This window comes from Salinicola sp. 4072, assembly GCF_036663415.1.
In the GTDB taxonomy this organism is placed as follows: domain Bacteria; phylum Pseudomonadota; class Gammaproteobacteria; order Pseudomonadales; family Halomonadaceae; genus Salinicola; species Salinicola salarius_A.
This window is the reverse complement of sequence record NZ_JAXOVV010000001.1, coordinates 220,576-335,918: the sequence shown is the minus strand read 5'-3', so window position 1 is coordinate 335,918 and position 115,343 is coordinate 220,576. Positions and strand designations below refer to the sequence as shown.

The window sequence follows — 115,343 nt, the reverse complement described above, 5'->3', positions numbered from 1 at the left end:
CAAGGTCGGTGATGATCCGGTCGACCACGCCGACCCCGGTCAGCGGTAGCGTGCATTCGCTCAGGATCTTGTGTTCGCCCTTGGCCGTGTGGCTCATCAGCACCACCACGCGCTGCACGCCGGCAACCAGGTCCATGGCGCCGCCCATGCCCTTGACCATCTTGCCGGGAATCATCCAGTTGGCGAGATCGCCTTTCTCGGAGACCTGCATCGCGCCCAGGATCGCCAGATTGATATGGCCGCCGCGGATCATGGCGAAGGATTCGGCGTTGTCGAAGTAACTCGAGCCGGGCAGGGCGGTGACGGTCTGTTTGCCGGCATTGATCAGGTCGGGGTCGACGGTCTCTTTGGTCGGGAAGGGGCCGATGCCGAGCAGGCCGTTCTCCGACTGCAGCCAGACGTCCATGCCCTCGGGAATATAGTTCGCCACCAGTGTCGGCTGACCGATGCCGAGATTGACGTAGAAGCCGTCACGCAATTCGCTGGCGGCGCGTTCCGCCATCTGTTCCTTGGTCCAGGCCATCTCAGTTCACCTCCCTGAGCGTGCGTTTCTCGATACGTTTTTCCGGGGTCGGGTTGTGCACGATGCGATGCACGAAGATGCCCGGCAGGTGGACGTCATCGGGGTCGATGTCGCCGGTCTCGACGATCTCCTCGACCTCCACCACGCAGACCTTGCCGGCCATCGCGGCCAGCGGATTGAAGTTGCGCGCGGTCTTGTTGAAGCGCAGATTGCCTGCCTTGTCGGCGACCTGCGCCTTGATCAGGGCGACATCCACCGGCAGGCCGCGCTCCATCACGTAGTGCTCGCCGTCGAATTCGCGCACCTCCTTGCCTTCGGCGATCCTGGTGCCGTAGCCGGTCTTGGTGAAGAAGGCGGCGATGCCCGCGCCGCCCGCGCGCAGCCGTTCCGCCAGGGTGCCCTGCGGGCAGAATTCGAGTTCCAGTTCGCCGGAAAGGTACTGGCGCTCGAACTCCTTGTTCTCGCCGACGTAGGAAGAGAGCATTTTTCTGATCTGACGCGACTCTAGCAGCAGCCCGAGGCCGAAGCCGTCGACGCCGGCGTTGTTGCTGGCGACCGTCAGATCCTTCTTGCCCGTATCGCGAAGAGCGACGATCAGGGCTTCAGGGATGCCGCACAGGCCGAAGCCGCCAACGGCCAGGGTCATGCCGTCTTCGATCAGGCCTTCCAGCGCTTCAGCGGCGCTGCTAAACACTTTGTCCATGAGTCCTCGTCCTGTGAAACGGAAGTCGCGCAAAAGATCGTTTCGAAGCCGCTGTGCCGCAACGTGCGCTCCGTTCAGATGGCAATGAACGTGCGGACACGCGCTGTCGCAAGCGACCGATGGAGGAAGACATTACCACCCGAGCGGGATCGACGTAGGCGGGTTAGACGATAGTAGCAAGCGCCGCCAGGAAGGCGGCGCTGGCTGTCTCTATGGTTGTCTCTATGAAAGGTGGATAGCGGCCTAGCGGGGCAGGTCGTCGAGATCGTCGGTACCGGGCAACGAGACGAAGGCGCCGGCACGAGTAGCGGCGAAGGCGCCGCAGCGGCAGGCGAACGTCAGCGCCTCGGTCAGCCGGGCTTCGTCGGCCAGCCAGTCGGCAAGTGTCTCGCAGGTCACGTCGTCTCGCGCCAGGGAGGCCAGCAGGCCGCCGATGAAGGCGTCGCCGGCCGCGGTAGTATCCACTGCCTGAACGCTGGGCGGGGTCGTCTGCAGCTGGCGATCGGCCAGGTGCGCGCTCACCGGCCCCGGACCGTCGGTGATCACGATCAGTCGGGTGCCCTTGGACAGCCTGGCGCTGATCCATTCCTCGGCGCTGCGATCACCGCGCAGGATGTCGAGCTCTTCGGTGGAGAGCTTGATGACATGAGCGCGTTCGAGCAGCTGTTCGACCAGGGGCACATCGATCTTGCCCTGGGGCCACAGCATCGCACGCAGGTTGGCATCGACGCTGATCAGACAGCCGCCGCGCCGCGCAATGCTGGCGAGATCCAGCGTGGTGCGGGCAATGGCGGCATCGGTCAGGCTATTGCTGCAAAGATGGACCAGCGCGGGCTCGGTGAAGATGCCCGGCGGCAGGTACTCGCGACGGTAGAGCAGATCCGCGGCGGGCGGACGGTAGAAGTCGAACTGGCGCTCGCCGTGGCTGTCGCGGGAAACGAAAGCCAGTGCCGTGCGAGCCTCGCGGGTGCGCACCACGTATTGGGTGTCGACGCCGTAGCGGGTCAGCTCGTCGATCAGGAAGTCGCCGAAACGGTCATCACCGATCATGCCGAGAAAGAGGCTGGGGACACCCTGGCGGGCGCAGGCCACGGCAGCATTGGCGGGCGCGCCGCCGGCGTAGGGTGTAAAGGTCTCGGGGCCGCTGTCGTCACCCAGACGGCTGGACAGCATGTCGACGAGGGCTTCGCCGAAGGCGATGATGGGAGTCATGGGTCAACCGGCTCTCTATGTCGAACGAAAATCGAGGTGCGGCGTGCTTGATCTCATCGAAGCTGATTTCATCGAAACTGGTCTCAAACAGGATGCCGCACCGAACGTCATCACGGTACGCGGTGACTGCGCGCTTCCTCGAGCAGCGCGAACCACGTCGGGCGATCGAGTTCGAGATTACCGCTCAGCAGCAGATTGTCGATACGCCTTTCATTCAACGTTCCGATCACTGGAATCGGCTTGCCGGGCAGGCGCCGCAGCCAGGCCAGTGCCAAGCCGGCCGTGGTCGAGTTGAGCTGGTCGGCCAGCCGCGACAGCGCCGTGCCGAGAACGTCTTCGAACACCGAGCCGCCGCCCAGCGGCGACCAGGCCATCGGTGCCAGTCCGTCGGCCAGGACGGCGTCGTAGAAACCATCGAACAGCGCGTCGGGATGGGCCAGCGAAAGCTCGAGCTGGTGAGCGCCGAGCCGGTGATGCATCGCGGCTTGCAGGCGCCGCCACTGTTCCGGCAGGAAGTTGGAAACGCCCACGGCGCCGACCTTGCCGGCGGCGATGGCGTCATCCAGTGCTCGGGCCGTGGCTTCGGCATCCATCAGTGGGTCGGGGCGGTGCAGCAGGAAATGATCGAGCCGGTCGACGCCGAGGCGGGAGAGTGAACTGTCGATGACCTGGGTAAGATAGCGCTCGGACGTGTCGTAATGCTTGACTCCGAACGGAGAGATGTCGCGATGCGGCAGGACGATATCGCCTTTGGTCACCACTCGAACCCGGGACTTGAGCGCCGGGCGATGCGACAGCGCCTCGCCGAACAACTGCTCGCACTTGTGGTTGCCGTAGATGTCGGCGTGATCGAACCAGTGCAGGCCCTGATCGACGCGCGCTTCCAGCCAGTCGGCGAGCTTCTCTGGCTCGTTGAAGTCGGGCCTTTCGTGCAGCCGCATCATGCCCAGAATGAACGGGGCATCGAAGTAGAGATCTTCGCTCACGCCGGGGTTTCCTCTCGGCTGATCGTGGTGGCGAGCAGATGCTGGCCATCCGGCACCAGCCAGACGGGATCGACCCGGGTGCAGGCCGCTTCGATGCACAGAAAGCGCTGGCCGACGGCGGCGGGGGTATCTCCCGGCAGGCCGTCGCCCGGATGCCAGACGACGGTGGAGTCGCTGCCCTGCTTGCTGATCCGCAGACGACGTTGGCCATCGTCGAGAACGACAGGGCGGTTCGACTGGTAGATACGGTCCAGCGCGCCACGAATGCCTAGTTCCCCCTGCTGATGATGCTCGGCAAAGTGTTCGAGCTTGTCCAGATAGCGGGCGCCGGCCAGCCCTTCGATACGGCACCGGTGCGTATCGGCGACGGCAAAATAGGTGTGCAGCGCGCCGGTCAGCTTGACCGGGGTGGTGCCGGCGTGGCGAGTCATCAGTTCGACGCTCAGACGCTGGGCGTTGGCGTGAACCACGGCATTAGGAACGAGCTGATCGTGCAGCCGCTCTTCGGGGGAGAGGTGAATCTCGACCCCGCCGCCGGTCACGCTCTCGTCGACGGCATCGATGCGCCATTGCGCTGTGCGGGCGGGGCCATGCATCGGGCCCTTGCCGTCCGGCGACTCGTCGGCGAACCACGGCCAGCACAGCGGGATCCCGCCGCGAATGGCACCGGGCATCGGCTGCGGCCTCGGGGTGACCCAGAGCCAGCCATCCTCCGTGCCGGGCGCTGGTGGGGCGCCTGCGGCTCGCCCGGCTTCGGGGGCGAAAGGTAAAAAGTGCAGCACCTGAGCGCCCTGTAGCGAAATCGCCAGCTCGCCCCAGTCGGCATTGATCAGCAGCACGCGCCGACCTTCCCAGTCGGCTTCCCGCTGGCCGTCCGTCGCGTCGATCAGCTGCCGCAGCGTATCGGGAATCATGTCACCTCCTCGTTGTGCAGGGCTTCCGCCGCGCCCAGCAGGCCGGTCCACGGCGCCGTCACCACCCAGGTGGGAATACCCGCATTGTAGGCACTCAGTCGGCCCTTGTCGGCAAAGGCGCGACGGAAGTCGCTGCGCGGCAGCCACTCGATCAGACGCGGCGTGATACCGCCGCAGAGATAGACGCCGCCCAGCGCGCCGAGGGTCAACGCGGCGTCGCCGGCCACGCTGCCGAGGATCTTGAGAAAGCGCATCAAGGTCTCGCGGGCAACGCGATCGCCCGCCCGGGCGGCCCCGGTGATCTCCGCCGGCGTGTTGTAGTGGGCGGTGACATTGAGCAGTGCAGCGTGGGCGAGATAGAGGTCGAGCAGACCCTGGCCGCACAGCAGGCGTTCGATCGAGACTCGGCCATAACGGGCACGGAAATAGTCGAGCAGTTGGATTTCGCGCTGGTCGGTGGGGGCGAAGGTGGCGTGGCCGCCTTCGGTCGTCAGCGGAATCCAGGCGCGCCGACTGGGCACCAGTCCGGCGACGCCGAGCCCGGTTCCCGGGCCGATCACCAGGCGCGGGCGCCGAGGTTCGGCCTCGCCTTCACCGATCTTGACCAGTTCCTCGTCACCGATGTGCGGAATGCCGAGCGCCTGGGCGGTGAAGTCGTTGATGACCTTGAAGTTCGACAGGCCGAGCTCTTCGGCGACGGCCTTCTTGGAGAACGCCCAGTCGTTGTTGGTCATCTTGACCCAGTCTTCGTGCACCGGGCAGGCGAAGGCCAGGCACGCCTCGACGGGCGCCTCGGCGCCGACCTGTTGCAGGTAGGCCTGGATGGCTTCGACCAGCCCGCTATAACGCGCGCAGGGTAGCGTCTCGATCGATTGCAACTCGACACTGCCAGGCATGACCAGCGCGAAGCGCGCGTTGGTTCCACCGATGTCGCCGATCAAGGCGGGAGTCGTCATGTGTGCCCTCCGGGCAAGTCGGCGGCGTCGAAGCCGCCAAAGGTGGCCGCGCCTTCCTCGGCACCGCCGACCAGCTGGCGGAAGCCGGCGAACAGTTCGCGGCCCATTCCATGATGATAGTGGTCCAGGTCGCAGGTTGCCGGTTCGCGTTGCGCCCAGGTTTCGGCATCCACCAGGGCCTCGAGCACGCCGTTATCCGGGTCGAGCAGCACCGTATCGCCATCGCGCAGATAGGCGATCGGGCCGGCATCGACGGCTTCCGGCGTGATATGGATGGCTGCCGGTACCTTACCAGAGGCACCGGACATTCGCCCGTCGGTGACCAGCGCGACCTTGTGTCCGCGATCCTGCAGCACACCGAGAAACGGCGTCAACTGGTGCAGTTCCGGCATGCCGTTGGCGCGCGGTCCCTGGAAGCGCACGACGACGATGACGTCGCGATCCAGTTCGCCGCTCTCGAACGCGGCCTTGACCTGGCTCTGGTCGTCGAAGATCCGCACCGGCGCCTCGACCCGGCGGAACTCCGGCTTGACGGCGGAAACCTTGATCACGCCGCGTCCCAAATTGCCATCGAGCACGGCCAGCCCGCCGGTGGGGGAGAAGGGGCGCGCCACCGGCCGCAGCACGTCTTCGTCGAGGCTCTGCCGGGTGCCTTCGCGCCAGATCAGCTTGTCGCCTTCCAGGAACGGCTCCTGGGTGTAGGCGGTCATGTCGGTGCCGAAAGCGGTGTGGACATCGGCATGCATCAGGCCCGCGGAAAGCAGCTCGCGGACCAGGAAGCTGACGCCGCCGGCGGCGTGGAAGTGGTTCACGTCCGCCTGCCCGTTGGGGTAGATCCGGGTCAGCCCGGGAATCACTGTCGAAAGCTCGGCGAAGTCGTCCCAGGTGATGGTCAGGCCGACGGCGGCGGCCATCGCCACCAGATGCAGCGTGTGGTTGGTCGATCCACCGGAAGAGAGCAGCCCGATCATGGCGTTGACGATGGCATGGGCATCGATCTGCTTGTAGAACGGGTGATAGCTGCCCCCCTGGTCACTCAAGCGGATCACCTGCTCGGTGCTGAATCGGGTGATCGCGTCGCGCAGCGGCGTGTTCGGGTTGACGAACGAGGTGCCCGGCATGTGCAGGCCCATCATCTCGAGCATCAGCTGGTTGGAGTTGGCGGTGCCGTAGAAGGTGCAGGTGCCCGGGCTGTGGTAGGAGTCCGACTCGGCTTCCAGCAGCGCATCGCGGCCAACCTTGCCTTCGGCGTAGAGCTGGCGGATCCGGGACTTCTCGGCGTTGGGCAGGCCGCTCGGCATGGGGCCGGCGGGAACGAACACCGCTGGCAGGTGGCCGAAGCGCGCGGCACCGATGAACAGGCCCGGCACGATCTTGTCACACACGCCAAGATACAGTGCGCCGTCGAACATGTTGTGCGACATCGCCACGGCCGTCGACATGGCGATCACGTCGCGAGAGAACAGCGACAACTCCATGCCGGGCTGGCCCTGGGTCACCCCGTCGCACATGGCCGGCACGCCGCCGGCGAACTGCGCGGTGCTGCCCATGCCGCGGGCGGCTTCCTTGATCAGGTCGGGGAAGTGCTCGAGCGGCTGATGAGCGGACAGCATGTCGTTATAGGAAGAGACGATGCCGACGTTGGCGCTGTTCATCAGCTTCAGGCTGTTCTTGTCGCCGGCATTGCAGGCGGCGAAGCCATGGGCCAGGTTGCCGCAGGAGAGTTCGGCGCGGTGGACGCCGCGACGATGCTGCTGCTCCATGCGTTCTTCATAGAGGCGGCGGCGATCGGCCGATCGGGCCTCGATGCGTCGGGTCACGCGGTCGACAGTGGGGTTGAGCGTCATGGGGTTGCCTCATCGAGCTGTCATGGTTGTTTGGTAAACTTACCAAAAATTATGGCATTTGTTCGCGGATGGGCCTTTTGTATTAGTCTTTCGGAGTAATATTTTTTCATTCGTCGATGTTCTAGACTGGTGTTCTAGACTATTGGCAGTTTCGCGGTGATCGAGCGCTGTCGTTCGATCCGCGCCATTCACGAATGCGTGATCAGGCGCGACCGTGCCACATTCCCCAAACGTTCGAGTTACGTCATCAGGAGGAGAGCACCATGACATTGCGTGTCGCCATCAACGGATTCGGTCGCATCGGCCGTAACGTACTTCGTGCCATGTACGAAAACGGTTATCGCGACCGGATCGAAGTCGTCGCCATCAACGACCTGGGCGATCCGGCGCTCAACGCGCACCTGCTGCGTCATGACAGCGTGCATGGACGTTTCGGCTTCGACGTCACTCACGACAGCGATACCCTGAGCGTAGACGGAGATAGCATTCGCATCCTCTCGGAGCGCGATCCGTCGCAGCTGCCCTGGAAATCGCTGAACGTCGACCTGGTGATGGAGTGCACCGGGCTGTTCACCAAGCGCGAGGCCGCAGCCAAGCACATCGATGCCGGCGCGGAGCGTGTGCTGATTTCCGCACCCAGCGGCGATGCCGACGCGACGATCGTGTTCGGCGTCAACGAAGGGACACTGAAGGCGGAGCATCGGGTGGTTTCCAACGCTTCCTGCACCACCAACTGCCTGGCGCCGGTAGCCCAGGCGCTGCAGGAGAGCGTGGGTATCGAGAATGGCCTGATGACCACGGTGCATGCCTACACCAATGACCAGAACCTGTCCGACGTCTACCACAAGGATCCGTACCGCGCGCGCAGTGCCACGCAGTCGATGATCCCGACCAAGACCGGTGCCGCCGCAGCCGTCGGGCTGGTGCTGCCCGAACTGAACGGCAAGCTCGACGGGCTCGCGGTGCGGGTGCCGGTCATCAACGTGTCGCTGGTGGACCTGGTCTTCACTGCCGGTCGCGAGACGAGCAAGGAAGAGATCAACGAGATCGTCGAGAAGGCAGCGGCCAAGTCGCCGGTACTGGCAGTGAACTCTCAGCCGCTGGTGTCGATCGACTTCAACCACGACGCCAACTCTTCCACCTTCGATGCCAACCACACGCGCGTGAACGGGCGTCTGGTCAAGGTCATGGCCTGGTACGACAACGAGTGGGGCTTCTCCAACCGCATGCTGGATACGGCGCTGGCCATGCAGGCCGCCAGCTGAGATGAATATCGTTTTCGCTGGCCTGAACGCCTGACAAGGGTGGCCCGCAAGCGATAGTCGGCGACAACGAAGCAGGATCGAGGGGTGGCAGAGCGTCTGTCGCCCCTCTTTTTTGGTATTTTCTCCCTCCGGACACCCGCGCGACGTGTCCCCCTCGGCTAGAAGGGGGCAGGCGACCGAGTCGCATACCATCGAAGTAGCGCCAGTTTTGCGTTCAAGTCATCCAATCCGTTGTCGATAGAACCCTGTATGCTGGGCAATTGCGTTGGTGGGCTTGGACTTGTCAGGCTGACCCTCTAGTGTAAGTCCGAACATGCCCTATCTTTCCACCATGCATTGAGGTTGGCGGCGTCATGCAGGACAACATCATCAACGCGCATCGCCTGATTGGCGAGACCATTCGCGACCCTGAAGAGAAGCGGCTCGGGAAGATCGTGGGTGTCGACCAATCGCGTTCCGTGCCAGTAATTTTCGTGATCTGGCAGGAGCAGGCGGGCATGCATCGTTTCGAGCTGACTCGCGACGAGCTGCGCCAGCTGGCGGATGCCTGCTGCCATGCTCAGTCGAAGAGTCGCGATCATCGAGCCAGGGGTGACGATGAGGCGCGAAGCTCATCTGATGATGCGTCCTCTTCGCCCGCGGTCGCTCAGCGTCGTGTCGGCTTTCGCTGACACGATCTCGTTTTACCACCCAGCCGCTTGGAAACAGCACTGCGGCTAGACGAGGCCGGAGTGCATGGATTCACGGGATGCCTTCGTGCATGACGATGAAGTTTCGGGCGCGGACGCCCGACAGTGGCTGCAATGCTTGCCGGGCACGGTCTATGTCACCGACTCGGCCTGGTGGCTGGGTGAGCTGCGCTTCGTCGCCGATTCCATCGACGCGCTGGGCCATCGTCCCGCCACGGACTACCTTTCCCAGCCCGAGCTGTGGCTGGCGCAGATTCCCGAATCCGAGCGCAGGCCGCTGCTCGAACGATTGCAGCAGGCCCTGACCGAGGGCGAGCTCACGGCGCGGCTGTCCTACGTCATCGAAAGGCGAGATGGCTCCGAGTGTCAAGTCGACGACAGTATCAGCATCCAGCGTGACGCGGACGGCGAGGTCGTAACACTCATCGGTTTCCTGCAGCCGCGACTGCCTGCCGCTCCCGCGAATGACGACGGCTTGTCCCCGCAGTCCCTGCTCGATCACAGCGGCGATGTGATCTTGGCGCTCGATGAGGATATGGAGTGCCATTACGCGGCGGGTAACACCCAAGGCGCGCTCGGTGTCAGCGCAGCGTCGCTGCTGTCGACGTCTCTCTTCGGCCTGATGGCGCCCGAGGATGGCTCCCGGGTTCGGCGCCTGCTGATCGAAGGAGCCGCCGAGGCGAGTTCTCCCATGGTGGAGCTGCGTCTGAGACACCGGGATGGGGTGTACCGCTGGTTCGAGATCCACTTTTCGCCTTATCCGCTGCCGTTGGGGCAGACGCTGGAGCCCCCGGTCATGCCGGGCTGGGTTGCCATCGCGAGGGATATCACCCAACGCCGCCACCAGTCGCTGCAGTGGAATGCGTACACCGCCACCGACGAATTGACCTCGGCGCTCAATCGAGAGCCTTTCATGGGCCTGATGCGGCATGCGTTCGCAAGTGGAGACACCGGCGCTAGGTTTACGCTGATCGTGTTCGATGTCGACCATTTCAGCGATATCAACCGCGATTGGGGGCGCGAGGGCGGCGATCTCGTGCTCAGTTGCATCGGCGAAATGTGCCGGGCGACGTTGAGAGAGCGGTTCAGCTTCGGCCGATTGGGCGACGATTCCTTCGCGTTGCTGATGAGCGGCAAATCGCTGCAGGAAACGGCCACCATCGCCGATAAACTGCGCGGGCGTCTAGCTTCGACCCGGGTGGAGTTTCATGGTCATTGGCTGTCGTTCTCGGTTAGTCTTGGGGTCGCCGAACGGCGCAGTGACGAGACCGCGGAAGCCATGCTGGCGCGTGCCGAGGCGGGAATGCAGAATGCCAAGCAGCGCGGGCGGGATCGCGTTCAGCAGGCGCCATGAGCCGCTGTGCGAGTCGACGTCGAGCCAGCCGAACCTGCGCCAAGCCAGTCAAAGAAGGAGAACGATGATGGGACGATTACTGCTGGCCTTGCTGCTCAGCCTGATGTGTCTGCCGGCGTGGGCCGACGAGGTCGAAGGTCCACGCGTCCAGGGCGAGACTTTCGAATATGCCACGGGCGGCCAGACCTACCAGGGGTATCTTGCCTACAACGCCAGCGATGACGAGCCTCGTCCCGGCGTACTGCTGGTCCATGAATGGTGGGGGCTCAACGACTACATCAAGCACAAGGCCGATCAGCTGGCGGCACTGGGCTTCGTGGCACTGGCGGTAGACATGTATGGCGGCGGCAAGGTGGCCCAGCACCCGGAGGATGCCAAGGCGTTCTCCAGCCAGGTCATGCAGGACTGGCCCTCCGCTCGAGCGCGGCTGGAAGCGGCGATGACAGCGCTGCGTGAACATCCTGCGGTGCGCGAGGATCGCATGGCGGCGATCGGCTACTGCTTCGGTGGTGGCGTGGTGATGAACATGGCATTGGCGGGCATGCCGTTGGAAGCGGCGATCAGCTTCCATGGCAGTCCGACTCAGGTCGTCACCAACCCGCAGCCGTTCGACGGCCTGGTGCGCATCTACAACGGCCAGGACGATTCGCTGGTCGACCCCGAGGCGCTCGACAGCATGGCGACGGCATTGACGGAAGATGGCGCGGACGTTCGCGTGGTGCAGTATCCCGGTGCCAAGCACGCTTTCACCAATCCGGATGCCGACAGGCTGGCCGCGGAGAACGAACTTCCGCTCGGCTACGACGCGGCGGCGGATGCTGCCTCCTGGCAGGCTGCGTTGCTGACGCTGGACAAGGCGCTGAATCAGTAGACTGAATACGAGCTACGAGCTACGAGCTACGAGCTACGAGCTACGAGCTACGAGCTACGAGCTACGAGCTACGAGCTACGAGCTACGAGCTACGAGCTACGAGCTACGAGCTACGAGCCAGACAGCAGAAAGCCACGAACGACCGCGTTCGTGGCTTTTTCGTTGGCGAGCTGCAATCTATTCGTTGGGGCGACTGAGGGCGAGCACGCGCTTGGCGAGGGCAATCATTTCCGGGTCACCGGTGTGCTTGTCGGGCACGTCGGAAAGCTTGACCACGGGCAGCCAGTGCTGGCCTTCCGGTCTCGCCTCGACCATCTTGATCACCATGTTCATCGGCTCGACGCCCACGTCATTGGTGAAGTTGGTGCCGATGCCGAACGCCATGCCGACGCGGCCTTGGCAGAACGACTGGATCCGCTCGACCTTCTCGGGTGTCAGCGCGTCGGAGAAGATGATCGTCTTGCTGCGCGGGTCGATCCCCAGTTTCTCGTAATGCGCGATGGTCGAGGCCGCGAAGTCGATGGGGTCCGCGCTGTCGTGTCTGACTCCATCGAAGAGCTTGGCGAACTTCTTGTCGAAGCTCTCGAAGAAGGCGCGGGAAGTGAACGTGTCGGTCAGGGCGATGCCAAGGTCGCCGCGATAGACATCGACCCAGTGCTCCAGCGCCAGGCTGTTGGCCATCTTGAAACCGAAACGGGCGCCGTGAAACATGAACCATTCGTGGGCGTGGGTGCCGATGGGCTTGACGCCGTGGCGCATGGCCAGCAAGACGTTACTGCTGCCGCTGAAGGCTTCGCCGCCATGATGGCGAAGCGCGCCGACCACCCGGTCGTGAACGTCGAAGGAAAACCGCCGCCGGGTGCCGAATTCGGCAATTTTCAGGCCCAGCCGCTGATACTGTTCGATCTTGGCTCGGGTGCGTGCCTCGACCGTTTCATCGTCGTCGCGCTTGACACCTCGCAGGCGATACCAGAGCTCGCTGATCAGCGCCATCAGCGGGACTTCCCACAGGATGGTGCGATACCACAGCCCCTCGATAGCGACCGAGAGTTCGCTGCCGGTCTGCTCGATGATGACTTCGGCGGGGTTGAAGCGAAAGCCGGCCAGAAAGTCCAGGTAGGTCGGATCGAGATAGGGACAGGTAACCTCGAGATAGCGCTTTTCCGCGTCGGTGAGCACGAGGCTGGCCATGGCATCGACTTCGCGTCGCAGGGCGTCACCGAATCCTTCGGGAAACGCATGCTCGCCGCGATTGATGAAAGCGTAGCGGGCCTGTGCATAGGGGAAGCGCTTGATCACGGCGTTCTGCATCGTGATCTTGTAGAAGTCGTTATCGATAAGCGAAGTCAGCATGAAAACTCGTCATCAGCGTGAACACAATCCGCGGCCGTTGGCGCCAGCGAGCGTTTCCTCAATGAGATTCGGCTACATGAAAGCCATGATACCGAACATTGTCGCGACGAAACCGCCGAACAGCAAAAGACCGGCCAGCGAAAGCAGAATCAACAGATAGCCCAGTATCAAACCGGCGAGCGCCCAGCTATCGCCGGATTCCTGCCTCTGGCGAATCTGGCGCCGAGCCAGATGGCCGCAGACCACGCCGCCCAACGCCGCTGGCGGCACCAGAGTGCCCAGCACGCTAAGCGCGAAAGCTGCCAGCGCCATGATATTGGTGGGCGGTGGCGTTGACGGGCTGGGAGGCGTCGGGGTGGGTGTCATCGGGTTGGGGTGGCTCTCTGTCTTGGCTGTTGCCAGAGTATCGCACGCTTGCCCGCGGCTCTCGAAGTTTTCAACATAGACTGAGCGACGAGCGACGAGCGACGAGCGACGAGCGACGAGCGACGAGCGACGAGCGACGAAAGACCGGAAAAGCAACGGGGGAGATCGGATGGCATTGCGGGTCGAGAATATCGGTAGCCTCGCGGCTACCCGTGCGTCGCTCTGGAATCATGTGGTCGGCGATCGTTATCCGTTTCTGCGCCACGAGTTCCTGGTGGCGCTGGAAGCCTGCGGCTGTGCCGATACGGATACCGGCTGGGAGCCGGATCACTTGATGGTCTTCGACGACGACCGGACGGTGGCGGTCTTGCCGCGCTACGCCAAATACCACTCGCGAGGCGAGTACGTATTCGACTGGTCCTGGGCGGATGCCTGGGAGCGCGCTGGCGGCGATTACTATCCCAAGTCGCTGTCGGCGATTCCGTTCACGCCGGCCTCGGGGCCGCGGCTGGCCGTGGTGGGCGACGTGGATCGGCGGGCGGTTATCGCGGCGCTGGCGCCGGTGATCCGCGATACCGGCCTGCAGAGCTGGCATCTACTGTTTGCCGACAGCGGCGAGGTGGACGACTGGCAGGCGGCGTTCGAAGCGCCGTTGATGGAGCGCCAGGCCGTGCAGTTTGCCTGGCGCGACGATGGATTCGGCAGTTTCGACGGCTTTCTGGCGCGGATGAGCTCGCGCAAACGCAAGGAGATCCGTCGGGAGCGTCGCAAGCTGGCGGAGCAGGGCTTCATGTTCGAGCGGCTGACGGGAGCGCGGATCGACGACGAGGCGCTGACACAGTTCTATCGCTGCTACTGCATGACATACCTGGAACGGGGCCAGCGTCCCTATCTGTCGCTCGAGTTCTTTACCCGGTTGCGCGACGACCTGGGCGATACGCTGCTGCTGGTCCGCGCCAGTGTGGAGGGACGGGCCGTGGCAGCCGCGCTCTGCCTGCAGGGAAGCGACACGCTCTACGGCCGCTACTGGGGCAGCGAGGTCGAGGCCGACTTTCTGCATTTCGAGACTTGCTACTACCAGGGGATCGAGCACTGCCTGGCACAGGGCTTGTCCCGTTTCGATCCGGGGACGCAAGGGGAGCACAAGCTGACCCGAGGTTTCGCGCCGGTCATCAGCCGCTCGCTGCACTATCTCGATCATCCGGGGTTTAGAGATGCCGTCGAGGATTTCTGCCGCGAGGAGCGAGCCTACGTTCATGCCTATTTCGAGCAGTGCCGATCTCGCCTGCCGTTCAAGGATCCGCTGCCTTGAGCGTGCAGACGTCAGGCGCGTGCTGCTGTCGTGCCGAGGTGAGTGATATGCTGAACCCAGGTTAAATTGGGCGGCGGATCTTGCCGCGACGAGGACAGATATTCGATGGGCTTTCTCACTGAAGCGGCTGTGCTGCTGGGCGCAGCCATCCTTGCGGTTCCCCTGTTTCAGCGTCTGGGGCTGGGGTCGATCCTGGGCTACCTCTGCATCGGCCTGCTCGCGGGCCCGTCGATCAGCGGCTTCATCTCCGAGCCGGAATCGGTGCTGCATTTCTCCGAGTTCGGCGTGGTCATGCTGTTGTTCATCATCGGCCTGGAGCTGGAGCCGCGTCGCCTGTGGGGGATGCGCAAGCGTCTGCTGGGTCTGGGGACGCTGCAGATGGCGGGCTGCGCAGCGCTGCTGATGCCGGTCGGGCTCCTGCTGGACCTGCCGCCGAGTATCGCCATCTTCCTCGGCCTCACGCTGGCGCTGTCGTCGACCGCCTTTGCGCTGCAGGTTCTCAACGAACGCCGTCAACTGGCGACGCCGCACGGTCAGAGCGCGTTCTCCATTCTGCTGTTTCAGGATCTGGCGGTGATACCGCTGCTGGCGCTGCTGCCGTTTCTGGCTGGGCGTGCCGACGCCGCGCCCGGCGACGGTTGGCTCATCGCCCGCAGCATTGGCGTGGTGATCGCTGCCATCGTCTTCGGTCGCCTGGTATTCCCTCGCGTGCTGGCGCTGATCGCACGTAGCGACGTGCACGAGATATTCACCGCCGCGGCACTGTTTCTGGTGCTGGCGATGGCACTGGTCATGGAGTGGGCGGGGCTGTCGATGGCACTGGGTGCCTTCCTGGGCGGTGTGATGCTGGCGGACACCCCGTATCGGCATGAACTGGAAGCCAATATCGAGCCGTTCAAGGGGCTGCTGCTAGGGCTCTTCTTCATTGCCGTCGGCATGTCGGTCAATCTCGGTCTCGTGCTGGACAACGTCTGGCTGGTGCTGGGGCTGGCCGTTGCGATGACGCTGGCCAAGTCCGTGGTACTGGTGATCGTCGGCCTGTTGGCGCGATTGCCTCGCCCGGAAATCCCCCGGCTGGCGACGATCATTTCCCAGGGCGGCGAGTTCGACTTCGTGCTGCTGACGGCGGCGGTGGCCGCTGGCGTCATCGATCAGCGCATCGCCAGCCTGTGTATCGCGGCGGTCACGCTGAGCATGGCGGCCACGCCGTTTTTGTATCAACTGGGAGAGAAGGCGGGCGATCGTCTCAAGGAGAGCCGGCCGTTCGATACCGACTTCGGCGACGACACACCCCCGGTGATCATCGCCGGCCTAGGCCGCTTCGGGCAGATGGTCGGGCGTATGCTGAAGATGCAGGGGATCAATTTCACGGCGCTGGACCCCAACATCACCCAGGTCGAGTTCATTCGCCGCTTCGGTTCCCGCATCTTTTACGCCGACGCGACCCGGCTCGACCTGCTGCGCGCGGCGGGTATCGACAAGGCGCGCCTGCTCGTCATTGCGGTCGATGGCGAGAACACTGCGCTGACCATTGCGAGGCTGGCAAAGACACACTTTCCAGATCTCGCCGTCTATGCGCGGGCGCGCAATCGCCATCACGCCTGGCAACTGATGGAGATCGGCGTCGATGGCGTGGTTCGCGAAACGTTCGCCTCGAGCATGGAGATGAGCGTCGAAGTCCTCAAGGGGTTGGGTTATCCCAGCGCCAATGCCATCAATGCGGTGCGCACCTTCCGCGATTTCGACAACCAGTTGCTCAAGGATACCTATGCGCATCGCAACGATACCGAGCAATTGATGGCGACCGAAAAGGCGGCCATGGCCGAGCTGCAATCCCTGTTCCAGCAGGAGCTCAACCGGGGGCGAACCGGCAGACGCGAAGAGGACACCGACACCGACGATCGCGAGGAGATGCGCGATGACGCAGACACCATTGCAGAGACTGAAACCCCGGCTCGCGGCGCTTGAGCTGCCGGCCGACACCGGGCTGGAACTCGACGCCGGCATTACGCCGCTTTCCGGTGGTGACAGCGGCGCCGGGCTGTGGCGAGTCGAGGGTGCGAGACCCTGCATCGTCAAGCAGGATTCGGTAGAGCGCGTCGCCAGAGAGGCCGATGGGCTGCGGGCGTTGGCCAGCGTCTGTCGTCTGCTCGTCGTGCCGGCGGTCGTTGCCGAGGATGACGACCTGCTGGTGATGGAAGCCCTGGATGCCACGGGGCAACGTGACGGCTCAGCGCTGGGCGAAGGGCTGCGCCAGATGCACCGTGATTCTCGAGATTCGCAGGCCGAGCACGGCTGGCCGCGGGACAATGCCTGCGGCTCGACACCTCAGCCCAATGCGCCGCTGGCGGACGGCCGTGTCTTCCAGCGCGAGCGGCGCTTGCTGCCGCTGATGAAACTGTGTCGCGACCAGGGGTTGCTGGACGCCGGTCTCGCCGAGCGTATCGAGCGCGTTGCCGAGTCGCTCGAAAGCTGGCTGCCCGATACGCCGCCCTGCCTGGTGCACGGCGATCTATGGTCGGGCAACGTGCTCTTCACGCCCAGGGGGCCGGCAATCATCGATCCGGCGGTCTATCGACACTACCCTGAAGTGGATATCGCCATGCTGACGCTGTTCGGCGGGCCGGGCGATGCCTTCTTCGAAGCCTACTGGGATGGCGATCGTCCCGCCGACTGGGACCGGCGCGAGGCGCTGTTTCAGCTTTACCCGCTGCTCAACCATCTCTCTCTGTTTGGTCGGGGCTATCTCGGTGGCGTCTCGCGCGCGGTGGATCGCATACTGGCCGGATAGAAGCGGATTCTGCTCAGGTTCGGCTCGCTGTGCGAATCTCCGAAGGCGTAATCGCTTCACCGATGACATGGTGGCCACGTGTATTGAGCGTGACTGCATAGAGCGACGTGGTGGCGCAGACATAGAGCCGGTTGCGACTGACGCCACCAAAACAGACGTTGGCTACGGTTTCCGGAATCAGAATGCGACCAAGGCGTTTGCCATCCGGCGCGTAGCAGTGGACACCGTCCCCGGCGCTCGTCCAGAGGTTGCCGGCGATGTCCAGACGGAAGCCATCGAACAGCCCGCAGTCCGAGACCGCGAAAATCTCGCCGCCGACGAGGCGGTGATTCTCCTCGACCCGAAAGCGACGAATATGCCGGGGGCCATCGGCTCGGTGGGTCGCACCGGTATCCGACACGTAGAGCCAGGCTTCGTCGGGGGAGAACGCCAGGCCGTTGGGCTTTTCGAAATCCTCGGCAACGCGATGCAGTTGGCCATCGACGGTCAGGCAATAGACGTGGCAACCCATCTCGGAAGTTCTCAGCCCCCCTTCGTAATCGCTGTCGATGCCGTAGCTGGGATCGGTGAACCAGATCGAGCCGTCCGATCTGACGGTGACATCGTTGGGGGAATTGAGTCGGCTGCCCTCGTAGGTATCGGCCAGCGTATTGATACGGCCGTTGTGTTCGGTACGGGTGACGCTACGGCTACCGTGCTCGCAGGTAACGAGACGGCCTTCCCGGTCCAGTGTCTGGCCGTTGCTGAAAGCGGAAGATTGACGAAAGATGGAAACATGACCGTCATTCTCGTCGTAGCGCATGATGCGGTCGTTGGGGATGTCCGACCACAGGAGATAACGCCCGGCAGCGAAATAGGCTGGCCCCTCGCACCAGCGGCCTCCTCGCCAGAGAGAGTCGAGCTGGCCGTTGGGCAGCACCAGGGAAGAGAAACGTTCGTCCTCGATAACGAGCCAGTCGGGGTGGGGCATGATAGGCATTTTTCTCTTGGTCTTGGGAAAAGCTCTTGTCTTGGGAAAGCTCTTGTCTTGGAAAAGTTCTTATCTTGAAAAAAGCTCTTGTCTTGAAAAGCTGCGATCTCGAAAAACGCCCAGTGTCGAGTGTCAAGACAATCGTGTCTTTGCGACGATAGGAGGAGGCCGGACGCCGATCATGGCATGTGGGTCCGGCCTGGCCGTGTCATTTCGTTCGCGCGGCAGGCTTGCCGGATGAAGACGACGTCGCCGAGGGAAGAGAAATGCGTTCGAAGAAGGTGTCGAGCATGCGCGGGCCGACATCGCCGATATCATAGCGCTCAGGATCACGCAGCCAGTCATGCAGGAGGCCCAGAATCATCGACATCAGCATGCGAGAGGCAATTTCCGGTTCGACGTTATCGATCAGGGTTCCGGTATCACGCGCTTCTTCGAAGCGTTCGACCATCGTTTCATAGCAGTCGCACGCCAGTTGATCCTGCAGCGCGAGAATATCGACATCGCTGGCCGATTCGCTGCAGTGCAGCAGGATGGTATGGACGCGACGCGAGCGCGGTCCCTGCAGCCGCCCGAGAGCGTGAAGCGTGGCCAGGCGCAGGCTTTCCAGCGGCGCGTTGGGCTGGTCGGGATCCTCGACATCATCCAGCAACTGTCGCAGTGGCATCTTGACGCGGTCCAGCATGGCGTGGAACAGGTCGGACTTGTTCTTGAAATGCCAGTAAACGGCGCCTCGTGTCATCCCAGCCTGGCGCGCGATCTGCTCGAGCGAAGTGCGCGATACACCGCGCTCGAGGAAGATGACCTCGGCAGCGTCCAGCAGCGCTTCGCGGGTAGCCTCGGCTTCGGCTTTGGTACGTTTGGGCATGATGTTGTCGTCGACAGATGAGTGGAGTGCGAGACGTTGGGCCGGCATTTCTTATGATGTGGTTCAAGCTGCCGTTGGCAAAGCATACCAATTTCCCCGCAAGTTTACATTCATGTATGTATGCCTGTAAGCTCGCGAGATCAACTTAGGTACCATTCTTCCAGGACGGAGTCTCATGCGCCCTAATCTCATGAATTACACCCTCGGCTTCGGTGGGGCGTTGTTGCTGTCATTGGCACTGGCCGGCTGTGGCGGGGACGATCAGCAAAGTGCTCAACAAGGCGGAGGGCAACAACAAAAGCCACCTACCAAGGCCGAAGTGATGGAAGTCGAGGCGCATGATGTCTCGCTCTCCAAGGAGTATCCCGCCCAGGTTCGCAGTAATCGCGAAGTGACCGTGATGGGGCGTGTCGAGGGCATTCTCGAAGCGCGTCATTACCGCGTGGGCAGCATGGTCGAGAAGGGCGACAAGCTCTTCACCATCGAGCAGGCGCCTTATGAAGCGACCGTCAAGCAGCGCCAGGCGGACGTGCAGAGCGCCAAGGCGGAAGTCTATCGTGCCCAGCGTGATGCCGAACGCTATCAGCGCCTGTACAACCAGAACTCCATCAGTCAGCAGCAGCGTGATCAGGCCCAGGCCGATCTGCGCACGGCTCAGGCGGCCCAGGCTCAGGCTCAGGCAGCGCTGGACAGCGCCCAGATCGATCTCAGCTATACCGAGGTCAATGCGCCGGTCAGCGGCATGATCAGCTTGAGCGAGATCAATGTCGGCAATCTGGTACAGCCGCCCCAGGAGCTGGCGACCATCACGCCGCTGAATCCGATCGAGGTGCGCTTCTCGCTGCCAGCCGATGACGCCTTCTCGCTGCGCCAGCAGCGTCAGAAGGAAGACGAAGGCGTGGCGGATACCGCGATTCTGACCGCGCCCGGTACAGAAAGCGCTTCCCGCGATGCGCTCCAGCTCCGGGGCAAACTGGACTTTCTGGGTTCGCGAGTGGATGAATCCACCAGCACGGTACAGGCCGAAGCCGTATTTCAGAATGAGGATCAGCTCTTCCTGCCGGGCCAGTTCGTGCGCGTGACGCTGCCTAACGTGATGCGTTACGACGTCTATGCCGTGCCGTCGATCGCCGTGACCGAAGGGCTCAAGGGGCCGCAGGTTTTCGTGCTCGATGACGAAGGCAAGACCGAGACGCGATTCGTGTCGCTGGGCGAGATCGCCGGTGACTGGCAGATCATCACCGAGGGGCTGAACCCCGGAGACCGAGTCGTCGTGTCGGGAATCGGCAGTATTTCCCCCGGCGATCAGATCGATGCGCAGCCGTTCACTGGCAAGGTGCCCAAGCCGCAGAACAACGCTGGTGAAAACCCCTCCCAGGAGCCCGACGCACAAGGTGGCGAAGGCGTCGCGGGCGCCCAGCGTGATGCGCAAAAGGCGAACGGCGGACAGAACGGAGCCAACTGATGAATTTTTCCAGCGTTTTCATCAGGCGGCCTATATTCGCGACCGTCGTCTCGGTCATCATTACACTGATCGGCTTGATGGCGATGCGTACGCTGCCCATCGAGCAGTATCCTTCGGTCGTGCCGCCGACGATCAGCGTTTCCGCGACCTATCCGGGAGCCAGTGCGCAGACGGTTTCCGATACGGTCGCCGCCGTGCTGGCGCAGGAGATCAACGGCACCAAGGACATGATCTATCTGACCTCGAGCAGTTCCGATAGCGGTCAGATGTCGATGAGCGTCTATTTCAACATCGGCACCGATCCTCAGACGGCACAGATCAACGTCAACAACCGCGTGCAACAGGCGCTGTCCCAGTTGCCGAGCGAAGTGCAGTCCCAGGGGGTCACGGTCGAGCAACGCTCGTCGAGCGTGCTGCTGTTCGTCGCGGTGACTGCGGAAGGGGGCAGCGATGCCTACGATTCGCTCTACCTGACCAACTACGCCAACATCAACATCACCGATACGCTCAAGCAATTGCCGGGTGTCGGGCAGGCGGAAGTGCTGGGCAGCCAGGAATTCGCCATGCGCGTCTGGCTCAACCCGGACAAGCTGGCGCAGTACGACCTGACACCGGCAGAGGTATCGTCGGCGATTCAGGCCCAGAACTCGGTAGTTGCCGCAGGCAAGCTGGGTGCCGAACCACAGAGCAACCCCACGCCCTACACCTACACCATCACGACCGAGGGTCGTTACGAGAACGTCGATCAGTTCCGGGATATCGTGCTGCGCACCAACCCGGACGGCTCCTCGTTGCGCTTGAGCGATGTCGCGCGGATCGAACTGGGCAAGAACAGCTACGGCATTCAGGGGTACGTCAACAACAGCCCGATCGCGCCGATCGCCATCTATCTGCAGCCAGGCGCCAACGCGCTCGACGTGGCGGCCGAGGTGAAGGCGTCGATGGCGGATCTCAAGACCCGCTTCCCGCCGGGCCTGAGTTACGAGATTCCCTATGACACCACGCTGTTCATCGATGCTTCCATCGAATCGGTGGAACAAACCTTCATCGAGGCGCTGCTGCTCGTCGCGGTGATCGTGTTCGTGTTCCTGCAGAGCTGGCGCTCGACGCTGGTGGCGATGTCGGTAGTGCCGATCTCGGTAGTAGGTACCTTTGCCGGCATGTACCTGCTCGATTTCTCGATCAACCTGCTTTCGCTTTTCGGCATGATCCTGGCGATCGGTATCGTCGTGGACGACGCGATCGTGGTCATCGAGAACGTCGAGCGCATCATGGAGGAAGACGAGGAGGCGACGCCATTCAGCGCCAGTCTCGAGGCGATGAAGGAAGTGTCTGGCGCGGTCATCGCCACCGCCTTCATCATGTCGGCGGTGTTTGTGCCGGTCGGCTTCATGAGCGGCCTGACGGGGCAGATGTACCAGCAGTTCGCGATCACCATCGCGATCTCGGTGGCCATCTCGGCGATCGTGGCGCTGTCGTTCACGCCGGCGATCAGTGCGATCTTCCTGAAGCATCAGGATCGCATGAAGCAGTCCGGATTCGTGCGTGTCATTCGCAAGCCGTTCGACTGGTTCAACAAGCTCTTCGACAAGATTACCGACCTGTTCATGGCGATCACCAACTTCATCATTCATCAGCTGTGGCTGGTGCTGGTCGGGTTGGTTGCCGCCGGGGTCTTCTCCTGGATGATCTTCGCCCAGTTGCCGGCGGCGCTCCTGCCTTCCGAAGACCAGGGGGTGGCTCTGGCCTCCGTCAGCCTGCCGGCAGGATCCTCGGTGGCACGGACCGACGCCTATGTGCAGGAGTTGAGTCAGCGGCTTCGAGATGCCGTCCCGGGGATCAATTACGTGGTCGGGATACCCGGTTTCGACATCCTGTCTAGCTCGCCCAATACCTCCAAGGGCACGGTCTTCGTCACCATGAAACCATGGGAAGATCGCGATATCACGGTGGATCAGCTGACGCAGAAGATCATGCAGATCGGTGGTCAGATCCAGGGCGGGCAGACGGTTGCCTTCAACCTGCCGCCGATACAGGGCCTGTCTCCCACCGGTGGCTTCACCGGTTACCTGCAGGCTTTCGGCGGCGACACGTCGCAGCAGCTCGCGGATGCCGCCGGCAAGGTGATGCAGGCCGCGGCGGAGCGGCCGGAGCTCTCCGGGGTGTTCTCGTCGCTCGATGTCAATGTGCCGGTCTACCGGGCCAAAGTGGATATCGAGAAGGCGCGTAGTCTCGGCGTGGATATCAGCGACCTGAATACGACCATGGCGAGCACGTTCGGTAGTTCTTTCGTCAACTACTTCACTCGCTCGAGCCGCAACTTCCAGGTCTATCTCCAGTCCGAAGACGATTTTCGTCGTAATCCCGAAGATCTGAGCAAGGTCTATGTACGCGGCGGTGACGGGCAGCGCGTTCCGCTCTCCGAGCTGGTCACGTTGACGCGAGGCAAGGCGCCGACGGTGCTGCAACGCTACAACACCTATCCGGCGGCGCAGTTCTCAGGTGGTCCGGCGCCCGGCTACAGTTCGGGTCAGGCCGTGGCGGCGATGCAGGAAGTGGTTGCCGATACCCTGGGTGTCAACTACTCGATGGGCTGGAGCGGTGAAGCCTACCAGCAGGTCAATGTGGGCACGGCGGCGACGCTGGCACTGTCGTTCGGCGTCATCATGATGTTCCTGATTCTGGCTGCGCAGTACGAAAGCTGGACCTTGCCGCTGGCGGTGGTTTCCGCCGTGCCGTTCGCCTTCGTCGGCGCTATCCTGGCGGTCTACCTGGCTGGCTTGAGCACCAGTGTCTACTTGCAGGTGGGCTTGCTGGTGGTGGTCGGCCTGGCGGCGAAGAACGCCATCCTGATCGTCGAGTTCGCCGAACAGCAGCGCAAGCATGCGGGACTGTCGGTGGTCGATGCGGCCAAGGTGGCGGCACGCCAGCGCTTCCGTCCCATCGTGATGACGTCTCTGGCATTCATCGGCGGTACGCTGCCCCTGGCATTGGCTTCCGGTGCCAGTGCGGCAAGCCGTAATCAGATCGGCACGCCGGTGGTCGGCGGGATGATCTCCATCACGCTGTTGGCGACGGTTTTCGTGCCGGCAACCTATGTGTTGATCATGAAGGTCACGCACGGGCTGCAGGCGAAATTTGGCAAAGGTGAACAGCGTCACGACCGTCAGCCGGAGGCGCGCGAAAGCCAGTAATCGACTGCGTCAAAATGACCAGTAATTCGGTCTTTCGAAGGCAACCCCCCTTGGGGGTTGCCTTTTTTGTTGGCTGGCGTTCATCGGCTGCGGTGACGTCTCAAAACAGGCTTTGACGCTTTCCGGCCGGTGGCATATATCTGTAATCGGGGCTGGAGGTCGGTGCCGGGGCGAGGTCGGTTGCGCCGAAAGATCGCCATCCCGTCGTGCCCGCGAATCATCGCTCAGCACATTGGCAGGTAACCGCGATCGCCGTTGATCTCCTTGATTAACGTCGGTTATGGCTGTGCCTGACGCCTGAGCGCAGGATGATGAGTCGAAGCTGGTTAATATTGACTGGTGAACCGAATGTTCAGGGAGGCTGAACATGACGCAGGCCGCAGTTCATGGAAGGGAAAGTCAGACGGCTGCGAGAGCTGAGGGGAAATCCCGCTGGTCCGCGTCGATAACCGGTCAGGCCTCGTCGAGGTCGCCTGCAGGCGTGTTGTCGCGACCGATGCCCGCATCGCCGACCCGGCGTCGGCGTGTGCTGTTCGTGACGACCGAGATTGCCGATTTCATCAAGGCTGGCGGATTGGGTGATGTCTCCGCCGCCTTGCCTCGTGCACTGAAACCCAATTACGACGTACGCATCCTGATGCCAGGCTACCGGCAAGTGCTGACTGCCGGCCGGCCGATCGTGCATGTGGCCAGTCTGCCCGCCAGTCATGACTTGCCTGCCTGCGAGATTGGGCGTCTTCTCTGCGAGGATGGCCTGATCGTCTACGTCGTGCTCTGTCCGGAGCTCTACGACCGGGATGGTAACGCCTACGGTGACGAACTGGGGGTGGGCTGGCCCGACAACGATATCCGCTTTGCGCGTCTGGCGATGGCGGCCGCCGAGATCGTCAATGACGCGACCCTGCTCGACTGGCAGGTGGAACTGCTCCATCTCAACGACTGGGCGACCGGACTGGCGGCCGGTTATGTCCGCTGGCTCGGAAAGCGTTACGTTCCTTCGGTCTATACCATCCATAACCTCGCCTATCAGGGCATCTTCCCCGCCGAGCGTCTCCCGGCACTCGGGATCCCGGCATCCGCGTTTCATATCGATGGGGTGGAGTTTCACGGCCAGCTCTCCTTCATGAAGGCGGGGCTTTCCTACGCTTCCCATGTCACGACGGTCAGCAGCAATTACGCCGACGAAATCACCACGGCTCCCCTGGGTTGCGGGCTGGAGGGCTTGCTCAAGAAGCGTGCGCTGGAAGGGCGGCTCAGCGGTCTGCTCAACGGCATCGATGATCATTGGGACCCGCGCACGGACCCTCATTTGGCGCCCAACTTCGGTATTAACGACTGGCATGGCAAACGTGCCAATACGCAGCGCGTGCGCCGGATGTTCGGCCTGGATCCGAGCAGTGGCCCGCTGTTTGCGGTGGTTTCCCGCCTGGTGGCGCAGAAAGGGCTCGATCTGACCATTCAGGTCGCCGACGCCATCGTGCGAGCCGGCGGACAGCTGGTGGTGATCGGTCGCGGCGAATACGCCATCGAGCAGGCGCTGGTCGAAATGGCCGCGCTCTACCCTGGGCAGGTCGGCGTCAATATCGGCTTCGACGAGGGCGAGGCGCGACAGATCTACGCGGGCAGCGACTTCCTGTTGATGCCGTCTCGTTTCGAGCCCTGTGGCCTGAGCCAACTTTACGCCCAACGCTTCGGCTCATTGCCGATCGCGCATCGGACCGGCGGCCTGGCGGATACGATCCAGGATGGCATCAACGGGCTGTTGTTCGACGACATGAGCCTGGAAACCTATCGCGCCACCGTGCTGCGTGCGTTCGACCTGTTCCGCGCCACCGATCTGTTCTACGCCATGCGGCGGGCGGCAATGGCGGGGCGGTTGCATTGGCGCCAGGCCGTGATTCCCTATCGGCGACTCTATGCCGACCTGTTGACGGAGGCGATAGTGCGAACCGAAGACGTCGTGACAAGACCATGATGATCGTTGCCGACAATCGCACGCCGCCTTCGTGGCCTCAGGGCCTCGAGCCTCTGAACATGAATCCGACTGAGGCGGCCTGGACGCTGGCGCTCTCGTCGTCTTTCTCCTCGGATTCGTCTGGTGACAGCGGAAGACAGGCGGCATGGCCCTGGGATGACGGCGACTGGATGCGGGCCAGGGTCGGGCGCCATGGTGGCGATATGCCGCTGGCGCTCTATCGCCTCGATGCCGCGGATTGGTACGTCTCCCGATTCCCGCCGCCCCTGAACTGGAACCATCTGGCACAGGAGCTGGTGCCCTATGTCGCCGATCTGGGATTTACCCATGTCGTGCTCGACGAGGCGCTCATCGGCCAGCCCGATACCGTGGTCTGCCAGTTCGTCGAGACATGCCATGTCGCCGGCGTAGGTGTCATGGTTCGGTATCCGACGGCCTCGCCATCGTCCGAATCCGGCTTTCTCGCCTGGTGCCAGCGCTGTCATATCGACGGCTTCGAGGAAGCCGACGACGCCTCACGCGCCAGCGGCTGTCACCTGTTTCAGAGCGAGACCACCGAGCTATTGCTGACGTTGCATCGACGGCCGCGCTGGCGGGTAGCGAGTGCTCACTATCTGGCGCTCGACCCCGCCGAGCGCTCCCGCTGGCATGCCGATTGGATCGAGGCGTTGACGCCACACGAAACCGATCGGGGACTGCTGGAGCAGATGCCGGACGAGACGTCGGCGCTCGGTCAGTGGCGACAATCCATTCACGGTGACGACTGGCAGCGTTTTGCTGCGTATCGAGCGAGCCTGGGGTTAATGTGGGCGCTACCCGGCGACAAGCAGGTGGCGATGGGCGTCGAGCTGGGCCAGGTGCTGGCCGAGCCCCGGGAGTCCGCCATGCACTGGCCGCTGCTGTTCGAAAGCCGACACGCGGGCGTGCTCCGGCTGATGGCCGATCTCAACCGGCTTTACGTCAACGAGCCGGCGATGCAGATCCGCCACGACGATCAGCTCGGTTTCGAATGGCTGGTCGACGACGATAGAGATAACTGCGTGATCGTTTTCGCCCGCCATACCGAAAGCGGCCATGCCAGCATGATCTGTCTCTGCAACTTCCAGGCCTCCGTCCACTACCACTACCGGTTGGGTGTCCCCAGCGCCGGCTGGTGGCGGGAAATCTTCAACAGCGACAGCGTCTTCTACGGCGGTAGCAATGTGGGCAATAGTCGTGGCGCGACGACGGAGCCGATTCCCAGCCATGGTCACGCCCAGTCGTTGGCCGTGACGGTACCGCCGATGGCCGCGCTGTTCCTGCGCCACGAAAACTGGATCGAGGAAACCCCATGAGCGCGTCTTCCGGTTCCAGCGAATCGAGCATGACTGTCACGCCATCCGATGTCATGAATGAGGCGGCCTGGGCGCCTTTCTATGGCGCGTCACTGACCGCCGAAGGGCGTGTTCGCTTTCGCCTGTGGGCGCCCAGCGCGCAGCGGGTGGATGTGGAGTGCGAAGGCATGGCGCCTCAGCCGATGAACCCGATGGCGGAGGGGGATTTCGAACTCGAGCTGGACTGCCCGCCGCAGGCCGCCTACCGCTACCGTGTTTTCGTCGAGGATGACGATGACGGCATGCCCGTGCCCGACCCCGCCTCGAAAGCGCTACGCGGTGGCGTCGAGGGGCTAACTTGCGTGGTCGACTCGAATCGCTACACATGGCGCCATGACGAATGGGCAGGCCGGCCATGGGAAGAGACGGTCATTTACGAAGTTCACCTGGGCGCCTGCGGCGGAATCGACGGCTTGCGCCGACGGCTACCCGCGCTGGTGGAACTGGGTGTGACCGCCATCGAACTGATGCCGCTCGCCGAATGCCCGGGGGAGCGCAACTGGGGATACGACGGCGTCCAGCCCTACGCCGTGGCGGCCTACTACGGTACGCCGGAGGCGCTCAAGGCACTGATCGACGATGTCCACGGGCACGGGCTGATGATCTTCCTCGATGTGGTCTACAACCACTTCGGCCCGGATGGCAATTTCCTGGCGCACTACGCCAAGGCGTTCTTCCGCGATGACCTGCAGACGCCCTGGGGCGATGCCATCGACTTCCGTCGTCCGCAAGTGCGCCGCTTCTTCATCGATAACGCCCTGATGTGGCTGCTCGAGTATCGTTTCGACGGGCTGCGGTTCGACGCCGTTCATGCCATCAGTGAGCGGGATTTCCTGGTCGAGCTGGGACAGACCTTGCGCGAGCGGGTCGGTTCGACTCGCCACTGCCACCTGATGCTGGAAAACGAGCATAACCAGGCTAGTCTGCTGGACCCGGCGCTGTTCGATGCGCAATGGGCCGACGACTGGCACAACGCGATGCATGTCCTGCTAACCGGCGAACGCGAGGGCTACTACGCCGACTTCGCCGAGCACACCACGGAAAAGCTGGCGACCGCGCTGGGCGAAGGGTTCATCTATCAGGGCCAGCCTTCACGCAAGGGCGAGGCGCGCGGCGAGCCCAGCGGGCATCTGCCGCCGACGGCGTTCATCGACTTTCTGCAGAACCACGACCAGATCGGCAACCGTGCGCTGGGGGAGCGTCTATCCCGGCTGGCCGAGCCGGACGCGCTCGATGCGGCAACGCTGATGCTGCTGATGTCTCCCGCCATTCCACTGCTGTTCATGGGAGACGAGTGGGGCTCGACGCAACCCTTTCTGTTCTTTACCGATCATCGCGACGCCCTGGCGGATGCGGTACGGGAAGGCCGTCGCCGTGAATTCGCCGATTTCAGCGCCTTCGAGGACCCGGCGCAACGCGAGCGCATCCCTGATCCCAATGCCCTGACCACGTACGAGGCTTCCCGGCTCGATGACGATGAGGCCAGCGCGCCGGAACATCGGCGTCATCAGGCGCGTTTTCGGCAGTGGCTGGCGCTGCGTCACGAGCACCTCGTGCCCTGGTTGAAGGGAAGTTGCGCCATCGGCGCTCGTGTGCTCGGTGACAAGGCCGTGGAGGGTCGCTGGTCGCTGGGTAATGGACATACGCTGACCATCGCCATCAATCTCTCGCCACAACCGGTGTCCGTAGTCTGGCAGGAGACACCGCTAGTCTGCTCACGAGATGGCGTGGATGAGCATATCGCAGAGGGTCGACTGCCGGCGCGGACCAGTGCCGTCTGGCTCCAGCCCTCGGGTGACGTGCCGGGAGAGCCAGACGTATGACGACTGTTCAGGATGGATATCAACCCTCTACCGAGTTGCGCCAACTGGCAGAGTCGGTCGGCTTGCTGTGCGAATGGGTCGGTAGCGACAACCAGCCTCAGACGCTGTCCGACGATCGCCAGCGCACGATGCTGGCCCGCCTTGGCTGGCCGGCGGGCGACGACGAGGAGGTCGCCGCCAGCCTGGCCCGTTGGCAGGCGCGACGATGGCCCTCCGCGTTCGAGCAACTGCCGCCGATGCTGATCGCCGATCAGGGCCAGCTCACGCGGATACCCGTCGCCGACGGCGGCGGGTGCGCCTTCGCCATCCGGCTCGAGAGCGGCGAGACGATGGACGGTCATCTCGACGATAACGGTTGCCTACCCGCGATCCAGGAGACGGGGTATCACCACGTCTGTTTTCTGACGGAGCGGGGCGACGACAGCGTGACCCGGACTCTGGCAGTGGCACCGCCGCGCTGCTTTACCCTAGACGATATCGCCCGGGAGCGCCGTCATGCCCAGCCGAGCTACTGGGGCGTGGCGGTACAGCTCTATGGGCTGCGGCGCGAGGGCGATGCTGGTATCGGCGACCTGCAGGCGCTGGACGACCTCTGTGCCGTGGTGGCCCGCGCCGGTGCCGATGCGGTTGCCATCAGTCCGCTGCATGCATTGTTTGCCTCGCATCCCGAACGGTTCAGCCCCTATTCGCCCTCCAGCCGGCTGTTCTACAACGTCTGGCACGCCTCGCCGGAGTGTGTCTTCGATGCGGAAACCCTGGCGCGGGCGCAGGCGCCGTTCAGCGAGGCGATGGCGCAGCAGGCCAGTCTCGAGTTGATCGACTGGCCGACCAGCGCACGCCTCAAACTGTCGATGCTGGAACGGCTGTTTCTGCACGTGCAGCGCGACGAGAGCGCGCTTGCCTGGCGTTCCCAACTGGTCGCCTTCCGTCGCGATGGCGGTGGCAGCCTCGAGAGTCACTGTCGTTTCGAAGTGCTGCAGGCGCATGCCGACCATGCCGATTGGCGGCAGTGGCCCGAGGCGTGGCGGGATCCCCGCGGGGAAGCGGTGGAAGCGTTCGCCGAGCAGCACCGGGAAGCCATTACATTTTCGGTCTTTCTGCAGTGGCTGGTGGCGGCCGGACTCGAGCGTGTACAGAACAACGCGCGTCAGGCCGGGATGGCGGTGGGCTTGATCGCCGATCTGGCCGTGGGCGCCGATCCCACCGGCAGCCAGGCCTGGAGTGATCCGGAAGAGCTGTTTCCGGGGCTCAGCGTGGGCTCGCCGCCGGATGCCTTCAATGCCCACGGCCAGAACTGGGGCGTGGCGGCGTTCTCTCCCCAGGGGCTGGTCGATTCCGGCTACCGGGGGTTCCTGGCCATGCTGCGAGCCAGTCTGGCGCATGCCGGCGGCTTGCGGATCGACCATATTCTGGGGCTTTCGCGACTGTGGCTGGTCCCGGAAGGGGAAACGGCGCAGCAGGGGGCCTATCTGCGCTATCCGCTGGACGATCTGCTGCGACTGGTATCGCTGGAGTCCTGGCGGCATCGGGCCATCGTCATCGGCGAGGATCTGGGGACCGTCGAAGCCGGGCTGCGGGATCGGCTGGCGGCGCGGGGCGTGCTGGGCATGAGCGTGATGTGGTTCGAACGAGAGGGCGAGGCGTTCCTGCCGGCCGAGGCGTGGCGCCGGACCACCATGGCCACCACCAGCACCCACGACCTGCCCACGGTAGCAGGCTGGTGGCTGGAGAACGATCTGCACTGGCGGAACCGGCTGGGGCTGCTGAAAGCGGGCGAGGATCCGGCCGAACTCAGCGAGCAGCGGAGTCAGGACCGGCGCCGTCTGGTCAGCGCCTGCGAGCTCGACGAGGTCGCCGGCGAAGGCGGTATCGCCAGCGACAGCGTGGACGTCGAAGATGTCATTGATGCCGTACTGGCGCACGTGGCAAAGACGCCGACACCGCTGGCGCTATTTCCGCTGGAGGATCTGCTGGGATTGAAGGAACAGGCCAATCTCCCCGGTACCTTCGACGAGCATCCCAACTGGCGACGCCGGTTACCGGCACCCGCGCCGCAGGCGTTGAACGAGCCGGCGGTGCAGCAACGCCTGTCACGCATCGATGGCATACGCCGGGAGCGCCGAACATGAGACCGCTTCGCGCCACTGTCAGATTGCAGCTGCATGCCGATTTCACCTTCGACGATGCCTGTCGGCAAGTCGACTATTACGCCGAGCTGGGCATCAGCCACTTTTATCTGTCGCCCTTTCTTGCCTCGCGAGCAGAATCGGCCCATGGATACGACGGCATCGACCCGACCCGGGTGGACTCGGAGCTGGGTGGCGAGGCGGGGCTGGGCCGGCTGGTCGAAGCGCTGCACGCGGCGGACATGGGCATCCTGGCCGACATCGTGCCCAACCATCTGGCGGTGGGCTCCGAAAATCCCTGGTGGCAGGACGTGCTGGCGCATGGTCGTGCCAGTGAATACGCCCGCTTTTTCGACATCGACTGGGAACAGTCCGGCGCCGACGGCAAGCTATTACTGCCGTTTCTCGGTGACCGTTACGTGCAGGTGTTGGAAGACGGTGAACTGACGCTGGCGTGGGATGCGGAAAGAGCGGCCTTTTTCGTCGTCTACCATGAGCACCGGTTTCCGCTGAATCCGGCGCACACCTCAGCGCTATTGGCATCGGCTGCTGCCGATGCCGATGCTGATCGAGACGGCCTGCAACCCGAACGAGTCCGGTCCTCGGAAATCAGCCACGAAGAGCGCAGGGGCGACGATCCGCTCATCGCGGCCACCCTCGCCCGCCATGACCCCGCCACCGAGGAAGGCAGGGCGCGACTGCACGCGCTGCTGGAGCGTCAGGCCTATCGGCTGGCCTATTGGCGCACCGCCAACGACGCGCTCAACTGGCGCCGATTCTTCGATATCACCGAACTGGTCGGCGTGCGGGTCGAGGACGAGAGCGTTTTCGATCTATCTCATGCCTACTTGCTCTCGCTGGTCGAACGCGGGTGGATCGATGGTTTGCGCATCGATCATATCGATGGTCTGGCCGATCCCCGCGGTTACGCACTGCGCCTGCGCGCGCGTCTCGATGCCATCGCCGAGCGTCGTCAGGAACTGAACGGCGAGCGGCGCAACGAGGTTCGACGGCCGATCTACGTCGAAAAGATTCTCGGCGACGGCGAGCATTTACACACCGACTGGGATGTGGACGGCACCACCGGCTACGAGTTTCTCGATCTGGTCTCCGGTATCCAGCACGACCCGGCGGGGCGCGAACCGCTGGCTCGGCTGTGGCGCGAGATCAGCGGCCGCGAGGACGACTTCTCCGCCGAGGTCCAGGCGGCACGCCGGGAAATGCTCGAAGGGTCGTTGGCGGCCGAGTTCGAACGTTGCGTCAAGGCCGTCGGGGCGCTGGCCAGCGCCAGCCCCGCCACCCGCGAGTTCAGCCTGCCGGCGATTCGGCGCGTTCTCGGCGCCCTGGCCGTCGGCTACCCGGTCTATCGCAGTTATGCCGACCAGGATGGGCGGCCGGATGCCGATGCCGAAGATTTCGACCACGCCATGCAGATGGCTCGATCGCAGCTATCGGCGGCCGATGCGGCCTGGTTGCCGCTGCTCGACGACTGGTTCGGCGGCAAGGCGCCCAACGATTTCGACGAGCCCGAACGGCAGTGGCGTCTGACGGCGCTGACGCGGTTTCAGCAGCTGACATCGCCGCTGGCGGCGAAGGCGGTCGAGGACACCGCGGGTTATCGCTCGGCGGTGCTGCTGTCACGCAACGATGTCGGCTGCGAAGGGGCGCACTTTGCCTATGCACCGCAACGCTTGCACGAGGCGAATCGGGAGCGTCTGGAAAGATTCCCCCGCGGCATGCTGACCACCGCGACGCACGATCACAAGCGCGGTGAAGATGTCCGTGCCCGGCTGGCGGCGCTCAGCGAACTGGCCGATATAGTGGTGCCCAGAATGCAGGCATGGGCGTGCGATCAACGCCTCTACGATAGTCGCGAAACGCCCAGCGGCGGGGATCGCCTGATGATGCTCCAGTTGGTGCTGGCGGCCTGGCCCCTGGAGCTGAAGCTGGAGCCGGACGCCGAGTTCGCCTCCCCGGACCGCCAGGCACTGACCGACTTCGCTGACCGTATCGTCGCCTGGCAGCAGAAGGCGATGCGAGAGGCCAAGCTCGACAGCCACTGGCTGGCACCCGAAGAGACCTACGAACAGGCGGGCGAAGACGCCGTGCGCTGTGCGCTGAGCGGCGGCGATCTGACGCGGGAACTGGCCGAGACGGCGGCGCTGCTGGACCTGCCCGGGGCGATCAACGGCCTGGCGCAGACGGTGCTGCGGCTGTGTTCCCCCGGCATACCGGATCTCTATCAGGGCACCGAATTCTGGGATCAGTCGCTGGTCGATCCAGACAATCGCCGCCCGGTGGACATGGCCGCGCGCCGCGAGGCGCTGGAAGGCGCGGAGATGCCGGCCTCGGCCTGGAAGCACTGGCGGGACGGTGCCGTCAAGCAGGCCGTCGTGCAGCGCCTTTTGAGCCTAAGACGGGAGCATCCGAGCCTCTTCAGCGAAGGGGAGTACGTGCCGCTGCAGGCCAGCGGCGCCTATGCGGATCACGTCGTTGCCTTTGCCCGCAAGACGCCGACCCAGACCCTGGTTGTGGTCGTGCCGCGACTGTCGACGATGCTGTCGGCGTCATCGCTGGAACGGGAACTGCAGTGGTCGGATACCACGCTGTCTCTCGAGACGCTGGGGCTGGAGGGTACCGGAGACGCCTGGCTGACGTCAGCGCCGGTAGCGTCGCCGGCCAGACTGTCGCTACAGCAACATTTGTCGGATTTCCCCTGCGGGGCTTGGGTATGGACTTCCTGAACCCGCTACTTTGAAAGTGAAGCGTCGGTCCAGCCGGCGCCGGTCTTGCATGGATTTGGCGGGGCAGGGATGACCCCGCCACGCAACGAGAACAGGAAGGAGGGCGTCATGATGACCAGTCGCGAACAACGTGTACGGATGCTGGCTTATCGCATTTGGGAATCGGAAGGCCGGCCCGACGATCAGGATGATCGTCATTGGGAGATGGCCGAACGCATCGTCGAAGCCGAGAATGCGCGCGAGGAGGAACAGGATTGGCGCGCCGCGTCCGATGAGCCTTCCCTGTTGGAAGGGGAAGAGCCACCGGCCGAGCCCGACGAACTGGGCATCGACGAGATGCGTCTACCGCTGGACGATCCGGAAACGGAAGCCCGCAAGGAAGAGGACACGGGTGTCGAGGTGACGACGCAGCCGGGACGCGCCAAGTCTGCCTCGCGGAGCAAGGCGGCGAGCGGCGGAGCGGGAAGCGATAAACCGGCCCCACGCAAGCGTGCCACGAAAGCCTCGAGCGCCGAGAGCGACAAGGTCAAGCCAGCACCCAAACCACGGAAGCCCCGTGGCAAGAGTGAATGATTTCTCGTCTGGAACACAGGCGGCAAGGTCGATTTGGCTCATTGGGAGAGCAGGACATGAGTGACATGGGATTGGGCCGTGAAGCGGCAATGGGTCATATCGTCCAGGAAGCGAGCTTGTCGCGCTCGCGGATTCGAGAAGGCTTGCCCTATCCGTTGGGGGCAACCTGGGATGGGCTCGGGGTCAATTTTGCACTGTTTTCGGCGAATGCGACGCGAGTCGAACTTTGCCTGTTCGATGAAACCGGAAAGGAAGAAGTGGAGCGGGTCGTTTTGCCGGAGTATACCGACGAGGTCTGGCACGGCTATCTGCCGGACGCTCACCCCGGCCAACTCTATGGTTATCGGGTTCATGGTCCCTATGATCCGGAAGCGGGGCATCGTTTCAATCCCAACAAGCTGCTGATCGACCCCTATGCCAAGCAGCTGGTGGGTGAGCTGGTCTGGGACGATGCACTCTATGGCTACACCATCGGCCATGAGGACGGCGATCTCAGCTTCGACGAGCGTGACAGCGCCCCGTTCATGCCCCGCTGCCGGGTCATCGATCCAGCCTTTACCTGGGGGCGCTCCGGCGAAATCCGCGTGCCGTGGAGCGACACCGTCATCTACGAAACGCACGTACGCGGTTACACCATGCGTCACCCGGATGTGCCGAAAGCGCTGCGTGGCACGTTCTCCGGCCTCGCCGTACCGGAGGTGATCGAGTATCTCGGTGACCTTGGTATCTCCTCTCTGGAGCTGATGCCGATCCACGCTTTTGCCGATGATCGTCATCTGCAGGAAAAGGGACTGCACAACTACTGGGGCTATAACACGCTGGCATTCTTCGCCCCTCATCCGAACTACATGGCCAGCGAGTCGATCAGTGAGTTCAAGCAGATGGTGGCGCGTTTTCACGCTGCGGGTATCGAAGTTCTGCTCGACGTGGTCTACAACCACACGGCGGAAGGCAACGAGATGGGGCCGACGTTATCGTTCAGGGGAATCGACAATGCCTCCTATTACCGCCTGATGCCGGAAGAGCCGCGCTTCTATATCAACGATACCGGTACCGGCAATACGCTGAACCTGTCGCATCCTCGGGTACTGCAGATGGTCACCGACTCCTTACGCTACTGGGCCGATGAGATGCGTGTCGACGGTTTCCGTTTCGATCTGGCGACGATTCTCGGACGCGAGGCCGAAGGTTTCGACGAAGGCGGCGGTTTCCTCGATTCCTGCCGGCAGGACCCGTTGCTGTCGCAGTGCAAGCTGATCGCCGAACCCTGGGATTGCGGGCCTGGCGGCTATCAGGTCGGCAAGTTTCCGCCCGGATGGGCGGAGTGGAACGACCGGTTCCGCGATGACATGCGCGGGTTCTGGCGCGGTGACGAAGGCAAGCTGCCGGCCTTCGCCAATCGTCTGACGGCCTCGGCCGACCTGTTCAATCACAGAGGGCGCAAGGCCTTTTCGTCGATCAACTTCGTTACTGCCCACGACGGTTTCACGCTGCGGGATCTGGTCAGCTACAACGACAAGCATAACGAGGCCAACGGCGAGGACAATCAGGACGGTCACGACGACAACGTCTCCTGGAATCACGGGGCCGAGGGAGAGACCGACGATCCCCAGATCCGGGAGTTACGCATGCGTCAGATGCGTAACCTGCTGGCGACGCTGATGCTTTCACAAGGCACGCCGATGCTGTTGGCCGGCGATGAATTCGGCCGCACGCAGGGCGGCAATAACAATGCCTATTGCCAGGATGGCGAGATCGGCTGGATCGATTGGGATCTTTCCGACGAAGGCCGCGAACTGCTGGCTTTCACCCGCTATGTGATTCGTCTGCGTCGTCAATACCCGATCCTGGAGCGCGGGCGCTTCATGACCGGCGAGCTGAACGAGAATCTGGGCATCAAGGATGTCACCTGGCTCACGCCGGCAGCTGAAGAGATGGGCGTGGAGCATTGGCACGATGGAGAGGTCAAGGCGATTGGGGTGGTTCTCAATGGTCACGCGCAGCCCACTGGTATCTGTCGTTATGGCTCCGACGTAACGGTTTTTCTTGCGCTCAATGCCGGAGATCAGGATATCGACTTCGTACTGCCGGACGTGCCTGGTGGTAGCGAATGGCGCAGACGTGTCGAGACCTTCGATCCGGGCGCTGCCAACGTACGTTGCCCGATGCAGAGCGATTATCAGGTCAAGGCCCGAAGTCTTTCGCTTTTCGAACTCATCGAAGCGGAGGCTCCGTATTGCTGATCATCTGGAGCCTGCGAGGCAGCAGGTTGCCTGTGGCTGACAGTGGCTCTCGCACATCATGGATGGATGATGCTTTTCACTCCGGCGCCTGTCATGACAGGGCTTTGCGACAGGGCCGGATCATTCGTCCACGAGAGCAGTAATGAGAGCAGTGATATAGCGCGACATTGCCGTCCGGGACGGCAATGCCGGAACAGCAACTCCACCCCAAGGATGGAAGGAGGCGCCAATGGTTACGCGCTCATCGCCGAATCAGACGCCGGATGCGTCATCATCGTCGGGAGACGAAAGCGCCCACGTGGCAGCGCATTCACCGCGTATCGCCATCGAGGCCGTGCAGCCCTCGCTGGAACAAGGGCGTTTCGCAGCCAAGGCGATCGCCGGTCAACCCGTGACCGTCTCCGCGGTGATCTTAGCCGACGGTCACGATGTGCTGGCCGTTGCCGTGAACTGGTGCGATGACCAGGGCCAGCACCGCCGCGAACCGATGCACCTCATGCGTCCGCTGGGCAAGGATCTTTGGGAAGCGGCCTTCACCCCCACGCGGGTCGGTCGGCATACCTTCGTGATCGAGGCGTGGTGGGACGTGTTCGGCACCTACCGCGACGAGCTGTTCAAGAAGCATCAGGCCGGCGTTCCGGTCGGGCTCGAACTCGAGGAAGGGCGGCGTCTGCTGGTGGCCGCTGCCGAGCGGATGGAAGGCGAGGCGCGCGAAGCACTGGAAAACATTCATGAACGTTTCCAGGCCTGTGACAGCGACGGCGAGCGGGTCGGCATCATGCTCGACACGCGGACCGCCCAGTGGATGCATGCCGCCGATGCCCGGCCGCACCTGACGCGCAGCAACTCGGTCTACCCGCTCGAGGTGGAGCGCCGGGGGGCCCAGTTCGCCAGCTGGTACGAGCTGTTCCCGCGTTCGGAAACCGACGACCCCAACCGTCACGGTACTTTCGGCGATGTCCACAAGCGCTTGCCGATGATTCGCGACATGGGCTTCGACGTGCTCTATTTCCCGCCCATACATCCGGTGGGCCGCGCCCACCGCAAGGGCCGCAACAACACCCTCCAGGCCGGCCCGGACGATCCCGGCAGCCCCTATGCCATCGGAAGCCAGGAGGGCGGCCACGAGGCGATCCATCCCGAACTCGGCACGCGCGAGGATTTTCGCGCCCTGGTCCAGGCCGCTGCCGAGCACGGTCTGGAGATCGCGCTGGATTTCGCTATCCAGTGCTCGCCGGATCACCCCTGGCTCCAGGAGCATCCCGGCTGGTTCTCGTGGCGGCCGGATGGCTCGATCCGTTACGCCGAGAATCCACCTAAGAAATATCAGGACATCGTCAACGTCGACTTCTATGCCGAGGACGCGGTGCCCTCGCTGTGGTTGGCACTGCGCGACGTGGTGCAGGGCTGGGTCGACGAAGGGGTGAAGATCTTCCGCGTCGACAACCCCCATACCAAGCCGCTGCCGTTCTGGGAGTGGCTGATCGCCGATATTCGCGGACGCGACCCGGGGGTGCTGTTCCTCGCCGAGGCATTCACGCGGCCGGCGATGATGAAGCGCCTGGGCAAGATCGGCTTCAACATGAGCTACACCTACTTCACCTGGCGCAATACCAAGGCCGAACTGACCGACTACCTGACCGAGCTCAACGAATCGCCGATGCGCGAGTGTTACCGGCCCAACTTCTTCGTCAACACGCCGGACATCAACCCCTACTTCCTGCAGTCTTCCGGCCGGCCGGGCTTCCTGATCCGCGCCGCGCTGGCCACCATGGGCTCCGGGCTGTGGGGCATGTATTCCGGCTTCGAGCTGTGCGAGGGCGAGCCGGTGCCGGGCAAGGAGGAGTATCTCGACTCGGAGAAGTACCAGATCAAGCCACGCGACTATACCGCGCCCGGCAACATCAGCTACGAGATCGCCCAGCTCAATCGTATTCGCCGCGAGAATCCGGCGCTGCAGACCCATCTCGGGGTTGCCTTCTATCCGGCATACAACGAGCGCCTGCTCTACTTCGGCAAGCGCACCGACGATCTGGGCAATTTCATTCTGGTGATGATCAATCTGGACCCGTTCGAAGCCCAGGAAGGGGCCTTCGAGCTGCCGCTGTGGGAGTTCGCGCTTCCCGACGATGCGGCCCTGCACGTGGAAGACTTGATGTCCGGTCATCGCTGGACATGGCAGGGCAAGTGGCAGTCGATGCGGCTGGAACCATGGCACTTGCCATTCGCCATCTGGCGCATCCATCCGGTGCGCTGATCAGCCAAGGAGGAAGGCACCATGATGGATGCCAGCAGCGAGTCGCACGCCGTCGAGACCATCGATTTTCTCGAGGATCCGCTATGGTACAAGGACGCCGTCATCTACCAGGTACACGTCAAGTCGTTCTTCGATGCCAACGATGACGGAATCGGCGACTTCCAGGGGCTGATCGACAAGCTGGACTACATCGTCAGCCTGGGCGTGAACGCTATCTGGATCCTGCCGTTCTACCCATCGCCGCGCCGCGATGACGGCTATGACATTGCCGAGTACACCGGCGTCAGTCCCGACTACGGCACCCTCGAGGATGCCCAGCGCTTCATCGAACAGGCTCATCAGCGTGGCCTGCGGGTAATTACCGAACTGGTCATCAACCACACCTCGGATCAGCACGAGTGGTTCCAGCGCGCCCGTCGCGCGCCTCCCGATTCGCCCGAGCGTGATTTCTACGTATGGTCGGACAGCGATCAGAAATATCCCGGCACGCGGATCATCTTTCTCGATACCGAATCGTCCAACTGGACCTGGGACCCGGTGGCGGGTGCCTACTTCTGGCACCGTTTCTATTCCCACCAGCCGGATCTCAATTTCGACAATCCGCAGGTGCTCGATGAAGTGCTCAAGGTAATGGCGTACTGGCTGGACATGGGAGTCGACGGCCTGCGCCTGGACGCCATTCCCTATCTGGTCGAGCGCGAAGGCACCAACAACGAGAACCTTCCCGAGACGCATGTCGTACTCAAGAAGATCCGGGCGGTGATCGACGAGCGCTACCCCGACCGCATGCTGCTGGCAGAGGCCAACCAGTGGCCCGAGGATACGCGGCCCTACTTCGGCGGCAACGAGAGCGGCGAGGGCGACGAATGTCACATGGCGTTCCATTTCCCGCTGATGCCGCGTATGTACATGGCATTAGCCCAGGAAGATCGTTTCCCGATCACCGACATCCTGCGCCAGACGCCGGAGATCCCCCCCAATTGTCAGTGGGCGATCTTCCTGCGCAACCATGACGAGCTGACCCTCGAGATGGTCACCGACAAGGAGCGGGACTACCTCTGGAATCACTACGCCGCCGATCGCCGCGCGCGCATCAACCTGGGGATACGCCGACGCCTGGCGCCGCTGCTCGAGCGCGATCGCCGACGGGTCGAACTGCTCAACAGCCTGCTGCTGTCGATGCCGGGCACGCCGGTACTCTATTACGGCGACGAGATCGGCATGGGCGACAACATCTATCTGGGCGATCGCGATGGCGTGCGCACGCCGATGCAGTGGTCGATGGATCGCAACGGCGGTTTCTCGCGAGCCGATCCGGCCAGGCTGGTGTTACCGGCGGTCATGGATCCGTTGTACGGCTTCCAGTCGGTCAACGTCGAAGCCCAGGCGCGTGACCCGCACTCGCTGCTCAACAGCATGCGACGCCTGCTGGCGGTGCGCAGTCAGCATCGGGTGTTCAGCCGCGGCACCATGCAGCCGCTCTATCCGGCCAACCGGCATATTCTCGCCTACCTGCGCGAGCTGGTGCTCGACAATGGCGAGAGCGAAGTGTTGTTGTGCGTCGCCAACGTGGCACGCAATGCTCAGGCGGTGGAGCTCGACCTGTCGTCGTTTGCTGGCCAGGTGCCGGTGGAGATGGTCGGTGGCAGCCCCTTCCCGCCGATCGGCAAGCTGTCGTATCTGCTGACATTGCCGCCCTACGGCTTCTACTGGTTCCTGCTGGCGCCCGAGACGGCGATGCCCGCCTGGCACGTGCCGGCACCCGAGCCGATGCCGGATTACGTCACGCTGATCGTCAAGCGTCATCTGGAAGAGATCCTCGACGCCCCGTCGCGCGGCATGCTCGAGCACGAAGCGCTGCCCAAGTATCTGCCCAAGCGGCGCTGGTTTGCCGCCAAGCAGTCGCGGATCGACCGGGTACACATCCTTTATGCGGTGCGCATCGAGGATGCTCGGCACTCCATGCTGCTCAGCGAGATCGAGGTTCAGCACTCGCAGGGTAGCGATCGCTATCTGCTGCCACTGGGCTTCCTCGGTGAAGACGACCGAGGTGGCGCGATGGCCCAGCAGCTGGCTCTGACAAGGGTGCGTCGCGGGCGCGATGTCGGCCTGCTGACCGACGCGCTGGGGCTGGACGACTTCGCCCTGCGCATCCTCGATCTGCTGCGTAGCGGGGCGAACCTGCCTTGCGCCGACGGCGAGATCCGCTTTGTGCCGACCCCGGCGCTGAACGAGCTGGAACTGCCCGAAGACGTCGACGTCGCCTACAGCAACGCCGAGCAGTCCAACAGCTCGGTGATCATTGGCCACCAGGTGGTGCTCAAACTGTTCCGGCGCCTGGAACCGGGCCTGCATCCCGAGGCCGAGTTCGGACACTACTTGAGCGAACAGGGTTTCGAGAACGTGCCGCCGCTGTATGGCGAGGTGGCGCGACGCAATACCGACGGTGAGTCGCAGACCCTGATGCTGGTGCAGGGCTTCATCGCCAACCAGGGCGATGCCTGGTCGTGGACGCGCAATGCCCTGGAGCGGGCGATTCGAGAGGTGGGCGAGGAGAGCGAGGTTAGTGCCGAAGAGGGCGGCTACAGTGCCTTCGACGAACTCGAGGAATTCGCCACGACTCTGGGGCAGCGTCTGGGTGAGCTGCACCGGATACTGGCCCTGCCGAGCGACAATCCTGACTTCGCACCGGAACTGGCCGACGAAACGCATGTGACCGCCTGGTCGCAGCGTGTCCGCGAGCAGGTGGAGAAGGCGCTCGACCTGCTGGAACGTCACAAGGGCGATGCCGATGAATCCGACCAGACGCTGGCCGACCGGGTACTGGCCGAGCGGGACGCCTTGCTATCCGCCGTCGAGCCGCTGGCGCAACGCGCAAAGGGCAGTCTGCTCACTCGAATCCATGGCGATCTGCATCTGGGCCAAGTGCTGGTCGCGCATGACGATGCCTACATCATCGATTTCGAGGGTGAACCCGCTCGCCCGTTGGCAGAACGGCGCGCCAAGGATTGCCCGCTGCGGGATGTCGCCGGCATGTTGCGCTCCTTCGACTATGCCGGCGCCAGGATGGACGAAGCCGCTGTCGGCAAGTCGAGCGACGACACCGTGAGCGACGTGACCCATGATGTCGCCGAGCGCTACCTGGTTGCCAGTCGGCGTGCCTTCCTCGACGCCTATTGGCAGAGTACGGCCGATATCGCCCACCGCTGGACCTCCCCGGAAGGCGCTGACGCCGCACTGGAACTGTTCGTGCTGGAAAAGACGGTCTACGAGATCGCCTACGAAGCTGCCAATCGCCCCGCCTGGCTGGGCGTGCCGCTGCGCGGCCTGGCAGCCATCGTCGACCAACTGTCCATGAGAGGGGCACAATGACCGATCTGAACGTCACTACCGTCAAGGACGATGTCCTCTGGTTGTCCCCCGATGACGCCGAAGCGCTGGTTCGCGGCACGCACGGCGACCCGTTTTCCGTGCTTGGCGTGCATGCGTGCGGCGCGGAGGATGCAGAATCCTGCCTGCTGCGTGTCTACCTGCCTGGTGCGCTGGGGGTCGACGTGCTCGACCGCGACACCGGCCAGCGGCGCTGCAGCCTGACCGGTATTCAGGTGCCCGGGCTTTTCGCCGGTCGGTTGCCCCATGTCGCGCCGTATAAACTGCGTATCCGCTGGCCTGGCGGCGAGCGGGAAACCGAGGATCCCTATTCGTTCGGTCTGTTGCTTGGCGAGACGGACCTGTACCTGATCGGCGAGGGCAACCACCGTAACCTGGGACACTGCCTGGGCGCCCAGCCGATGGCAGTCGATGGCGTGTCCGGGGTGCGCTTCGCCGTCTGGGCGCCCAATGCCCGACGTGTCTCGGTGGTGGGCAACTTCAACGGCTGGGACGGTCGTCGGCATGTGATGCGCCTGCGTCATCCCGCTGGGGTCTGGGAGCTGTTCATTTCCCGCCTGGGGCCGGGCGAATCCTACAAGTACGAGATTCTCGATGCCCACGGCGCCATCGCGCTCAAGGCCGACCCGGTGGCACTGGCCACCGAGACGCCGCCGCACACCTCATCGGTGGTTGCCGACACCACGCCATTCACCTGGCACGACGACGAGTGGATCGCCCGGCGCGGCGAGCACCAAGCACCCGACCGGCCGATCTCCGCCTACGAGGTGCATGCCGCTTCGTGGCGCAAGCATGGCGGGCATGACGGCGTCTCCTATAGCTGGCGCGACCTGGCCGAACACCTGATCCCCTACGTGCTAGAGATGGGCTTCACCCATGTCGAACTGCTGCCGATCATGGAGCATCCCTTTGGCGGCTCCTGGGGATACCAGCCTCTGAGCCAGTTCGCCCCCAGCGGGCGTTTCGGCAAGTCGGAGGACTTCGCCTACTTCGTGGATGCCTGTCATCAGGCCGGGTTGGGGGTGATCCTGGATTGGGTGCCGGCGCACTTTCCTACCGATGCGCATGGCCTGGCGCGCTTCGATGGCACGGCACTCTACGAGTACGAGCATCCTTTCGAGGGCTTCCACCAGGACTGGAACACCTACATCTACAACCTGGGGCGGCGCGAGGTGCACGGTTTCCTGCTGGCCTCGGCGCTGTACTGGCTGCGCCATTTCCACATCGATGCGCTTCGCGTCGATGCCGTGGCCTCGATGCTGTATCGCAACTACTCGCGCAACGAGGGCGAGTGGATTCCCAATCAATACGGCGGCCAGGAGAATCTCGAGGCGATCGAATTCCTGCGCCATTTGAACGACGTGGTCGCGGAGGAGGTGCCTGGCGCGGTGGTGATCGCCGAGGAATCCACCGCCTGGCCGGGCGTGACCCAGCCGACCCGTGATGGCGGCCTGGGCTTTGCCTACAAATGGAACATGGGCTGGATGCACGACACCTTGGAGTACATTGCCAAGGATCCGGTCTATCGCTCGTATGCCCATCACGAACTGACCTTTCCGATGGTCTACGCGTTCTCCGAAAAGTACGTGCTGCCGATCTCGCATGACGAGGTGGTGCACGGCAAGGGGTCGCTGATCAACAAGATGCCGGGCGACGAATGGCAGCGGTTCGCCAACTTGCGCGCCTACCTGTCGATCATGTGGACCCAGCCCGGCAAGAAGCTCTTGTTCATGGGCTGCGAGTTCGGTCAGTGGCGCGAATGGCATCACGACCGCGAGCTCGACTGGTCGCTGCTCGGCGAGTCTCACCATGCCGGCATCCAGCGCCTGATCGGCGATCTCAACCGGCTCTATCAGGAGAAGACGCCACTGCATCAGCGCGACACCGAGCCGGAGGGCTTCGCCTGGGTGGTGGGCGACGATAGCACCAACAGCGTATTCGCCTGGCTGCGCTGGAACCTGATCGGCGAGCCGCTGCTGGTGGTGGCCAACATGACCCCGGTGCCGCGCCACGATTATCGGCTCGGCGTGCCGGTCATGGGCGCCTGGGAGGAGATATTCAATAGCGACGCGCAGTGCTATGGCGGATCCAACCTGGGCAACATGGGGCAGATCCAGGCCCTCGATGCGCCGCTGCACGGGCAGACGGCCAGTATTTCGCTGACGCTACCGCCGCTGGGGGTGGTGTTACTCGTGCCCGGCGCGTCGGGCGAGTAACGCCCGGGTTACGCCGTTGGTCCAGGCAAAGCCGTCCTGCAGCGGATATTCGCCGCCGGTAGCGAAATCCGCGCCCGGGTAGAGCACGTACTTTTCGACCAGCTTGTGTTCGCGGCGATAGAGATCCTCGACCAGGGCCAGCCAGCGGTCGGCGATGTCGTCGGCGAGTTCGGTGAACCCGTAGCGCCGCAGCCCCTCGGTCGCCATCCACTGTAGCGGTGCCCAGCCGTTGGGATGGTCCCACTGCTGGTGACTATCGGTGATCTCCGTGGTGGCGAGTCCGCCCGGCGCCATGAGGCGGTTGGCGACGATATTGGCAACCCGCTCTGCCTGGGCTTCGGAGGCTGCCCCGACGAACAGCGGGACGACGCAGGCGGCCGTCAGGTGAACGCTACTGCGGCCGCGCGTGAAATCGTAGTCATAATAGGCGCCTCGCGAATCGCTCCATAGATACTCATCCATGGCGGCCCGCCGACGAAGGGCTCGACGTCGAAAGTTTCCCGCCTTGCGATGGTCGCCAACGATGGCATGGAGACGGCTCAGTGTCTGCTCGAGGTGAAACAGCAGGGCATTGAGCTCCGGCGTAACGAAGTGAGTCGTGCGGATCGAGCCGAGATTCTGCACGTCATCCAGCCAGCGTCCGCTGAAATCCCAGCCGCTCTCCGCGCCGGCGCGAAGATCCCGAAACAGCGCCTCGGCGGGGCGATGGCAGTGATGGGACATTTCTACATCCTCGCGAAACGACTCCTCGCGAGGCGTGGCGCGGTCGTCCCAGTGGCGGTTCAGCCAAGCCTCTTCGTCGAGACGCACACAGCGTCGATGGCTCTCTCCGGGGGCGAGCTTCTCTTCGCCACTCATCCAGTAGGCGTACTCCCGCTCCAGCTGGGGCAGGTAGTCGATGGCGTTCCGCAAGCCCTGACGTTCGGTCAGCTCCACCATCATCGAGAACAGCGGCGGCTGGGAGCGGCTCAGATAGTAGCTGCGGTTGCCATTGGGCATGTGCCCGAAGCGCATGATCAGGTCGGCACAGTTATCGGTGACCGAGCACATCAGATGGCTTTCCCCGCTGGCAGCCAGGCCCAGCATGGTGAAGTAGGAGTCCCAGTAGTAGTACTCGCGGAAGCGCCCACCGGGGACGACATAGTCATGGCACAGTTCGAGCAGCGACGACCAGCGAGGATGCTGACGGGAATTACGAGTGAGTATCGGCCACAGACTATCGATATGCGTGATCAGGTCATGCTCGGGACGGGACTCGTAGCCCTTGCCGGGGAGCATGTCGCTGTAGAAGTGATCGGCCACGAAAGCGCCCAGATCGAATCCTGGCTGGTTTCGCTGCTGCTCGTAGGCTTCCATGATCTGTGCGGGCGGTTGCCGTGGAATACAGTCGGCGAAGGTTTTGGAATCATGAAAGATATGGGCCAGAGCGACTGCCTCGAACAACTCACCGTAACGGTCGTGAGGCGTGACCGCCGCTTCATCTATCGCGTCAGCGCTTTTGGGCGCCGTCTGAAAACTGTCAAGCATGCCGTTTCCCTGCGTGGCGCTAGAGTGTCGGTGAAGCTGAAAAGAAGGATTATTCCTCATACTGCCATAGCAGACCGCCGTCCACTGGCAGAGAGGCGCCGGTCATGTAGGCGGCATCCTCGGAGGCGAGGAACTCGACCACGCCGGCCACGTCTTCGGGCCGACCCAGCCGGTTGAGCGGAATGTTGCCGAGCAGGTGGCGCAGCTTCTCCGGATTCTCGTCGAGCTCCGAGTTGATCGGCGTCTTGATCGCGCCGGGCGCCACGCTGTTGACCGTGATCCCGAGCGGCGCCAGCTCGACGGCCAGGTTGCGGGTCAGCATGCGCATGCCACCCTTGCTCATGCAGTAGCTGGTGAAGCCCGGAAACGGCAGATCCTCGTGCACCGAACTCATGTTGATCACGCGGCCGCCGCGACCCTCGTCACGCAGATGGCGAACGAAGGCCTGGGTCGTGAAGAAGACGCCTTTCAGATTGGTCTGCATGACCTGATCGTAATCGACCTCGCTGACCTCGAGGAATGGCGAATCGATCTCGAGGCCGGCGTTGTTGACCAGGATGTCCAGCCGGCCCATGGCCTCCACGCTCTCCTCGATCAGGCGCCGGTTGGTCTCGACATCGCCAATGTCGCCGGTGACGATCGCGGCTCTTCGGCCATGGGCGCGAACGCGCGCTGCGGTTTCCTCGGCGCGCTCGGAAGGGCGGCTGCCGCTGACGACGACATCGGCGCCAGCCTGGGCGAGACGCTCGGCGACGGCACGACCGATGCCCTGGGTGCTGCCGGTGACCAGGGCCACCTTGCCTGAAAGGCGCATGTTGCTCTCCTTGTCCATGAAGCTCGATCGAAGGCGCGATTTTTCGCGTGTTCGAGGGGGCACCGTGAGGCGCGTCTGTTGAAGATAGAGCAGCTTCGACGTCAGGACCAAGGCCGGTTTGGCGTTGTCGTGGCCCCCCTTGGATAGCATGATGTCCGGCGACAAGCTATCGAAGGCTCGATAGGGATGCAGACAGGAGTCACCGTGAGTGGATTGAGACAGTTGGGATGGATCTGGGTGCTGGCCCTGACGCTGATGATCAGTCTACCGGCGTCGGCGCAATCTTTGACGTCGCTGGTGGGCGGCGGTCAGAGCAGTGAGTCGAGTGCGGCATCGGCGCCTTCTCCGCAAGAGTTGCGCACCTCCCTCGATCAGGTCATCGCCACGCTCGAAAACAGCGACCAGCGTCAGGCCTTGCTCGACCATCTCAAGCAGTTGCGTGACGTCACTGCGGCGGATGCCGAGCAGGAGAGCGGTTCGGCCGGGTTGCTGAGCGCACTAGCGCAATCGTTTTCGTCGCTGGAGACGGACGGGCTCGACAATCCGATCCGGTACTGGTCGGCGCGGGTCAGCCAGGCGGGCGAGGATGTGTCGGGGCTGATCGGCGATTCTCAGCGGTTGCAGGGCATCGTGCTGGACCTGCTTTGGGTGACGGGACTATGGGTCGGCGTGACGCTGGTGGTCGCCATGCTCTGGCGCTGGGCGGTGCGTCAGTTGGGGTTGCCGTGGCACCTGCCCGAGGATCCGACGACCTGGATGCTGATCCGCCACATCGTCCGGCGCGTGGTGCCATTGGCCATCGGCTTCGCCGTCGCGCTGACGACCGTCCACCAGGTCGAATCCGCATCGGTGGGCATCGCTCTGGCCATGGTCGCGGCCTACGCCACCCTTTGCGGGGCGGTCTTCTCGTCGATCTGTGAAATCGTCTTCTCGCTGTTCGGCAGCGGGCACCGACACACGGCGCTGCGCATATTGCGCCAGCGTGGCGCCCGCTGGTTGTTCACGCTCGGCGCGCTGGTCGCGCTGGGCGATGCCGCGCATGCAGAGGCGCTGGTCGCGCCACTGGGCGAAGGGCTGACGGCGCTCGTCTCACTGGTTGCCAACGTCAGTGCGGCAGTGCTGCTGGGTGTCTTCGTCATGGCCTTTCGGCGCCCCATCCGACACCTGATTCGCAACCGGCCCTATTCGCAGCGCCAGGAGCGTCGTGCGACGACGGAGTTGATCCGCGTGTTCAGCCGGATCTGGCACATCCCGATCCTGATCATGGTGGGCGTCTCGCTGATCGCGATGATCCTGTCCGCAGAGGATTCGCGCAGCGCGTTCTTCCGGGCGGTCGTGACCGCGGGCCTCATGATCGCGACGCTGGTCGTTACCGGACTGATTCACCGGCGCGGCGAGAGCGCCCGGGAGAAATCCTCGTCGGAGTATGCGTCACGGCTGGTGCGCTTCGGTTTCACGCTGGCCCATCTGGTGAGCTGGGTGATCTTCGCCGAACTGGCGATGCGGGTCTGGGGCTCGTCGCTCTGGGCGGTAGGCGGCTCGGCAGGCATCAGTCAGCAGATCGCCAAGGGCGTGTTCGGTCTGGGTATGACGTTCCTGGTGGCGTGGCTGGTATGGATTCTGGCCGATACCGCGATCAAGCACGCGCTGCTGCGCAGCAGTCGCCGCCATGGCCGTCGGGTCAACGCCAGTGCCCGCGCCCAGACCATCACGCCGCTGTTGCGCAACACTGTCTTCGTGACCATCGCGGTGATCGCTTTTATCATCGCACTGGCGAACCTGGGCGTGAACGTGACGCCGCTGCTGGCGGGTGCCGGTGTCATCGGCCTGGCAGTCGGCTTCGGCGCCCAGACGCTGGTTCAGGACCTCATTACCGGGCTGTTCATCCTGATCGAGGACTCCTTGGCGATCGATGACTTCGTCAATCTGGGATCGCACATGGGAACGGTCGAGGCGTTGAGTATCCGAACCGTCAAATTGCGTGACCTGGACGGTATCGTGCATATCATTCCGTTCAGCCAGATCCAGGGGATTCAGAACTACTCCCGGGAATTCGGTATCGCGTTGATGCGCATCCGTATCGCTCATCACATGAAGATCGACGAGGCGATCGAGATCGTGCGCGGGATCGCCGAGGACCTGCGCAACGACCCGATGATGCGCCACTACATCTGGTCCGCGCTGGAGGTCCAGGGGATCGAGAGCTTCGATGCCGGCGCGGCCATTCTGCGGGTGCGCATGCGTACGGCGCCGATCATGCAGTGGGACGTGGCGCGTGCCTTCAACCTGCGTCTCAAGCAGCGCTTCGACGAGCAGGGCATCGACCTGGCCATGCCGCGAATGAGCGTGGTGATGGAGCAAGCACCGGTGACTGCCGGCAGCACCGGGCCGCGAGAATCGGTGACGGCACCGGGCGCGCCGGACCCGCAGTAACGGGTGGGCCATACAATCCGGCGGATAATGGCCGATAAGGATTTTAAATAACAAGCATCAAGCACGCCGGAAAACAACAACAAGACATTGATCAGGAGCGATGTAATGGGCGAGTCGGTGACGGCAATCGATGCTCTGTGGGTGATTCTCGGCGCCATATTGGTGTTCATGATGCAGGCCGGCTTTCTGTGTCTGGAAGCTGGGGTGACTCGTAGCAAGAACGCTATCAACGTCGCGATGAAGAACGTCTGCGACTTTGCCGTGGCGATGTTGATCTTCTGGTGCGTCGGCTTTGGAATCATGTTCGGCAGCAGCCATGACGGCTGGGTCGGCGCTACCTTCTTCTTCCCAGAATTCGGCGCTGACGAGGCCTACTGGCTGGCCATCTTCTTCCTCTTCCAGGTCATGTTCTGCGCGACGGCGGCGACCATCGTCTCCGGTGCGGTGGCCGAACGCATGCCATTTCAGGCTTACCTGCTCATCACGTTGATCGTCAGCGGGCTCATTTACCCTGTCTTCGGCCATTGGGCCTGGGGCGGTGCCTACACCGGTGAACCCGGCTGGCTCGCCTCGCTGGGCTTCGTCGATTTCGCGGGTTCCACCGTAGTACACAGTACCGGCGGCTGGGTTGCGCTGGCGGCGGTGTTGCGCATCGGCCCCCGCCACGGGCGATTCGTCGCCGGACAGGCTACCAAATTGATGCCGGCAGGCAATCTTCCTATGGCGATGCTCGGCGTACTGGTGCTCTTCGTCGGCTGGTTCGGATTCAACGGCGGCAGTACGTTGGCATTCGATACCACGGTTCCGGGGGTACTGATCAATACCGTGAGTGCCGCGGTCGCCGGGGTCATGTTCGCGCTGCTGCTGGGTTGGAAACTACGCGGATTCGCCGAGGTACTCTATGCGCTCAATGGTGCCATCGCCGGACTGGTGGCAATTACCGCCGGTGCGCACGAGCTTACGGTATCTGCCGCAATCGTGACCGGTGCCGTCGGCGGCATATTGTCGGTACTGGCCAGCGAATGGCTGCTGAAGTACCGCATCGACGATGCCATCGGCGCGATACCGGCACATCTGATCCCGGGAGTCTGGGGGACGCTAGCGGTTGGGCTGTTGGGTGATCCGGCTCGTCTCGATACCGGGCTTGGCTGGCTGGCGCAGTCGGGTATCCAGCTTCTGGGCGTGATTGTCTGCGGGGTATGGGCGTTCGGCCTGAGCTGGCTACTACTTGGCGGGCTGGGCCGGCTGATACCGTTGCGGGTCACTCCCGAGGCCGAGGAGATGGGGCTGAACATGGCCGAGCACGGTGCCCGCACGGAGCTGTTCGAACTGCTCGATAGCATGCGCCAGCACGAGGAACGTGGCGAGATCGGTGGCTGTGTCGCGGCTGATCCTTTTACCGAAGTTGGCCAGATCGCTGCCAGTTACAACCGTGTGTCGGCGGCACTCGACCGTGCGGTGACGCGTACGCAGGTGATCATGCGCAACCTGCGCGATGGCGTGCTGACCTGGCGGAGCGATGGCGTGCTCACTGCGCTCAATCCCGGCGCGGAGGCGCTGTTCGGTGTCACCGCCAGAGATGTCGTCGGGATGCCGGTCGATGCCTTGATTCGCACGCGGATACCGGCGCCGGGGCAGCGTCGAGAACTGCGTATCCGCACCGCTGCAGGAATACGCGCTCTCGAGCTCCAGGTCAGCGAGGGGGCGTCCGGGTCGGAAGCCGAATTTGCCGGCATGGTGCGAGACATCACCGATCGCAAGCGCGTCGAGGAGCAGTTAAACCGTGAGCGCGAGCTGGCGCAGGTGACATTGGCCTCCATCGGCGATGGAGTCATCACGACCGATGAAAGTGGTCTGGTCACCTTCCTCAATGCCGAGGCGGAACGCCTGACCGGTTGGACACTCGAGGCTGCAAAAGGGCTGCCGGTTGGCCAGATCTACAGCCTGATCGACGAAGCCTCCAATCGCCAGGCGGACAATACGGCTCGTCAGGTACTCGCCAGCGGCAAACCGGTCGTCTGTCTCGACACTCGTCTGTTGGTCGCACGAGATGGTAGTCAGCGGGCCGTTCAGGATTCCGCGGCACCGATCCGTAGCCGCAGCGGTTACACGGTCGGAGCAGTCGTCATCTTCCAGGACAAGACACAGACCCGAGAACTGACGCGGAAACTCAATTATCAGGCCAGCCACGATGCGCTGACCGGGCTGGTCAACCGTCGCGAGTTCGAGCATCGCCTGCAGATGATGCTGCTGCAGCCCAGTGGTATCCACGTGCTTTGTTACCTGGATCTCGATCAGTTCAAGATCGTCAACGATACCTGCGGGCACATGGCAGGCGACGAGTTGTTGCGACAACTGTCGACGATGCTGCGCGAGCAGGTACGCAATATCGATCTGCTGGCTCGCCTGGGCGGAGACGAGTTCGGCATCGTCTTCTGCAACTGCAAGCTGGCGGATGCAAAGCGCATCGCCGAGAGCATTCGCGAGGCGATCGACGATTTTCGCTTCAGTTGGAAGGGCAGGACCTTTTCGCTGGGTGTCAGTGTAGGCCTGGTCGAGCTGGATTGTGGGGGCTCGGTGACGCTGGGCGATGCCCTCGGTGCCGCCGATGCCGCATGCTATGCGGCCAAGGAAGCCGGGCGTAATCGGGTTCATGTCTATCAACCCGATGATCGCCAATTGCTCGATCGTCATGGTGAACTGCAATGGGTGCCTCGGCTGCAGGCGGCGTTGGATCAGGATCGCTTGCGGCTTTATGCGCAGTCGATCGCTTCGGTGGCCGACCCTACCTCCATTCATCACCATGAAATCCTGGTTCGGCTGGAGGAGAACGGCCGACTGTACGCGCCGGGGAGCTTCATGCCCTCTGCCGAACGGTACAATCTGATCGGGCGTATCGACCGCTGGGTGGTGCGCAATACCCTGGCATGGCTGTCGGATCGCTATCGCTGCAAAGGGAGCGGCGCCATCGATACCTGGTCGGTGAATCTGTCCGGGGCATCGCTCTCCGACGAGCGGTTCTGCGAAGAGCTGCTGCTCTGGGTCGAGCAGGCTTCGCTGCCGCCCGGAACGATCTGCTTCGAGATCACCGAAAGCACGGCGATCGCTCAGCTTTCCACGGCAACGCTCCTGATACGTCGCCTGCGACAGCGGGGCTGCCGTTTCGCACTGGACGATTTCGGGGCAGGCCTATCGTCGTTTGCCTACCTTAGGCAACTGCCGGTGGAGTACCTGAAGATCGATGGCGCCTTCATCAAGGACATCGATACGGACCCCATCAATCGGGCCATGGTCGAGGCGATCAATACCGTCGGACACACCATGGGATTGAAGACGATCGCCGAATTCGTCGAGACGCCGGCCACCATGGCGCAGCTGTCGCGGCTTGGAATCGATTTGGCTCAGGGCTATCTGATCGATCGTCCGCAGCCTCTGGAAACGTTATCCGACGTCAGAGTCATGCCGCGCTAGGAGCATCGGAAGACATGACGATCGAACCTGCAACGATGGCGCACGACAATACCGTCGCCGGGTCGTTCGCCACCGGTTGACCGAGCGGCGGGCTAGCGCAGCACCCACTCGCGGAAGGCGCGCATCGGTTCGGTCAGGTGCCGGTGTTCGGGCGTGAAGAGAGAGAGGTGGCCGCGGCTGGGCAAGGTTTGCGGCAGTGCCTGGACCAGCGTTCCCTGATCCAGCTCGGCCGCCAGCAGCCGCATCCAGCCCAGCGTGATGCCTTGGCCCGCCAGTGTCGCGTTCATCAGCAGTTGGAAGCTGTTGGCCCGCAACGTATGGGTGGGCGGCTGCCACGCCAGGCCGAGTTCCCGGAACCAGAGCTCCCAGGTCAGCCAGTCGTGATAGTGATCCTCGACCACCATCAACGTATGCCGGGTGAGCAGCGCCGCCGGGTCCAGGATCTGTCCGTGACGTTCCAGATAGACCGGGCTGCAGACGGCGGCGACGCTCTCCTGCTCGAAGATGGCATCGGCGTAGACTCCGGGCGGGTCCACTTCGTTTTGCACGTGGTAGTAGATGCCGAGGTCGAACTCCGCCAGATCCAGCCGGTGCGGATCCTCGACGGTGAGGACGCGAATTTCGATATCGGGATGGGCGCGCTGGAAGTCGGGCAACTGACGCGCCAGCCAGATCGAGGCGATGGTCGGGCTGGACGCCAGGGTCAGCTGGCGATCGTCGCCGCGCCGGCGCAGACGGGCCGTTTCGTCACGCAGATCACGCAGCAGCCGCTGAACGACGCGAAAGTAGTGCTCACCCGCCGGGGTCAGACGCAGCCCATCGTAGTGGCGCTCGAAGAGCGGTCTGCCGAGATCGCTCTCCAGGCGCTTGATCTGCCGACTCACGGCGCTCTGGGTCAGGTGCAGTTCGCTGCCGGCCTGGGTGAAGCTGCCATGGCGTGCGGCCGCCTCGAAAGCGCGAAGGCAGGAGAGTGGCGGGAGAGGATCGTGCGAGGGCATGCAGGCATCCGGAGCCAGGGGGTCACGGCTCCGGAGCATAACACGGGAGGCCCCGATACCGGCCTCCGCGGGGTGTTTCACCGTCAGATCGCCGTCCGCGGAATCTTCCGCGTCCAGGACTTCTCGCTGACCAGCGTCTCGCCTTCGCGGGCGACCTGCTCGGCGCTGAGATAGAACGTCTGTTCGTCGCAGTGCAGGTGATAGCGACTGGTCACTTCCACCGCGAACTGCCCGTCACCTTCGTCGCGGCTGGCGCGATAGACCCACTCGATATCGGCACGGGTTCGCGTGGCGTCCACCGGATGGCTTACGTAGACCTCTTTCGCCTTCTGCTCGACGCGCAGGCCGTGATCGGCGAAGCGGATATCGCCCATGTCGTCCTCGACGGTCACCGTGACCTCGCCGCTGCCGACGTCCTCGCTGATGGTTCGCTTGGGCTGACCGGCACGCAGGGTGTCGACGCGGCACGGCGTGGCGCTCTCCGGTGGCTCGAACGGCATGGCAATGGCCTCAGCCTTCGATAGCGGCAGTTCGAGCGTCGGCGTGCCGGCCTTGAGCGTCAGGTCGGCGCGTTTTTTTGGCGACCACACCAGCGGGAAGCTGGCACTGGATAGCGCCAGGCGCAGGCGATGGCCTTTCGGCAGCCGATAGCCGATCAGATCCAGCGCCACGCGCACCGTCATCGGCTCGCCCGGCACCGGCGGGGCGATCGTGCCCGGATCGTCGCGCAGGTTGAGGTTGAGCGTGCCGTAGGTGATCAGCGCGCTCTCGCCGTTCGGCGCCACGTCGCACAGGCGCACATGGAACTGGCCGCAGGACTCGGCGCTCTCCAGCTCCACGGACACGGTCGGCTGCCCCAGAATCTCCAGGCCGTCGGCATAGGGGGCGGAGTCGAAGGTCAGCGACAGGCCATCGTCGCGGCGCTGATCCGGCGGGAAGTCGGCGCCGAACCAGAGCGGAATGTACTCGCCCTGCAGCGAGCCGGCGGTCAGCGGCGAGGCGATCAGGCGGTCCTCGCTCAACCGGCCGGCGGGTTCCAGCCCCCGATCGCCGAGGCCGAGGGTCAGCGTCTCGATCTCGTCGGCCGGCGCGGGCCAGCCATGGGTGCGCACCCACTGGCCGGGGCGTTCGAGATACTTGGGGGCCGGCGGTACGCCATCCTGCAGATAGAAGGTGCACTCGGGCTCGTCCATGATCCCGGTGTCGATGTCCTTGAGCCAGTAGTCCCACCAGCGCAGCGCCTCCTGCAGGAAGCCGATCGCCGGATCGGGAATCGCGAAGTGCGGATACTTGTGCATCCACGGCCCCAGCAGCGCCTTCTTCGGGCAGGAGAGATTCTCCATCATCCGCGGGATCGTATTGATGTACGAATCCCCCCAGCCGCTGATCATGTAGACCGCCGCCTCGATATCTTCGTAGCTCTCGCAGATCGAGCCGTGCTTCCAGTAGTCGTCGCGATGCTGATGGTTCAGCCAGGTTTCTGCCAGCAGCGGCATGTTGTCGAGTCGGTGCTTCCACATCTCGCGCCAGCGTTCGCCCACCAGCGCCGGGTCGGGCACGGCGGCGGAAAAGCTCAGCATGGTCGCCGCCCAGCCGAGATTCTCCAGCAGCATGTTGCCGCCCTTGTAGTGGATGTCGTCGGCGTAGCGGTCATCGGTGGAGCACAGCGTGATGATCGCCTTGAGCGGTTCGGGGCGCAGCGCTGCCACCTGCAGCCCGTTGAAGCCGCCCCAGGAGATGCCCATCATGCCGAGCTTGCCGTCGCACCAGGGCTGGCTGGCGATCCAGTCGATCACTTCCAGCGCATCGGCCTGCTCCTGCGGGGCGTACTCGTCGAGCATCAGGCCATCGGATTCGCCGTTGCCGCGCATGTCGACGCGCACGCAGGCATAGCCGTGACCGGCAAAATAGGGGTGGGTCAGCTCGTCGCGCACCGCCGTGCCGTCTCGCTTGCGATAGGGCAGGTATTCGAGAATCGCCGGGACCGGATTCGACTCGGCATCTTCCTCCGGTGAGCCGGCGGCTCCTTCCGGTAGCCAGATCCGCGCGGCGAGTCTCGTGCCATCGGCCAGCACGATCCATTGGTTCTCGATTTCACGCACGCGGTGCGGAAAGTCCTGTTTGATCTTCATGCGTCATCCTTGGCGGCGCGGGAGGAAGTTGAGCGTGTCGGTACGGTATCCAGCCGTTCGGGATGCTTGAGCCAGACCCACAGCGAGCCGGTGGCCAGCAGCACGATCAGCATGGCGGGCAACCCGCCAAGGTTGGAGAGCATCTTGATGCCGTCGATACCCACGAAGCTGACCATGACCCAGGAGACCACGCCGACGATCACGCCCCAGATCACCTTCATCGGGACGCCGGCATTGAGGTCGGAGTCGGCGGTCAGGCCACGAGTGCAGAGGTTGCCGATGGCGTCGGTCTGCGAATCCGCCGCGGTAACGTAGGAGATGTAGGCGATGAACAGCAGCAGCGGAATCCACACCTGCGAGAACGGCAGCTGGCGGAACAGCTCGTAGAGCACGTTTTCGACGCCGCGATCGTTGAGTACGGCATAGAGATCGGTGCCGATAGTGTCGGCGTGAGCCTGAAAGTAGAGTGCGGTGCCCGAGAAGATCAGGATCCACACGCTGGCGAACAGCGCCGGGTAGAGCAGATTGACGCGCAGGAACTCGCGCACGGTGTAACCCCGCGAGATCTTGCCCAGGAACAGCGCCGCCACCGGCGCCCAGGCGAACCACACCGCCCAGTAGAAGATCGACCACCACTGCGGCCACTGATCGTTGCCCGCGGCGCCGGTGAACAGGCTCTTGGTGAAGAAGTCGTCGAGATAGACACCGAACGATTCGACGCCCAGCGCCAGGCAGAAAACGGTAGGCCCGACGATGAACATGAATACGCCGAGAATCGCGAGCAGAACGGCGTTCAACGACGACAGCCGGGCGATTCCCTTCTGCAGGCCGCTGGCGGCGGACAGCACGAAGGTCACCACGATGATGGCGATGATCACGCCGAGCCGCAGCGGGCTGGTCTCGCCGCCGAGATATTGGCCCGCGCCGCCGGCCAGGGTCAGCGCGCCGGTCCCCAACGACGAGGCCATGCCCGCCACCAGCGCGTAGAGCGAGATGGCGTCGATCAGGCCGCCGAAGCGCTTCACCCTGGGGCCGAAAATCGGCTCCAGCATGCTCGAGATCGAGAAGCGCAGGCGCAGGTTATAAAAGGCCAGCGCGAAGATCAGCGCCGGGACGGCGTAGATGGCGTAGGGCGTGAATGACCAGTGCAGGAACATGGTCGACATCGCGAACAGCATGGCATCGCCGGAGCCGGCTTCGAGCCCGGTGGACTCGGGCGGACCCATGAAGTGGTAGAGCGGCTCGGCCGTGGTCCAGAACAGCACGCCCACGGCCAGCGTGGTACACAGCGTGATCGAGAACCAGCGCAGGCGGGAAAGCAACGGCGTGGCATCCCGGCCGCCGATACGAATGCGCCCGATCGGCGAAAAATAGACGACGACGGCCATGATCAGCAGGTAGAGGCTGCCCAGGCTGAATAGCCATGAAAAGTTGGTCAGAACGGCGTCGTTGAGCGCGCTGGCGGTGGCCAGAAACGCATCCAGATCGACATAGCTGGCTACGACCGCTGCCAGCAGGATCAGAAAGGTCGGCCAGAATACCAGTGGCCGCAGCGAAGTTTGCATACCCGTCTCCCGTTATCGTTATCGTAGGCGCCGATGCGCAGCGCTCATGGCGGTATAACCTAACGTCCTTCGTACCTGCTTGGGCAAACGGCTTCTGGGAATGAGGGTATGCGTGTCACGCATGGCTGGGTCTGACATGGCTGGGTCTGGCATGATTGGCTGCCTGCACGGCTCGGCGCTACCGCCATCCGTGTAGAATGGCGCGCAATTTGACGAGAGGAGGCGAGATGGAGCCTGAAGACCTCAAGAAACTGGTTACCCGCAAGATGCCGTTCGGCAAGTACGAAGGGTGGTTGATCGCCGATCTCCCCGGCCCCTACCTCAACTGGTTCGCCCGTGAAGGCTTCCCCGATGGTGAGATCGGGCGTCTGTTGGCGCTGATGCAGGAGATCGATCACAACGGGCTGAGCCCGCTGCTCGAGCCGCTGCGCTGAAGAGGCCGGCCGCGTATTCGCACAGCCAGGTGCGAGCGGCGGGTCGCTAACTCATCCAGCGTCCAGCGACATGCGCGGCGATCAACCCGGCCACTACGGCCAGAACGAGCCAGCCCCGGCGGCGCCAGCGTGTCTGGTGTTGTCCTAGCGCCATTTCCAGCTGCCGCGCCAGCAGTTCATGGCGAACCACGATGCGTTGCGGCAAGACGGAGAAGTCGTTGGCGGCGTCTCCCTGCCAGTGGGGTGCATGAGTCATGCCCAGTCCCGCCCGCAGCCTGCCGAGATCGCCCAGCAGATCATGCAGGTCGTCGTAGGCTTCCCGATGCGTCGATTCTCCCAGCGCGCTCAGCGCATCCGCTTTCAGGGTATGGTTGTTGCAGCGCTGCGCGGCCTGAATGATGGTATCGGCAGGGGCGTCCTTGCTGACGCCGAGGCGGCGGTAGAGATCTCGCATATCGTGTAGAACCGTCGTCACCAGGTAGTTGTCATTAGGGAGTCGTCGTTAGAGGGTCGTCATCAGAGCGTCGTCATTAGATAGTCGTAGGCATTCTTGATGCGTTGGAAGCGCTGCGAGGCCAGAGAGATGCGCAGCTCGCCCTGACCGTGAAAGCGATCGGGATGATGGCGCTGCGCCAGGCGGCGATAGGCTCGCTTGATCTCGGTGGGCGAAGCGCTTTCGTCGAGCTCCAGCACCTGCAGCGCCAGGCGGATCCGATAATGGGGCCGAGATGCCCCTGCGGCCTGCTGTTGTTGATACTGATGTTGTTGCTGCTGCTGGCGCCATCGCTCCCGCCGGTAGGCCTCCTCCCGCTCTGCCTGTTCCCGGCGCCGGTTTTCGGTTTCGCGCTCCTGTTCCTGACGCCTGGCCTCTTCCTCGCGCGCTTGGCGTTGACGTTCCTGCGCTTGGCGCGCTTCCGCCTGCCGCCGGCTCCTGGCCTGGCGACGCAGGCGGCTTCGTTCCTGGCGCAACTGCCGCCGATGCGCTCGGGCCGCGCTGGAGCGTAGCCACCAGCGTCGCCAGCAACGAACCTTCGGCGCGAGCTCGTCGGCGGCTTCGCCATCGTTCTCTCTGTCGGTTTCGCTTGTCGCCTGATCCGCCGCTGCTTCGGGGGCGTCCTCACGGTGCCAGTAAGCCTGGCGGCTGGGGTCGTCCGGTGCCCTCAGCGGACGCCCCGTCACCTCGCGAAACAGATGGGCGAAATCACCCGGCGTCGCGCCGGAAAGGTCGGCGAGAAAGCGCAGGATGTGGTGATTGCGCAGGCTCGGTTCACCCTCGCTGGTGGCGAGACCGATCGCGCGGCGCAGAAAGGGGTGCGACTGCTCATCGACGTGTTCGCGCAGCACGACTTCCGCAGCCAGCTGGATGGCCGTCAGGTCGGTCCGGGCAATCGTCAGCAGCGCTTCGAGATCGTGGGAGTGACGGAAGCCGTTGGCCAGCGCTTCGAGATAACGCTGGTCCTCGGCAAGCACGACGCGCTTGTTGACGTATACCCATGACAGCAGCAGCAGGGATGCGGTATCCGGCGGGTAACGACTTTTCAGCAGCAGGAGCTCGAAAGCGGAAAAGCGCGCGGGGGCCATCGACGAATCCAGGCGGAGAAAGGGTTGTTGCCGTTTGTTGGACCCGAGTATACCCAAACTCGACGAAGAGTCGTCACCGTTGCGCTTTTCCTTCTTCTGCCTCTGCTTCTGCCCTCTCTTTTACCGCTTCTTGTGTCTGCTTCTACTTCTGCTTCTTCCCGGGCTCGGGCTAGTGGGCGTCAACGCGTTGTCGCCATGCCCGATGCCTTGTTCAGGTTTTCCGGGCCGAAGGAGTCGGGCAGCAGTTCGTCCATGGTGTAGTGCTTGAGCGGAGCGCCTTCGCCATCGAGCACGACGATTTCGGTCTCGGGTGTGGCGAACTCGCGGATGCGCTGGCGGCAGTCGCCGCAGGGCGTGCAGAGATGTTCGCCGGGGCCGATGACGTAGATCGTGCGGATCTGTCTTTCCCCGCTGGAGATCAGGCCGGCGATGGCGCTGGCCTCGGCGCAGAGCCCCTTGTAGTTGGCGCTTTCGACGTTGCAGCCGGCGTAGGTCTTGCCGCTCTCGCTGATCAGCACGGCGCCGACGGGGTGATCGGAGTAGGGCACGTAGGCGTGATCGCGAACGTTCAGTGCCGCCTGGCGGATCTCGTCGGGAACCCGGATGTCGCTTGTCGTCTTGCTCATCGTTTCGCTTCCTCGTCGTCTCGCAACAGGCCTTCCAGCGTGATCGCCATCATCTCGGAAAAGCCGGTCTGGCGGGCCTGGGCGTCGAGCGCTTCCCCCTTGAGAATATGGTCTGAAACGGTGCAGACCGTCAGCGCGCGGGCGCCGAATTCGGCGGCGACGCCGTACAGGCCGGCGGCTTCCATCTCGACGCCGAGGATGCCGTGGCGCTTCATGGTCTGGAAGAATTCGATGTCCGGGGTATAGAAAAGATCGGCCGAGAACAGGTTGCCGACCTTGACCTTCGTGCCGCATTCGCGCGCCGCGTCGACGGCATGACGGGTCAGGTCGAAATCGGCGATGGCGGCGAAGTCGTGGCCGTTGAAGCGCGCCCGGTTGACGCCGGAATCGGTGCACGCCCCCATGCCGATGACGATGTCGTTGACCGCGACGTCGTCACGCACCGCGCCGCAGGAGCCGACCCGCACCAGCCGCTCGACGCCGTACTCGGTGATCAGCTCCTTGGCGTAGATCGACAGCGATGGAATGCCCATGCCGCTGCCCATCACCGAGATCTGGCGTCCCCGATAGGTGCCGGTGAAGCCGAGCATGTTGCGCACGCGGTTGACGCACCGGGCATCTTCGAGAAACGTCTCGGCGATGAACTGGGCACGCAGCGGGTCGCCGGGCATCAGTATGGTGTCGGCGAAGTCGCCGGGCTGGGCTTCGATATGGGGCGTGGGCATCTCACGGGGCTCCGTTGTCGGGGGTGTCTTTCAGCAGGGACCGTCCGTATTCCATCGGCGACAGGCCGAGATGATCGGCCAGCGTCTGGCCGATGTCGGCATAGGTCTCGCGGCGGCCGTAGCTGCCGGGGGCCAGCACGTCGCCGGCGATCAGAACGGGCACCTGCTCGCGGGTATGATCGGTGCCGTGCCAGGTCGGATCGTTGCCGTGATCGGCGGTCAGAATCAGCAGGTCGCCGGGCTCCAGCTTGGCGACGACCTCCGGCAGGCGGCGGTCGAACGCTTCCAGCGCACTGGCGTAGCCTTCCGGGTCGCGGCGGTGACCGTAGAGGGTGTCGAAGTCGACGAAGTTGGTCATTACCAGTGTCTGTTTATTCGCCACTGAACGCTCGGCGGCCTCGTCGATGGCAGATAGCGTGGCGTCGAACAGGGCATCGTGACCGTGGGCCTTGATCACTTTCGAGACGCCGCAGTGGGCGTAGATATCGCCGATCTTGCCCACCCCGAGCACTGTACCGCCATCGTCGTGCAGCTTTTGCAACACGGTGGGCGTCGGCGGTTCGATGGCATAGTCGCGGCGGTTGCCGGTGCGTTCGAAACTCGAAGCCGTTTCTCCGATGAAGGGACGGGCGATGACGCGGCCGATGTTGTAGGGCATCAGCAGTTCGCGGGCGATCTCGCAGAGCCGATAGAGGCGGTCGAGGCCGAAGTGGGTCTCGTGGGCGGCGATCTGGAAGACCGAGTCCGCCGAGGTGTAGACGATCGGCTTGCCGCTTTCGATATGCGCCTCGCCCAGCGCTTCGAGGATCGGCATGCCCGACGCCTGGCAGTTGCCGAGCACGCCGGGCAGGTCGGCGCGTTCGATCAATGCCTCCAACAGGTCGGGCGGAAAGCTGTTCTCGCGCTCGTGGAAGTAGCCCCATTCGAACAGCGCCGGGACGCCGGCGATCTCCCAGTGACCGGAGGGCGTGTCCTTGCCGGAGGAGATCTCGCTGGCGCTGGCGTAAGCCCCTTCGACGACTTCGGGCACGTCGACGCCCGCCGCCCAGTCGCCGGTGCTCAGGTGGTGGGCGTGATAGAGCCCGAGACGAGCCAGGTTGGGTAGTTCGAGCGGGCGGCCGGCATCGGCGCGATAGCGGGCGATATGGCCGAGCGTGTCCGAGCCGGCATCGCTCGAGCTGGAATCACCATAGTCGGCGGCGTCCGGCGCGTTGCCGATGCCGAAGGAGTCGAGAACCAGCAAAATGGCGCGTTTCATGTCGTTTCTCCGTGCATGTCGCGTTCTTGTTCGTCTCTCGCCCCTGTCATGCCGACTGGCCTTCGCGCAGGGTGGCGTGGACCAGCGGCGGGATGGCGACGTCGTCCGTCTCGCTCAAGGTGAAGGCGCGGCGCAGACGCTGGGTGACGGATTCGGCATCGGCCCGGTCGGCGGCGTGGATGCGCAGCAACGGCTGGCCCGGTTCGACTCGCTGGCCGAGCGCGGCGATGTGCGACAGGCCGACCCGATGATCGATGGCATCACCCGCGTTGCGCCGGCCGCCGCCCAGTTCGACCACGCCGAGGCCGAGCGCGCGGGTGTCGATGGCGCTGATGCATCCCGCCCGGTCGGCGTCGAGGTCGATGGTGATCGGCGCGGTAGCGAGGTGGTCTTCGGGGCGTTCCGCCAGATCGGCGGGGCCGCCGAGGCCGTGGACCATGCGCGAGAAGCGCTCCAGCGCCTCGCCGGAATCGAGCGCGCGGTCGAGGCGGGCTTCGGCGTCTTCGGCATCGCTGGCCAGGCCGGATTGAAGCAGCATCTCCGCCGCCAGCGGTCGGGTGACCCGGTAGAGGCGGCTCTCCTTGCCTTCGCCACGCTCTTCATTGCGTCCGTTGCCACGCCCTTCATTGCGTCCGTCGCCACGCCCTTCATTGCGTCCGTCGCCACGCCCTTCATTGCGTCCGTCGCCACGCAATAGCCGCAGCGCCTCGAAGACTTCCAGCGAATTGCCGGCGCAGTCGGCCAGCGGCTGATTCATGTCGGTCAGAAGCACGCTGGTCTTCGTGCCCGCGCCGCAGCCGATGGCGACGATCGCTTCGGCGAGTTCGCGAGAGGCCTCCTCGGTGGGCATGAAGGCGCCACTGCCGACCTTGACGTCCATCACCAGCGTCTCGAGGCCGCAGGCCAGCTTCTTGCCCAGGATCGAGGCGACGATCAGCGGGATCGACTCCACCGTGGCGGTGACGTCGCGCACGCCGTAGAGGCGCTTGTCGGCCGGCGCCAGCGATCCGGTCTGGCCGATGATCGCGACGCCGACGTCTTTCACCAGGCGCCGGAACGTGGCGTCGCTGGGGGAAACGTCATAACCGGGGATCGACTCGAGCTTGTCCAGCGTGCCGCCGGTATGACCCAGGCCGCGCCCCGAGACCATCGGCACGTGACCGCCGCAGGCAGCGATCCACGGCCCCAGCACCAGCGAGACCAGATCGCCGACGCCGCCGGTGGAGTGCTTGTCGAGTACCGGGCCGGCAAGATCGAGATCGTCCCAGCGCATGACCTGCCCGGAATCCCGGATCGATTCCGTCAGTGCGACGGCCTCGTCCCGGTTCATGCCGTTGAGATAGACGGCCATGGCGAAGGCGCCGATCTGCGCGTCGCCGATACTGCCGTCGGCGATACCCCGCATGACCAGATCGAGCATCTGGCGATTGAGCGCCTGACCGTCGCGTTTACGACGAATGATTTCCTGGGTCAGCATGATATGGATCCGCAGTGATGTGGCGGGTTTCGCGGTAACCGCGGCTGATCAGTAACCGCTGGCGGTCGTCGGTCGGCTGTCGTCATCGCTGAGCGTGGCGAGCAGCGCGTCCAGCAACCCCGAAGCGCCGAAGCGGAAGTGCGCCGGGGTCAGCCAGGCCTCGCCCATGATACCGGCGGCCAGCTCCAGATAGGCCTTGGCATCTTCCGCGGTGCGGATCCCGCCGGCCGCCTTGAAGCCCACGTCGCGACCGCTGTCGCGAATGGCGGTGAGCAGGATCTCGGCGGCCTTGAGCGTCGCGTTGACCGGCACCTTGCCGGTGGAGGTCTTGAGGAAGTCCGCGCCACAGGCGAGGGCGATGTCTGCGGCCTGGCGGATCAGCGCGGGCTCCTCGAGCTCGCCGGTTTCCAGAATTACCTTGAGCAGGCGATCGCCGCAGGCCTCACGACAGGCCGTCACCAGCGCCCGGCCGGCATCGGCGTCGCCGCCGATCAAGGCCTTGTAGGGAAAGACCACGTCGACCTCGTCGGCGCCGGCCGCTACGGCTGCGCGGGTTTCGCGGGAGGCGCGCTCGACGTTGACGCAGCCGTCCGGGAAGTTGGTGACGGTGGCGATTCGCACGCGTTCACGAATACCCATCTCGGTCAGTTCACGGTTCGCTGTCTCGATGAAGGCAGGGTAGATGCAGACCGCGGCCGGGGCGCCGTAAGGCGTATCGGTGCGGCGGCACAGCGTCCGAATGGCGGCGTCGTCATCGCCGTCGTTGAGCGAGGTGAGGTCCATCATGGCCAGCGCCTGGCTGGCGGCGTGCTTGAGGCTGTTCATCTTCTTGTCTCCTGGTCTTTGTGCGAAAACTGCCTGCGCTCGGCCATACGGCGTTAAAAATCAGCTCAAAATACTCATTTACACTCCGTAAACTGGGGCGCCAGCCCGGTCCGTTTTCGCTGATTTTTGCCTTGTCTGCCCGTCGCTCGCCGACTTTTCGTACATAGCCTTGTTCGGCGTGGTCGCGACGGCCTCCTGCCGTTTCCGTTTTCTGGCTCGCGCAAGGATCCGGCAGTGATTCCTCGAGTCTGCCGGATTTTCATGACGGTCCTGTCCAGAGCGGTTCCGGGTCAGGCAGTGCCGGCCAGCGAGAGAAAGATCCCCGCCAGGGTGGCGGACATCAAATTGGATAGCGTGCCGGCGAGTACGGCCTTGAGACCGTAGCGGGCGATTTCCGGGCGGCGGCTGGGCGCCATCGTGCCGAGGCCGCCGAGCAGGATCGCGATCGAGGACAGGTTGGCGAACCCGCACAGCGCGAACGACAGGATCGCGGCGGTATGGGCGGACATTGCCTGCCCGGTCGATTCCACGATGGTATCGCCGCTGATGTAGGGGGCCAGGTTGATATAGGCCACGAATTCGTTGACCACCAGCTTCTGGCCGATGAAAGAGCCGGCCAGCATCGCCTCGTTCCAGGGGATGCCGAGCACGAATGCCAGCGGCGAGAACAGCCAGCCCAGGATCATCGACAGACTCAGCGAGTCCATGCCGAACCAGCCGCCGACCCCGCCCAGGATGCCGTCGATCATCGCGATCAGGCCGATGAAGGCGAGCAGCATGGCGCCCACGTTGGCGGCTAGCATCAAACCGGATGACGCGCCGGCAGCGGCCGCGTCGAGCACGTTGGCCGGCTTGTCCTCGGCTTCCAGGATCTCCTTGGCCTGCTCGGTGCGGTCGTCGGGCTTCTCGGTCTCCGGCATCAGAATCTTGGCGAACAGCAGGCCGCCCGGTGCCGCCATGAAGGACGCGGCAATCAGATACTCCATCGGGATGCCGAGCTCGGCGTAACCGGCGAGCACGGAACCGGCAACGGAGGCGAGCCCGCCACACATGACGGCGAACAGCTCGGACTTGGTCATGCTGGCCAGGAACGGTCGTACCACCAGCGGTGCCTCGGTCTGGCCGACGAAGATGTTGGCGGTGGCGGAGAGCGATTCGGTGCGCGAGGTGCCCAGCACTTTCTGCAGCGCGCCACCCAGAATCCGCACGACCCACTGCATGATGCCCAGGTAGTAGAGCACGGCCGTCAGCGACGAGAAGAAGATGATGATCGGCAGGACCTTGACGGCGAAGACGAAGCCGACGTTGGCCGGGTCGGCGAGGTTGCCGAACAGGAAGCCGATACCGTCGTTGGCGTAGTTGATGACCTGACTGACGGCGCTGGAAACGGAGCCCAGAACGGCCTGGCCGAACGGTACATAGAGCACGAAAGCGCCGATGCCGGCCTGAATGGCGAAGGCGCCGATGACGGTGCGCAGGCTGATCGCCTTGCGGTTGCTCGAAAAGATCAGCGCGATCAGCAGCAGCACGATGACGCCGACCAGACCCATGAGGAGTGTCATGTTGTTGTCCTTGGTGTTGGCCTTGATGAGTCGAAAATGCATGTCAGGGCGTGCCGGGGCCATTGAAACGGACATGATTTCACGCCAACCGTCTCATGCCGCTCGCTCACGCATCGGTCAATGCCTTTTCTTGAAAGGTTTTTAACATTTTTTGGTTTTGCTCGTCACTTATTGTTTTTATTCTTACAAGCTCATAGAGTAGTTCCCGACGAGGCGAAGGCCCATATATAGTGCTTTTGGCTTGATATGACGCTTCGGCTCGGGCCATGCGTTCGCTTTCTCTCTAACCGGCTCGATTGCAGGGGAGATGAGAAAATAGTCACAAAATGAGCATCAACACGCCATAACAACAAAGTAGGGGGATGGCATGGTAGAAGGACTCGCACGGCCGGCGGCGGCTGAACGGTGGGCAGGCAAGGGATCTCATCTTCTGGCGTTGTCGGTCTCGTTGGGCTTGGGTTCGATGACGCTGGCGGCCGCTCCGGCCTGGGCCGCGGACGATCAGGGCGATGCGCCGGTCATCGAGCAGGAGACGCCGGACGAAGGGCCGATGTCGGAAGGCCAGACGGCCGACGGGCCTTATCTTTCCGACTGGTATCACCAGAACGTCACGGTGATCGGCAGCAAGAACATTCGCTTCGGGCCGCAGCAGATCGACGACATCTATCTGGAGTACGAATTCTTCGGTCGCAAGGGGCCGCTGGATCTCTACGGCTATATCGATTTTCCCAAGTTCTTCGGCACCGGTAACGCCGCAGACAGCGGTATCTTCGACAAGGGCTCGCCGGTCTTCATGGAGCTGGAACCGCGCCTGTCGATCGATGACATGACCGGCCAGGATCTGAGCTTCGGCCCGTTCAAGGAGTGGTTCGTCGCCTTCGACTATATCTTCGACTGGGGCCACAACACCGAGAACCGCCAGAACACGCTCTACGCCGGCCTGGGAACCGACATCGAAACCGGTTCGCCGCTGGGTCTCTCGTTCAATTTCTACAAGCGTCGCCAGTGGGAGAACTACGGCGCCCCGAACGAGAACTCCTGGGACGGCTACCGCGCACAGTTGAACTACTCCTATCCGCTGGCCAGCTTCGACAACGGCGCGTCGCTGGTCTATGTCGGGTTCACCAACCACGACTTCGGTTCGGATCTGGGCGATAACGATCCGACGCGCACCAACGAGTCGACCGTGGCGACCAACGTGCTGTTGTACCAGTTCACGCACCTGCGCTTCATGGCGGTGGCACGTTACTTCCACAACGGCGGGCAGTGGAACGACGGCGAAATGGCACCGTTCCCCAACAGCCATGGCGACAGTTTCGAACTGCGCTCCACCGGCTGGGGCTACTATTTCGGTGTCGGCTGGCAGTTCTGAGGTCGGTGTCGGCTGGCAGTCCCGAGACGACGAAATGGATGTCATCGACGAGGAGCCTTCGGGCTCCTCGTCGCGTTGCGTTTCCAGTAGAGATCGGGGATAAGATCTGACCCTCAGAAGACAGGATCGGGAGAACGTCATGAATGGCCGCAGCGCCGTACGGCTCGAGAGACTTCGTGAAGCGATCAGACGCAACGGTACCCTGCCGTTGGCCGAGGCGGCGGCGCTGTGCAACGTCTCCGAGATGACGGTGCGGCGGGACATCGCCGCCAGCAACGGCGCGATCGTCTCCTTCGGCGGCCATCTGGTCATGGCCGACAACCCCCAGTTCGCCGCCGCCTACAATCTCGATGCGCAGAGGGACCGGTACGCGAAGGCCAAGCAGCGCCTGTGCGAGGCGGTCGCATCGAGGATCGAGGACGGCGATACCGTGTTCGTCGACTGCGGCACCACGCTGATGCCGTTCTGCACGCTGCTGCCGCGCGAGATGAACGTCACCATCGTCACCTACGCGCTCAACGTCGCCAACGCCTTCAGCCAGCGCGATATGCCCAACATGCGGCTCGTGGTACTCGGCGGGCTCTACTACGCCTCTTCGGACTCCTTCGGCGGGCAGGACGTCACTACCGCGATTCGCCGGCTGGGCATCAACAAGGCGCTCATTTCCGCCGCCGGCGTACATGCCGAGAAGGGGGCGAGCTGCTTCCACTTTCACGAGGTGGCGCCCAAGCAGGCCGCCATCGAACACGCGGAGCGGCGCATCCTGGTCGCCGACGAGAGCAAGCTCGATGTGATGCGAGCGGCGTTCTTCGCCGAACTGCCGGACTTCGACACCCTGTTGACCAGCGGCGATCCGGGCCGGGCGTGGCGGGATCGGTTGAAGGAGAGCGACGCCGCGAAAGTCGAAGTGGTGTGAGGTTTCCTGCCTTTCGTAGACTTTGATCGTATTTCTATCCTGTCATGGGCAGGAAGTATTCGGTTCGTCCGGCGGTTAGGATGACTGAACTTCCTACTTTCCGAACAGGTGACCGGATCGATGTCTTCTTCATCAACGTCTTCTTCTTCAACGCCTCTCCATAATCAACCCGCGCCGTCTTCCCAAAGCCAACTCGCGTCGCTCGAGGCCCCCGCTGACGCTGCCTACTATCCCGCGGCCATCGTCGGTTTCGATGCCGACGGGGCAGGCCGCTACGCGCTGCGTTCTCCCGCCACCGGCAAGGTGATCGCCGAGGTTGCTGATTGCGGCGTCGAGCAGGCGAAGCTGGCCGCTGACAACGCCCAGCGCGGCTTCGAGGCCTGGCGCAAGACCACCCCATTCGAGCGCGCGGCGCTGCTCAAGGCATGGCACCAGGCGATGCTGGAGGCCAAGGAGACCCTCGCCGTGACCATGGCGCGGGAGATGGGCAAGCCGATCCGCGAAGCGCGGGGCGAGGTCGACTACGCCGCCAGCTTCCTGAAGTGGTACGCCGAGCAGGCCAAGCGCATCGACGGTGACATCCTGCCCGCCCAGCATCCGGACAAGCGACTTGCGGTGCTGCGCCAGCCGGTCGGCCCGGTGCTCGCGATCACGCCGTGGAACTTCCCGGCGGCGATGATCACCCGCAAGGTGGCGCCGGGGCTGGCGGCCGGCTGCTCGGTGATCGTCAAGCCGGCGGAACAGACGCCGATCACGGCGCTCATGCTGGCCCGGCTGTGGCAGCAGGTCGGCGGGCCGGCGGAGGTCTTCCAGGTGATTACCGCCGAGCGTCCGGCCGCGGTCAGCGACGAGCTGATGGCGGACCGGCGCATCCGCAAGGTGACCTTCACCGGCAGCACGCCGGTCGGCAAGCACCTCTACGCCAAATCCGCCGCCACCATGAAGCGGATGTCGCTGGAGCTGGGCGGCCATGCGCCGTTCCTGGTCTTCGACGATGCCGATATCGATGCCGCCGTGGCCGAAGTGATGGCGAGCAAGTTCCGCAATGGCGGCCAGACCTGCGTCTGTGCCAACCGCATCTACGTGCAGCGCGGCATTCTCGAGACCTTCTCCGAGCGTCTGACCGCCGCGGTGGACGCGCTGCGCGTCGGGCAGCCGGAAGACGAGTCGACCCAGATCGGCCCGCTGGTCAGCCAGGCCGGCCGCGACAAGGCGCAATCCCACATCGACGATGCGCTGGGCAAGGGCGCGAAGCGTTTGACCGCGGCGCGGGATGTCGACGGTTTCTTCGTGGCGCCGACGGTGCTGGCGGATGTCACCGGCGACATGCGGATCATGCAGGAAGAGACCTTCGGCCCCGTCGCGCCATTGATCGCCTTCGACAGCGAAGAAGAGGCGATAGCAGCGGCCAATGCCACGCCGTTCGGGCTCGCCGCCTATCTGTGGACCCGCAATCTCGGGCGCGCGGCACGCGTCTCCGAGGCACTGGACTACGGCATCGTCGGGGTCAACGATGGCGCGCCGTCCGTACCGCAGGCGCCGTTCGGTGGCGTCAAGGATAGCGGCCTCGGCCGCGAGGGGGGCCGCTACGGCATCGATGAATATCTCGACCTCAAGTTCGTCTCGACGCGACTGGACGGCTGATGGCAATGGGGGATGAGGACGCCGCCGCAGCGCGGCTGCCGGCCGAGCTCGATCTCGCCACCGCGCTGCACGAGACCAACCTGCGCCAGGCCCGCGTGGTGGCCGGTGAGCGTTCGCTGGGCCGGCCGCTGCGCTGGGTCCATATGGTGGATCATCCCGACATCATCGCCTGGGTGCGCGAAGGCCAGCTGCTGCTGACCACCGGCTATCACTGGCCCGACGAGCCGGAGGCCGAGCGCGCCCTGATCGAGGCGCTGGTCGACAAGGGCCTGGCCGGCGTGGCGCTGGCGGTACCGCGGTTTCTTACTGCGTTCCCGGAGACCAGCCGCCGCGTGGCCGCATCGCTCGACTTCCCGCTGCTGGAAATCCCCTGGGACGTGCCGTTCAGCCAGATCACCGAGGAAGTGCACGCCTGGCTGATCGCACGGCAGGGCCAGTTGATCGCACGGGCGGAACGAATTCACCGCGATCTCACCCGCTCGGCGTTGACGGCACGCAGCCTGGGTGACATCGCCACGGCCTTGAGCCTGCTGCTGGAGCGGGACGTGCTCTTCACCGGGCTGGACGGCGAATGGCTGGGCGGCAGCGCCGAGCTTGAGACGATGCGCCTGCCCACGCCGACCATGCTGACCGAGGCCCAGTTTCTGGCCGAGGCCACGGCTCGCTCCCTCGGCGAAGAGGCCGGGTGCCGGATGCTGGCCTGTCCGGTGCGAATCCGGGAGGCGCCGACGGCCACGCTGTGGATCGATGAAACGGCCTCCCATGTCAGCGAGCTCGAACGCCGGGCGGCGGAGCAGGCGGCGCTGATCTCCGCGCTGCATTTGTCGCACCAGCGGGCGCTGCAGGCACAGGAGACCCGGCTGGGCTACGCCTTCGTCGATTCGCTGCTCGAAGGGCGCTTCGAAGCCACGCCGGCGGCGCTGGAGCGGGCATCGTTGCAGGGGTGGGAGCCCCATGGCGCGTATCACGTCTGCGCGATCCTGCTCAACGAGCCGGTGCCGCTGACCCGCGAGGGACTGCTGCGGCGGGAACGCTGGGAGCGCCGGCTGGGCGATCGTCTCGAAGCGCTCGGCTTGCCACGCTTGATCTCGGTCTCCCTCAACCAGTTGCTGTTCCTGGTGCGCGCCGACATCTCGACCGAAGCGCTATGGCGCGAGTTGAGCGACGGCGAAGCCGCCCTGGCGATCAGCCGCGAAGCGAGAGGGGCGGCAGCCATCGCCCAGGGAGCGGGCGACGTGGCGCGACTGCTGCCTTCGCTCAAGGCCGGCGAACGGCGGGATTTCGAAACCCTGCTGTTCACCCGCGTACTGGAAGGCGACAGCGAAGCGCGGAAACTGTTTCTGGCACGCATCTCGCGAGCGCTGGGCGAAGGGGCGCGTCGACATAATGCCCTCGAGACGCTCTCGGCGCTGGCCGCAAGCGGCTTCCAGCTGGCGCAGACCGCACGGGCGCTCGATATTCATATCAGCACCTTGCGCTACCGCATCGAGCGATTGGAAACGGCACTGGGCATGAACCTGAACGACACCGATATCCGGCTGCAGTTGCAGGTGGCGGTGCGACTGCTCAACGCCGACGGAGATTAGGCTTTGTCTGAAAACTGCCTGCGCTCGGCCATACGGCGTTAAAAATCGGCTCAAAGTACTCATTTACACCGCGTAAACTCCGTCTTTTCGCCGATTTTTGCCTTGTCTGACCTTCGTTCGACGACTTTTCAGACAAAACCTAGAGAGTCCTGGATGATGGTCAACCGACCATCTCGATACGCTTTCACGAACGTACCGACATTCAATCAGAGAGACGACCATGCAACTGACGGATTTCACTACCCTGACCTTCGATGTCTACGGCACCCTGATCGACTGGGAGAGCGGCATGGTGGCCGGGCTGCAGCCACTGCTGCAGCGCACCGAACTGGGCCTGAGCCGCGACCAGATTCTCGAGGCGCACGCCCGGCACGAGTCCACCCAGCAGCGCTATACCCCGCATCTGCAGTATCGGCTGCTGCTGGCGGTGGTCTACAAGCGTCTGGCGGAGGAGTGGGGCGTGACGGTGACGCACGACGAATGCCTGGCCTACGGCGATTTCGTCAAGCAGTGGCCGGCCTTCGCCGATACCGCCGAGGCGCTGGCCTATCTCAAGCAGCACTACAAGCTGGTGGTGCTCTCCAACGTCGACAACGAAAGCTTCGCCTACAGCCAGCGCAAGCTCGGCGTCGAGTTCGATGCGGTCTATACCGCCGAAGACATCGGTTCCTACAAGCCGGCACAGCGCAACTTCGACTACATGATGGAAAAGCTCGGCGAGCGCGGCATCGACAAGTCGAAAATTCTGCACACCGCCGAGAGCATGTTCCACGATCATCAGCCCGCCAACCACAATGGCCTCGCCAACTGCTGGATCTACCGCCGCCACGACAAGGAAGGTTTCGGCGCGACGATGAACCCCGGCGACATGCCGACGGTCGACTTCCGTTTCAACAGCATGGCGGAGCTGGCCGAGGCGCATCGGGCGTTGACGAGATAAGCGTTCATTGGCGCGCAGCGGGATGCCCGATGCAGAACAGCGCAATGGATCGGAATGGCGTAGGAAGTCGGAGAGCGGTCTGCATGATGTCATCGTCGTAGCCCATGACCACGACGCCACCGAGCTCCTGCTCGGTGGCCGACAGATAGAGATTCTGAATCACGGCGCCGGCTTCGAAGTCGATATAGCGTACGCCACGTAGACCATCCGGCTGCTGGTCAGCGAAATGATCGATGGCGATTTGGCGGTCGGCGGCGACGACGATCACGGCGGGGGAGTCTTCCAGCCAGGTATCGTCTGCCAGAGACGCCGACAACAGCGTGCCCGAACGAATGCCATGCAGGCGTTGCCAGGTTTCTTCGTGGATAGTCCCGGTTTCATACAAGCCGGGTTCGAGCCCTTCGATTCGTCGGGCGATGACGAACGTTTTCAGGGGATATAACGCGTGCGCCGACGGGGCGGTACGCATGCCATCGGAATGGGTGCTGCCTTGGGCCGCAAACAGCAGACGCTTCAGGTTACCCACGGAGAGCGTTTGATCATCGAATCGTCGGCAACTCCGACGTTGTCTCAGGAGTCGTTCCAGCGCACTGGTTTGAACTTGGCTCATGGCGATTCCTTATAGTCCTTCTTGTCAGGCTGGTTGGCGATTGCCCCACACCTGCGCTTCGCTGATGCCCAGCGTTGCAAACTCTTCCCGCCGCAGCGGGGCTTCTTCCTGCAGAAAGAATTCGTCCAGCTGCGGCGGAGCGACATCGGTCTCCGAAAGCATGGCGTGAACCTGACCACGATGATGCGTCTGATGCACGAACAGATGCGCCAGCACCCGGTGCGCCGGCTCGCGCTGCTGGCGGTCGGCCCGCTCGAGCGTGACGTCGGCGGCCAGCGAAGCCTCGTCGAGCGCGTCGCAGATCGCGATCAAGCGTCTATCCAGTGCTTCCTGGGCCGGCCACAGCGTGTCGACACGAGAGTGGGGCAGCTCCTCGTCGAAGGCGCGCTGACCGAGCGTGCCGCCTTCGAGGGCATCGATATAGTAGGCATCGACGATCAGGATGTGGTTGAGCGTGGCGTGAATCGACGGGAAGAAGCTGCTCCGCCTGGCGTGAAAGGCCTCGTCGGACAAGCGGGCGCAGGCAGCCAACAGCCGATGGTTCGACCACAGGTTGCAGTAGGCTTGATGGCGAAAATATTCGATCATGGTCGGGCACCGGCTCAATCGTCTTCTCTCCAGCATCTCAGGAATCGACATGGAAATGCTACACGGCCTGATCGTCATCACTTTCGTGCATCTGCTGGCGGCCGCCTCGCCGGGGCCGGACTTCGTGCTGGTCACCCAGCAGACGCTGAATCACGGCAAGCGCATCGGCCTGTTGTGCAGCCTGGGCATCGCGCTGGGGCTGTCGATTCACATCGTCTATTCCGCGTTCGGGCTGGCGGCGGTGATCGCCAACTCCACCGAGGCGCTATGGGCGATCAAGCTGATCGGCGGCGCTTATCTGCTCTATCTGGGGATTTTGGGGTTGCGCTCGCGCCCGGCTGTGACCGATACCGAGGCCGTGACCCCGGACGCGGCACCGCCTCGCTCGGCGCTGCGCACCGTCGGCATGGGATTTCTCTGCAACGCGCTCAACCCCAAGGCGCCGATCTACTTCGTCTCGCTGTTCACCATCGTGCTGTCACCGTCGATGCCGCTCTATCAGATCGCCATCTACGGCGCCTGGATCATGCTGATCCAGCTGGGTTGGTTCTCGGCGGTGGCGCTGCTGCTCTCCACGCCCCCGATCCATCGCGCGTTCAAACGCTTCAGCCACTGGATCGATCGGGTGCTGGGCCTGGCGATGGTGGCGCTGGGAATCAAGGTGTTGACGACGCGGGTGTGAGTCGGAAACGCCGACAGACGACTGCGCTCGCCCGACGCTTTCCACCACGCGTGCTTTTCGGCATCCTGAAACGCATCCACTCAAACTGGCGAGGAGCGCTCGTGAAGACTTGGCTGCGTGAATTACCCAAGGTCGAACTGCATCTACATATCGAGGGTTCGCTGGAGCCGGAGCTGATGTTTGCGCTGGCGGCGCGCAACAACGTGTCGCTGCCCTACGCGACGGTGGACGAGGTGCGTGCCGCCTACGATTTCAGCGATCTGCAGTCGTTTCTGGATCTTTACTATCAGGGGATGCGGGTGCTGCGCACCGAGCAGGATTTCCATGATCTGGCGATGGCGTACTTCGAGCGTGCGCAGGCAGAGGGCGTGGTGCACGTCGAACTGTCGTTCGATCCGCAGGCGCACCTGAGCCGTGGCGTCGAGCTGGCGGCACCGTTCGAGGGGCTGCGCCGCGCCATGCGAGATGCGGAGCGCCGCTGGGGCATGACCACGGCGTTGATCATGAGCTTCCTGCGCGACCGCGATGCGCTCGATGCCATGGACGTGCTGGAAAAGGCGGCACCCTACTACGAGCTGATCGACGCCGTGGGTCTCGACAGCGCGGAGATGGGCAACCCGCCGGCCAAGTTTGAGGCGGTGTTCGAACGCGCCAAAGCGCTGGGCATTCCGCGCGTCGCGCACGCGGGCGAGGAGGGGCCGGCGGCCTACATCAGCGAGGCGCTGGACGTGCTCGATATCTGCCGGGTCGATCATGGCGTCGCCTGCCTGCAGGATGCCGCCCTCGTCGAACGGCTTCGGGCGTCGCAGATTCCGCTGACGGTCTGTCCGCTTTCCAACGTGCGGCTGAAAGTGGTGGAGCAGATGACCGACCATCCGTTGCCGCAGATCATCGAGCAGGGTCTCAAAGTGACGCTCAACTCCGACGACCCGGCCTATTTCGGTGGCGGCGTGCTGGACAATTACCTCGCCTGTCTCGAGGCGTTCGACTGGGACCAGGCCATGTTCAAGCAGCTGGCGGGCAATGCGATCGACGTTGCGTTCATGCCGGAATCTCGCCGCAGCGAGCTGCACAAGCGCCTGGCGGCCTGTTGATCGACTGCCAATCCACACCCCGGCTCATGACTGCCCGGCCGATCAGGCCGGGCAGTATCGTTCAGCGTACCGGCTAGATGGTAGCGCCTTGCGGTGCCTCAGCCAGCGCCGAAAGGAAGGGCACTAGCCGATCGAGCGCTTCCCTGGCGAGCTCCGGGTCGATGGCGAAGCAGATTCGCAGATAATCCTCTCCCTCGGGGCCGAAGGCGCTGCCCGGCGCCACGCCGACCCTGGCCTCCCGCAGGATACGCTTGGCCGTGTCCAGGCTCGAGCCGCTCAGGCCATGCACCTTGAAGAAGAGGTAGAAGGTGCCTTGCGGCGAAAACACGGTCACGTTGTCCAGCGCGGTCAGCCCCTCGACCAGAATGTCCCGAGAGGCCTGGCAGCGTTCGACCTGATGGGCGATGAAGTCGTCGCCCTGCTCGAGCGCCGCCATACAGGCCCGCTGGACGAACGGCGCCACGCCGGTGGTGTTGTATTGGCAGAGACGGGCGAACAGCTGATCCATGCCCTGCGGGAACGTGACCCAGCCCGCACGCCAGCCGGTCATGCACCAGTTCTTGGAGAAGGTGTTGGTCACCAGCAGCCGGTCTTGCGGTTCGCAGATCTGCAGGAAGGAGGCGGCCGGCCCTTCGCTGTCGTCGACCCCTTTATCGTAAACAAAATGGTTGTAGACCTCGTCGGCCACGATCCACAGCCCTTTGTCCCTGCAGAAGTCCCGCAATCGCTCCATGTCCTCGAGCGGCATGCGCCAACCGGTCGGGTTGGAGGGCGAATTGATGAAGATGGCTCGGGTGCGATCGGTCACCGCCGCGAACAGTTCTTCCAGGTCGAGCTCGATGCTGCCGTCCGGATAGAAATCGAAGGCGACCGGTACATTGACCCCGCCGACGATCTCGATCATCTGCCTGGCGTTGGGCCAGGCCGGCGTCGGCATGATCACTTCGCTGCCTTCGTCGAGAATCGCCTGCATCGCCATGGTGACGGCATTCATGCCGCCGATGGAGACGCAGAACCGGTCGGCGGCGACGTCGACCTGCCAGTGCCGGCGGTGGTAGTCGGAGAGCGCCTGGCGAAGCTCGGGCAAACCCTGGGAGTAGCTGTAGCGGGTATCGTCTCCTTCCAGTGCATCCATCGCCGCCTGCTTGATGTAGGCAGGCGTCGGCAGATCGCCTTCGCCAATCCAGAGCCGCACGACCGAGGCGTCGTGACGGGCGAGATCCGCCACGGCGACGATCTGGTTGTCGGGCATTTCCTGAACGCGAGAAGAGCAGTAGCGGCGCAGGCTGGAGGGGATGACGTCGGACATGATGAGCTCGCTGGTTGGGGAAGAAGGTTTCCCGATCATATAACGCTCGCTCGTTGGCGGGCCAATCGTTCCTCTGACACACTATCGTTCCTCAGACACACTGAAGGCCATGACCGGCGCTGCGGGAATCGTGGCGCGCTTTCCTCTGTAGCGAGTCCACATGACCCCGATTATCAGGAGACTCAAACGCATGTTCTCAGCGACTCCCATCGTTCGCTCCGCGGAGGCTCAGGCCGAAATCGACCGCGCCTGCCAGCGTCTCGCGCTCTACCACTTCATGAGCTGCCCGTTCTGCCAGCGCGTGCGCAGCCAGATCGAGCGGCTGGCGTTGCCCATCGAGCTGCGCGACATCCAGCGCGATCCCCAGCATCGCCAGGATCTGATGGCAGGTGGTGGCCGCACCATGGTGCCGTGCCTGCGCATCGAGAAGGAAGATGGCGCCGTGGAGTGGATGTACGAATCCGCGGATATCAACCGCTACCTGGAGCGGCGCTTCGGCTGATCCTAACGGGCGCCGGCGATGCTCGAGCGTCAGTGCGCCGTCGTCCGGAGCGCCTGCTGGCTAAAAGTGGCTGACGGTGCCGATTGTCGGTGACGGCGACTAGCGGGGTTTCGTAGAATGCCCGCTTCCCAACGAGCAAGATTCAGGAGTGATCTCATGGCACAGGCAAGCGCCCGCCACATTCTCGTCGACAGCGAGCAGAAGTGTCTCGAACTCAAGCAGCAGATCGAAGCCGGCAGCGATTTCGCCGAAGTGGCCCGTCAGCACTCCACCTGCCCCTCTGGGCGTCAGGGCGGCGAGCTGGGTACGTTCGGTCGCGGCCAGATGGTCAAGGAGTTCGACGAAGTCGTGTTCAATGGCGCGTTGAACGAAGTTCACGGGCCGGTGAAGACCCAGTTCGGCTACCACCTGCTGGAAGTGACCTCGCGCACTTGATCTTCCGCGCCTGATTTTTTCGAGCCGCCTGCCTCCGGGCGGCTCTCGCCGATCCGGCGATCTTTCCTCCCTCCGTTTCCTCGATCCCGCCACGGTCATCTTCAGCAGGGCAGCCGCCCGGAAATCCGTTCAGCGTGAACAAATCGTTACCAATCTTCCGTTTCGGCTTTTTCGCGGCGAACTATTCTGAAGATACGCCCGCCGTTGCCGAAGCGTTCGGCAGTCGACACCACGGCGAGCGGATAAGGATATCCACGCAAAGCGAGGTAGCAGCGATGACGACGCATTCGAAGTCGGACAAGACGGAAGGCAAGGTCGACAAGGCAGCCGGCAAGGCCAAGGAAGCCGCCGGCAAGATGACCAAAGATCGCGAACTCGAGGGCAAGGGCAAAGCTCAACAGGCCAAGGGGGATGCCAAGTCCGCCAAAGGCAATCTGAAGGACGCCACCAAACCACGCCACTAGTTATCACTGAATCCCGGTACATCGAGTCTTCGACATCGATATCCCATTCGAGACTCTTCACGCAACGGCTCCGCACCATGCGGGGCCGTTATCGTTTGGGCGAGAGGCGCGAGGATATGATCCGTCAGGCTTTACCGGGCCGATTGTAGACGTCCAGATCCAGCTCCTTTTCGCTCTTGCCGACCAGAGTCGTCACCATCAGGTCGCCGGCGACGTTGACGCTGGTACGCGCCATGTCGAGGATCCTGTCCACGCCGGCGACGACGCCGATCGCCTCCAGTGGCAGGCCAATCTGCGCCAGCACGATCGACAGCATGATCAGCCCGGCGCCGGGCACGCCCGCCGTGCCGATCGAGGCCAGCGTGCCGGTCAGCACGATCATCCCGTAATCCATCATCGACAGGTCGGCACCGACCAGTTGGGCGACGAACAGCGCCGCCACGCCCTGATAGATGGCGGTGCCATCCATGTTGATGGTCGCCCCCACCGGCAGCACAAAGCTCGATACGCCTTCCGAGACGCCCAGATTCTTCTGTGCGCAGCGAATCGAGACCGGCAGGGTGCCGGAAGAGGAGGCCGACGAGAACGAAACTACCAGCGCATCGATGATGCCCTGCAGATAGCGCACCGGATTCAATCGGCCGACCAGACTCAACAGGCCGGTATAGACGACCAGTACGTGCACGATACAGGCGAGATAGACCACGCCGATCACCTTGGCCAGCGGCAGCAGCACGTCCAGCCCATACTGTCCCGAGACGTTGGCCATCAGGCCGAACACGCCGAACGGCGCGAACGCCATGACGATGGCGGTCAGCTTGTACATCGCTTCGGCGAAGCTTTCGAACACACGCACGACGGGTTCGCCCTTTTCGCCGATCAGCATCAACGAAATGCCCAGGCCGATGGCGAAGACGATGATCTGCAGGATATTGCCTTCGATCATGGCCTGCAGCGGGTTAGAAGGCACCAGGCCGACCACGATATCCACCAGTGACGGCGCCTCGTTGGTCTGCTGCGCCGCGCTCATCGAAGCATCCGCGCCGACGCCCGGCTGGAAGATCGTCGCGGCGACCAGACCGATGACGATCGCGAAGGCGGTCGTGATCAGATAGAGGCCGATCGTCCGCGCGCCGACACGCCCCATCTTCTGCGGATCGCGCATGCCGGTAATGCCGACGACCAGCGTCGAGAACACCAGCGGGACGATCAGCATCTTGATGCCATTGATGAAGATGTCGCCGAGCGGCTTGAACATGCTGGCCTGCTCGCCCATCAAGGCGCCGGCGAGAACCCCGAGTACCAGGCCCGCAATGATTTTCTGCCACAGAGGAATGCGTCGCCACAGATTCGGCCGGGCGGAGGATTGTGATGAAGATCTTTCTGACATGAGACGACTCCGGCTGCGTTGTTAATGGCCAATACGTGGAAGGACCGCGCATTCTACCGAGTCGGCGGGTAATCTCTAGATGATTCATCCTATGGTCTAAAATCGCCTGACCAAGCCGCCAACCCGTGATCGGGAAGCCGAATCAGTCGTGATCCAGCGCCTCGGAGATATCGTCGATGAGGTGGGTGCGCTGCAGGGCACGGTCGCCCAGTCTGTCTGCCGTGGTATGGGCGAGCAGGTGCAGCATGCTGATGAGACTCATCGCCGAATAGCCGTATGGCCCGCCGGTGCTGTAGCAGGGCAGCACGTTGTCGGAAAAGCGCCGTGCCCAGGCGGCATTGCGCACGTCGACGACGGCCATCACCGTGACGCGCGACAGCTTGAGCTGCTCCATCGCGCGTTCCAGCATCGCCGGGCGGTGTTGCGAGAGGACCAGCAGCACGACGTCACGCGGCGAGGGCATCGCCAGCTCCTCCGCCCAGGTTCCGCTTTGCGCCCCGAGAGAGAAGACATCCGTGCGGATATGGCTCAGCAGCGGACGCATGTAGTAGACCAGACCCTGATCCACGCCCAGACCCAGAAGCCAGACACGTGGCGCGGTGGCAAGCCCATCTGCTGCCTTGACCAGTTCGTCGTTGCGCGTGACCTCGAAGGTTCGCGCCAGACTGTCCGTTTCCATTTGCAGATGCGTCGCGACCGTCAGGCCTCGAGCCGGTGTCCTCGTCTCGCCGGACGAAGGAATGTTGCGAAACGGCTGGGTCCGATTGCGCTCTTCCCGTGCCTGCGCCCGGACCTCGCTGAAGTCCCGATAGCCGAGGCTGCGGAACAGGCGGGCGGCGGTGGCCTTGGAAACTCCCGCCATATCGGCCATCTCCTTGGCCGAGTAGGCGAGCATGTCGTCGATCCGATCCAGTAGCAGCGTCGCCAGCTTGCGTTCGCTGGGAGAGAGCTGTTCGTAATGTTCCTGGATGGCGAGAACCAATCTCGTAGACATAGGCGCGTCCGTCTTTCTGGCGGGTCTTCATGACGAGGCGGAGCCTGCCGATTTTTCCGCTGGCGATCTTTTGGAAACTACGGTTTCAGTGTAGCATTATTTTGAAACCAAAGGTTCCAAACGCTTCCAGGAGGGCGCTCGAGTGCTGGCCAGGCGTGCGATCCGCGAACGAATCTGGAGTCGGCTGCGAGATGTCGCGATACCCGATTCCCGCTTCCACATGCGTTTCTCCGAATTCATTCCCGACTTCGTCGGCTCCGATGCGGCCCTGCGCCGTATTCTCGACGATGCGCGGTTTGGTGACGTGCGCCATGTCTTCGTCACGCCGGACAACAGCCTGGCCGGCCTGCGTCAGCAGCTGATCGAATCCGGCACGAGCCTGGTGGTATCGACCCATGGCATGGCACGCGGCTTCTTCTGGATCGAGCCCGGCTCGGTGCCCCGGGGCGAAGCCAGGTTTGCCGCCTGGCTCGACGGCCTCGAACACTTCGGCAAGCCGCTCTCGCTGGAATCGCTGGTCGCGCTGGGCGGGTTCGATGCCATCGTCACCGGCGCCTCGGCCGTCGCCACCAGCGGCGTGCGCTTCGGGCGCGGTCACGGCTTTCTCGATCTCGAGTGGCTGCTCTTTCGCGAGCTGGGCCTGGTCGACGACACCACGCCGATCTGGACGCTGGTCCACGACGTTCAGGTGGTCGAGGAAGAGCTCTTTCCCGGCGAGCGCGATGTCGTTCTCGACGTGATCGCCACGCCAACGCGCACGCTCGAGATCTCCCGCCAGACGCCACGACCTGCGCGTATCGACTGGCAGCGCCTGATGCAGACGGAGATCGACGCCATGCCACCGCTGCGCGAGCTGCAGCGAGCACTGGGGCTGGCGTAGGCAGGCGAGCCGGCATGGAGAGAAACCGGCACTGGGCAGCGTCGTACTGCCGTCACACCCCATCTTTCCTGTTCGACTTTGCGGCGAAGCGACGAACGAGTCGAGACAACGAGCAATCAGTCGAGATAACGAACAACGACACGAGGATACAGCGATGACGCTCAGCAGACGGCGTTTCCTTCAGATGACCGGTTCCGGCGCCCTGGCGGGCGCTCTGGGATGGCCGGCGCTCTCGATGGCCCAGAACGGCCAGGGTGCGCCGATCGGCATGCAGGCTTCCTGGGTCAACGATGCCGAATTTCTCGGCTACATCGTCGCGCGGCACAAGGGCTTCTATGCCGACCAGGGGCTCTCGCTCGACTATCGCTCGGGCGGCCCGGACGTCATTCCCGAAGGGGCGCTGCTTTCCAACCGCGCCGAGATCGCGCTGACGACGGTGGAGAGTACGCTCAAGGCGGTGACGCAGCAGGGCGCGCCGCTGGTCATCATCGGGGCGCAGTATCAGAAGAACCCGGCGGGCATCGTCAGCCTGGCCAGCAATCCGATCGAGAAGCCCGAGGATCTCGTCGGCAAGGTCCTCGCCGTGCCGCCGGTCAACCGTCTGGCGGTCGAAGCGATGCTCGAAGCCAACGGAATTTCGCCGGACGACGTGCGCATCGTGCCCTACGCCTACGACCCGACGCCGCTGCTCAAGGGCGAGATCGACGCCTCGCTCGACTTCGTCACCAACGTGCCCTACACGATCGGCCTGCAGGGCGAGAAGGCCGTCAGCTTCCTGCTCTACGACCATGGCTTTCCGGTCTTCAACGACACCGTGGTGGTGACGCGCGACACCCTCGAGACACGCCGCGACGACCTGGTGGCCTGGCTGCGGGCCAGCCGCCAGGGATGGCAGGAGAACTTCAAGGATCCTGCCTATTACCCGCCGCTTTTCGCGGACAGCTTCTTCCAGGGCAATGGCCGCTCGATCGAGAACGAAATCTTCTTCAATCAGGCGCAGAAATCGTTGATCGAGTCCCCGAACGGCATCTTTTCGATGGCCGAGGCCGATATCGAGCGCTGCCTGACGGCACTCGAACGTATCGGTATCCAGGCTTCGCGAGACAATTTCGACACCTCGTTGCTGGAGGAAGTCGCGGCGTGACGGTAGGGGATCTGCGCATCGAGGCCGTCAGCCGTCGCTTCGATGTCGATGGCCGAGCGCTGCTGGCGCTGGACAGCGTCTCTCTCGAGGCGCCAGCCGGTAGCTTTATCGCCCTGATCGGACCGTCGGGCTGCGGGAAGTCGACGCTGCTGCGCATGCTGGCGGGGCTGGATCAGCCCAGCGAGGGCACGATCCGGATCGGCGGCTTATCGCCGCGGACGCTGCAGCAACGCGGCGCGCTGGGCATCGCCTTTCAGGATGCATCGCTGCTGCCCTGGCGCAGCGTGGAAGCCAACGTGCGCTTTCCCTTCGACGTGATCGGCCGGATGAGCGAGGCGGACCGCCGCCGCGTGCAGGAGATGATCGAACTCGTCGGCCTGGGAGGCTTCGAGCAGGCGCTGCCCGGTCAGCTTTCCGGCGGTATGCGCCAGCGCGTCGCCATTGCCCGCGCGCTGGTCAGCGAGCCGCAACTGCTGCTGCTCGACGAGCCTTTCGGTGCGCTGGACCAGATCCTGCGCCGCAGCATGAACCGCGAGCTGCAGAAGCTCTGGCTCAAGCGCCCGGTCACCACCGTGATGGTGACCCACAGCGTCGACGAGGCGATCTTCCTCGCCGACAAGGTGGTGGTCATGACCGGAAGACCAGGGCGGATCGGCCGGGTCATCGACGTGCCGTTCGAGCGCGAGCGGCCGCTGTCGCTGCTCAACAGCGCCGAGTGTCGCCAGCTCGAGGCCGAGATCCTGCAGCTGATGTTCGACCACGAGAACGACGATGCGTGATCGACGACAGCGCGCGACCATCGCGATCGGCTGGCTGGCGCTGCTGCTGCTGTGGGAAGTGGCGGGGCGGCTGCATTGGGTGGCGGATGGCGCCTTGCCCAGCCCGAGCGGCGTGCTGCGGCAACTGGTCGAGGATTGGGGCGATTACCCGCCGCACATCTGGGCCACCGTGCGCACGTCGCTGATCGGCTTCCTCGTCGGCAACGCCGTCGCCGTGCTCTGCGGCTTTCTGATGGCCAGCTGGCGCCCCGTCGGCCGGCTGCTGAGCGGCATCAACGTTACCCTTTTCGCGATGCCGCCGATCGCGCTGACGCCGATCCTGGTGATCGCGTTCGATGGCGACGCGCCGAGGATCGTGCTGGCCGCGCTCGCCACCTACTACCCGACCATGGTCGCCACCGTGCTCGGCCTGACCCGGATCGATTCACGCCTGCTCGACGTCGTTCGCCTCTACGGCGGCGGGCGTTGGGCGGCCCTGCGCTGGGTACGGCTGCGCCACGCGCTGCCGACCTTGTTGGCCGGACTGCGGGTCGCGGCACCCAACGCGGTGCTCGGCTCGTTGCTGGCGGAGTTCGGCAGCGGGTCCGGTGCGGGGCTCGGCCACTATCTGATCGGTTCGCTGGGGCGCGGCGATCCGGAGCGGCTGTGGGGCATCGGCCTGGTCGCGACCGCGATCAGCGCGCTGTTCTACGTCGCGATCCTGCTCGTCGCACGCTGCTGGGTAGGCGCCCAGGCGCCAGCGCAGGAGAGTCTGGGCAGTCAGGGAGACGCCGCGCGTGGTGCCGGCACGCAGTGGCTGATCACACTGGTCGCGGTGGTGCTGCCGCTGCTGGCGTGGTGGGCGGCGGTCTGGGGACTCGAGCAGGCCGGCGTGTCCAGCTTCGTGCTGCGCACGCCGGCCGACCTGGCCGCCGAGCTGTTCTCCTCGACGCGGCCGGAAAGCCTCGCGAGCATCATCGGGGGCGCGCTTCTCGAGACACTGCCCTGGTGTCTCGCCGGGATGGCGCTGGGGCTCGGTTTTGCGCTGCTGCTGGCCATTCTGGGGACGCTCAGCCCGGTGCTGGAGCGCGTGCTGATGCCGCTGTCGCTGCTCAGCCAGTCGATGCCGCTGGTCGCGCTCACGCCGCTGATCGTGCTGATCTTCGGTCGTGACGGCGCGACGATTCTTGCCATCACGATCTCGGTCACGTTCTTCCCGGCCTACGTTACCCTGGCCCAGGGAATGGCGCTGGTGCCGGAAGCGACGCAGGACTGCGTTCGCGTGCTGGGCGGCTCCCGGCTCAAGCAGGTTCGCCTGGTATCGCTGCCCTGGAGTCTGCCGTATCTGTGCGCCGCCGCGCGGCTGGTGGCGCCGCGGGCCTTTCTGGGCGTGATGATCGCCGAGTGGCTTGCCACCGGAACGGGCATCGGCAATCTGCTCAACGTCGCTCGCGGATCGCTGGACTACGGTCTGGTCTGGGCCGTGGTGGTCGCCGCCGTCCTGGTGTCGGTGCTGCTCTATCTGATGGTGACCGTCATCGAGCAGCGCGTGCTGAGGCGCTTTGCGATGACGCCCGTACAGTAACGTCAATATCTCCATTCAGAGCCTGAGGTCGATATGAATCATAAATCCGACGTACGCCGGCGGGTGTTCGCCAATCTGCGCAAGGTCGCCTTTCCCGACAGTCGCTTTCACTTCGATTTCGGCGAGTTCATCGCCGACTTCCAGAACCGGGAGGACGCGACCCGTCGCCTGGTCGCGCATCCGTTCTATCAACAGGCATCGACCCTTTTCATCACGCCGGACAATTGCCTGGAAGAGCTGCGTCACCGTGCGCTGCTCGACGGCAAGACGGTGCTGATGACGACCTATTCGATCAAGCGCGGTTTCTGGCTGCTCGATCCCGCCGAGATTCCGGAGGAAATGTACCTTTATGCCGCGACGCTGGACGGCATGGAGCGGATGGGACGGCCGATCTCGCTGACGGAGATCCGCGAGCGGCCCAGGACCGATTTCATGGTGACGGGCACCGGCGCGATCAACGAAGCCGGCATCCGCTTCGGCAAGGGCCACGGTTACTTCGATGCCGAGTGGGGCATGCTCTATCGCATCGGCAACATCGATGTGAATACCCCCTCGGCAGCTCTGGTCCATGACTGCCAGGTACTCGAGGAGGAGCTGCATCCGGAGGTCTTCGATACCGTTTCGGACGTGATCTTCACGCCGACCCGCACGATCGAAGTCGATGCGCCCCACAAGCCCACCGTGGGCATCGTGTGGCAACTGCTGGATCAGCAGATGTACGACACGATTCCGCCGCTGCAGGAGCTGTGCCGAATGGAAGCGCTGGGCACGATCTGAGGGCCAAGCCAAGCCAAGCCAAGCCAAGACGCAGACGTCGGGCGCGATGCCCGACGCCGCGAGCGGCTACACCTCTCGGTAGAGTTCGCCACCTTCGCGCCTGAAGCGTTCTGCCTGCTCCTCCATGCCGGCCGCTTTCTCGGCGGCGATTCCGGTATCGTCGCCAAAGCGTTCGCGCACTTCCTGGGTGATCTTCATCGAGCAGAACTTCGGCCCGCACATCGAGCAGAAGTGCGCCACCTTGGCGGAATCCTTGGGCAGCGTCTCGTCATGGAAGGCGCGGGCGGTGTCCGGGTCCAGCCCCAGGTTGAACTGATCCTCCCAGCGGAATTCGAAGCGGGCTTTCGACAGCGCGTTGTCGCGGCGTTGCGCGCCGGGATGCCCCTTGGCGAGATCGGCGGCATGGGCGGCGATCTTGTAAGTGATGATGCCGGTCTTGACGTCATCCTTGTTGGGCAGGCCCAGGTGCTCCTTGGGCGTGACGTAGCAGAGCATCGCGCAGCCGTACCAGCCGATCTGCGCCGCGCCGATGCCGGAGGTGATGTGATCGTAGCCCGGGGCGATGTCGGTGGTCAGCGGGCCTAGCGTGTAGAACGGCGCTTCGTCGCAGCACTCGAGCTGCTTGTCCATGTTCTCCTTGATCAGCTGCATCGGCACGTGGCCGGGGCCTTCGATCATCACCTGGACGTCGTGTTTCCAGGCGATCCGGGTCAGCTCGCCCAGCGTTTCCAGCTCGGCGAACTGGGCCTCGTCGTTGGCATCGGCGATCGACCCCGGACGCAGGCCGTCGCCCAGCGAGAACGAGACGTCGTAGGCCTTCATGATTTCGCAGATGTCTTCGAAGTGGGTATAGAGGAAGCTCTCCCGGTGGTGGTACAGGCACCACTTGGCCATGATCGAGCCGCCGCGGGAGACGATGCCGGTCACGCGCCTGGCCGTCATCGGCACGTGGTGCAGGCGCACGCCGGCATGGATGGTGAAGTAGTCCACACCCTGTTCGGCCTGTTCGATCAGAGTGTCGCGGAAGATCTCCCAGGTCAGGTTCTCCGCGACGCCATTGACCTTCTCCAGCGCCTGGTAGATCGGCACCGTGCCGATGGGCACCGGCGAGTTGCGGATGATCCATTCCCGCGTCTCGTGAATGTTCTGGCCGGTGGAGAGATCCATGATGGTGTCCGCGCCCCAGCGGATGCCCCAGGTCATCTTGTCGACCTCTTCCTCGATCGAGGAGGTCACGGCCGAATTGCCCAGGTTGCCGTTGATCTTCACCAGGAAGTTGCGGCCGATGATCATCGGCTCGCTCTCCGGGTGATTGATGTTGGCCGGGATGATCGCCCGGCCGCGGGCGACTTCGTCACGCACGAACTCGGGAGTAATCTCGTCGGGGAGATGGGCACCGAAGGACTCGCCAGGGTGTTGATGATCCAGCATCGGGTCGGTATCGAGGGTGCGGGCCTCCCGCCGGCGCTGGTTCTCGCGGATGGCGATGAACTCCATCTCCGGCGTGACGATGCCCTGGCGCGCGTAGTACAGCTGGGTGACGTTGCGTCCTTCCCTGGCCCGCCTCGGCGTGCGCTTCAGCTCGAAGCGCAGCGTCGATAGACGCAGATCCTCGGCACGAACGCGGCCGTAGGTCGAGCTGGGGCCGTCGAGCCATTCGGTGTCGCCGCGCTCGTCGATCCATTGGCGGCGCAGTTCCGGCAGGCCACGGCGGATATCGATGTCGGCAGCCGGGTCGGTGTAGGGGCCGGAGGTGTCGTAGACGGTGAGCGGCGCGTTGGGTTCGAGTCCGCTTCGGGTCTGCGTGGGCGAGAGCGAGATTTCGCGCATCGGCACCCGGATATCCGGACGCGAGCCTTCGACATAAACCTTGGTCGAGGCCGGTAGCGGCGCGATGGCGGCGCTGTCGACGCGGGCGGTTTCAGCCAGAAATTGTGGGGATTTCATGTTCGGTTGTGCTCCGTGGCATGACTTGCCAGGCATATTTGCCAAGGCTATCGGGGTCAGGCCGGCGCACAGCGCAGGAGGGGAAAACCGGCACGGGCGAGTCTTCTCTCACGCCACGGTTTCCGCTTGATCCCTACGCCGGTACTAGCCGGATCAGGTTCGTCGGGATCCGCCGTGGCGCCGTCGAATGAATCCCGGCGCAGGACGATCTCAGCCGGTTCCACCGGCACCCCGTCAAGCTGGCGACATCGTGCATCGCCACGGGCAGTCTGTGACGAGGGGCGGGCGAGGTCAAGCCGGCCGTGTGGCGGCGGTCACGGCCGGGCCTGCGAGGAGGGAACGCGTCACGGGTCGAGGGAGCGCGTTATGGATCGAGGGGGCGCGTTATGGATCGAGAGGGCGCGTTATGGATCGAGAGGGCGCGTTATGGATCGAGAGGGCGCTGGACCAGATCGATGAACGAGCGGGCCTGGGGCGTCAGGTGGTGGCGGGCATGGGTCAGCCAGACTTCGGACACGGCATCGGCATCGCTCAACGGGCGGTAGCGGACATTGTCGATCCGGATGTGCTGGAACGAGGCGGGAAGAACCGATACGCCCATGCCGGCCGCTACGAGGCTGATGATGGTGTTCGGGCCGCCGACTTCCTGCACCAGCCGGGGCGTCAGGCCACGCTTGGCGAACAGGGTGTTGAACTGATCGAGCAGGCCGGTGCCGGCAGCGGGCGAGAAATAGACGAAGGGGTGAATCGCCAGGGCTTCGAGCGTCAGCGGTAGCGCGCTGCCACCGAGCGGCCCCTGCTCGTTGACCACGGCCATCAGCGGTTCGCGAATCAGAGTGAAGGCGTCGAGACCCTCCGGCAGGGTGGCGGGGCGCATGATGCCGATATCCAGATCGCCCTCGAGCAGCGGGGCGACCTGGCGCTGGCTGTTGAGCTCGTGCATGCGCAGCTCGACATCGGGATAGCGCTGGCGGTAACGCATCAGCGTGCGCGGCAGCGTCGGGCTCAAGGGCACCGAGGTGGTGAAGCCGATACGCAGCTGGCCAGCTTCGCCACGCCCGAGCCGGGACACCAGCCGGGTGGCGCGCTCGGTTCGTGCCAGGATGTCGCGCGCCTCGTCGAGGAAGACCCGGCCGGCTTCGGTCAGCTCGACGCGGCGGTTGGTCCGGGTCAGCAGGCGTGTGCCCAGCTCGCGCTCCAGCGCCTGGATCTGCTGGCTCAGCGGCGGCTGCGAGATTCCCAGCCGCTCGGCCGCGCGGCTGAAATGCAGCTCTTCGGCCACGGCGACGAAGTAGCGCAGATAGCGCAGTTCCATTGAGTCGCTAAACCTCTCAAAAGCGTCGAATAATATATTAGAAAGCTTAATGGTGGCGGCGTAACCTACCAAGATCTAAATCAACTCGGCGCAACGGGCCGACCATGGCACTCCGGCGCCAGCCATCGTCTTCGGGAGAATCGGGTTGTCCCGCCATACCTCATCCGACATCCACAATGCCACCCAGGCCGCCAATCATCGGCTGGCGCGCGAGGCGGAAGCCGCCGAAAGCGGTTTCATCGAACGTGGTCAGCGCGGCTACCGGCCGACCATGCTGGCACTGTTCCTCGGTGCCTTTTCGACCTTCGTGCTGCTCTATTGCGTCCAACCGCTGCTACCGATCCTGTCGGACGCCTTCGGCATCGACGCCGCCACCAGCAGCCTGTCACTGTCGGTCGCCACCGGCATGCTGGCGATCGGCCTGCTGATCACTGGGCCGATCTCGGACGCGGTGGGGCGCAAGTCGGTGATGTCGGTGGCGCTATTGGCGGCGGCGGTCTGTACCCTGATTGCCGCGGCGATGCCGAGCTGGACGGGAGTATTGGTCATGCGGGGGCTGGCGGGGCTGTCGCTTTCCGGCCTGTGCGCGGTGGCGATGACCTACCTCAACGAGGAGATCCACCCGCGCTACGTCGGCCTTTCCATGGGGCTCTACATCAGCGGCAATTCGATCGGCGGCATGAGCGGACGCCTGATCAGCGGGGTCATGGTGGATTGGGTGCCGTGGCGCTGGACGCTCGCCACCATCGGCATCGTGGCGCTGATCGCGGCGATCCTGTTCATGCGCTGGCTGCCGCCGTCGAGGCATTTCACGCCGCGGGCGCTCAACTGGCGCAACGTGGTTTCCGGCTTCGCCGTGCAGTTCAAGGATCGCGGGCTGCCGCTTCTGTTCCTCGAGGCTTTCCTGCTCATGGGCGGCTTCGTCACGCTTTACAACTACATCGCCTTCCGGCTGCTGGCGGAACCCTATCATGTCAGCCAGGCGCTGGTCGGTGTGCTGTCGGTTGCCTATCTTTCCGGCACCTATAGCTCGGCCTGGGCCGGTTCCCTGGCCGACAAGCTCGGGCGTCCGCGGATCTTCTGGTTGTTCATCGCGATGATGCTGGTTGGGCTTGCGATCACGCTGTTCGAGCCCATCAGCCTGATCCTGATCGGCATGCTGGTGTTCACCTTCGGCTTCTTCGCGGCGCACTCGCTGGCCAGCGGATGGGTCGGCCAGCGCGCCAGGCAGGCCAAGGGGCAGGCGTCTTCGCTCTATCTGTTCAGCTACTATCTCGGCTCCAGCGTCGCCGGCACCCTGGGCGGGGCGTTCTGGTACTGGGGCGGCTGGAACGGCGTTGCGCTGTTCATCGCGGTGCTGCTGCTGGCGGCGCTGGCGATCGGTGGGCTCTCTCTGAGACGACTGGAGACGGCCTGACGCCGGCGTCACTCGAGAGGCAGCGCTCGAGAGGCGGTGCTCCGGGAATGCAAACGACGCGAAAACGACGAGGCCGCCGATTCCGAAAGTCAGTTCGGAGTCGGCGGCCTCGTCATCGTCGGGGCGTTGCCAGAGGAATCACTTGGCGAACAGCTGGCCCATATCCTTGAATGCCTTGAACTCCAGTGCGTTGCCGCACGGGTCCAGCAGGAACATGGTTGCCTGCTCGCCCGGCTGGCCCTTGAAGCGAATGTAGGGCTCGATCACGAAGTCGATGCCGAAGCCTTTCAGGCGCTCTGCCAGCGCTTCCCATTCCGGCCAGCTCAGCACGATGCCGAAGTGCGGTACCGGCACGTCATGACCGTCGACGGGGTTGGTATGAGCCGACTCCTGCGACGGCGTCATGGGATGCTCGTGGATCACCAGCTGGTGGCCGTAGAAGTCGAAATCCACCCACTGCTCGCTGGAGCGGCCTTCGCTGAGGCCGAAGGTCTCGCCGTAGAACTTGCGGGCCGCGGGCAGGTCGTGGACCGGAATGGCGAGGTGGAAAGGGGACAGCGCCATGGAAGAGCTCCTGATTGTCTTGGATGGAATGGATCGGTGATGACAGTGACTGCATTCTGACGGCGAATAAATTTGATGAAAAGCGCATAATATTGCTGTCTGCCATCAAATAAGCTGGATTCTTCCCGTCGCGATTCGCCATGCTGAGAGAACTTCGTACCTTTCTCGCCGTCGTCCGTCACGGCACCTTCTCCGCCGCCGGCAGCGCCGTCGGGCTGACCCAGTCCGCGGTGAGTGCCCAGATCCGCAACCTCGAAGCCGATATCGGCGAGCCGCTGTTCGAGCGCACCGGGCGTGCCGTCAGAATCAACGCGGCCGGACGCCGGCTGCTGCCGCAGGCCAACGAGATGCTGGCGCTGGCCGAGCGGATCCGGCACTCCGGGACGGACGGCCTGACCGGCGAATGGCATCTCGGCGCGATCGCCAGTCTGCAGAGCGGGGCCTTGCCCGAGGTGCTGCAGGCGCTGACCCGCGAGGCGCCGGGCGTGATGACCCGCGTCGTTCCCGGTGTCTCGCTGGCGCTGCTCGATCAGGTCGACAAGGGCGATCTGGACATGGCGCTGATCGTCCGCCCGCCGTTCGCGCTTCCCGGCGATCTCTATTCTCGCGTCATTGCGCGCGAGCCGTTCGTGCTGATCGCGCCGCCCGAGGTCGAAGGCGGCACGGTGGAATCGCTGCTCGAAAGCCACCCGCTGGTGCTCTACGACCGGGGTTCCTTCGGCGGCCGCCAGGTGGTGCGTTTTCTCGAAAGGCAGCGGTTGCGCCCCGCGATCCGGCTGGAGCTCGACGAGATCGACGCCATCGCCCGCATGGTGGAGTGCGGCCTGGGCGTCGCGCTGATTCCGCTGACCGGGCTGTGGCGGCGCCAGCAGCCGTTGCCGGTACGCGTGATCTCCTTGGGAGAGCAGACCTTCAACCGTGAACTGATCCTGGTGTCCCGGCTTTCGCCGGCCCAGTCGCCGCTGGTGGCGTTGATCGAGGCGGCATTGAAAGAGACGCGGGCGACTTCCGCAAGCGACGAATCGATGAAATGAAGCGGTGAAAATCATTCGCTTTTTTCGTTCGTGGCGTGATCTAGACTGCGGGTGAATCTATCGAGGAAAGCCTTCATGTCCGCGTTCACGCCACGCCGAGTCATCGCCCAGCACGCTGCGATCCGCGACGATATCGGCGATCTCACGACCCGCCGGCCACTGCCGGGTCCGGGGCTCGACCAGCTCGATCCGTTCCTGTTCCTCAACCATCACGGGCCGCAGGTCTATCCCGCCAACAATCGCGGGCTGCCGTTCGGGCCGCATCCGCACCGGGGCTTCGAGACCGTCACCTTCATTCTCGAGGGCTCGCTGGCGCATGCCGACAGCACCGAGCATCAGAGCGTCATTCATGCCGGTGGCGTGCAGTGGATGACGGCGGGCAGCGGCATCGTCCATGCCGAGGTCTCGCCGCCCGAGTTTCTGCGCGACGGCGGGCCGCTGGAGATCCTGCAGCTGTGGATCAATCTGCCGGCCAGCCTCAAGATGAGCGAGCCGCGCTATGTCGGGCTGCAGGCCGATTCGATCCCGACAGTGCCGCTACCCGGCGGCGGCGAGCTCAAGTTGATCGCCGGCCAGTTCGAGAGCGGGAAGTCGGTCGGGCCGATCGAGAGCCAGACGGGCGTGTTCATGTCGACCCTGGCGCTCCCGGCCGGCACGAGCGAGCAGTTGCCGGTCGTGCCCGGGCGGCAAGTGTTCCTCTATGTGGTCGATGGCGAGGTCACCGTGGGCGGCGAGCCGGTCGAGCCACGGCATCTGGTCGAGCTGGGCCGTGACGGGGATGGCGTCGAGATCGACGCTTCCGGCGATGCCCGGCTGCTGTTCGGCCATGCCGAGGTGATCGACGAGCCGGTGGTCTCCCACGGCCCGTTCGTGATGAATACCCGCGAGGAGATCGTCGAGGCGATCGATGACTACCAGGCCGGGCGCTTCGGCGGATTGGAGCAGTAACGCGGTTTTCGTCGACGAAGGGCTTTACAGCGACGCCGGTCCTTCGACGACGATCAGCGCTTGCTGTACAGGCGCTGCTGGCGATACCCGGGGACTTTCTGCTGCTCCTGCTCGGTCTTCTTCCAGCGTTTGTATTCCCACTGGTACTGGACCGGGTCGAGGGCGATGGCGGATTCGACACAGGCATTGACGCCGGCGGCCGAGGTGGCTTCGTCGGTGCCGTAGACCCGTTCGTCGGCGGCCAGGAAATGAATCGCGAAGCCGCGACCGTCGGGCAGGCGTCTGGCGACGCCGGTGACGACACGGGCCTGGGTGCGGGCGACCAGCTTGGGCAGCAGCGTGGCGGTGTAGGCCGGGCGGCCGAAGAAGTCGGCGAAGACGCCGCTGCCCCAGCTGGGCTCCTGATCGGGGAGGATGCCCACCGCTTCGGCGCGCTTGAGCGCCTTGAGCAGGGCGGCGACGCCACGCGGATTGGTCGGCACCAGCTCCGCCCCCATGCGTTCGCGACCGTGACGGATGACGGGGTCGAGATCGGCGATCTTGGGCGGCTCGTACATGGCGGTGAACGGGAAGTGGCTGGATAGCCAGAAGTTGAGCACTTCCCAGTTGCCGAAATGCGGCGCCAGCACGATCACGCCGCGATTCTCGGCCCGTGCCTCGTCCAGCAGCTCGCGGCCGTGAACCTCGACGATGGCGGTTTCGACGCGTTCCGGCCTGGCGATCCAGGCAAAGCCGAGTTCCAGCATGGTGGCCGCGGAGTGGTGCAGGCTTGCACGCACCCGTTCACGCCGCTGGGTGCCGCTATCCTGCGGATAGGCGACTTCGAGATTGCGCCGGCTGACGTGGCGCTCCCGGCGGGAGAAGGCGTAGAGCAGCCGGCTGGCGATCCCCGCCAGTGACCATATCGTCTTCAACCGCCAGTGGGACAGCAGGCGCCACAATCCATGAATGGCGCGGGCTTGCAGACCTTCGATCATGCGTTTCTCTTTTTTGATTGGCGTCTTTGTCGTGCGTCGAAGCTTGACGTTTGCGGATTGCCGTGGCCGCTCTCGCTGCCGAGGCTTTGTCATCCGGGCTTCACCACCCAGTCTTCACGTCCAGTCTTCACACCCGGGCTTCACACCCAATCTTCACACGCGGGCTTCACGTTCAGACATCACACCCGGCTTTACCACAGCCAGCTATCGACCCTTTCCGGCGCGCGACGTTCCTGCAGTGCCTTGAATCCGATGACGCAGCGCACGATCAGCCACACGGCCTGCAGCGCCATCAGCACGAAACCGACCAGCACGAAAGCCAGTACCCAACTGATGCAGGCGTAGAGCAGCCCGATCCAGAAGGTGCGGATATGGTAGCGATAGTGCTCGTCCAGCCAGCGCGGGCCGTTGCCGCGATAGACGTAGGCGATGATCACGCCGATCACCGGCGTAATGCCGGTCACGAAGACGCCGAGCAGCAGGGCGTAGACGATCATGGCCAGCGTGGTGTCCGGTCGCCTCGCTTCGGGGTTCGACTCGGCGACGACGTTATCGGTCGGCGAAGACATGAGATTCCTCTCGTCGGCATGCGGTAGTTGCCGCATTTTGCCGTCGAGAGGCGTCGGGTGCCAGTCCGGGTGGAAATGGCTAGGGTGGCTCGAGGTCGCGAGCGCTACTCGATCAGTAGATCGTCGCCGTGCAGGCTGTCGCATCGATGCCGGGCCGGCGTCTCGACCAGGGGGTCGCGGCCGCCACGCAGGATCGAATTGCCCTCGAACAGGGTGCGCTGGTCGATGGGCGGCGGATTCAGCCAGTCGGAGGCCTGCATCTGGCCGCTCTTGCCGTAGACGGTGAGCGCGTTTTCGTAGGTGACCTGACGCACCACGGATTCGGCGATGCCGGATTCGAGCGCCAGCCGTGCAGTCTTGGGTACGCCCAGACAGTCGGAAATTCCCCAGTCGCAGGCGCTGTCGACGATGATGCGGTCCCCGCCATACTGCTTGAGCAGTTCGACCATGCGCGCGTTGCCCATCTTGGTCGACGGGTAGATCGAAAAGCCGGCCCAGTAGCCCCGGTCCAGCGTTTCGCGAACCGTCTCCTCGTTGTTGTGGTCGATCACCACCCAGGAGGGATCCAGTCCCATCTCTTCGCACACGTCCATCGAACGCGAGGTGCCGCGCTTCTTGTCGCGGTGCGGCGTATGCACCATCACCGGCAGCCCGAGCTCTCGGGCCAGCGTCAGCTGGGCACGGAAATACTTGTCTTCCAGCGGCGTCTGCTCGTCGTAGCCGATCTCGCCGATGGCAACGACGCCTTCCTTCATGGCGAAGCGCGGCAGCCACTCCATGACGCCTTCCGCCAAGGCCTCGTTATTGGCTTCCTTGGAGTTGAGGCCGATGGTGCAGTAGTGGCGGATGCCGAACTGGCCGGCGCGGAAGCGCTCCCAGCCGACCAGCGACGAGAGATAGTCGACGTAGGTGCCGACGAAGGTGCGCGGCTGGCCGACCCAGAAAGCGGGTTCGACCAGCGCCACGATGCCGGCCGCGGCCATGGCCTCGTAGTCGTCGGTGGTGCGAGACACCATGTGGGCGTGGGGATCGATGAACATCTCAGACGGCCTCTTGCAGGGTAAGGTGGTTCCAGTCGAGGCGGCCGTCCGCCGCCAGCGCGGTGGTGTCCGGTGCCGTCGACAGCAGATCTCGGGCGACAGGGGTGTCGGCGGCGATCAATGCCAGGGTGGCGGCGCCGCGTTCCGCCGGGGTGCCCGCCAGCGCGCGCTGCAGGGCCGCGTAGGCCGAAACCCGCTCCGCGAAAGGCCCGACGCAGCGCCACAGCTCCGGGCTGACCTGACGCCCGGCCGCCCAGCGCTCCTGGGCGTAGTCGAGCAGGATTCTCGCCAGTTCGGCATTGGCGCGTTCGTCGAGGCCGACGATGGCGCCCAGCCCGCTGCCGATGAACAGCGCCTTGAGCACCATGTGGTTCCATCGATGTTCGTCGAAGTGATCGCGCGGGTAGGGGTTGTGATGAACGATGGACTCGAACACCGCCCGCATGTTGGAGCGCAGCCCTTCGCCCACTTCGAATTCGAGCGATGCCGGCCGGGGATAGAGCGCCAGGCCCCGGTATAGCGTGACCAGTTCGTGGGCATCGGCGGTTCTGACCAGGTCCTGGAACATGGCGGCGAACGGGCGTGGGCCCTCGAACGCGAGCAGGGCGGCGACACGGGCCGCGCCATCGAGACTCCAGCCCGAGGGGTTCCAACCGGGATAGGCCAGGTTCGCCAGTGCCAGATCCTCAGACGACAGTATCAGGTCCTGCTTGCCCAGTCGTCGCGGCGCCAGGCCGAGGAACAGATGAAGATCCTGCTCGTTGGCGCCCCGGCTGAACGCGGCATAGCGTTCATCCAGCCAGTCGGCCTGATCGAGTGCCTGGCGGCAGGTCCAGTCGCGGAGGAGTTCGAAGCATGTAACGGTCATGTAAGCGTCCGACACGATTGTCATTGGCGTTACTCTATCGGCTGGATAAAACAATCCCCAAGCTCAATTATCTGGCCAATTGAAGGCCCTTTATTCGGGATGGATTCCTTTTTTAATGTGGGTTTTCTGGTGCTTTAAAATCCGGAATTCTGATTCTTTTGATCGGAAGTCCCACCGCTTTTTTCCTGATAATTCCTCAAAATGTCGTGCCGGAACTATTGCCAATTGTCTGGCGTCTTCCCAGCTGATATGCAGCCTTTACATATCATTTCGATCGTCTTGTGACGGTTGGTATCCATGGATGAATCGGCAGGCAGACATCATGAATAAGACTCTCGTCATACTGGTAGTTGGGCTGACGCCTCAACTGGTCGGCAAGCATACGCCGGCCCTGAAACGTCTCGCCGAACGTGGCGGATCGAGGCCGCTCAACACCGTGACACCTGCGGTGACCTGCAGCGTTCAGGCGACGCTGATGACCGGTCTGTCGCCAGGCGGGCACGGTGCCGTGGCCAACGGCTGGTATTTCCGCGATCTGTCCGAGGTGTGGTTCTGGCGGCAGTCCAATCGGCTGGTGGCGGGGGAGAAGATCTGGGAAGCCGGTAAGCGGCAGAACCCCGACTTTACCTGCGCCAAGCTGTTCTGGTGGTACAACATGTATTCGACAGCGGACTGGAGCGCGACACCCCGGCCGATGTATCCCGCCGACGGTCGCAAGCTGCCCGACCATTACACCCATCCGCCAGCGCTGCACGACGAGCTGGACGAGCGATTGGGCACGTTTCCGCTGTTCACCTTCTGGGGGCCGATGGCCGACATCTCCTCGAGTCGCTGGATCAGCGATGCCACGCGCCATGTCATGGAAACCCGCGATCCGACGCTGACGCTGACCTATCTGCCGCATCTGGACTACAACCTCCAGCGGCTGGGGCCGGATCTGTCTCACCCCGAACTGCAGCGCGATCTACGCGATGTCGATGCCCTGTGCGGCGAACTGATCGATGCGGCCGAGCGTGAAGGGCGGCGGGTCATCGTCGTGTCCGAGTACGGGATCACGCCAGTGTGCGACGCCATCCATATCAATCGCGCCCTGCGCAGAGCAGGCCTGGTCGCGGTGCGCAGGGAGAAGGAGCGCGAACAGCTCGATGCCGGCGCGTCGCGGGCCTTCGCGGTGGCCGATCATCAGGTGGCGCACGTCTACGTCCGCGATCCGCAAGAGATTCCGAAGGTGAGGGCAGTGCTCGAAGGGCTGAAGGGGGTGGAAGCGGTCTGGGGCGATCGCGAGAAGCGCGAGCACGGGCTCGATCATCCCAACTCGGGAGAGCTGGTGGCGATTGCCGAGCCGGATCGCTGGTTCAGCTACTACTACTGGCTGGACGACGCCAGAGCGCCGGATTACGCGCGCACCGTCGACATCCATCGCAAGCCGGGATACGACCCGGTGGAGCTGTTCTTCGACCCGGCGCTGAAGTCGCCCAAGCTGTCGGCCGGGTGGCGTCTGGCCAAGCGCAAGCTGGGCATGCGCCAGTTGCTGGATGTCATCTCGCTCAAGGACACGGCGCTGGTCAAGGGCGCCCACGGCCGGATCACCGACGATCCCGCCATGGGGCCACTGGTGATCTCGTCGGAGGCGGGCCTGCTGCCCGACGGCGCGGTCGACGCGACGGACTTCAAGGCGCTGGTACTGGCGCATGTGTTCGAGGGCGACGAGAGCGACATGGCGTCACGCCAGACCGCTACCGATGTCACCAGCGCCTGAGACGAGTGTACGTCGCGCCCAATATGACGCATCACAAAAAGGCCGGGCAGACATCGAGGAGATGTCTGCCCGGCCTCGTTGACGTCGGGATAAATGTCTGTCCGACCTCGTTCACCTTGGAATAGCGACGCCGACCGAGCTCGACCTCAGGTCCCGGAGGTCACCCTTTGCAGCGCCAGCGTCGCAGCGAAGGCCAGCACCCCCAGCCATGCCATGGCGGTCGCGCCCATGGTCGCCATCAGCGTGGCGTCATAGAGCGAAATCGCGGCGATCAGGCCCACGACGGCGCGAGGCACGTCTCCCGGCGCCCGGCGGAACAGCCACATCAGGCAGCGCCCGCCCCAGACCAGATAGCCCAGCCACAGCACCAGGGCGAGCAGCGAGGGTTCGGGCCCGGTCAGCATGGTGGCCAGCATGAACACAACCGGCACGGCCAGCACGCCGAGCGGCCAGGCCGCGCCCAGCCGGTCGTAGGCTTCCTGGCGAGCGGCGTAGGTCAGGCCGATGACATGGCAGGCAAGGCCGATCGCTCCCCAGATCACCATGTCGTTGAGCGTATTGGTGACGACCAGCGCCGCGGTCAGATAGGTCAACAGACGGCACGCCCCCATCAGCAGCGGGCTCCAGCCGATGCGCTTGTGCCACCAGTCATAGCTCAGGATCGCGGCGATCAGCGCCAGCCCCGTCAGCCCGGCGGAGAGATGGCTCATGAACAGCAGCAGGCTCCCCAGCGCGAGCATCCCGGCTCCCAGCAGCGCGACGGTCAGGCGGTCGATATCTCCTCGCGGGATCGGGCGATCGGCGCGTTCGCGGGCATCGATCTCGGCATCGCAGGCGTCGTTGAGATACATGCCGCCGAGATAGAACAGCGTCAGGGCCAGCAGCAACGGCAGGGCCGTGGTGGACTGCCAGAGCGCGCCGGCACTCGCGCCAGCGAGCACGGCGCCGGCCAGCACGTTGCTCCAGACCGTGGGGAGATTGGAAACCCGCCCCAGCTCCAGCCACACGCGGGTTTTCGAGCGCCGTGACGTCGAATTCGGCGTTTTCGAATCCGGTGTTTCTAAACCGGATGCGCTCAGATCAGCTGCTGCTTGACCCACGTCAGCTCCCGAGTCACCGCCTTCTCCACGCTCTCGGTGCGTAGGGTCTCCGGTAATACCTGCCATGTGTAGGTCTCCACTTCCAGATGCTGCGAAATCGGTTGCTGACGATGAAGGGCGAGAATCTCGGCGAGAAACGACTGCGTCGTCTCGAACGGCGGGATCGTCTCCACGAAGATCGGCACGTGGTAATGGATCCGCCACTCCTCGCCGTCGATGCGGGCCTCGTCAGCCAGCGCCTCGGGCAGGTCCGCGTATCGCACCAGTCCGCTTTCGCCGGCGACCACGACCTGATGCAGATAGGTCCGTTCGCAGAACGGCGCCAGCGCCTCTCGCTTCGCGGCGTCGAATCGCGGGATTCGCAGCGCCGCGCTCAGCTGCAGCTTGTGGATAGGAATGCCGGCCGTGCGCAGGACTTCGATGCTGGCGGCCGGATCCTCGAATTCCACCGCCGCGTGGCAGACGTCGTAGCAGACGCCCAGATGCCGCGGCAGCGCCTGCTTCGCCTCGTCGATCGACAGCCCGCTGAGCTCGCTCAATCGGCCGGCGGCAGCGTCGGAATAGAGCCAGTCGCGGAAGAACGCCACGGTTTCCTCGATGGTCTCCAGGAAGCAGTGGGGCTCGGGCTCCAGGGCGATGGCGATGGTCACCCGGGTCCGGCTCGCGAGCTCGATGCAGTGGGAGACGGCCTTGAGCAGGTTATCGGCCATTTCGGCTTCCGCGCCTTCGGCCAGCGGCTTGTAGGTGCCGGGAACGGTGCTCAGGCTCACGGTATCGCCGGCGACGCCGAGCTCCGCCAGCAGGTCGGCCAGCCAGCAGGTGTAGTCCAGCCGAGCCCGCTGTTTCCAGTCGGGCTGATAGACGTTCTGCTTGACCGGAATGCCGTGGAAGGGGCCGAACGGGAAGCCGTTCATGGTCACCACGCGATAGTTCTCCCGCGCGAGGATCTCCTTGAGTTCGGCGCGGGCATCGGGGGCGCGAAGCTCCTCCAGCGCCTGGGCGGAAAGGCGCAGCCCCACGCCGAAGGTCGCGTCGGGAGAGAGGGCATCCCGCACGCGCTTGACCGGCCCGAGCAGGGCGCCGCGCACCGCTTCCCAGGTCTGGGTCGGGTGGATGTTGAGACAGTAGGTCAGTTGACCCAGATCGTCAGGCAGCTGCATGGCGGTTCGCCTCTTCGCGCAGCCAGTCGATCGCGGCTGTCATCATGGTGTCATCGATCCTGTGAACATCGTGTCCACGGCCCAGGCCGGCCAGCAGCGTGATCGTCAGTTCGCCGCCGAGATGTTCCTGGAACTCCCTGAGGCCCGCCAGGATGGCAGGCTGGCCGTCGTCACCGATCTCCAGCAACTGGGCATGGAAGACCGGCAGGCCCAGACGCTTCAACAGCCACACCACGCGCCATTCTGCGCCGGCGGGCAGCAGACCCTTGAGCACGGAATAGCGAGCATCGAGCGCGATACCGATGGCGACGGCTTCACCGTGGCTGATGCCGTGATGAGTCAGCGCCTCGAGCTTGTGCGCCGACCAGTGACCGAAATCCAGCGGGCGCGACGAACCCTGCTCGAACGGATCGCCCCCACGGCCGATCTGCTGCATGTGCAGCTCGGCGCTGCGGCGGATCATGATCTCCTCGGTGCGTGGATCGAATTCGGCCAGCGAATCGGCGTTGGCCTCCAGCCAGTCGAAGAAGGCGCCATCGCGGATCAGCGCCACCTTGATCGCCTCGGCAATGCCGGCGAGCCGGTCGCGGCGCGAAAGCGTGCACAGGAAGTCGAAGTCGTTGAGCACGGCCCACGGCGGGGCGAAGGTGCCGATGAAGTTCTTGCAACCCTGGAAATTGACGGCGTTCTTGACCCCGACGCCGCTGTCGTTCTGCGACAGCACGGTGGTCGGTAGACGGATCAGGCGCACGCCGCGATGACCCATGGCGGCCGCGAGGCCGAGCGCATCCAGCACCGCACCGCCGCCGATGACGATGACATAAGCGTGGCGATCGACACCGTAGCGCCGGATGTCTTCCAGCACGCCGTTGACCGTCTTCAGGTCGGCCTTGATCGCCTCCCCGCCCGGCACGGTGATTGGCGCCGCGAGCAGGCTCATTCGGCTGGCATGGGTGGCGAAGTAGGCGTTGATCCGCGTTTCCAGATCCGGCCAGGTGGCGGGGATGCCGGCGTCGACGTAAATCAGGCAGCGGTGGGTCTTGCGCGGCTCCTTGCGCGAGATGACGTCGGCCAGCAGAGGATTGTCGGGAGAAAATATCTCCCGGGTAAAAGCGATGGGGTAATCGTAAGCGACGGAAAATCGCTGCCAATGGACTTCCGACGATGACGAGATTTGCGAGGTGTCGAGTTGCCGTACTGGCTTCGGTTGCATCGCGAAAGATGGGGGCTCGATAGCGACATTGCCATCGATCGAGAACGATAAAGCGGGCCGGTTCATGAAGTTATCGCCTGCGTAAGGGGTCCGAAAACGAAAAGGCGGACCGCTTCATTAGGGGGCGGTCGCGCTTGGCCTTGGCCTGGGTTTTACGGGGTTAGCTTCGGGGTTTCGTGGGGCAGGCGACAAGAATGGTTCTTCTGCTACGAAGTATGAGCAACGTATCGAGTTTTTGGACGTGTCGGCACTCATCAAAACGGTAATGGCGAGCCAGTATGTCGTTTTTAATTGATTGTTATTGATAAGGTTTTGAATATTTCAAGTAACACTGGTTCGAGCGATGGCGTTATCCCGGAAAACAACGGGGACGCCATGCTTCGAGTCATCACGCCGACTTGCCGGTGGCTGCCGTGGCAGGGGCGTCCACCGGCTCCTCTTCGATGCCGTCGAGGCGGTCGGCGCGTCTCAGCACCGGGAAACTCCACATCCACAGACCGACGATCGCCAGCGTGCCGACGGAGCCGATGACCGCGGCCGGCACGGTGCCGAACCACGACGCGGTGACGCCGGATTCGAACTCCCCGAGCTCGTTGGAGGCGCCGATGAACAGCATGTTGACGGCGTTGACCCGGCCGCGCATCTCGTCCGGCGTCGCCAGTTGCAGCAGGGTCAGGCGCACGTAGACGCTGATCATGTCCGCCGCGCCCGCGATCAGCAGGGCGCCGAACGAGAGCCAGAACCAGTGGGAGAGCGCGAAGACCAGGTTGGCGAGGCCGAACACGGCGACGGCGGCGAACATGATCATGCCGGCATGGCGCTTGATGGCGCGCACGCCGAGATAGAGCCCCATCAGAAAGGCGCCGATGGCGATGGCGCTGCGCAGGGCGCCGAGCCCCTCCGGGCCGACATGCAGAATTTCATGGGCGTAGACCGGTAACAGCGCAACGATGCCGCCGAACAGTACGGCGAACAGGTCCAGCGAGATGACGCCGAGGATCACCGGCTTGTTGCGGATGTAATGGATGCCGGCGGTAAAGCGCTGCCAGGCGGTATCGTCGGTCTGGATGCGCTCGAAGGCATAGCGCACCGGCACGCCGGCCAGCGCCAGCTGGGCGACGAGGAAGCAGCCCAGGTTGACGCTGTAGGTCAGCGTCGGGCCGAAGGCGTACAGCAGGCCGCCGAGCATGGGGCCGCCGATCACGCCGATCTTCATGATCGAGGAGTTGAGGGCGATCGCCTTGCCCAGTTGATCGCGCGGCACGATCTGCGGCAGCAGGCTCTGCAGCGTTGGCCCGGTGAAGGCCCGGGCAGCGCCGAACAACACCAGCACCGCGTAGAACGGCACCGCGGAGTCGGGCTGTTTCAGCGACAGCAGAATCAGCAATCCACTGCAGAGTGCCTGGGCGGCCCAGCTGAGTTGCAGGATCCGTTTGCGGTCGAAACGGTCGACGACATCGCCGGCCGGCAGCAACAGCACCACCATGGGCAGGAACTGGGCCAGGCCGACATAGCCCAGCGTCAGCGGGTCGTGGGTAATGTCGTAGACCTGCCATGCCACCACGATCGCCTGGATCTGCATGGCGAAGACCGCACAGAGGCGCGAGGCGAGAAAGGGGGCGAAACCGGGCTGGCGATAAACGGGGCTGTCGGGACTGTCGGTGGTGTCTGCGGGCATGGTGACCTGGTCGTGAGGCAGGGGAGCGGGGCGCGAATTAGCACGCTAATGGCTAGAATAGTCCAAGCATACGCCGTCCTGTGGCAAAAAGCCGCTGGCGGTTGGCGCCGAATCTTGTCTTTACGTCAGGCGTCGCCTTGATGTCGTTCGTGTTTGTCAAAAAGCGAATTTGGATAACGCCAGATAATGGCGAGTCGGCGGTTGCGCCAAAGTGGCGCAATAGGCGCATTTATCGACGTTTTTTCGACTTCTTTTGGGGCGATGGCCGGCGTATAGTTCGCTCGCTCTCGACCTCTCGGGGCGGGTTTTCTTTCGACGATCGAACCGCCATCCGGGAAGGCGCCGCGACGGCGCGAGCGTCTCATCTGTTCTAGCCTATCCGTTTGGAACCGTCGGCTGCCGTGCCTGCACGAATCGCCGGCCTTATTCAAAGTGCATTTTCGAGGTTCTTGGCCTTATGTCTCGGCAGCTGCTTTCCATGGCGTTGGCACCGCTACTCGGTCTCTTCATCCTGGGGATCGGCAACGGCTTTCTGGCATCGTTGATCACCCTGCGCCTGGACGCGGCCGGTGAGTCCGTTACCACCATCGGCTGGGTATCTGCCGCGTACTACATCGGTCTGGCGATCGGCGCGCTGTTCAATGATCGGCTGCTGTTGAGAATCGGCCATATTCGCGCCTACGCCTGCTTCGCATCGCTGGTAGCGGTAACCGTGCTGCTGCAGGGCATGTGGCTCAACGCCGAGCTGTGGTTCACGCTGCGCCTGATCGGTGGGTGGGCGACGCTGGGTGTCTATCTGGTCATCGAAAGCTGGTTGCTGACCGCGGCCGATACCCGGGTTCGGGGCCGGCTGCTGGCGCTCTACATGATCGCGCTCTATGGCGCCGGGGTGATCGGGCAACTGCTGCTGGGCGTGGCGGACCATGCCGGTGCCAGCCAGCCATTCATGATCATCGCCATGTTGGCGTCGCTGTCGGTGCTGCCGCTTGGCATGATTCCGCGGGTCTCGCCGCTGATCGAGCACGCCGAGCCGCTGTCGCCCTGGCGGCTGATCACCGTCACGCCGACCGGTGTGATGGGCTGTTTCGGCTCGGGGCTGGCGGTTTCGGCCATCTACAGTCTGTTGCCGCTCTATCTGCAGCGCAGTGGCTTCGAGGTGCAGCAGATCGGCGAGATGATGGCGGTGGTCATTCTGGGTGGCATGTTGCTGCAATATCCCATCGGGCGCTGGTCCGACCGGCATGACCGTCAGATCGTGCTGATTCTGATCGGTGGCGTACTGGCAGTGCTGTGTGGCGGGGTGATGCTGGTGCCGGATCTGCCCGGCCTGCTGGCGGCCATGCTGTTTTTGATTGGTGGTGGCGTGTTCGCACTCTATCCGGTGGCGGTGAGCCACGCGGCCGACCGTGCACCGGCCGGCGCGCTGGTGCGGATGAGCCAGGGCTTGCTGCTGATCAATGCGCTGGGAGCGACCCTCAGTCCGCCGCTGATCACGCCGCTGATGATTCATACCGGCAACGCGGGGTTGTTCGTGGCGCTGGCCGGGCTCGGCGTGGTGCTGGTGGCATTCTTCGTCTGGCGTCGGAGTCGGCGTCCGGCGCCGATGCCGATGGCGCCGTTTACCTCCAACCCGCAGCAGTCGGTGGTGGGTGCCGAGCTCAGCGTGACCGACGAGCTGGTGCAGGGCGCGATCGAGCACGAACACATGGAAGACCTGTCGCAGCTGGTGCCGGACGTGGAAACGGCGCTTCCCGGTGATATGGAGAGCGATATGGATAACGACGTGGAAGACGACCCCGCGACACCTTTCACGACCGAGAAGCGAGAAAGCGTCGCCAGTCGCCAGACGTCGGCGACCGAATAGACCGGCGACCGAATAGACCGGCGGCCGACTAGCGGGCTGGATCGATCACGCCGCCCAGCGAGGCATTGCGGCGGAACCAGCCGGCGATGCTGACTCGGGGCATGCGCGTCGGCAGCACTTCGTGGGGAATGCGGTCGGAGAGAAAGCAGGCGAAGGTGCCGGCCTCCGGATGCACGCGGGCGACCTCGCGCTCGGGTTCGTGCTCGTCGTAGAGCGCCATCTCCCCACCGCCGTCGGCGGGCCAGTCCGGATTGAGATAGAGCACGGTCGAAATGACGCGGTTGGCCCGGCCGCGAAAGCTGTCGTAGTGCTTGCGATAGAAGGCGCCCGGCGGATAGTGGGCAAAGTGGGCCTCGAATTCGAACAATCCGGCATAGAGCGCGAGGTTGATCTGCTGCTGGAGTTCGCTCATCAGCGCCAGGTAGCGTCGTTGCGCCAGGCTTTCCCGATCCAGCCAGTGGATGGCGTCGCCGCGAATGTCGCGCCGCAGCATGCGTTCGTCCCCACGGCCGATGGCGGCTTCCTGAAGCGCCGCCTGCCGATGCAACAGCTGCAGTTCCTCCAGCAGGTCCCGGCACAGCGCCGGGGCGAGAAAACGTGTGCCGACGTACCAGCCGCGTTCCACCAGTCCATCGATCAAGGCGGATAGCTGGGCGCTGTCCCAGAAGGCGTGATGGGCGTCGTTGGGGGTCATGAAGCACTCACTCCGGAATCTTGCCGGGCTGGCCTGACCGCGCCGTGGTGTGGCGTCGGCGCTGCGGATGATAGCGCAACTCCCCTTGCGTGGGTTTGCGGTCCAGCGCGATATCGCTTTCGAAGCCCACGGCCAGCAACTCCACCAGCATCATGGCCGACAACCCCCAGATCATGCGGTCCTCGAAAAGATAGCTGGGTACGTACCAGGGCTGATCGTCGACCGGAATGACATCAGTATGGCTACGATGGTCATCGATGAAGTGACGCATGGGAACCTCGAAGATCGAAGCGATTTCACCCGGCTCCGCCTTCAGCGGCAGGTCTGGCTCGACCAGACCGACGAAAGGCGTCACGCGCAGGCCATGGAGCGAGATCACGTCGCTCAGACGCCCGATGACATCGACCTGTCCAGGCTGGAGGGCTATCTCCTCGTGGGTTTCCCGCAGTGCCGTGGCGAGCAGATCCCGGTCTTCCGGCTCCCGCTTGCCGCCCGGGAAGGCGACCTGGCCGGCGTGCTGGGTCAGATGCGCGGTGCGCTGGGTGAACAGCAGCGTTGGCTCGGGGCGCGCGACGATGGGGAGAAGCACGGCCGCCTGAGGGTAGGCGCCGTCCAACCGACGCGGGCGATGTGCTTGCAGGCGTTCACGGACTTTCTCTAACATGCGATTTGACTCAACAGACCCTGGACTGACCAACGTGCCGATCGACGGTGCCTGGCGGCTCCTGCGAACTCGAAACCCTCCGACACGCGAGGCGTTATAAACCCGAGACTCTATGAACTACTGTAGCCATTGCGGCCATACCGTGCGTTTCGCGATTCCGGACGGCGACGACCGCCCCCGGTTCCTGTGCGATGCCTGCCATACCATCCATTACCAGAATCCGCGCATCGTGGCCGGCACGCTGCCGGTAGCCGGGGAGCGCATCCTGCTGTGCCGTCGCGCCATCGCGCCGCGCAAGGGCTTCTGGACGCTGCCGGCGGGGTTCATGGAGAACGCGGAAACCGTGGAGCAGGCGGCGCTGCGGGAAACCCGCGAAGAGGCCCGTGCCGTCGTCGACGATCCGACACTGTATACCCTGATCAGCCTGCCGCACATCAATCAGGTGTACATGATCTTTCTCGGCAATCTCAACGGCGATTTCGCCGCCGGGCCGGAGAGTCTCGAGGTCGAACTGTTCGAGGAGACCCAGATCCCCTGGGACGAACTGGCCTTTCCCACCATCGAACGCACGCTGCGCCACTTCTTCGATGATCGGCGTCAGGGTACCTTCGAGCTGCATCTCAGCCAGATCGGCAAGGAGGAGAGGGAGCGCTACCTCGGCTCCGCCTGAGCGCGCCCTCGGGCCGCGAGATGGCGATCCTGTCTCGGACCGATCTTGTCAAATTTAGGGCAGGGAATCCGGATCGCTCAGCGGCCACACGTCGTAGGCCGGCTCCTCGTAGGGATGCGCGTCGATCAGCGCCTTGATCGCAGCGCGTATCAGGCGGTTCTCGCAGACCAGTTCGACCCGATACTCCTCGACGCTTTCCAGCGCACCGACATCGCCTATATGAGGCTGGGCACCCGGAAGCGGCCGGAACTGGCCCACGCCACGCATCTGGAAACAGCACGCCTCGTAATCGCCGATGCGTCCGGCGCCGCTGGCGAACACCGCGTCCTTGACGCTTTCCAGATGGGATTCGGGAACGAAGAAGGCCAGTTTGTACATGAGATCGTCGATTCCGGATTCGGTCGTGGCGGTGGGCCGCATGCGGCGATGATGGCATAATGAGCCGCGCTCCGACAGCGGCCTGCTGCGCCCTTTCCCGAGGGCCGTGGCCTGTCGGGAATGAACTGTCCGAAATGAATCGTGCCGACCGGAAGCCTTGGCGATGTGGAAATGGGTCATTGTGGTATTGGTTATCATGCTGGGGCTGATGCAGTACCGGCTGTGGTTCGGCGAGGGTGGCATCCGGGAATTCAACGACATCCAGGCCCGCGCTGATACCCTGGAAGGCGATACCGAAGTGCTCGGCGCGCGCAACGCCCGTCTCGCTGCCGAAGTCGTCGACCTCAAGAACGGGCTCGATGCCATCGAGGAGCGGGCGCGCAGCGATATCGGCATGGTTCGCGAGGACGAGCAGTTCTTCTGGGTGCCTGGTGTCGAGGATCCCGATGACGGACCCGCAGCGCGCACGGGGGTCGTCCAGCCATGACGCTTTGGTTGATCGTACCCGCCGCCGGTCGCGGACAGCGCATGAAGGCCGACCGGCCCAAGCAGTATCTGATGCTACAGGGCAGAAGCGTCCTGGCACGCACGCTCGAACGCCTGCATCAGGCCTTTCCCGAAGCCGCTCTGCGGCTCTGTCTCGATCCCGACGACGAGTACTTCGATCCCGACGACGTTCCCTTCGCGGAGTGGCAGCGTGTCGGTGGTGGCGACGAGCGCGCCGATACGGTGGGCCGTGCCCTCGCGACGCTGATGGAACAGGCGGCGGACGACGACTGGGTGCTGGTGCATGACGCCGCCCGGCCCTGCGTGCGCCTCGAGGATCTGCAGGCACTGCGGGAAGCGCTCGAGGACGAGGCGATCGGCGCGCTGCTGGCGACACCGGCGGCCGACACCATGAAGCGCGCCGATGAGCGTGGGCGAATCAGCCACACGGAACCGCGGGACGGCCTCTGGCATGCCCTGACGCCGCAGGTGTTCCGCTTCGATCTGCTGCGCCAGGCGCTCGATGCGGCACTGGCCACCGGCATGACGGTGACCGACGAAGCTTCGGCGATCGAAGCCATGGGGCTGGCGCCGCGACTGGTCGCCGGTAGCCGCGACAATCTCAAGATCACGCACCCCGAGGATCTGGCCATGGCGGCGCGCATACTCGCCGTGCAGTCGGAAGCCGCGTCGGGACCGACGCCAACCGTCACCGGACAAGGCGCCGTCAGCGGACAAGGAGGAAGGGAAGCATGAGTTTCAGGATCGGTCACGGGTTCGACGTGCATCGCTTTGGCGAGGGCGACCATCTGATGATCGGTGGGGTTCGCCTGCCGTTCGACCGCGGCTTCGTCGCCCACTCCGATGGCGACGTGCTGCTGCACGCGATCAGCGATGCGCTGCTGGGCGCTTGCGCACTGGGCGACATCGGGCGGCACTTTCCGGATACCGATCCGGCCTGGAAGGGTGCCGACAGTCGCGCGCTGCTGCGCCACGTCGTCGCGCTGGTGCGCGAGGCCGGCTATCGGATCGGCAATCTCGATGCCACGCTGATGGCCCAGGCGCCGCGCATGGCCGAGTCGATCCCGCTCATGCGCGAGACGATCGCTGCCGACGTGGGCGTCGAGCTGGGGGCGGTCAACGTCAAGGCGACGACCACCGAGCGGCTCGGGTTTACCGGGCGCGGTGAAGGCATCGCCGCGGAAGCGGTGGTACTGCTGGTCGCGGACGCTAAATGAGCGATTCGGCGATGACGCCCTCAGCCGACGTCTGGCCCCCGAACTGGTGCCATGTCGCGAGCATGCCGACTGTTACCGGCGAGTACCGCCAGCGCCCTGAAGACTTCCAGGTCGAGGAGCAGTTCGATTTCGCCCCGGAGGGCCACGGCGAGCACTGGTGGCTGTGGCTGGAGAAGCGCGGGATGACCACGCCGGATCTGGCGCGTCTGCTCGCCCGCGCAGTCGATATCCCGGTACGGGACGTGGGCTTCAGCGGGCTCAAGGATCGCGACGCGGTGACGCGGCAGTGGTTCTCGCTGGCGCTGCCCGGTCGCGAGCCGCCGGCGGAGTGGGATGCGGGCCTGGCCGAACGGGGCGTCCGCTGTCTCGAGGCGGCGCGACACCCGCGCAAGCTGAAACGCGGCGTGCACCGCGCCAACCGCTTCCATCTGAGAATCCGGGGCGAAGCCATCGACGCGGCGGACACCCGCGCGCGCTGGGACCGTCTGGTGGCCGAGGGCGTGCCCAACTACTTCGGCCCGCAGCGCTTCGGCCCGGCGGGGCGCAACCTGCAGCGCGCCCGGCAACTGCTGGCTCGGGGCTGGCGCAAACGCCAGGATCCCCAGGGGTTACTGCTCTCCACCGCTCGCAGCTATCTTTTCAACCAGGTGCTGTCGGCGCGCGTTGCCGATGGCACCTGGTGTGTCCCGCAGCCCGGTGACGTGCTGAATCTGAACGGCACCGCGAGCCGCTTCGCCAGCGCGCAGGTCGACGACGATCTGCTGGCCCGCGCCGAGGCCGGCGATCTGCACCCCACCGGGCCGCTGTGGGGCGTCGGCCGGCTGGAGAGCGAGGGCGAGGTGGCCGAGCGGGAAACGTCCATCGCCACCGGCCATGCCGAGCTGAGCGACGGTCTGGTCCAGGCCGGGGCGCGTCACGACCGGCGGCCGCTGCGGCTGCGGCTCGGGGAGGCCAGCTGGGAAAGGGAAGAAGAGGCGGTCCGGCTCTCCTTCACCTTACCGCGAGGCGCCTTTGCCACCTCGGTGCTTCGCGAACTGTTTCGGCACCCGACGCTGATCTGACGTCGCCGGTATCGACCATCGTCCAGGAGGAAAGAAGATGCGCAGACTGTTGTTGTCCAATGATGACGGCGTTCATGCTCCGGGATTGAAAGCCCTGGCCAGCGCGCTGGAAAGCCACGCCCGGCTGAGAGTCGTGGCGCCGGATCGGGACATGAGCGGTGCCAGCAACTCGCTGACGCTGACTCGCCCGCTGGCGTTGTCCGCGCTGGACAACGGGTTCTACAGCGTCGACGGCACACCGGCGGACTGCGTCTATCTCGGCGTCAACGGCGTCTGGGAGGAAAGACCCGACCTGGTGATCTCCGGGATCAACCATGGCGCCAACCTGGGTGACGACGTGCTGTACTCGGGCACCGTCGCCGCGGCCATGGAAGGGCGTAACCTGGGCATGGCGGCGCTGGCCATTTCGCTCTGCGGGCAGCGCCATTTCGAGACCGCCGGACGGGTGGCCGCCAGTCTGGTCGGCGCTGCGGAAAACCTGTCGCTGCCGCCGCGCAGCCTGCTCAACGTTAACGTGCCGGACCTGCCGTGGAGCGAGATTCGCGGATTCCGGGTGACCCGGCTGGGGTATCGCGGTCCGGCATCGCGGCCGATCCACATGAAGGATCCGCGCGGGCGCGACCGTTACTGGATCGCGGCGGTTTCGGAAAACGCCGACGACGCACCCGATACCGATTTTGCGGCGATCGAGGCGGGCTTCGTCTCGATCACGCCGCTGCAAACCGATCTGACCCGTCATGAAACGCTGAACGACGTACAGGGCTGGCTGGATGGTCTGTCACACGCCTGAAGAATTGAGCGGTGTCGGCATGACGTCGCAACGAACCCGCAATCGCATGGTCGAACGTCTATCGGCCGGCGGGATTCGTCATGCGCAGGTGCTGGAGGTGATGGCGACGGAGCCGCGTCACCTGTTCCTCGATGAAGCCCTGGCCCATCGCGCTTACGAAGATACCTCGCTTCCCCTGGGGTTGGGGCAGACGCTGTCCCAACCCTGGATCGTGGCCCGGATGAGCGAGCTGGTCGCGCTGGCCGAGCCGCAACGGGTGCTGGAGATCGGCACCGGCTCCGGCTACCAGACGCTGATCCTGTCGCGCCTGGTCAAGAGCGTCTGGAGCGTGGAGCGTATTGCGGCGCTGCAGTCCCGCGCCCAGCAGCGCCTGGCGCGGCTGGGTGCGCATAACGTCCATCTGCGCCACGCCGATGGCGCCATGGGCTGGCCGCAGGCGGCGCCGTTCGATGTCGTTCTGCTGACGGCGTGCGCCAGCGAGCTTCCCCAGCCACTGCTGTCCCAGCTGCGGGATGGTGGTGTGCTGATCGCGCCACTGGCGGACAGCGAAGGGCGTCAGTGGCTGACCCGGGTGCGTCGACGTGGACAGGCATTCGATCATCAGCGTCTTGAAGAGGTGCGTTTCGTACCGTTGCTTGAGGGAGTCATTCGTTGAAGCGCATCGCGACAACCGTATTGAAAGGCATGGGCATGGGCGCGGCGGATGCCGTGCCGGGCGTCTCGGGTGGCACCATCGCCCTGATCGTGGGGATCTACGAGGAACTGATCGAGACCATCAAGCGCTTCGGTCCGGGGGCGTTCGGCGTCTTGCGCCGACAGGGGCTTGCCGGACTGGTCACCTACCTCAATCTACGCTTTCTGGTGCCGCTGGTACTGGGGATCGGCATCAGCCTGGTGACGATCGCGCATCTGGTGACCTGGCTGATGTCGCACCATCAACTGCTGCTGAATGCGTTCTTCTTCGGCCTGGTGCTGGCCTCGGCGTGGGCGGTCATGCGGCAGGTCGGCCATTGGCGCTGGCGCTACCTGCTTCCGGTATTGGCAGGGCTTTCGGTCGCGGCGCTCTTGCCCAGCCTGCTGCCGGACATGAGCCGGGCTGGCGATGCCACCCTGTTCGTGGCCGGTGCGATCGCCATCAGCGCGATGCTGTTGCCGGGGGTGTCGGGCAGTTTTCTGCTGTTGGTGATGGGGCTTTACGGCACCGTGATGAGCGGCATCAAGAATTTCGATGTCGGGCTGATCGCCATCTTCGGCGCCGGCTGCCTGCTGGGGCTGTTCACCTTTTCCCGCCTGCTGTCCTGGCTGCTGCGTCACTACCATGCGATCACGCTGATGGCGATCGTCGGTTTCATTCTGGGGTCGCTGCCGCAACTCTGGCCCTGGCGCCAGCTGGCGAGTTACCGCATGGGTGCCGACGGTCAGCAAGTGGCGCTGGCTTATCATTACTTGTTGCCCTCGGACTACGCTGCGGTGACGGGGCAACCGTCCCAGTGGCTGCTGGCGGCCGTGTTGATCATCATCGGCATCGTGGTGGTAATGTGCCTGGGAGAGCGCAGGAAAACATCGTCATGACGCGATGCGTCGGTTTCCACCCGCTTTCCGTCACGAAAAAGGAATTTTCTTATGAGCAAGCGTCGAACTGCATTGTTACTGGGGCTCCTCCCCGTTGTCGCTGTCGGGCTGAATGCCTGCACGTCCTCGAGCGGCCGGCCGCAGGTGCAGGATCTCTCCGTCAGCCGTAACAGCGAAGCGAGCTCGACCTACACGGTCAAGAGCGGCGACACGATCTACGGCATCGCGTGGCAGAATCGGGTCGATTTTCGCGATCTGGCCCAGCTCAACGGCATTTCGCCTCCCTACCGCCTGGAGCCCGGACAGCAGCTCCGGCTGAAGCCTGGCGCCAGTGTCAGCGGCGGGCAGGCTGTGGCGAGCAGCGGCGTGACCGCAACGGGACTCGGCGCTGCGGGTAGCGGCGCTGGCTCGTCTCAGTCCGCGACGGGGGAGGTCGACAACCCATCCTGGTTGCTGCCCGCGGAAGGGCGTAACGCCACGGCTGGCGCCGGGAATGCCAATGCTCAGAGTTCGCCGCAGCAGGGCGGGCAAGCCGCTGGCAGCAACGCTTCGCCTTCCGCGCCGGGCCCCGTCACAGCGCAGAACGGCACAAGGGACGCCGCTGGCAAGGGATCGCCGCAGGGCGCCTCGGTGGCCAGTACCGATACGCGCTCCGGGCAGCCCGGCAATGCCGGTTCCACTGCGAAACCCGCTGACACGGGATCGTCATCCTCTTCTGCTTCCATGAGTTCAGGCGGTACGCAGGCGGCTTCCGGAAACGATGCGGGTACGGAAGTGGCTGGCGAGCCCAGCGGGGCGCCGGACCGTTCGGATCGGACCTACAAACCGGTCGAGAACGTGCCATGGCAGTGGCCCGCCAGCGGCCAGGTGGTTGGCAAGTTCGATGATGATTCGAACATAACCCCCGGCATTGATATTGCCGGTCAAAAGGGGCAACCTGTCAAAGCAGCCGGACCAGGGATTGTGGTGTATGCCGGCGATGGCGTGCGGGGATATGGCAACCTCATCATCCTCAAGCACAACGATCGCTTCTTGAGCGCTTACGCACACAACGACTCGTTGAAAGTGAAGGAAAACGACGTCGTTGAGGCCGGAGAGACGATAGCTACCATGGGGCAGACGGATGCTGACCAGGTCGAGCTACATTTCGAAGTTCGCGTGAACGGACAACCTCAAGACCCACTGCAATACCTGCCTGCGCGCTGATCTTCGGATCGGCGCCCAAGACCGCTGTGACAGGGCTTTCTGGATCCAACGTCAGTGACCGCATTCGTACATCCGCATTCAACGTAGCCCTCCCGGAAGGCGGCGTCGAGGACGGTGTTCGAAAAGATGATTGGCGAGGCGCGGATCCAACGGCCCCTAGGGAAGTTCGAAACGGCAAGGAACATGCGATCGCCATGGAGCGGGATTGCCATGGCGAGGTACTCAGGTAGCCAAGATTGGGGGTAGTGGACATGAGCATGCTTGAACGGGAAATTCAGGATGTCGAGCTCGACGGTGTCGATACCGCGGAAGTCGATAGCGATGACACGGGTCGCAAGGATGATGAAAACGCTTTCGAAAAGGCGTTGAGCCGTGAAGAAAACTCCTACCACCACAGCCTCGACGCGACGCAGATCTACCTCAACGAGATCGGCTTTTCACCCCTGCTGACGCCCGAAGAAGAAGTGCATTACGGTCGCCTTGCCCAGAAGGGCGATCCGGCGGGGCGTCAGCGCATGATCGAATCCAACCTGCGCCTGGTGGTCAAGATTGCCCGACGCTATCTCAACCGAGGACTGTCGCTGCTCGATCTGATCGAAGAAGGCAACCTGGGCCTGATTCGTGCGGTCGAGAAGTTCGATCCGGAGCGCGGTTTCCGTTTCTCGACCTACGCCACCTGGTGGATTCGCCAGACCATCGAGCGGGCATTGATGAACCAGACGCGCACGATTCGCCTGCCGATCCACGTTGTCAAGGAACTCAACATCTACCTGCGCGCGGCTCGCGAGCTGACCCAGAAGCTCGACCACGAGGCCACCGCGGAAGAGATCGCCGAGTTCCTCGACAAGCCGGTGAGCACCGTCAAACGCATGCTGGGACTCAACGAACGCGTCTCCTCGGTCGACTATCCGATGGGTGCCGAGAGCGACAAGCCCCTGATCGACACGCTGGCGGACGAGAACGAGGTCGGCCCGGAATCCAACCTGGTCGACGACGACGTCAAGCAGCACGTCGACGAATGGCTGGTCGAGCTGAGCGACAAGCAGCGCGAAGTCGTTCTGCGCCGCTTTGGCCTGCGCGGGCATGAGGCCGCCACGCTCGAGGAGGTCGGCGAAGAGATCGGCCTGACGCGCGAGCGCGTGCGCCAGATCCAGGTCGAGGCGCTCAAGAAGCTGCGCCGGATGCTGGAAAAGCAGGGCCTGTCGATGGATTCGATCTTCGAATAGGCCGGTTCCGGGAACATGACGAATGCGCAAATGCCGGTGAAGACCGGCCATGCTATTGATCCGGTGGCATACATGCGGCATTGTATGTAAACCTCAAGCCGAGGCGTCAGCTGTGTTGCTGGCGCCTCGGTCGTTTGTTGTGTGGTCCCGGATGACGTCGACGGTCGTTGGCGTCTCGAGTCCGCCAGAAAAACAGCCATGATTGGGTTTCTGGGCGATGCCGACGACATCCGTGGCTTGTGGTGCATGCTTGCATGGACTCGCACAGCCGGATTCGTATCGTCACCAGTGCTCAACGATAGGATATTTCTCGATGTCGCCTCTCATCTCGTTGCCGTCGCGCTCTCCCCTGCGACATGCCATTTCGCTGCTGGTCGTGGCAGCGTTCGCCCCCTCGGTTCACGCGGCAGATCTCTTGACCATCACTCAGGACGCGCTAGAGCATTCG

96 protein-coding genes and 1 riboswitch (2 of these 97 only partly in view) are annotated in these 115,343 nt (G+C 64.0%); of the genes, 53 read left to right on the top strand and 43 right to left on the bottom strand.

The features are described 5' to 3' along the window. From R3F72_RS01420 to edd, 7 genes are all read right to left on the bottom strand, one after another. Window positions 1-523 carry the 5' portion of a CoA transferase subunit B gene (locus R3F72_RS01420; protein WP_332778751.1) on the bottom strand. 125 nt of this gene lie to the left of the window's left edge, so the window shows 523 of its 648 coding nt (coding positions 1-523); its start codon is at window positions 521-523; its stop codon lies beyond the left edge, outside the window. 1 nt (window position 524) lies between these two features. Continuing rightward, the gene (locus tag R3F72_RS01415; protein ID WP_332778750.1) at window positions 525-1,226 is read right to left on the bottom strand and encodes a CoA transferase subunit A; all 702 of its coding nucleotides are present in this window, start codon (window positions 1,224-1,226) and stop codon (window positions 525-527) included. 243 nt (window positions 1,227-1,469) lie between these two features. Beyond that, on the bottom strand, window positions 1,470-2,438 hold the full coding sequence (locus R3F72_RS01410; RefSeq protein WP_332778749.1) for a carbohydrate kinase family protein: 969 nt from the start codon (window positions 2,436-2,438) through the stop codon (window positions 1,470-1,472). Window positions 2,439-2,548: 110 nt separating this feature from the next. Further along, window positions 2,549-3,424, bottom strand: a complete 876-nt coding sequence (locus R3F72_RS01405) for an aldo/keto reductase (protein ID WP_332778748.1) — start codon at window positions 3,422-3,424, stop codon at window positions 2,549-2,551. After that, entirely contained in the window at window positions 3,421-4,338 is a 918-nt protein-coding gene (locus tag R3F72_RS01400; protein ID WP_332778747.1) for a D-hexose-6-phosphate mutarotase, read from the bottom strand. Before R3F72_RS01400 ends, R3F72_RS01405 begins: the two co-directional genes overlap by 4 nt. Next, entirely contained in the window at window positions 4,335-5,294 is a 960-nt protein-coding gene (gene glk, locus R3F72_RS01395) for a glucokinase (RefSeq protein WP_087717712.1), read from the bottom strand. The genes R3F72_RS01400 and glk overlap by 4 nt, the downstream gene beginning before the upstream one ends. Continuing rightward, the gene (gene edd / locus R3F72_RS01390) at window positions 5,291-7,141 is read right to left on the bottom strand and encodes a phosphogluconate dehydratase (protein ID WP_332778746.1); all 1,851 of its coding nucleotides are present in this window, start codon (window positions 7,139-7,141) and stop codon (window positions 5,291-5,293) included. Before edd ends, glk begins: the two co-directional genes overlap by 4 nt. Before the next feature lie 263 nt (window positions 7,142-7,404). Here edd and gap point away from each other — a divergent pair, with 263 nt between their 5' ends. From gap to R3F72_RS01370, 4 genes are all read left to right on the top strand, one after another. Then, the gene (gene gap / locus R3F72_RS01385) at window positions 7,405-8,406 is read left to right on the top strand and encodes a type I glyceraldehyde-3-phosphate dehydrogenase (RefSeq protein WP_071231896.1); all 1,002 of its coding nucleotides are present in this window, start codon (window positions 7,405-7,407) and stop codon (window positions 8,404-8,406) included. A 353-nt stretch (window positions 8,407-8,759) separates the two neighbouring features. Then, window positions 8,760-9,077 carry a hypothetical protein gene (locus R3F72_RS01380; protein WP_071231897.1) on the top strand — a complete coding sequence of 106 codons (318 nt, stop codon included), beginning with the start codon at window positions 8,760-8,762 and terminating at the stop codon, window positions 9,075-9,077. A gap of 64 nt (window positions 9,078-9,141) precedes the next feature. Continuing rightward, window positions 9,142-10,449 carry a sensor domain-containing diguanylate cyclase gene (locus R3F72_RS01375; protein ID WP_071231898.1) on the top strand — a complete coding sequence of 436 codons (1,308 nt, stop codon included), beginning with the start codon at window positions 9,142-9,144 and terminating at the stop codon, window positions 10,447-10,449. A gap of 67 nt (window positions 10,450-10,516) precedes the next feature. Next, a complete protein-coding gene (locus R3F72_RS01370; protein ID WP_071231899.1) occupies window positions 10,517-11,320 on the top strand; it encodes a dienelactone hydrolase family protein in 804 nt (267 codons plus the stop codon). Between the two features lie 177 nt (window positions 11,321-11,497). Here R3F72_RS01370 and pncB read toward each other — a convergent pair whose 3' ends face one another. Next, window positions 11,498-12,673: a nicotinate phosphoribosyltransferase gene (gene pncB, locus R3F72_RS01365; protein ID WP_087717717.1), complete on the bottom strand. Its 1,176-nt coding sequence runs from the start codon at window positions 12,671-12,673 to the stop codon at window positions 11,498-11,500. Between the two features lie 72 nt (window positions 12,674-12,745). Further along, a complete protein-coding gene (locus R3F72_RS01360) occupies window positions 12,746-13,039 on the bottom strand; it encodes a DUF4190 domain-containing protein (protein ID WP_256961010.1) in 294 nt (97 codons plus the stop codon). Window positions 13,040-13,208: 169 nt separating this feature from the next. Here R3F72_RS01360 and R3F72_RS01355 point away from each other — a divergent pair, with 169 nt between their 5' ends. The 3 genes from R3F72_RS01355 (at window position 13,209) to R3F72_RS01345 (ending at window position 17,142) form a co-directional block, all read left to right on the top strand. Further along, on the top strand, window positions 13,209-14,351 hold the full coding sequence (locus R3F72_RS01355; RefSeq protein ID WP_071230537.1) for a GNAT family N-acetyltransferase: 1,143 nt from the start codon (window positions 13,209-13,211) through the stop codon (window positions 14,349-14,351). Between the two features lie 105 nt (window positions 14,352-14,456). Further along, window positions 14,457-16,319, top strand: coding sequence for a monovalent cation:proton antiporter-2 (CPA2) family protein (locus tag R3F72_RS01350; protein ID WP_087717720.1), 1,863 nt, complete (start codon window positions 14,457-14,459; stop codon window positions 16,317-16,319). Beyond that, window positions 16,270-17,142 (top strand): fructosamine kinase family protein, encoded by an 873-nt coding sequence (locus R3F72_RS01345; RefSeq protein ID WP_332778745.1) that lies wholly within the window; start codon window positions 16,270-16,272, stop codon window positions 17,140-17,142. Before R3F72_RS01350 ends, R3F72_RS01345 begins: the two co-directional genes overlap by 50 nt. Before the next feature lie 13 nt (window positions 17,143-17,155). Here the strand turns inward: R3F72_RS01345 and R3F72_RS01340 are convergent, their stop codons facing one another. Then, complete coding sequence (locus R3F72_RS01340; RefSeq protein WP_332778744.1) at window positions 17,156-18,121, bottom strand: SMP-30/gluconolactonase/LRE family protein; 966 nt, start codon at window positions 18,119-18,121, stop codon at window positions 17,156-17,158. A gap of 199 nt (window positions 18,122-18,320) precedes the next feature. Then, the gene (locus R3F72_RS01335; RefSeq protein ID WP_332778743.1) at window positions 18,321-18,980 is read right to left on the bottom strand and encodes a TetR family transcriptional regulator; all 660 of its coding nucleotides are present in this window, start codon (window positions 18,978-18,980) and stop codon (window positions 18,321-18,323) included. A 175-nt stretch (window positions 18,981-19,155) separates the two neighbouring features. Here R3F72_RS01335 and R3F72_RS01330 point away from each other — a divergent pair, with 175 nt between their 5' ends. The 12 genes from R3F72_RS01330 to glgB all read left to right on the top strand — a co-directional run bounded on the left by R3F72_RS01330 (window position 19,156) and on the right by glgB (window position 44,359). Continuing rightward, window positions 19,156-20,445 (top strand): efflux RND transporter periplasmic adaptor subunit, encoded by a 1,290-nt coding sequence (locus R3F72_RS01330; RefSeq protein ID WP_332778742.1) that lies wholly within the window; start codon window positions 19,156-19,158, stop codon window positions 20,443-20,445. Continuing rightward, a complete protein-coding gene (locus tag R3F72_RS01325; protein ID WP_087717723.1) occupies window positions 20,445-23,639 on the top strand; it encodes an efflux RND transporter permease subunit in 3,195 nt (1,064 codons plus the stop codon). Before R3F72_RS01330 ends, R3F72_RS01325 begins: the two co-directional genes overlap by 1 nt. 496 nt (window positions 23,640-24,135) lie before the next feature. Beyond that, complete coding sequence (glgA, locus tag R3F72_RS01320; RefSeq protein WP_071230542.1) at window positions 24,136-25,614, top strand: glycogen synthase GlgA; 1,479 nt, start codon at window positions 24,136-24,138, stop codon at window positions 25,612-25,614. A 59-nt stretch (window positions 25,615-25,673) separates the two neighbouring features. Continuing rightward, window positions 25,674-26,948 carry an alpha amylase C-terminal domain-containing protein gene (locus R3F72_RS01315; protein ID WP_170835843.1) on the top strand — a complete coding sequence of 425 codons (1,275 nt, stop codon included), beginning with the start codon at window positions 25,674-25,676 and terminating at the stop codon, window positions 26,946-26,948. Then, entirely contained in the window at window positions 26,945-28,810 is a 1,866-nt protein-coding gene (gene treZ / locus R3F72_RS01310; protein WP_332778741.1) for a malto-oligosyltrehalose trehalohydrolase, read from the top strand. Before R3F72_RS01315 ends, treZ begins: the two co-directional genes overlap by 4 nt. Then, the gene (gene malQ / locus R3F72_RS01305) at window positions 28,807-30,939 is read left to right on the top strand and encodes a 4-alpha-glucanotransferase (protein WP_332778740.1); all 2,133 of its coding nucleotides are present in this window, start codon (window positions 28,807-28,809) and stop codon (window positions 30,937-30,939) included. Before treZ ends, malQ begins: the two co-directional genes overlap by 4 nt. Next, window positions 30,936-33,680: a malto-oligosyltrehalose synthase gene (treY, locus tag R3F72_RS01300; RefSeq protein ID WP_332778739.1), complete on the top strand. Its 2,745-nt coding sequence runs from the start codon at window positions 30,936-30,938 to the stop codon at window positions 33,678-33,680. Before malQ ends, treY begins: the two co-directional genes overlap by 4 nt. 108 nt (window positions 33,681-33,788) lie before the next feature. Continuing rightward, entirely contained in the window at window positions 33,789-34,253 is a 465-nt protein-coding gene (locus tag R3F72_RS01295; protein ID WP_332778738.1) for a DUF2934 domain-containing protein, read from the top strand. Between the two features lie 56 nt (window positions 34,254-34,309). Continuing rightward, on the top strand, window positions 34,310-36,496 hold the full coding sequence (glgX, locus tag R3F72_RS01290) for a glycogen debranching protein GlgX (protein ID WP_332778737.1): 2,187 nt from the start codon (window positions 34,310-34,312) through the stop codon (window positions 36,494-36,496). A 229-nt stretch (window positions 36,497-36,725) separates the two neighbouring features. After that, window positions 36,726-38,753, top strand: a complete 2,028-nt coding sequence (locus R3F72_RS01285; RefSeq protein WP_332778736.1) for an alpha-1,4-glucan--maltose-1-phosphate maltosyltransferase — start codon at window positions 36,726-36,728, stop codon at window positions 38,751-38,753. A gap of 21 nt (window positions 38,754-38,774) precedes the next feature. Continuing rightward, on the top strand, window positions 38,775-42,125 hold the full coding sequence (gene treS / locus R3F72_RS01280) for a maltose alpha-D-glucosyltransferase (protein WP_332778735.1): 3,351 nt from the start codon (window positions 38,775-38,777) through the stop codon (window positions 42,123-42,125). Further along, complete coding sequence (gene glgB, locus R3F72_RS01275; RefSeq protein ID WP_332778734.1) at window positions 42,122-44,359, top strand: 1,4-alpha-glucan branching protein GlgB; 2,238 nt, start codon at window positions 42,122-42,124, stop codon at window positions 44,357-44,359. The genes treS and glgB overlap by 4 nt, the downstream gene beginning before the upstream one ends. On the opposite strand, the gene treF is transcribed toward glgB, so the two are convergent. Continuing rightward, window positions 44,330-45,886, bottom strand: coding sequence for an alpha,alpha-trehalase TreF (treF, locus tag R3F72_RS01270; protein WP_332778733.1), 1,557 nt, complete (start codon window positions 45,884-45,886; stop codon window positions 44,330-44,332). The genes glgB and treF overlap by 30 nt on opposite strands. A gap of 49 nt (window positions 45,887-45,935) precedes the next feature. Next, entirely contained in the window at window positions 45,936-46,700 is a 765-nt protein-coding gene (locus tag R3F72_RS01265) for an SDR family NAD(P)-dependent oxidoreductase (RefSeq protein ID WP_332778732.1), read from the bottom strand. 204 nt (window positions 46,701-46,904) lie between these two features. Between R3F72_RS01265 and R3F72_RS01260 the strand changes: the two genes are divergently transcribed. Then, the gene (locus R3F72_RS01260) at window positions 46,905-49,133 is read left to right on the top strand and encodes a mechanosensitive ion channel family protein (RefSeq protein WP_332778731.1); all 2,229 of its coding nucleotides are present in this window, start codon (window positions 46,905-46,907) and stop codon (window positions 49,131-49,133) included. A gap of 105 nt (window positions 49,134-49,238) precedes the next feature. Next, on the top strand, window positions 49,239-52,604 hold the full coding sequence (amt, locus tag R3F72_RS01255; RefSeq protein WP_332778730.1) for an ammonium transporter: 3,366 nt from the start codon (window positions 49,239-49,241) through the stop codon (window positions 52,602-52,604). A gap of 92 nt (window positions 52,605-52,696) precedes the next feature. Here the strand turns inward: amt and R3F72_RS01250 are convergent, their stop codons facing one another. From R3F72_RS01250 to R3F72_RS01240, 3 genes are all read right to left on the bottom strand, one after another. Then, complete coding sequence (locus R3F72_RS01250; RefSeq protein WP_087717734.1) at window positions 52,697-53,602, bottom strand: LysR substrate-binding domain-containing protein; 906 nt, start codon at window positions 53,600-53,602, stop codon at window positions 52,697-52,699. Window positions 53,603-53,685: 83 nt separating this feature from the next. Next, the gene (locus R3F72_RS01245) at window positions 53,686-55,734 is read right to left on the bottom strand and encodes a CocE/NonD family hydrolase (RefSeq protein ID WP_332778729.1); all 2,049 of its coding nucleotides are present in this window, start codon (window positions 55,732-55,734) and stop codon (window positions 53,686-53,688) included. Then, entirely contained in the window at window positions 55,731-57,299 is a 1,569-nt protein-coding gene (locus R3F72_RS01240) for a BCCT family transporter (protein WP_087717736.1), read from the bottom strand. The genes R3F72_RS01245 and R3F72_RS01240 overlap by 4 nt, the downstream gene beginning before the upstream one ends. 227 nt (window positions 57,300-57,526) lie before the next feature. On the opposite strand from R3F72_RS01240, the gene R3F72_RS01235 reads away from it, so the two are divergent. Then, the gene (locus R3F72_RS01235; protein ID WP_087717737.1) at window positions 57,527-57,733 is read left to right on the top strand and encodes a DUF3820 family protein; all 207 of its coding nucleotides are present in this window, start codon (window positions 57,527-57,529) and stop codon (window positions 57,731-57,733) included. A 46-nt stretch (window positions 57,734-57,779) separates the two neighbouring features. Here R3F72_RS01235 and R3F72_RS01230 read toward each other — a convergent pair whose 3' ends face one another. From R3F72_RS01230 to R3F72_RS01195, 8 genes are all read right to left on the bottom strand, one after another. After that, the gene (locus tag R3F72_RS01230) at window positions 57,780-58,208 is read right to left on the bottom strand and encodes a hypothetical protein (protein ID WP_332778728.1); all 429 of its coding nucleotides are present in this window, start codon (window positions 58,206-58,208) and stop codon (window positions 57,780-57,782) included. 41 nt (window positions 58,209-58,249) lie between these two features. Further along, window positions 58,250-59,314: a J domain-containing protein gene (locus tag R3F72_RS01225; RefSeq protein WP_332778727.1), complete on the bottom strand. Its 1,065-nt coding sequence runs from the start codon at window positions 59,312-59,314 to the stop codon at window positions 58,250-58,252. A 179-nt stretch (window positions 59,315-59,493) separates the two neighbouring features. After that, window positions 59,494-59,940 carry a cytidine deaminase gene (locus tag R3F72_RS01220; protein ID WP_332778726.1) on the bottom strand — a complete coding sequence of 149 codons (447 nt, stop codon included), beginning with the start codon at window positions 59,938-59,940 and terminating at the stop codon, window positions 59,494-59,496. Beyond that, window positions 59,937-60,665 carry a purine-nucleoside phosphorylase gene (gene deoD / locus R3F72_RS01215; RefSeq protein WP_332778725.1) on the bottom strand — a complete coding sequence of 243 codons (729 nt, stop codon included), beginning with the start codon at window positions 60,663-60,665 and terminating at the stop codon, window positions 59,937-59,939. The genes R3F72_RS01220 and deoD overlap by 4 nt, the downstream gene beginning before the upstream one ends. 1 nt (window position 60,666) lies before the next feature. Next, window positions 60,667-61,923, bottom strand: coding sequence for a phosphopentomutase (locus R3F72_RS01210; protein ID WP_332778724.1), 1,257 nt, complete (start codon window positions 61,921-61,923; stop codon window positions 60,667-60,669). 46 nt (window positions 61,924-61,969) lie between these two features. Further along, window positions 61,970-63,400, bottom strand: a complete 1,431-nt coding sequence (locus tag R3F72_RS01205) for a thymidine phosphorylase (protein WP_332778723.1) — start codon at window positions 63,398-63,400, stop codon at window positions 61,970-61,972. 48 nt (window positions 63,401-63,448) lie between these two features. After that, window positions 63,449-64,225, bottom strand: coding sequence for a deoxyribose-phosphate aldolase (gene deoC, locus R3F72_RS01200; protein WP_087717744.1), 777 nt, complete (start codon window positions 64,223-64,225; stop codon window positions 63,449-63,451). A 290-nt stretch (window positions 64,226-64,515) separates the two neighbouring features. Further along, a complete protein-coding gene (locus R3F72_RS01195) occupies window positions 64,516-65,787 on the bottom strand; it encodes a NupC/NupG family nucleoside CNT transporter (RefSeq protein ID WP_087717836.1) in 1,272 nt (423 codons plus the stop codon). Window positions 65,788-66,154: 367 nt separating this feature from the next. On the opposite strand from R3F72_RS01195, the gene R3F72_RS01190 reads away from it, so the two are divergent. The 5 genes from R3F72_RS01190 to R3F72_RS01170 all read left to right on the top strand — a co-directional run bounded on the left by R3F72_RS01190 (window position 66,155) and on the right by R3F72_RS01170 (window position 72,245). Next, the gene (locus R3F72_RS01190; RefSeq protein ID WP_332778722.1) at window positions 66,155-67,159 is read left to right on the top strand and encodes a nucleoside-specific channel-forming protein Tsx; all 1,005 of its coding nucleotides are present in this window, start codon (window positions 66,155-66,157) and stop codon (window positions 67,157-67,159) included. A gap of 139 nt (window positions 67,160-67,298) precedes the next feature. Further along, the gene (locus R3F72_RS01185) at window positions 67,299-68,075 is read left to right on the top strand and encodes a DeoR/GlpR family DNA-binding transcription regulator (RefSeq protein WP_332778721.1); all 777 of its coding nucleotides are present in this window, start codon (window positions 67,299-67,301) and stop codon (window positions 68,073-68,075) included. Window positions 68,076-68,195: 120 nt separating this feature from the next. Beyond that, complete coding sequence (locus R3F72_RS01180; RefSeq protein ID WP_332778720.1) at window positions 68,196-69,719, top strand: NAD-dependent succinate-semialdehyde dehydrogenase; 1,524 nt, start codon at window positions 68,196-68,198, stop codon at window positions 69,717-69,719. Further along, window positions 69,719-71,305 (top strand): PucR family transcriptional regulator, encoded by a 1,587-nt coding sequence (locus tag R3F72_RS01175; protein WP_332778719.1) that lies wholly within the window; start codon window positions 69,719-69,721, stop codon window positions 71,303-71,305. The genes R3F72_RS01180 and R3F72_RS01175 overlap by 1 nt, the downstream gene beginning before the upstream one ends. A gap of 220 nt (window positions 71,306-71,525) precedes the next feature. After that, the gene (locus tag R3F72_RS01170; RefSeq protein WP_332778718.1) at window positions 71,526-72,245 is read left to right on the top strand and encodes a haloacid dehalogenase type II; all 720 of its coding nucleotides are present in this window, start codon (window positions 71,526-71,528) and stop codon (window positions 72,243-72,245) included. A gap of 4 nt (window positions 72,246-72,249) precedes the next feature. Here the strand turns inward: R3F72_RS01170 and R3F72_RS01165 are convergent, their stop codons facing one another. Both R3F72_RS01165 and R3F72_RS01160 read right to left on the bottom strand, forming a co-directional pair. Beyond that, window positions 72,250-72,855 carry a nitroreductase family protein gene (locus R3F72_RS01165; protein ID WP_087717748.1) on the bottom strand — a complete coding sequence of 202 codons (606 nt, stop codon included), beginning with the start codon at window positions 72,853-72,855 and terminating at the stop codon, window positions 72,250-72,252. Window positions 72,856-72,879: 24 nt separating this feature from the next. Further along, a complete protein-coding gene (locus R3F72_RS01160) occupies window positions 72,880-73,443 on the bottom strand; it encodes a DinB family protein (RefSeq protein ID WP_332778717.1) in 564 nt (187 codons plus the stop codon). 49 nt (window positions 73,444-73,492) lie between these two features. Here R3F72_RS01160 and R3F72_RS01155 point away from each other — a divergent pair, with 49 nt between their 5' ends. Then, on the top strand, window positions 73,493-74,125 hold the full coding sequence (locus R3F72_RS01155; protein ID WP_087717750.1) for a LysE family translocator: 633 nt from the start codon (window positions 73,493-73,495) through the stop codon (window positions 74,123-74,125). A 101-nt stretch (window positions 74,126-74,226) separates the two neighbouring features. After that, on the top strand, window positions 74,227-75,219 hold the full coding sequence (locus R3F72_RS01150; RefSeq protein WP_332778716.1) for an adenosine deaminase: 993 nt from the start codon (window positions 74,227-74,229) through the stop codon (window positions 75,217-75,219). Window positions 75,220-75,292: 73 nt separating this feature from the next. Here the strand turns inward: R3F72_RS01150 and R3F72_RS01145 are convergent, their stop codons facing one another. Beyond that, on the bottom strand, window positions 75,293-76,528 hold the full coding sequence (locus R3F72_RS01145; RefSeq protein ID WP_332778715.1) for a pyridoxal phosphate-dependent aminotransferase: 1,236 nt from the start codon (window positions 76,526-76,528) through the stop codon (window positions 75,293-75,295). Window positions 76,529-76,718: 190 nt separating this feature from the next. Between R3F72_RS01145 and R3F72_RS01140 the strand changes: the two genes are divergently transcribed. The 3 genes from R3F72_RS01140 (at window position 76,719) to R3F72_RS01130 (ending at window position 77,929) form a co-directional block, all read left to right on the top strand. Then, window positions 76,719-77,030 (top strand): glutaredoxin family protein, encoded by a 312-nt coding sequence (locus tag R3F72_RS01140; RefSeq protein ID WP_332778714.1) that lies wholly within the window; start codon window positions 76,719-76,721, stop codon window positions 77,028-77,030. Window positions 77,031-77,186: 156 nt separating this feature from the next. After that, on the top strand, window positions 77,187-77,465 hold the full coding sequence (locus R3F72_RS01135; protein ID WP_276232317.1) for a peptidylprolyl isomerase: 279 nt from the start codon (window positions 77,187-77,189) through the stop codon (window positions 77,463-77,465). A 134-nt stretch (window positions 77,466-77,599) separates the two neighbouring features. Beyond that, on the top strand, window positions 77,600-77,929 hold the full coding sequence (locus R3F72_RS01130) for a CsbD family protein (protein WP_332778713.1): 330 nt from the start codon (window positions 77,600-77,602) through the stop codon (window positions 77,927-77,929). Window positions 77,930-78,053: 124 nt separating this feature from the next. Here R3F72_RS01130 and R3F72_RS01125 read toward each other — a convergent pair whose 3' ends face one another. Together R3F72_RS01125 and R3F72_RS01120 are read right to left on the bottom strand one after the other, a co-directional pair. Next, window positions 78,054-79,319: a dicarboxylate/amino acid:cation symporter gene (locus R3F72_RS01125; protein ID WP_332778712.1), complete on the bottom strand. Its 1,266-nt coding sequence runs from the start codon at window positions 79,317-79,319 to the stop codon at window positions 78,054-78,056. 142 nt (window positions 79,320-79,461) lie between these two features. Further along, window positions 79,462-80,313 carry a MurR/RpiR family transcriptional regulator gene (locus R3F72_RS01120; protein WP_332778711.1) on the bottom strand — a complete coding sequence of 284 codons (852 nt, stop codon included), beginning with the start codon at window positions 80,311-80,313 and terminating at the stop codon, window positions 79,462-79,464. Between the two features lie 142 nt (window positions 80,314-80,455). Between R3F72_RS01120 and R3F72_RS01115 the strand changes: the two genes are divergently transcribed. From R3F72_RS01115 to R3F72_RS01095, 5 genes are all read left to right on the top strand, one after another. Then, a complete protein-coding gene (locus tag R3F72_RS01115; RefSeq protein WP_332778710.1) occupies window positions 80,456-81,193 on the top strand; it encodes a 5-formyltetrahydrofolate cyclo-ligase in 738 nt (245 codons plus the stop codon). Window positions 81,194-81,347: 154 nt separating this feature from the next. Then, complete coding sequence (locus R3F72_RS01110) at window positions 81,348-82,337, top strand: ABC transporter substrate-binding protein (protein ID WP_332778709.1); 990 nt, start codon at window positions 81,348-81,350, stop codon at window positions 82,335-82,337. Further along, window positions 82,334-83,116: an ABC transporter ATP-binding protein gene (locus R3F72_RS01105; protein ID WP_087717759.1), complete on the top strand. Its 783-nt coding sequence runs from the start codon at window positions 82,334-82,336 to the stop codon at window positions 83,114-83,116. The genes R3F72_RS01110 and R3F72_RS01105 overlap by 4 nt, the downstream gene beginning before the upstream one ends. After that, complete coding sequence (locus R3F72_RS01100; protein WP_332778708.1) at window positions 83,109-84,680, top strand: ABC transporter permease; 1,572 nt, start codon at window positions 83,109-83,111, stop codon at window positions 84,678-84,680. The genes R3F72_RS01105 and R3F72_RS01100 overlap by 8 nt, the downstream gene beginning before the upstream one ends. Window positions 84,681-84,713: 33 nt before the next feature. Continuing rightward, window positions 84,714-85,457, top strand: a complete 744-nt coding sequence (locus R3F72_RS01095) for a 5-formyltetrahydrofolate cyclo-ligase (RefSeq protein ID WP_332778707.1) — start codon at window positions 84,714-84,716, stop codon at window positions 85,455-85,457. A gap of 66 nt (window positions 85,458-85,523) precedes the next feature. Here the strand turns inward: R3F72_RS01095 and thiC are convergent, their stop codons facing one another. Together thiC and R3F72_RS01085 are read right to left on the bottom strand one after the other, a co-directional pair. Then, window positions 85,524-87,404: a phosphomethylpyrimidine synthase ThiC gene (thiC, locus tag R3F72_RS01090; RefSeq protein WP_332778706.1), complete on the bottom strand. Its 1,881-nt coding sequence runs from the start codon at window positions 87,402-87,404 to the stop codon at window positions 85,524-85,526. A 113-nt stretch (window positions 87,405-87,517) separates the two neighbouring features. Continuing rightward, window positions 87,518-87,648, bottom strand: a riboswitch (TPP riboswitch). A 180-nt stretch (window positions 87,649-87,828) separates the two neighbouring features. Further along, window positions 87,829-88,719, bottom strand: a complete 891-nt coding sequence (locus R3F72_RS01085; RefSeq protein ID WP_332778705.1) for a LysR family transcriptional regulator — start codon at window positions 88,717-88,719, stop codon at window positions 87,829-87,831. Between the two features lie 145 nt (window positions 88,720-88,864). On the opposite strand from R3F72_RS01085, the gene R3F72_RS01080 reads away from it, so the two are divergent. Continuing rightward, a complete protein-coding gene (locus tag R3F72_RS01080; RefSeq protein ID WP_332778704.1) occupies window positions 88,865-90,136 on the top strand; it encodes an MFS transporter in 1,272 nt (423 codons plus the stop codon). A 138-nt stretch (window positions 90,137-90,274) separates the two neighbouring features. Here R3F72_RS01080 and R3F72_RS01075 read toward each other — a convergent pair whose 3' ends face one another. Beyond that, entirely contained in the window at window positions 90,275-90,700 is a 426-nt protein-coding gene (locus R3F72_RS01075; protein WP_332778703.1) for a VOC family protein, read from the bottom strand. Between the two features lie 140 nt (window positions 90,701-90,840). Here R3F72_RS01075 and R3F72_RS01070 point away from each other — a divergent pair, with 140 nt between their 5' ends. Next, window positions 90,841-91,734, top strand: a complete 894-nt coding sequence (locus R3F72_RS01070; protein ID WP_332778702.1) for a LysR family transcriptional regulator — start codon at window positions 90,841-90,843, stop codon at window positions 91,732-91,734. 75 nt (window positions 91,735-91,809) lie between these two features. Beyond that, the gene (locus R3F72_RS01065; protein WP_332778701.1) at window positions 91,810-92,682 is read left to right on the top strand and encodes a pirin family protein; all 873 of its coding nucleotides are present in this window, start codon (window positions 91,810-91,812) and stop codon (window positions 92,680-92,682) included. Between the two features lie 53 nt (window positions 92,683-92,735). On the opposite strand, the gene R3F72_RS01060 is transcribed toward R3F72_RS01065, so the two are convergent. The 4 genes from R3F72_RS01060 to R3F72_RS01045 all read right to left on the bottom strand — a co-directional run bounded on the left by R3F72_RS01060 (window position 92,736) and on the right by R3F72_RS01045 (window position 96,136). After that, window positions 92,736-93,659 (bottom strand): lysophospholipid acyltransferase family protein, encoded by a 924-nt coding sequence (locus R3F72_RS01060; protein ID WP_332778700.1) that lies wholly within the window; start codon window positions 93,657-93,659, stop codon window positions 92,736-92,738. 191 nt (window positions 93,660-93,850) lie between these two features. Next, window positions 93,851-94,228 carry a DUF4870 family protein gene (locus R3F72_RS01055; protein WP_087717768.1) on the bottom strand — a complete coding sequence of 126 codons (378 nt, stop codon included), beginning with the start codon at window positions 94,226-94,228 and terminating at the stop codon, window positions 93,851-93,853. Between the two features lie 104 nt (window positions 94,229-94,332). Further along, window positions 94,333-95,268, bottom strand: coding sequence for a TatD family hydrolase (locus tag R3F72_RS01050; RefSeq protein WP_332778699.1), 936 nt, complete (start codon window positions 95,266-95,268; stop codon window positions 94,333-94,335). Window position 95,269: 1 nt separating this feature from the next. Beyond that, the gene (locus R3F72_RS01045; protein ID WP_332778698.1) at window positions 95,270-96,136 is read right to left on the bottom strand and encodes an EboA domain-containing protein; all 867 of its coding nucleotides are present in this window, start codon (window positions 96,134-96,136) and stop codon (window positions 95,270-95,272) included. Between the two features lie 322 nt (window positions 96,137-96,458). Here R3F72_RS01045 and R3F72_RS01040 point away from each other — a divergent pair, with 322 nt between their 5' ends. Next, window positions 96,459-97,895 (top strand): alkaline phosphatase family protein, encoded by a 1,437-nt coding sequence (locus tag R3F72_RS01040; RefSeq protein WP_332778697.1) that lies wholly within the window; start codon window positions 96,459-96,461, stop codon window positions 97,893-97,895. A gap of 146 nt (window positions 97,896-98,041) precedes the next feature. Here the strand turns inward: R3F72_RS01040 and R3F72_RS01035 are convergent, their stop codons facing one another. The 4 genes from R3F72_RS01035 to R3F72_RS01020 form a co-directional block, all read right to left on the bottom strand. Continuing rightward, window positions 98,042-98,902, bottom strand: coding sequence for a UbiA family prenyltransferase (locus R3F72_RS01035; protein WP_332778696.1), 861 nt, complete (start codon window positions 98,900-98,902; stop codon window positions 98,042-98,044). Window positions 98,903-98,970: 68 nt separating this feature from the next. Continuing rightward, on the bottom strand, window positions 98,971-100,155 hold the full coding sequence (eboE, locus tag R3F72_RS01030; protein WP_332778695.1) for a metabolite traffic protein EboE: 1,185 nt from the start codon (window positions 100,153-100,155) through the stop codon (window positions 98,971-98,973). Next, window positions 100,142-101,434, bottom strand: coding sequence for a 3-dehydroquinate synthase (locus tag R3F72_RS01025; protein WP_332778694.1), 1,293 nt, complete (start codon window positions 101,432-101,434; stop codon window positions 100,142-100,144). The genes eboE and R3F72_RS01025 overlap by 14 nt, the downstream gene beginning before the upstream one ends. A gap of 322 nt (window positions 101,435-101,756) precedes the next feature. Beyond that, entirely contained in the window at window positions 101,757-103,046 is a 1,290-nt protein-coding gene (locus R3F72_RS01020; protein ID WP_332778693.1) for an MFS transporter, read from the bottom strand. Between the two features lie 457 nt (window positions 103,047-103,503). Between R3F72_RS01020 and R3F72_RS01015 the strand changes: the two genes are divergently transcribed. Continuing rightward, window positions 103,504-104,910, top strand: coding sequence for an MFS transporter (locus R3F72_RS01015; RefSeq protein ID WP_332778692.1), 1,407 nt, complete (start codon window positions 103,504-103,506; stop codon window positions 104,908-104,910). A 28-nt stretch (window positions 104,911-104,938) separates the two neighbouring features. Here the strand turns inward: R3F72_RS01015 and R3F72_RS01010 are convergent, their stop codons facing one another. Together R3F72_RS01010 and R3F72_RS01005 are read right to left on the bottom strand one after the other, a co-directional pair. Then, a complete protein-coding gene (locus tag R3F72_RS01010) occupies window positions 104,939-105,604 on the bottom strand; it encodes a 2OG-Fe(II) oxygenase (protein ID WP_087717776.1) in 666 nt (221 codons plus the stop codon). Window positions 105,605-105,611: 7 nt separating this feature from the next. Beyond that, window positions 105,612-106,268 carry a CoA pyrophosphatase gene (locus R3F72_RS01005; RefSeq protein WP_087717777.1) on the bottom strand — a complete coding sequence of 219 codons (657 nt, stop codon included), beginning with the start codon at window positions 106,266-106,268 and terminating at the stop codon, window positions 105,612-105,614. A 112-nt stretch (window positions 106,269-106,380) separates the two neighbouring features. Here R3F72_RS01005 and R3F72_RS01000 point away from each other — a divergent pair, with 112 nt between their 5' ends. Continuing rightward, window positions 106,381-106,938 carry an NUDIX hydrolase gene (locus R3F72_RS01000; protein WP_087717778.1) on the top strand — a complete coding sequence of 186 codons (558 nt, stop codon included), beginning with the start codon at window positions 106,381-106,383 and terminating at the stop codon, window positions 106,936-106,938. A 54-nt stretch (window positions 106,939-106,992) separates the two neighbouring features. Here the strand turns inward: R3F72_RS01000 and R3F72_RS00995 are convergent, their stop codons facing one another. After that, window positions 106,993-107,316, bottom strand: coding sequence for a Nif3-like dinuclear metal center hexameric protein (locus R3F72_RS00995; protein ID WP_087717842.1), 324 nt, complete (start codon window positions 107,314-107,316; stop codon window positions 106,993-106,995). Between the two features lie 181 nt (window positions 107,317-107,497). Here R3F72_RS00995 and R3F72_RS00990 point away from each other — a divergent pair, with 181 nt between their 5' ends. The 10 genes from R3F72_RS00990 to R3F72_RS00945 form a co-directional block, all read left to right on the top strand. Continuing rightward, window positions 107,498-107,803, top strand: a complete 306-nt coding sequence (locus R3F72_RS00990) for a septum formation initiator family protein (RefSeq protein ID WP_306298776.1) — start codon at window positions 107,498-107,500, stop codon at window positions 107,801-107,803. Beyond that, window positions 107,800-108,558: a 2-C-methyl-D-erythritol 4-phosphate cytidylyltransferase gene (ispD, locus tag R3F72_RS00985; RefSeq protein ID WP_332778691.1), complete on the top strand. Its 759-nt coding sequence runs from the start codon at window positions 107,800-107,802 to the stop codon at window positions 108,556-108,558. Before R3F72_RS00990 ends, ispD begins: the two co-directional genes overlap by 4 nt. Beyond that, the gene (gene ispF, locus R3F72_RS00980) at window positions 108,555-109,040 is read left to right on the top strand and encodes a 2-C-methyl-D-erythritol 2,4-cyclodiphosphate synthase (RefSeq protein WP_087717781.1); all 486 of its coding nucleotides are present in this window, start codon (window positions 108,555-108,557) and stop codon (window positions 109,038-109,040) included. Before ispD ends, ispF begins: the two co-directional genes overlap by 4 nt. Window positions 109,041-109,051: 11 nt before the next feature. Then, a complete protein-coding gene (truD, locus tag R3F72_RS00975; protein ID WP_332778690.1) occupies window positions 109,052-110,101 on the top strand; it encodes a tRNA pseudouridine(13) synthase TruD in 1,050 nt (349 codons plus the stop codon). A gap of 37 nt (window positions 110,102-110,138) precedes the next feature. Then, window positions 110,139-110,891, top strand: a complete 753-nt coding sequence (gene surE, locus R3F72_RS00970; RefSeq protein ID WP_087717782.1) for a 5'/3'-nucleotidase SurE — start codon at window positions 110,139-110,141, stop codon at window positions 110,889-110,891. A 19-nt stretch (window positions 110,892-110,910) separates the two neighbouring features. Then, window positions 110,911-111,546: a protein-L-isoaspartate(D-aspartate) O-methyltransferase gene (locus tag R3F72_RS00965; RefSeq protein WP_256961021.1), complete on the top strand. Its 636-nt coding sequence runs from the start codon at window positions 110,911-110,913 to the stop codon at window positions 111,544-111,546. Continuing rightward, window positions 111,543-112,463 (top strand): DUF368 domain-containing protein, encoded by a 921-nt coding sequence (locus R3F72_RS00960; RefSeq protein ID WP_256961023.1) that lies wholly within the window; start codon window positions 111,543-111,545, stop codon window positions 112,461-112,463. The genes R3F72_RS00965 and R3F72_RS00960 overlap by 4 nt, the downstream gene beginning before the upstream one ends. 51 nt (window positions 112,464-112,514) lie before the next feature. Then, window positions 112,515-113,669 (top strand): peptidoglycan DD-metalloendopeptidase family protein, encoded by a 1,155-nt coding sequence (locus tag R3F72_RS00955; protein ID WP_332778689.1) that lies wholly within the window; start codon window positions 112,515-112,517, stop codon window positions 113,667-113,669. 251 nt (window positions 113,670-113,920) lie between these two features. Beyond that, the gene (gene rpoS / locus R3F72_RS00950; RefSeq protein ID WP_332778688.1) at window positions 113,921-114,895 is read left to right on the top strand and encodes an RNA polymerase sigma factor RpoS; all 975 of its coding nucleotides are present in this window, start codon (window positions 113,921-113,923) and stop codon (window positions 114,893-114,895) included. Window positions 114,896-115,208: 313 nt separating this feature from the next. Continuing rightward, on the top strand, window positions 115,209-115,343 hold the 5' end (the start) of the coding sequence (locus R3F72_RS00945) for a TolC family outer membrane protein (RefSeq protein ID WP_071231583.1). It continues 1,341 nt past the right edge of the window; 135 of the gene's 1,476 nt are visible here — the first part of the coding sequence; its start codon is at window positions 115,209-115,211; its stop codon lies off the right edge, out of view.

What these genes read in the sequence shown, in the direction of transcription:
- R3F72_RS01415 (WP_332778750.1), bottom strand. Translation starts at nt 1,226, where the DNA reads ATGGACAAAGTGTTTAGCAGCGCCGCTGAAGCGCTGGAAGGCCTGATC.
- R3F72_RS01410 (WP_332778749.1), bottom strand. Translation starts at nt 2,438, where the DNA reads ATGACTCCCATCATCGCCTTCGGCGAAGCCCTCGTCGACATGCTGTCC.
- R3F72_RS01400 (WP_332778747.1), bottom strand. Translation starts at nt 4,338, where the DNA reads ATGATTCCCGATACGCTGCGGCAGCTGATCGACGCGACGGACGGCCAG.
- glk (WP_087717712.1), bottom strand. Translation starts at nt 5,294, where the DNA reads ATGACGACTCCCGCCTTGATCGGCGACATCGGTGGAACCAACGCGCGC.
- edd (WP_332778746.1), bottom strand. Translation starts at nt 7,141, where the DNA reads ATGACGCTCAACCCCACTGTCGACCGCGTGACCCGACGCATCGAGGCC.
- gap (WP_071231896.1), top strand. Translation starts at nt 7,405, where the DNA reads ATGACATTGCGTGTCGCCATCAACGGATTCGGTCGCATCGGCCGTAAC.
- R3F72_RS01380 (WP_071231897.1), top strand. Translation starts at nt 8,760, where the DNA reads ATGCAGGACAACATCATCAACGCGCATCGCCTGATTGGCGAGACCATT.
- R3F72_RS01375 (WP_071231898.1), top strand. Translation starts at nt 9,142, where the DNA reads ATGGATTCACGGGATGCCTTCGTGCATGACGATGAAGTTTCGGGCGCG.
- R3F72_RS01370 (WP_071231899.1), top strand. Translation starts at nt 10,517, where the DNA reads ATGGGACGATTACTGCTGGCCTTGCTGCTCAGCCTGATGTGTCTGCCG.
- pncB (WP_087717717.1), bottom strand. Translation starts at nt 12,673, where the DNA reads ATGCTGACTTCGCTTATCGATAACGACTTCTACAAGATCACGATGCAG.
- R3F72_RS01360 (WP_256961010.1), bottom strand. Translation starts at nt 13,039, where the DNA reads ATGACACCCACCCCGACGCCTCCCAGCCCGTCAACGCCACCGCCCACC.
- R3F72_RS01355 (WP_071230537.1), top strand. Translation starts at nt 13,209, where the DNA reads ATGGCATTGCGGGTCGAGAATATCGGTAGCCTCGCGGCTACCCGTGCG.
- R3F72_RS01350 (WP_087717720.1), top strand. Translation starts at nt 14,457, where the DNA reads ATGGGCTTTCTCACTGAAGCGGCTGTGCTGCTGGGCGCAGCCATCCTT.
- R3F72_RS01345 (WP_332778745.1), top strand. Translation starts at nt 16,270, where the DNA reads ATGACGCAGACACCATTGCAGAGACTGAAACCCCGGCTCGCGGCGCTT.
- R3F72_RS01340 (WP_332778744.1), bottom strand. Translation starts at nt 18,121, where the DNA reads ATGCCTATCATGCCCCACCCCGACTGGCTCGTTATCGAGGACGAACGT.
- R3F72_RS01335 (WP_332778743.1), bottom strand. Translation starts at nt 18,980, where the DNA reads ATGCCCAAACGTACCAAAGCCGAAGCCGAGGCTACCCGCGAAGCGCTG.
- R3F72_RS01330 (WP_332778742.1), top strand. Translation starts at nt 19,156, where the DNA reads ATGCGCCCTAATCTCATGAATTACACCCTCGGCTTCGGTGGGGCGTTG.
- R3F72_RS01325 (WP_087717723.1), top strand. Translation starts at nt 20,445, where the DNA reads ATGAATTTTTCCAGCGTTTTCATCAGGCGGCCTATATTCGCGACCGTC.
- glgA (WP_071230542.1), top strand. Translation starts at nt 24,136, where the DNA reads ATGCCCGCATCGCCGACCCGGCGTCGGCGTGTGCTGTTCGTGACGACC.
- R3F72_RS01315 (WP_170835843.1), top strand. Translation starts at nt 25,674, where the DNA reads ATGAATCCGACTGAGGCGGCCTGGACGCTGGCGCTCTCGTCGTCTTTC.
- treZ (WP_332778741.1), top strand. Translation starts at nt 26,945, where the DNA reads ATGAGCGCGTCTTCCGGTTCCAGCGAATCGAGCATGACTGTCACGCCA.
- malQ (WP_332778740.1), top strand. Translation starts at nt 28,807, where the DNA reads ATGACGACTGTTCAGGATGGATATCAACCCTCTACCGAGTTGCGCCAA.
- treY (WP_332778739.1), top strand. Translation starts at nt 30,936, where the DNA reads ATGAGACCGCTTCGCGCCACTGTCAGATTGCAGCTGCATGCCGATTTC.
- R3F72_RS01295 (WP_332778738.1), top strand. Translation starts at nt 33,789, where the DNA reads ATGATGACCAGTCGCGAACAACGTGTACGGATGCTGGCTTATCGCATT.
- glgX (WP_332778737.1), top strand. Translation starts at nt 34,310, where the DNA reads ATGAGTGACATGGGATTGGGCCGTGAAGCGGCAATGGGTCATATCGTC.
- R3F72_RS01285 (WP_332778736.1), top strand. Translation starts at nt 36,726, where the DNA reads ATGGTTACGCGCTCATCGCCGAATCAGACGCCGGATGCGTCATCATCG.
- treS (WP_332778735.1), top strand. Translation starts at nt 38,775, where the DNA reads ATGATGGATGCCAGCAGCGAGTCGCACGCCGTCGAGACCATCGATTTT.
- glgB (WP_332778734.1), top strand. Translation starts at nt 42,122, where the DNA reads ATGACCGATCTGAACGTCACTACCGTCAAGGACGATGTCCTCTGGTTG.
- treF (WP_332778733.1), bottom strand. Translation starts at nt 45,886, where the DNA reads ATGCTTGACAGTTTTCAGACGGCGCCCAAAAGCGCTGACGCGATAGAT.
- R3F72_RS01265 (WP_332778732.1), bottom strand. Translation starts at nt 46,700, where the DNA reads ATGCGCCTTTCAGGCAAGGTGGCCCTGGTCACCGGCAGCACCCAGGGC.
- amt (WP_332778730.1), top strand. Translation starts at nt 49,239, where the DNA reads ATGGGCGAGTCGGTGACGGCAATCGATGCTCTGTGGGTGATTCTCGGC.
- R3F72_RS01250 (WP_087717734.1), bottom strand. Translation starts at nt 53,602, where the DNA reads ATGCCCTCGCACGATCCTCTCCCGCCACTCTCCTGCCTTCGCGCTTTC.
- R3F72_RS01245 (WP_332778729.1), bottom strand. Translation starts at nt 55,734, where the DNA reads ATGAAGATCAAACAGGACTTTCCGCACCGCGTGCGTGAAATCGAGAAC.
- R3F72_RS01240 (WP_087717736.1), bottom strand. Translation starts at nt 57,299, where the DNA reads ATGCAAACTTCGCTGCGGCCACTGGTATTCTGGCCGACCTTTCTGATC.
- R3F72_RS01235 (WP_087717737.1), top strand. Translation starts at nt 57,527, where the DNA reads ATGGAGCCTGAAGACCTCAAGAAACTGGTTACCCGCAAGATGCCGTTC.
- R3F72_RS01225 (WP_332778727.1), bottom strand. Translation starts at nt 59,314, where the DNA reads ATGGCCCCCGCGCGCTTTTCCGCTTTCGAGCTCCTGCTGCTGAAAAGT.
- R3F72_RS01220 (WP_332778726.1), bottom strand. Translation starts at nt 59,940, where the DNA reads ATGAGCAAGACGACAAGCGACATCCGGGTTCCCGACGAGATCCGCCAG.
- deoD (WP_332778725.1), bottom strand. Translation starts at nt 60,665, where the DNA reads ATGCCCACGCCCCATATCGAAGCCCAGCCCGGCGACTTCGCCGACACC.
- R3F72_RS01210 (WP_332778724.1), bottom strand. Translation starts at nt 61,923, where the DNA reads ATGAAACGCGCCATTTTGCTGGTTCTCGACTCCTTCGGCATCGGCAAC.
- R3F72_RS01205 (WP_332778723.1), bottom strand. Translation starts at nt 63,400, where the DNA reads ATGCTGACCCAGGAAATCATTCGTCGTAAACGCGACGGTCAGGCGCTC.
- deoC (WP_087717744.1), bottom strand. Translation starts at nt 64,225, where the DNA reads ATGAACAGCCTCAAGCACGCCGCCAGCCAGGCGCTGGCCATGATGGAC.
- R3F72_RS01195 (WP_087717836.1), bottom strand. Translation starts at nt 65,787, where the DNA reads ATGACACTCCTCATGGGTCTGGTCGGCGTCATCGTGCTGCTGCTGATC.
- R3F72_RS01190 (WP_332778722.1), top strand. Translation starts at nt 66,155, where the DNA reads ATGGTAGAAGGACTCGCACGGCCGGCGGCGGCTGAACGGTGGGCAGGC.
- R3F72_RS01185 (WP_332778721.1), top strand. Translation starts at nt 67,299, where the DNA reads ATGAATGGCCGCAGCGCCGTACGGCTCGAGAGACTTCGTGAAGCGATC.
- R3F72_RS01180 (WP_332778720.1), top strand. Translation starts at nt 68,196, where the DNA reads ATGTCTTCTTCATCAACGTCTTCTTCTTCAACGCCTCTCCATAATCAA.
- R3F72_RS01175 (WP_332778719.1), top strand. Translation starts at nt 69,719, where the DNA reads ATGGCAATGGGGGATGAGGACGCCGCCGCAGCGCGGCTGCCGGCCGAG.
- R3F72_RS01170 (WP_332778718.1), top strand. Translation starts at nt 71,526, where the DNA reads ATGCAACTGACGGATTTCACTACCCTGACCTTCGATGTCTACGGCACC.
- R3F72_RS01165 (WP_087717748.1), bottom strand. Translation starts at nt 72,855, where the DNA reads ATGAGCCAAGTTCAAACCAGTGCGCTGGAACGACTCCTGAGACAACGT.
- R3F72_RS01160 (WP_332778717.1), bottom strand. Translation starts at nt 73,443, where the DNA reads ATGATCGAATATTTTCGCCATCAAGCCTACTGCAACCTGTGGTCGAAC.
- R3F72_RS01155 (WP_087717750.1), top strand. Translation starts at nt 73,493, where the DNA reads ATGGAAATGCTACACGGCCTGATCGTCATCACTTTCGTGCATCTGCTG.
- R3F72_RS01145 (WP_332778715.1), bottom strand. Translation starts at nt 76,528, where the DNA reads ATGTCCGACGTCATCCCCTCCAGCCTGCGCCGCTACTGCTCTTCTCGC.
- R3F72_RS01140 (WP_332778714.1), top strand. Translation starts at nt 76,719, where the DNA reads ATGTTCTCAGCGACTCCCATCGTTCGCTCCGCGGAGGCTCAGGCCGAA.
- R3F72_RS01135 (WP_276232317.1), top strand. Translation starts at nt 77,187, where the DNA reads ATGGCACAGGCAAGCGCCCGCCACATTCTCGTCGACAGCGAGCAGAAG.
- R3F72_RS01125 (WP_332778712.1), bottom strand. Translation starts at nt 79,319, where the DNA reads ATGTCAGAAAGATCTTCATCACAATCCTCCGCCCGGCCGAATCTGTGG.
- R3F72_RS01120 (WP_332778711.1), bottom strand. Translation starts at nt 80,313, where the DNA reads ATGTCTACGAGATTGGTTCTCGCCATCCAGGAACATTACGAACAGCTC.
- R3F72_RS01110 (WP_332778709.1), top strand. Translation starts at nt 81,348, where the DNA reads ATGACGCTCAGCAGACGGCGTTTCCTTCAGATGACCGGTTCCGGCGCC.
- R3F72_RS01100 (WP_332778708.1), top strand. Translation starts at nt 83,109, where the DNA reads ATGCGTGATCGACGACAGCGCGCGACCATCGCGATCGGCTGGCTGGCG.
- R3F72_RS01095 (WP_332778707.1), top strand. Translation starts at nt 84,714, where the DNA reads ATGAATCATAAATCCGACGTACGCCGGCGGGTGTTCGCCAATCTGCGC.
- thiC (WP_332778706.1), bottom strand. Translation starts at nt 87,404, where the DNA reads ATGAAATCCCCACAATTTCTGGCTGAAACCGCCCGCGTCGACAGCGCC.
- R3F72_RS01085 (WP_332778705.1), bottom strand. Translation starts at nt 88,719, where the DNA reads ATGGAACTGCGCTATCTGCGCTACTTCGTCGCCGTGGCCGAAGAGCTG.
- R3F72_RS01075 (WP_332778703.1), bottom strand. Translation starts at nt 90,700, where the DNA reads ATGGCGCTGTCCCCTTTCCACCTCGCCATTCCGGTCCACGACCTGCCC.
- R3F72_RS01070 (WP_332778702.1), top strand. Translation starts at nt 90,841, where the DNA reads ATGCTGAGAGAACTTCGTACCTTTCTCGCCGTCGTCCGTCACGGCACC.
- R3F72_RS01065 (WP_332778701.1), top strand. Translation starts at nt 91,810, where the DNA reads ATGTCCGCGTTCACGCCACGCCGAGTCATCGCCCAGCACGCTGCGATC.
- R3F72_RS01060 (WP_332778700.1), bottom strand. Translation starts at nt 93,659, where the DNA reads ATGATCGAAGGTCTGCAAGCCCGCGCCATTCATGGATTGTGGCGCCTG.
- R3F72_RS01055 (WP_087717768.1), bottom strand. Translation starts at nt 94,228, where the DNA reads ATGTCTTCGCCGACCGATAACGTCGTCGCCGAGTCGAACCCCGAAGCG.
- R3F72_RS01050 (WP_332778699.1), bottom strand. Translation starts at nt 95,268, where the DNA reads ATGTTCATCGATCCCCACGCCCACATGGTGTCTCGCACCACCGACGAC.
- R3F72_RS01045 (WP_332778698.1), bottom strand. Translation starts at nt 96,136, where the DNA reads ATGACCGTTACATGCTTCGAACTCCTCCGCGACTGGACCTGCCGCCAG.
- R3F72_RS01040 (WP_332778697.1), top strand. Translation starts at nt 96,459, where the DNA reads ATGAATAAGACTCTCGTCATACTGGTAGTTGGGCTGACGCCTCAACTG.
- eboE (WP_332778695.1), bottom strand. Translation starts at nt 100,155, where the DNA reads ATGCAGCTGCCTGACGATCTGGGTCAACTGACCTACTGTCTCAACATC.
- R3F72_RS01025 (WP_332778694.1), bottom strand. Translation starts at nt 101,434, where the DNA reads ATGAACCGGCCCGCTTTATCGTTCTCGATCGATGGCAATGTCGCTATC.
- R3F72_RS01020 (WP_332778693.1), bottom strand. Translation starts at nt 103,046, where the DNA reads ATGCCCGCAGACACCACCGACAGTCCCGACAGCCCCGTTTATCGCCAG.
- R3F72_RS01015 (WP_332778692.1), top strand. Translation starts at nt 103,504, where the DNA reads ATGTCTCGGCAGCTGCTTTCCATGGCGTTGGCACCGCTACTCGGTCTC.
- R3F72_RS01010 (WP_087717776.1), bottom strand. Translation starts at nt 105,604, where the DNA reads ATGACCCCCAACGACGCCCATCACGCCTTCTGGGACAGCGCCCAGCTA.
- R3F72_RS01005 (WP_087717777.1), bottom strand. Translation starts at nt 106,268, where the DNA reads ATGTTAGAGAAAGTCCGTGAACGCCTGCAAGCACATCGCCCGCGTCGG.
- R3F72_RS01000 (WP_087717778.1), top strand. Translation starts at nt 106,381, where the DNA reads ATGAACTACTGTAGCCATTGCGGCCATACCGTGCGTTTCGCGATTCCG.
- R3F72_RS00995 (WP_087717842.1), bottom strand. Translation starts at nt 107,316, where the DNA reads ATGTACAAACTGGCCTTCTTCGTTCCCGAATCCCATCTGGAAAGCGTC.
- ispD (WP_332778691.1), top strand. Translation starts at nt 107,800, where the DNA reads ATGACGCTTTGGTTGATCGTACCCGCCGCCGGTCGCGGACAGCGCATG.
- ispF (WP_087717781.1), top strand. Translation starts at nt 108,555, where the DNA reads ATGAGTTTCAGGATCGGTCACGGGTTCGACGTGCATCGCTTTGGCGAG.
- truD (WP_332778690.1), top strand. Translation starts at nt 109,052, where the DNA reads ATGACGCCCTCAGCCGACGTCTGGCCCCCGAACTGGTGCCATGTCGCG.
- surE (WP_087717782.1), top strand. Translation starts at nt 110,139, where the DNA reads ATGCGCAGACTGTTGTTGTCCAATGATGACGGCGTTCATGCTCCGGGA.
- R3F72_RS00965 (WP_256961021.1), top strand. Translation starts at nt 110,911, where the DNA reads ATGACGTCGCAACGAACCCGCAATCGCATGGTCGAACGTCTATCGGCC.
- R3F72_RS00955 (WP_332778689.1), top strand. Translation starts at nt 112,515, where the DNA reads ATGAGCAAGCGTCGAACTGCATTGTTACTGGGGCTCCTCCCCGTTGTC.
- rpoS (WP_332778688.1), top strand. Translation starts at nt 113,921, where the DNA reads ATGAGCATGCTTGAACGGGAAATTCAGGATGTCGAGCTCGACGGTGTC.